The organism is Flavobacterium sp. ZT3R18, from assembly GCF_007097385.1.
Lineage (GTDB): Bacteria > Bacteroidota > Bacteroidia > Flavobacteriales > Flavobacteriaceae > Flavobacterium.
Genome location: NZ_VJZS01000001.1, coordinates 1 through 115,343, shown reverse-complemented (window position 1 = coordinate 115,343; position 115,343 = coordinate 1). Strand labels below are relative to the sequence as shown.

Sequence of the window (115,343 nt, the reverse complement as noted above, 5' to 3'; positions counted from 1 at the left end):
CCGAATCGAAACCATAAACGGAAACGATACTTTCGCGATCAAAAACGGGAAAAACACCTATTTCTACGACACCAAAACTGGGCTAAAACTAGCCGAGTCAAAAACCGTAGAACAAGGCGGACAAACGATGACAGTAACCACTAATTTTGCCGATTACAAAGAAGTAAAAAGCGTAAAAGTGCCATTTACTATCATACAAAATGTAGGTATAGAATTGGACATCAAAATGTCTGAAATCACAATCAACGAAGGAGTAAAAGATACTGATTTTCAATAATCGAAACTTTCCTTATATCACAAAGACTGTCTTAATCGGCAGTCTTTTTTTTTTTAGATTAATATGATTGCTGATTTTTGATTAACGATTTTTGATTTCAGATATGACACCCACCCTAAAATAGACAATCTTATTTATTTACCAACACTAAATCTAAAAGAGTGCACGACAAATTGCATTTTTTGTTTTTTTTTTACAAATTTGATTAAATCTGCTAAATCTACATGAAAAATCGGCACGCAGCTTATGCAGATTTGATTCGTTAATTTATCTTACAAATAATTATTTCTTAATCAAATTTGATTGTGTGTTTTTTAAAGAAGGTTTTTGTCGTGCATCCAATCTAAAATCTTCAATCTAAAATTTAGGAACCTACTTCTTTGCCGATAAATAAACCCCAATCAAAATAACAAAAGCACCAATAAACTGGACAAACGTTAGCATTTCATTGTCCAACAGCCCCCAAAAGAAAGCGACAACAGGAATTAAATACGTAACCGAAGTCGCAAAAACAGGCGATGAAATCTGAATCAGCTTAAAGAAAATAATATTCGCAATTCCGGTACCTACAACCCCTAAAACCAGTATAAACAAAAGGGAATGTTGCACTTCTGCAACATGAATCACATCAAAAAAACCTGTGAAAAACAAAATTAAAGACGCAGGCACTAGCAATACCGCAAAATTCCCTGTGGTAATGCTCAACGCATTTAAATCCGGCAGAAATCTTTTTATCAGATTTACATTTATCGCATAACAAATAGAAGCAATTAGCACTAGAATCGCATAATAATAGTTTTGTTCCGGATGGTTCACCGCTCCATTAAAAACCAAAAGCATGCTACCCAAAAGCCCAATGATCACACCCCAAATCTGACTTCTTCTAAAAGTAATTCCAAAAAAAGCAGCACCCAAAATCAAAGTATTCAGTGGTGTCAGGGAATTGAGAATTGCTGTAATGGAGCTATCAATTTCGGTTTCGGCAATAGCAAAAAGATAAGCTGGAACAAAAGTTCCAAATACCGAAGTCAATGCAACATATTTCCATTGATGGCGTGGGATTTTAATCAAACTCTTAAACCCAATTAAAAGCAGAAAAAGAGCCGCAAAAATAATTCGCAAAGACCCCAACTGATATGCGGTCAACCCTATTAAACCTTTTTTTATCAATATAAACGAACTCCCCCAAATTAAGGCAAGCACCGTTAAATAAACCCATTTCAACTGCTTTGACATCATAAACACTATTTTGATGCAAAATTGTACTAAATTTAGAAACTACAGCCCCTTTTTTTATTAATTTTGCAACACAATATCAGAAACTTAAAAACTTATTATAATGAATTTTACAAAATCAATCGCAATTATAGCACTTTCGAGCTTACTTTTTACAAGCTGTAAAGACAACAAAGCAGCATCAAAAACAGAAACTGCCTCAACAGAAACTGCAGCTCCAAAAGTTAAAAAAGAAATCGCTGCCGCCAATCTGCAAACCGCTAGTTTTACTGTAGAAGGAATGACTTGTGCTATCGGTTGTGCCAAAACCATTCAAGAAGAATTAACAGACCTTGACGGAGTACAAACTGCGAAAGTAGACTTTGATAAAAAAATGGCTACCGTAACTTTTGACAAAACTGTTCAAACCCCAGAAAGCTTAACTAAAGTAGTTCAAGCTACCGGAGACGGAAAAACATACAAAGTTTCGAATATGAAATCGTAAACTATGCGATTTTCTATACAAAAAAAGCATTCGTCGTTGGCGAATGCTTTTTTTATTATTACTATCTCAGAACGAATCAATATTTACAATCGTATCTAAAATCCGTACTAATCCGTTTGATCCGTATAATCGGTGTGCTATTTCGGCTGCTAGATACGGGCGAGCATTTTTCACATTACTTCCACTTCATGGTTTCCATCAATCGCTGCATATCATTTTTGATATAACTTGCCGCTGGCATAATGGAATCAAAATTGGGTTTAGCATAAAAATAAACCGAGGCGGTTACAAAATGCTTGATACTATCCGTAACATAAAACTGAGAGTTCGTAGCTGCATTTCCATCTACTTGATAAAACATCCCGTACACTTTATTATTGGTGTTTATAAAAGGTTGTTCCAGAATATCATCGGCTTTTATAACATGCTCATACGTTAATTTCTGAGCATCTCTAAGTAATTTTTTGATATTGTTATTTACTGGTTTATAGGTTAGATAAATAGTCGCTTTCATTTTGGGATAGGTAATCGAATATCCGCAATTCTTATCTGCTTTGATCACTGCTTTCGAATTCATTTCAAAAGCAAAAGGACAATTCCCTTTAAAACCTACATATTCGGCTTCTGGATAATCCAGACGTAAATAACTGGACGGCTTTGGTAAAACATCATCCTTACATCCAAATACGGCAAAGAAAAATGTGAAAAGTATAACTATAGTAGTCGTTTTTTTAAGCATTTTCATTTTATTCAATCGTTACTTTAATTTGTTTGACTCGTTTTTGATCTACAGATTCAATGATGAATACGCAGTTTTCAAAAGTTATTTTTTGTCCTTTCTTAGGGAAATTACCCAAAATTTCGAGAATAAATCCAGCTAACGTCTCAGCTTCACCTTTATTATTTTCGAATAAATCTTCATCAACTTCAATAATCCTGTAGAAATCCTTAAGATTTATTTTCCCTTCAAAAATATAATTTTTATCGTCAATTTGAGAATAATTAACAGGCTCGTCATCAAACTCATCGCTGATATCCCCCACAATTTCTTCGATAACATCTTCCAGCGAAACCAATCCCGAAGTCCCTCCGTATTCATCAACCACTATCGCCAAATGGCTTTTCATGCTTTGAAAATCCTTGAGCAAATTATCCAGTTTTTTGTTTTCAGGAACAAAGAAAGGCTCCCGTATTAAGGTTGTCCAATCAAATTCGGCGTTGTTAATATACGGCAACAAATCTTTGACAAATAAAACACCTTCTATTTGGTCGATATTGTCTCGGTAAACTGGAATTCTAGAAAACCCTTTTTCAATTATCTTGGAACAAATAGCCTCAAATGTTTCTGTTATTTCTAAAGCAAAAATATCTATTCTTGGGCTCATTACTTGCTTGGTATCCGTATTTCCAAAAGAGACAATTCCTTCCAGAATTTTTTGCTCCTCTGTAGATGTTTCACCTGTCGCCGTTAATTCTAAAGCTTGTGATAATTGATCTACAGAAAAATTCGTTTTTTGTTTTCCTAATTTATTTTGCAAATAAATAGTTGCAGAACGCATAGGCAAACTAACCGGAGATAGTATTTTGTCTAATCCAGAAATTGGATAAGCAATCAATTTAACAAATTTCACATTGTTCCTACTGGCATATACTTTTGGCAATACTTCGCCAAAAAGCAACAATAGAAAAGTAACCAAAATTACTTCGGTAGTAAATTTTAAAACTGGGGATGTAATGGCAGCAAACAAATCTTTTCCAACAAAAGAGAATAAAATCACAACACCTATATTGATAAAATTATTGGCTACAAGTAGTGTCGCCAATAACTTTTTAGGTTTTTCCAAAAGCTGAGAAATGATTTTTCCTTTTGAAGCATTATCCTGAATTGTTTCATCAATATCCTTTTGTGACAAAGAAAACAAGGCCACTTCGGCACCGGAAACTATTGCTGAACAAAACAACAAAATAAATATCCCGATAAAACCAAAGACTAAATTGGTATCTATAAATGAAGTAATCTCTAAACTGGGCTCTGGGTCCAAATTATAATAAATTAGTTAAACAATTAAAACGGCAAATCATTGATTGGCAAGTCTTTATTCTGAGCGTCAAAGTTAGTGTTTTTTGTGGTTCCGGAAGAATCTGATATTTTATTGTTTTCCGAATCTTTTTTTGTTGTCAAAAACGTAAACTCGGTTACTTGAATTTCCATTGTATGTTTGGTGGAGCCATCTTCGGCTTGCCATTGTCTCGATTTGATACGACCTTCTACGTAAATTTTATCTCCTTTTGAAAGGTATTTTTCGCAAATTTCGGCAGCTTTATTGCGCACCACGAGATTATGCCATTCGGTAGAAGTAATTTTTTCGTTCGTGGTTTTATTGACGTAGACTTCATTGGTAGCCAATTGAAATCTTCCAATGCAGTTTCCGCCTTCAAAATAATGCATTTTAACATCATCGCCTAGATAACCTATAAGCATTACTTTATTTAATGTTCCGTTCATGATTTGGTGGTATTTCTATCAAAGGTACATTTTTTTTGAAAACTATTTTTATTGGATTTCTAGAAATAATTGCATCTATACAGCAAGACTAAATTACTTTTTGCCACAATCTCGATAACAATCGAACAATGCCATTAACCTCCATTTTATCTCGCAAAGCCGCAAAGTCGCAAAATTCACAATCGTTTCCTTTGCGCCTTTGCGGCTTTGCGAGAGATAGATTCAGAAAAACCCTAGTATAAAGCCCTTAACCTAATAGCAATGAACCATCAAGACAAAGACACAAATTAAACAGAAAACAAAACTACTTCCCGCTTTTTTTAATTAACGCCCAAACACTTTCATTAAAGTTAGCTTTGCTGATACCCGTTAATTTCTCTAGTGCTTTAAAATAATTTTCATTCCCTTTCTCATATTTGCCACAACTAAGCAATTCTTTAACCGCCGAAAAACCTTTTTCTTTTTCGATTTTCTCGACGATTAGTGCATTTACAACATAATCCGCCATTAAATGTTTTTCCATACTTTCTCCAAAATTCAATTGCTTTCCATCCAACAAAGCAAGCCAGTCGATTTTGGTATTGGAAGCTACTTTTTCTTTGAATGTTTTCAAGATTTGTTGCCAACTGATTCCCCAACTTCCACCATAAAGATAGGCGCATCCCTCATCAACCGGTTTATTGATCATATTTCTTGGAATGGTATTTCTTGCTCGTTCGTGCCATAAATCGTGTGGATCAAAACTATTGAAACTCGTATTATAAGTACCGTTAACCAACAAAGTCGTTTTATTTTCATTGGCATTAAAGGTACTCACGGAGCGACCATTGTATTCTAATTTATACAAAACACCTATAGTTTTCAGCACGTCTGGTAAATCATTACAGCCATACCAAACGATATTGTCTTGTGGAGCCTCTAGTTTTTTATCAAAAAGAGCCACATCCTTTACATACTCGGTAGCGACTTTTGTGTTTAGGGTGTTTTTATAATGAAAGGTACAATTTCCTATTTTTTTCGTTTGCCAAGAAAGGGTGTTGCGTTGCAAAGGCGACAAGAAATAGAATTTATCATCCATATACTTGGCCAAAATTTCGAAACTAGCGGCCAAAATAGGCGTGTTTTCGTTTACACCTATATATGACAACTGTATAATAAAATTAGTTTTGTCGACTTGCACCACACTGGTCAAATAGCCTTTATAGAAGTTATTGTCCTTGTATTTTCCGATTTTCTCGATTCCTTTCATTTCGTCAAGAAGGATTGACGTTTCCAGCAGGTCTTCTTTTAAGACAAAAACGTTCTCTTTGTTGGGACTTTCTTTTTGGCTCAAAAAGCCATTTAATGATTTTACCAGTTGTTTGGCAACCAAAGTGTCTTTTGGCAAAACCACATTTGCAGGGACAATTAAAGGATTGGTTTGTGCAAAAGTTAACAATCCGCAATGCAGACTTAATAGAAGGATAATTTTTTTCAAAGTAAAGATTTTTTTCATGTTTGAAAGATAGAAATATCCTACTTAACAATCAAAGCGGTTTAGTTTTTATTTAACAATACTATTTAATTGACTTAGGGTTTGCAATAGAATAGGACGAGACAATTCTATTCTACAAACATAATTATTGAACAACAAAATAATTAAATATCTCTCTTAATTTTTAACCCAAAGATATTCCTCAATATTGTCATTCCGACGAAGGAGGAATCTCAGCAAGATTTTTCGCATTTTGGAGAAGAAAAACTACTTAAAATTAAAATGATTATCAACTTACTTTTTCAATTATATACTTGAATATGATTGTCGAGCTACTTGTGAAGATTCCTCCTTCGTCGGAATGACAATATTGCGAAGAAAAAAACAGGAAGCTGTTTAAAAATAATTTCTTTTAAAACACTAAACATCTCGTTTTACGGCTTGGGTAAGGGATAGAAGCTAGCTACCGAAGTAGCGCGTATAGCCCGACGCTATAAAACAATGGGCCGAATATGCGTTCCTAAAAGTAGGCCCCGTTGTTTTATAGGGTTACCCCCGAATGATTTTAAACCCAATGATTTTACAATTTCTCTTCTATAAAATTATGAATCACTATTGGAAACGGGAAAGTTTTGACGGTTTCTAGGTTGATTCCATTTTCGACGACACCTTTCAGACTCGCTTTCCAAAACTTGATGTGCAAATGTTGGTGCGAGAGTTTATGAATGATACTTTCTGAATTGTATTCTAATAGACTTACGATCTCGTTTTCTTGAAAAAAATCCTTCTGAATATACGTTGAAATACAATCAAAATCTTCGACGGTATCGGTTTCGATTAATGGAAATTCGTACAGATTGTGCCAAATTCCTTTGGCGGTGCGTTTTTGGATGATGGTATTCTGCAAATCATCTTCGGCTACTATATAATTAAAGTAGCGATTTCTGACTTTGAGCTTCTTGGATTTTACGGGCAATTGATCGACTTTGTTTTTTTGTAAAGCTGCGCAACTGCTGTTGAACACACAAATTGAGCAATTGGGACTTTTGGGAACGCATTGCAGGGCACCAAACTCCATGATGGCTTGATTGAATTGTGCGGGATTATCTTTTGGCATGAGCTCGAAAGCCAAAGCAGAAAATTCTTTTTTGGCCGAAGCTTGGGCAATATCGGTTTCTAGATCAAAATAACGAGAAAGCACTCGAAATACGTTTCCGTCTACAACAGGAACGCATTCATTATAGGAGAAAGAGGCGATTGCGGCGGCAGTGTATTCGCCAACACCTTTTAGCTTTAGCAAGTCGGTGTAATTATCAGGAAAAACACCTCCCATTTCGTGAGCTACGATTTGAGCCGTTTTATGTAAATTTCGAGCTCTAGAATAATAGCCTAGACCTTGCCAAAGTTTTAAAACCTGCTCTTCGCTCGCGTTTGCGAGGTCAAAAACAGTTGGAAAAACTGTGGTAAAAGACAAAAAATAAGGCGTTCCTTGCGCCACTCTTGTCTGTTGCAGCATGATTTCGGAGAGCCAAATGGGATATGGATCGGTCGTATTTCGCCAAGGAAGATCCCTTTTGTTTTGTAAATACCACTTGTTTAACGTATTAGAAAAATTCATTGTAAAATATTAAAAAACAAAAGTAATTGTTTATGTAATTAAATTTTAACGAATTAGGTTGATTAATTGTTTTTTAAATTCATATATTTGCAACCTCAAAAAAATTATTACAACATAATAAAAAGGAAAGAAAATGACGAAAGCAGATATCGTAGCGAAAATTTCAGAAAAATTAGGTCTTGAAAAAGGTGATGTTCAAGCAACAGTTGAGACTTTTATGAACGAAGTAAAAAACTCACTAGAAACTGGTGATAATGTTTACTTAAGAGGTTTTGGAAGTTTTATTGTAAAAACAAGAGCTGAAAAAACAGGAAGAAATATTTCGAAAAATACCACAATCAAAATTCCTGCACACAACATTCCTGCTTTCAAACCTGCAAAAGTTTTTGTAGAAGGAGTAAAAATAAATAACGAAGCAAAATAACACTATTAATTAATCATAAAATCTATAAGATATGCCAAGTGGTAAAAAAAGAAAGAGACATAAGGTAGCGACGCACAAACGTAAAAAAAGAGCGAGAGCTAACCGTCACAAAAAGAAAAAGTAGTTTTAAACTACTTTTTTCTTTTTTAAGTTCATTGAAATTTGGAAAATCAGTACGCAGAATTCAGTTTTCAGATTACAGTCTAAAACTGCGGTCTAAACTCTTAAATCTGCAGTCTAAAATTCCTCCCGGGTACAATACCTGTTAAATTATTGTTTAATCCATCTGTAAATAAGATTTTAGATTTTAGATTTTAGATTTTAGATTTTCAAAAGTCTATTCTCTTTTATCTATCCTCTTTTATCTAAAAATACAGATAAAAATTTACAAATGAATAAAGAATTAATCATTCGATCTAGTTCTGATTTCGTAGATTTTGCCTTATTAAAAGATGGAAAACTAATTGAATTACACAAAGAAGAAGAGAAAAGCAACTTTCAGGTTGGTGATATTTTTATTGCCAAAATAAGAAAACCTGTTGCTGGACTTAATGCTGCTTTTGTAAATGTAGGCTTCGAAAAAGATGCCTTTTTACATTATCACGATTTAGGTCCTAACTTAGCTTCCCAGCTGAAATTCATAAAACTTGTAAGCGCAGGTAAAATAAAAGATTTCTCCCTAAAAAACTTTCAGTTTGAAAAAGAAATAGATAAAGATGGTACTATTACGGATGTAATAAGCGCCAATCAATCTGTTTTGGTACAAGTCGTCAAAGAACCAATATCTACCAAAGGCCCTAGAATTAGCGCTGAGCTTTCTCTAGCCGGAAGATTTATTGTTTTGGTTCCGTTTTCTGATAGAGTTTCTATTTCACAAAAAATAGAAGACAAAAAAGAAAAGGAACGTTTGAAACGACTCGTACAATCCATCAAACCAAAAGGATTTGGTGTTATTGTTCGCACAGTAGCCGAAGGCAAAAATACAGAAGAATTAGAAAAAGATTTGCAGAACCTGCTAAGCAGATGGAATGCAATGTGTAAAAAATTACCAACTGCTCATCATCCATCCAAGGTATTAGGAGAGCTCAACAGAGCTTCTTCGATATTAAGAGATGTATTTAATGACACCTTTAGTGGTATTCAGATTGATGATGAAGAGTTGTACAACCAAACAAAGGATTATTTGCAAGAAATTGCACCATCCAAACAATCAATTGTTAAGTTCTATCAGTCAAATGATACGCCTATTTTTGAGAAATACAATATAGAGAGACAAATCAAGACTTCATTTGGAAAAACAGTCTCCATGAGTAAAGGGGCTTATCTTATTATTGAACACACTGAAGCTTTGCACGTTATAGACGTAAATAGTGGAAACCGTTCTAATAAAGCTACCAACCAAGAGGACACAGCCATGGAAGTGAATATGATTGCTGCCGCCGAAATAGCGAGACAATTGCGTCTTCGTGATATGGGCGGGATAATCGTAGTTGATTTTATCGATATGTCTAATCCAGAAAATCGTAAAGTTTTGTTCGACTTCTTGAGAGAAGAAATGAGCGATGATAAAGCGAAACACAAAATCTTACCACCGAGTAAGTTTGGGCTAGTCCAAATTACCAGACAACGCGTAAGACCAGAAGTTAACATTAAAACTAGAGAAGAAGATCCTAACAATGAGCATGGCGAAATTGAAGCGCCAATCTTAATCATTGACAGAATTGCTTCCGATCTGGAAAGAGTTTTAAAAACCCACAAAAACGTAGTACTTAATGTACATCCGTTTGTGGCTGCATACCTCAGTAAAGGTTTTCCATCATTGCGTTCAAAATGGTTTTTTGAATACAAAAAATGGGTGAAAATCATACCTCGTGACGCTTACACGTATTTAGAATATCATTTCTATGATAAAAAAGGAAATGTTATTAAAGAATAAAACAAAAACCGCCTTTCGTGAGATTGGCGGTTTTTTTGTGTCTTGTTTTTAAGGAGCTAATCCAGCTTCCCGATAGCTATCCTATCGTGTGGACACATCTTTATGCAATTCCCAACCCTCAAATAAAGCTTTGAAGCTTTTGAGTCCAATCCATAAAGTGGTAATGCCTGGTTTTCTTTCTTTGGCATATCCTTTCCATCCGCCCATTCTTGCAATGCACCACACGTACCTTTTTAAATCCTTTTTTATGTATGGATTTTTAAGTTTCTCGGTCTTGCCTTCTAATTTATTGATTTGCAATTCTAAACATTCCTGTTCCTGCTGATTAAAACATATTCCTGCATCCATTTCCAATTCAGGCTCATCATAGGCAATTATCATCAAAAACAGTTTGATTACCACTTCCATTATCATTAAACTGAGTTTTCGTATTGAGACTCCTGACTCTAATTCACTCGATTCTATATCAAATCCTTCTTTTTTCAGTATTTTAAAAACCTCTTCAATTGTCCATCTCCAACTGTACCATTCGATACAGTTCATGGCCATTTGTAAATTATCCACCTGCAATGTCGTAAGTAATCGCCAACAAATAGCATCTTTCCCTATATAGCCTATTTCTTTGGCTTCAACCAAAAACAGTTTTATGGTTTTTGGGATACTTGCATTGACTCTTTGGGGACGCTTTAATTCAACTTCTCGGTATCGAACCTCTAATTTTGCTGTGCGTTTCTTTCGCTTTGTTTTTAAACAGCTTTCTACTTTAACTTCATAACTTCCAGCCGGTTCTACAGATTCTATACTCGAAAACATTTTTGTTTTGTCATTCAGTATTCTATTGGATTTTGCACGTATCAGTAAATCAGTCTTTTCATCTGGTATCGTTACAAATTGCTCATAAATATCTCCTTCGCGATCTTGTATGATAATCATACTTTTAACCTCTTCTTTTAGATATTCTTGTGTTTTTTGTGATACTTCTATCCATTTATAAGACTCCTTGTCTTCTATTGGAAGCTTGTTATATTCCCGATCATGCTTGTTTTTGAATTCCATTGGTCTGTTCCAAATCTTGATGGCAGAATAGCCGTACGGAACAGCCATTTCTGCATCTAACACTAAAGAGGGGTGAATCATAAATCCAAGCCCTGTGTCTGATCTTGAATTTGTGCTTCCAATGGATCCGTCTTGTTTTATTCGATTACGGTGATTCTTTAAATTAATTTCTGAGGTGTCTTGAATACACAATACATGCTTGCCCTTACAGCCAATTTTGCAATTCATCTGCAAGTTTTCTATAATCATATTTTCACTAACCCTATCATTTTGCAGAAAGCGATATGCTCCTTTAGCTTCGGCACTTGATGAAGAAAATTGACGGATAGAATGCACGCTTTTTTGAAATAAATCTTGATAGATCTTATTTCCTCTCTCAATTAACCTTTTGTCAGGTAAATTCTTAAATGTTCTACTTAAAACCATAAAGGCAAAAATAGAAAATATATTTGTGTCCACACGATAGGATAGCTATCGGGACGTTACAATCTTTGTTGTTTTAAAGAAAAACAACAAAGAATTTCCACTGCTATCTGGGCTACGGCTGTCGTTTTCAAAACAGCTATCTATTCCTTTAGCATCTCAATTTTTCTTCGGATTTCGTTCCAAAATTCATCGATTACGGCGACGTAATAAAACCCTTTTGGAGCTGAAATAGGCTTTCCTAAAAAAACAGGCATTAACTTTCAAGAAAACCTCAATATAAATCAATGTCGTTTCCTTAAGTTTTGTTTTTGTCATTTCGACGAAGGAGAAATCACATATAGATTACGTAATGTGATTTCTCCTTCGTCGAAATGACAAACTGGAGGCGATTAAATTCTTAAGGAAATGACATTGCAGTACAAATAGCAATTATATTAGCTAAAACTATTATTTTTAAGTATATTTGACTAACATATTAGCTATAATAAAATGTACAGTTTAAACAAAACTCCAAATCAAGTTCAAATAGAATTAGCTGAAAAATTTCGATTACTTCGGAAAAGCAAAAAAACATCTCAAATAGAACTTGCTAACAAATCAGGAGTTTCTTTGGGCAGCATCAAACGATTTGAGCAAACAGGACAAATTTCATTAGAATCCCTATTAAAACTTGCCCATTTATTTGACAGACTGGATGATTTTGATTTGGTTTTTAAAACAAATGAAGATTTAAAAGTAGTCGAAAAACTATTTAGTCACTAATTATGAAAAAAACTCAAAAAGTAAAAGCTTTTTTAAATCTGGACAGCTCAAAAATAGAAATTGGAGAAATGGTTGAAAACCAAAACAAAATCTACTTTAAATATCATCCAGATTTTATTGCAAAAGAAATAGAAATTTCTCCATTCAAAATGAAATTATCTAATGCTATTTTGACCCCAAAAGAAGGTCATTTTGACGGGCTTTTTGGTGTTTTTTCAGATTCCATTCCAGATGGTTGGGGGAAATTATTGCTAGACCGAAAACTTTTGTCAATGGGAGTCAATTATAGTGAAATATCTCCATTGGATCGACTATGCTTTATTGACAAAAACAGCATGGGAGCCATTTCATACGAACCCGAACATGAAAACTCAAACTACTCTTTAGACAGTATCAATTTAGACCAAATTTCTAGTGAAATAGAAACTGTTTGGAGCGGTACTTCAAATGACATAATTGAAGAATTATTTCAACTTGGCGGCTCTTCTGGAGGTGCTAGACCTAAAATAATAGTTGGCTTCAACCCAAAAACCAATCAATTATGCTACGGGAAATCAGAATTACCAGAAGGATTCGAACATTGGATCATAAAATTCCCATCCTCTAATGATCTGCCAGAGATTGCTTTAATCGAATTCATATATAATCAAATGGCACAAAATGCCGGAATTGAAGTGAATGAATTTCGATTGTTTAAAAGTCAAAAAGGAAATTATTTTTTTGGAAGTAAACGATTCGACCGAATAAAAAACAAAAAATTACATCTGCATTCCGTTGCAGGTTTATTACACGATAATTTCAGAATGAGTACACTGGATTACGGACATATTATGGACTGTGCTTTTACACTAGAAAAGAATTTCAATGCCTATTCTAAAATATTACGTCTCGCGGCTTTTAATGTTTTTGCACACAATCGAGATGACCACAGCAAAAATTTCTCTTTTTTAATGAATGAAAAAGGTGAATGGAAATTTGCACCGGCATACGATTTGACTTTTTCCAATTCTTCATACGGACTGCACAGCACAACAATCGCAGGAGAAAGCAATAATCCAACAGCAGAAAACCTGAACAAATTAGCGACTCATTTTGGCGTAAAAAACGCACCTTCCATTTTTGATGAAGTGAAGAATTCGATAGCTGAATTTGAAAATCTAGCTATTAATATTGGCGTTTCAAAAAACACTATTCAGTTAATAAAAAGCAATCTATCTATTTAAAAAAAAACAAATGCAAAAAGAAAAACTATACAAGAACCTAAAAAACTATAAATTAATCTTTCACACACTCTTCTTCATTTTCTTTTGCACCTATTCATCTGCACAAACCAACCTTACTTACTTCGACTCTAATTGGAAAAATTGCCCAAAAGAATTGGCTGTATATTATCGCATTCAACCCAAAAAAGTAAAAACCAATGAGGCAGTAGGTTACACAATAAACGGAATTGATTCCCTTTATAGCGTTGAAGATTATTATCTAAAAACCAATAAATTACAATTTAAAGGCTACTCCAAGGATCAACAAGCGCAAGAATTAGTGGGGAAATCCAAATGGTTTGACGAGAACGGAATGCTTCTGAATACGCAAAACAACAATTACAACAGCGATTACAAAAACACTTCAAAACTCCTTGACTGGCAACCCATTTTTTACATCAATTACAGCATAACAGTCAAAAGTCAATTTACAGGTGGTTTAGAATTTTGTTTGGATTGCGAGGACAGAAATAAACTTTTTTTGGGCTTGGGATATGGGGTAAGCAGTTATGACAACAACTATTTCGGACTGCCCGATATACATCTTTCGTACAACACTACTAATTTTGGATTTATTAAAATTGGCGGCTCCAACCGAAATATTTACACTATGGCAGGTTTAACGTTTTTAAACTTTATAGATCTTGGGGCTGGTTACTCTTACCCTATAACAAACGATAAAATCCCTGAATTAAAAGGGTTTACTTTTGGACTGACCTTCCGAATTACCAATAAACAAAATGCTTACGGAAAGTTAAAAATTGGGTTTTAGACAAAATCGCTTAGCCCCAAAACACTATTCTTCAAAAAAACTCATAACATTATATTTACGATTTCATCGGATTTTAATAATCTCGTTTTCAATAAGTAAAAACAGTAACCGTTTATTTTTACGGTTACTAATTTTATAAAAATGAAGACACTTTTAGAAGTAATAAACAAAAACAATTTTTTTTATATCAGCAGCTTACTATTGATTGTCGGTTGTGGCTTTTTTCTATCTATTTACACTAGAGCCGATGGTTTTATCTTCTTGAACAGCTATCATACAGCGATGTTAACTGTTATTTTTCAAAACATCACTTTCTGTGGAGATGGTCTTTTTACTTTGTTACTATTTTCAATAATTATCCTTTCATTCAAAAAACAAAGAAAACTGGCGCTACTTTTATTAATCGGATTTTTAATTTCAGGCATATTTTCTCAAATATTAAAACATTTAATAGCTTCTCCAAGACCAAGTGTGTATTTTGAATCGCATCATTATACTTATTTTTTAGATACTTTTTCAAATTGCAGAATTGGATTTCACAGTTTCCCCTCAGGTCATACAGCCTCTGCTTTTGCGATGGTAACTATTGTTACAAACTATTTTAGAAGAAGACACATTTGGGCTATCTCACTCCTATTTGCCATGACAATTGGGTATTCACGCATTTATTTAGCGCATCATTTCCTAATTGATGTTTTGGCGGGAGCTTTTATTGGGATTTTATCTGGTACATTGACTATTTTATGGTACAATAAAAATTCATTTAAGATCAAAAAATTAATTGTTAAAAATCACACGGCATTCTACCATTTAAAAGTCACTCTTTTCAAAAACCTCAACAAGCAAAATATAAATGGATCTTATTAAATTTTTTAAATTTGGATTGGTCGGATTTTCTGGTCTTGTAATTGATTTCTCTATAACATGGATTTGCAAAGAAAAATTACGGCTCAATAAATACCTTTCTAACTCATTTGGGTTCCTATTTGGCGTAGTGAACAACTATTTTTTGAATAAATATTTCACTTTTCACAATAATGACAACCATCTTGCTACTCAATTTATAAGCTTTTTGATCATTTCTATTATCGGCTTTTTATTGAATACCGCTTTTCTTTATTTACTTCAAAAGAACACCAAAATCAATTTTTATGTCTGCAAAGCCATCGTAACAGTCATTGTTTTCTTTTGGAACTTTACAGCAAACTCACTGTACACCTTTAAAATATAATGAAATCGCCATGACAGTATTTGTCGCAATTGAAAATCATCGAATACCAAAATGAAATATTTACCGATGAGATAAACACCTATGAAGATTTGGCGATTCCTCCCGATAGCTATTGGGATCCAAAAAAAACAATATTCTCTACCTATGAAAGAAAAACACAAATTAGTTTTAATAATAGTTATTGCTACTTTAATACGATGTTTTGTTGCGACGACTATTGGTTTAGGCAATGACGAAGTGTATTACCTCACTTATGCCCAGCATCTGCAATGGAACTACTTTGACCATCCGCCAATGGTAGCCTTACTGATTCGGCTAACAACTTTTAATCTCTCTTTCACCAATGCGCTTTTTGTTCGTTTGGGTGCGATTATTTTTGGAGCCATTAATACCTATTTAATTTATGTCATCTGCAAAGGAATCAAAAACGAAAAAGCGGCTTTAATCGCCTCCTTACTTTATACCGGTTCTTTATATTCTAGTATCATTGCTGGCGTTTTCATTTTGCCTGATTCTCCTCAATTGTTTTTTTGGTTGATAAGCGTTCATTTTTTAATACAAATCGTTTCGGACACAACAAATCACAAGAAACAAAACTACAATCTCCTTTTATTTGGGTTGTTTAGTGGATTGTGCATTATGAGTAAAATTCACGGTGTGTTTTTATGGGCTGGTTTTGGATTGTATATTTTATGTTATAGAAGGGATTTATTAAGGAATGGTTCTCTTTATTTAGCTGTTCTAATCACAGTCCTCATTATATCTCCAATTTTAATTTGGAACATCGAGAACCATTTTATCACCTATACGTATCACAGCCAAAGAGTCACCATCAAGAAAGAAATTAACCCTTCCAGCTTTTTTAGAGAGTTTCTTGGAGGTGTTTTTTATAACAATCCTATTAATTATTTTTTGATTGTTTGCTCATTAATTGCTGCTTGGAAAAACAAAATCGACATGGCAAAACCCGTAAAGAGATTGCTGCTTTTGTTAAGCTTACCGCTAATTGTGTTATTACTTTTTATTTCCATATACAGAGACACGCTTCCTCATTGGTCTGGCCCAGCTTTTGTTACTTTATTGATACTTGCTTCTTGCTACATTTCAAATGAAACCCACATCAAAGAAAAATTTTCTTCCGATGAGATAAAAAAGTGGGTTCCTGACAACCAAAATTTAAATACTTTTTCGGAAGAAATAGAAAAAAACACTAACTCTCTATTGAAAAAACTAGTATATTCCTCTTGTCTATTAATTTCGACAATAGTCTTTTCGGGAATTATACTTATAAATTTCTATCCCGGAACCATTGGAAATAAGGATGAAAAATCTTTAGGCAAAAAAGACTTTACACTTGATATGTACAATTGGGAATTCTATAAAAATGAGTTTGAAAAAGTACGTGATAATGACATTCAATCAGGAAGAACAAAAACTACTTTTATCCTAAACAACAAATGGTTTCCGGGAGCACACATTGACAATTATATTGCACAACCTTTGGGTTTAGACTTTATAGCTTTAGGCAAATTAGAAGACATTCACACTTATGCTTGGTTGAACTCCTACAGAAAACAACTTAAAATTGGAGATGACGCTTATTTCATAACTGTTTCGAATAGTTTTAGCGACCCAAAAGAACTGTACAAAAAGAGCTTTAAAAAAATTAATTCTCCAGTTATCATAAAACAATTTAGAAATAAAAAACCAACACGAAATATGCTGGTTTATTTACTTCAAGATTATAGCGGAGAATAATTTTTTTGATTACACATCGCTACAAAACTACTCTTTCACGATCTCAATTTTCCTTCGGATTTCGTTACCAAATTCATCGACCACTGTAATGTAATGAAATCCAGTGGTGGCTGAAATAGGCATTTCATGAAAAGTTTTAGTCGCGCCTTTGTACACATTATCGACATACCAAAACAGTTTACTTTCCCGTTGGGAATGAGCTACCTTTAGAATCACAGGCTGTACTTCGCTATTAAAATTTTTGGTAAGATAGATTTTACTGTTGGTTTTGGGATAAATAAAATCCATTGTTGCGGTTTGAGTCCCCATACAATCATTCCTGAACGGTGGCAACGGCAAATACTCAATATGCTGACTTTTGTAATACCAAGCCATTACAGGTGGCAATACAAACCAGTTCTTGGTCACTATATTTTCAATATTTTCGCAACTGCTATTGACCTGAAATTGCAGTGATTTATCTAAATGTACGGTTTTATGATACGGACAAATAGAAGTGTTTTTTCCTTTCTTTGGAACGAGTTGTTTAATTTTGGGACAGCCTTCTTTAGCCAAATGACCACTCAAACTGCAAACTTCAACTTCTTCTAAATCCTTATGTGGTGTATCGAACCATCGCTGTCTTGGCAACAAATTAAAAATATCAAATAAAATTGGTGCCGCGCTGGTAACTCCTGTCAATGTAGGTCTGCCCTCGCCTGTTGCATTCCCCACCCATACACCTACAACGTATCTCGCATTGGTTCCTATCGCCCACGCATCACGATTCCCAAAACTCGTTCCCGTTTTCCAGGCAATCTTGAGTGAACTGTCGTAGAATTTCCACGCTTCATCTCCTTCGGGACGATTGACTTGTTCCATTGCATTATAAGTGAGCCAAATCGAACCTGCTCCCAAAATGTTCTTTTGCTTGGTTTCGTCTCCAAAATCAACTTGAAAATCATCCTGATAATTGAGTTCGGCAAATTCATTGGTTCTGTATTGCCCTTGATTTTTATTGAAATAATTTAAAGTGGAAGACAAACCCGCGTAGCTTCTACACAAATCCCACAAATTGCTTTCGGCTCCACCCAAAATAAGAGATAAACCGTAGTGATCAGGTGGTTTTGAAATATCCCGCAATTTGAATCGCTGCAATTCCTCATAGAATTTATTCACTCCAAAATCCTGTAACATCAATACAGCGGGAATATTCAAGGAACGCGACAATGCCCGATGTGCCGGAACTGCCCCGTCAAATGTCAGGTTGAAATTTTGAGGTGTATAACCCGAAATTTGTGTCGGGATGTCTGCCACTAGCGTATTGGGCAACAACTCCCCGTCGTCGAGCATAGCGCCATACAAGAGCGGTTTAAGAATACTTCCGGTGCTTCTTGGTGCATCAATAATATCCACATCTTTTTGATGATTACCATCCGTAGGCGAATTTCCCACATAGCTCATCACTTTTCTATTGGAAACATCGATAACCAAAATAGCCAAATTATGAACTTCATTTTGCTTGTATTGATTGTAATAATACTTTGCAATTTGATTGACTCTGTTTTGCAACCCAATTTCTATTGTCGTTTTTACCCGAGTTCCTTCCTGATTCTTGGCAACGCGTTGTAGTAAATGAGGAGCAATTTGTGGTAAATCATACGGTTTTTGCGGCAACGGCTCGTCTATAGAAAGTTCATAAGTTTGCTTGTCGATTACACCTTCTTGATGCAATTTTAACAAAAGTCGGTTGCGTTTGCTCAATAATTGAATTTGGTTTTTTCCGGGATAAATCAAGCTGGGCGCATTCGGTAAAACGGCCAAAGTTGCGTTCTCCGCCCAAGACAATTGATGGGACTGTACTCCAAAATACCGCCAAGAAGCCATTTCGAGACCCACAACATTTCCTCCAAATGGAGCATGAGCTGCATATAATTCTAAAATTTCGTTTTTAGAATATCCTAATTCTAAGCGCGTGGCGAGAATGAGTTCGACTATTTTTTCGAAATAAGTTCGCCCTTTCCCGTTTCTGGACAACCGAATGACTTGTTGTGTCAATGTACTTCCTCCACGAACTACTTTACCCGCTTTCCTATTTTGCTGAAAAGCGTTGACCATCGCCACAGGATTGAAACCGGGGTGTTTGTAGAAATACTCGTCTTCAAAAAAGACAATACATTTCTTGAATTTATCAGGAACGCTGTCTTGCGCAGGAAATCGCCATTGTCCGTCGAGAGCAATTTTGGCACCAAGCAATTCCCCTTCTTTACTCTCAATAACCGTAGAATAAGGTTCTTGAAATAAAGTTCTTGGCAACGAAAAAAAATAAACCACCAACAGCAAAAAGGCTATTGATGATTTAATTTTATGCAGTTTTATCCAATTGATGATGCGTTGTAGGAACGCTACTAGTTTGTTTTTCAAAGTGAATTTTGTTTGTATTTTTTCCTCTATGAGGTTTTTACCATCCTAACAGGTTTCTTTTAACCTGTTAGGTATGCTTTTACACCCTCCCTACAAGAAAAATTAGATTAACCATAACCAAAATAAATACCTAACAGAGGTTTTGACAACCTATTAGGATCAGTAAATCTCAACCTTACCCATTTTATCAATTTCAATATGCTTGTTTTTTTTATGAATTTACTATTCTAACTACTAAATACCTAACAGGTTAAAAAAAACCTGTTAGGATAAGCAAACTTAACCGTACGAATATTTAATTTACTCATCCATTTTATCAATCGCATCAATTATCCCATCATAAACCAATCTTCTTTCATCGTGATAAAACTTAAAATTTTCTAAACCTCCAAATAATCCTAGAATAAAACCTCTATCAATACTCGTTTCTTTATTTGACATAAAAGAACGATAGGAAGAATGCAAATACGTTTCGAATGATTTCGTAAATTTATGCTTTACAGGATTTAAATGAACATACACTATCAATTGTTTCAAATACTCATCATTTTCAATTCTGTTTCGTTGTAAATGTTCTTGAAATAAACTTCCTGTTCTATTATAAGCAGTATTTATACTTTTGGCGTACGAATTAAATAAATTAGAAAAAGGCAAATGAACTTTTTCTTTTAATTTTTCTGGCAACTCCTCTTTATCTTTAATTCTTAAAACAATATGAAAATGATTCTTGAGTAAACAGTAAGCATAAACATCTGCAATTGGCAAAAGATATTTCTTCATTTTCTCTAGAAAATAATTATAGTTATTCTCTTCAATAAAAACATTTTCTTTATTATTTCCTCTATTGTATACGTGATAATATTGACCTGATTCGAAAATATCTTTTTCCATACTTCATTTCTTTTTTACCATCCTAACAGGTTTCTTTTAACCTGTTAGGTATACTTTACACTCCTAAAATAAAAATTAATTTAATTCATATAATACCTAACAGGTTAAAAGAAACCTGTTAGGATAAGTAATTCAACCAAAATTCCTTATTTCACAACCTGAACCCAAAAACCTTTGGTTCTTGCCAAAAACGTATTGTCATACATCGCTTCACATTGCAGTCCCGGCAAATAATATGTTCCTAAATAAGAAGCGTTCAACAATATTCTAAAGGTTTTTACTTCTCCAGCTTTCAATCCAAAATAGAAATTGGTTCTATCGTCGCGAATATCAATATAATCTGCAACATTATTGGTTGCGTCTCCATAATCCGTGAAACGGGTATTTACGATTTCGAAACCAGAAGGCAAAATTTGAGACAGCGCTACATTTTCTACGTGCTCATTTTTCTGGTTTCTAACGGTTACCTCAGCAATGAATTCCGTTCCTTGATTAATTTTCGATACATTGATAACGCCTCCTTTTCTGTTTTTGAAAACAATCGAAGCCGAGACATTACTTTGAATGGCATTTTCCTGCCCAATTGGAAGAATTCCTGTATTCAACACCCGAACAAACAGTCTGTTCTTTTTATTATTTTTCAAAGTCACGCTATTCGAACCTGTCTTGACAACCAAACTTCTGTCGGCTATTGTTTTCATGGTTTTTATCGTTTGTGCTTTTCCGTCTTTGCTAAACTGAACATCGATTCCTTTAGCACCATTGCTCACGGAAAACTTAGCCATTGCATACAAACAATAAGCCGTAGTTTGTGTACTCATCCACTGGTCGCTTGACATATTTTTGGCCAATTTGGTTGCCATTGCAAATGCTTTTTGCCTTTGTCCAAGCAACAACATGGTTTCCAAAGCCATTGCTCGATTCCTGTCGCTCGAGCCGTAATAGTAATAATTATACGCATTTGACTCATCCTCAATTTTGCTATTGAGCAACAACGTCAAACCTGCCGATTTTTGTCCTGCCAATGCATAAGCCGCAGCCAATCGTAATTTACTTTCGTTCGAAATCCCTTTGGTTTCACGCAATCTGTTCATCGAAGACAAATCGGGTGATCCTGCCAATGCCAAGGTGTACAAACGATACGATTGTGCCATATCATTTCCATACCTTGCCTCAAATCGCCATTGTTTCGCTTCTTTTTGCTGATACGAAATCCATTTTGATTTGAAATTGATAGGCAAGAAATATCCTTTTTTCTCTGCTTCAATCATAAAATGTCCTGAATAAGATGTTCCCCAGTCGTCTGCTTCTGCACCGCCTTGCCAGTACGACATTCCACCATTCGATAATTGAAAACCCCCTAATCGAGTGATTCCTGCCGTAATATTTTTTTGAATTAAATCTTTGCGAGTAGCATCCAAATCAACAATATCATTCAAATACAATTGTGGAAAAACAGACGATGTAGTTTGCTCTACACAACCGTGAGGATACTGAATCAAATACTGTAATCGTCCATTCAAATTAATCGTCGGCATCGATGAAACCTCCAATTTTGCCATATTACTTCCCGAAACACCAAATGTTTTCCACGAAATAGTCTTAGAACTGTTGGGTTCCAAAATCACATCGGTAAATGTATTGGTCACTGGATTCGGGTTGGTCATATCGATCTCCACATCATAAACGGATTTCTCCTTACCCGAAGTCGCCACAATCTGCACTTTTCCAATTCCAGTAACGGAACCCACAGCCAAATTAAAATAAGCCATTTTTTCGTCAGGCTGTGCGAATGACAATTTTTTAATGGCACTGCCAATAACTCTTAACCCATTATTGGTTTTAATCTGAACCGTAACGTTTTTGATGTTTTTTTCCATTGCAAAAACGGTAACTGGAATCGTCACTTTCTCGGATGGAGAAATCTTTCTAGGTAGCGAAGCCAAAACCATCAAAGGACTGCGCACAGGAGTTGCTTTTTCTACACTACCGTAAGCACTCGTAGTCGCATCGCCAGCCACAATCATTGTTTTTACAGAACCAATGTATTTTGGCAATTTCACTTGATGGGTTTTAGTTTGTCCTTTTTCTAATTTAAAAGGTCCCATATAAATCACAACGGGTTTGAAACGATTGGCTTTTTTGGCTTTTCCACCACCCAAATCCTGATCCCCTCCAATACTGAAAATCTGATTCACTTTTCCGCCATACGCCCCAATCACATCATCATAAATATCCCAGGTTTTTACTCCTAGAGCTTCCCGAACATAAAAACTGTCCCACGCATTTGGCGCTTTAAAACGGGTTAAATCCAACAAACCTTCATCTACGATAGCAATCGTATACGTCATTGCTTTTCCAGATTGCTCGCTCACTTTTATGGCGAATGATTGTTCCGGACGCAACACATCAGGCATCACTAATTTGGGCGTCAGAATCGTGTTTTTGTCAATCACTTCAATCGGTACAATTCCATACATACGGATTGGCAAATCGTTCTTGGTTGAAGCATGCGGTTGCAACAGCGTAATATTGAAATACACATTCGGTGCCATAGCAGCAGTAATCGGAATAGTTACTTTTGTTTCTCCTTTTTGGGTCTTCGCCCAAAGTGTTTGCACCACTTTCGACCCATTTTCGATAGAAATAAAAGCACGGCCTCCTTCACTCGATGGGAAAGAAATTTGCGCATTTTCGCCCACAGTATAATTTTGTTTATCGGTGGAAAAAACCAACATATTTGCTGTTGAAGCATCGGTATTTCTGGTTTTTCCAGACCACATTGGCCAATCGATATTTACCGTTACAGCCGTTGCGTGTCCGCCAACCTCATCCGAAACTCGAATTAAATAACGTCCCCACTCTTCATCCGTCAAGGCAAATCGCACACTTCCTTTTCCGTTAGCATCGGTATTAATTCTAAACGTTTTGTACGAAGTCGTAGCGTCATCCGAATTATAATTCGATAAATTATCACTTGATTCATCCCACCACCAGCGCCATTCTACTTTATAGACTTTTACTTCGAGATTTCTTACCGCTTTGGGTCTGCCATTTTCATCGACTGTAACCACATCAAACTGGTTTACTTTGCGAGTTTCTAGCATCCCATATTTATTCGGTTCGGGAGATTTTATTCCAACATAAGTACTGTAAGGAGAGTATGTAGTAGCCATAACATCGGTACTAAAATCGCCTCCTTCTTCGTACACTTTGGTAATAAACGAAGCTTTCAACATTCCCGGCGCTTCCCCCTGTATTTCGGGATCGATATCTACATTGGCTTTCCCATTGGCATCTAATTTACCTGAGAAAATATTAATTTCTTCGGTGTTAAATTTTCGAACCAAATCATCAAAAACATACTTTTCATAATTCTTGAAAGTCGTTGTTTGTTGCGAAAATTTAGCTTGCATTTCGACATTCAAATTTTTAGCCACAGCCCCGTGAAGCCACGTCACTTCAAGATTACTGGTATTTGAAGATGAAGATGACAAAACTACTTTCCTGAAACTGTTTTTGATTTTTAAACGATTGGGTTTAATGGTTTCGATTTTGATGCTTTTATAGAACTTCGCTCCACCCACGCTGACCATCGCTTCCCAATTTCCGGTAGGCGCATCCGCTTCTGTAGGTACAGTAAAAGCATAATGATTCCAGTCATTTGATTTTTGAACGGTTTGATAAGTGACTTTTCCGTTAGGGTCGCTCAATCTAAATTTTATAGGATGTCCCAATGGAATTTTATTCGAAGCATCATTCAAAATAAAAGACAAATACAAATTATCTCCCGGACGCCAAACGCCACGCTCCCCATATATAAATCCTTTGAGTCCTTTTTGCAAGGTTTCGCCCGACACATTAAAATTACTGACCGACAACGAATTCCCGTCATCGAGTTTTACATAAGTCGATTGCGTTCCGTAAGTCACAATGGCAAAATAGGCAAAAGTATTCAACTGAAAACTGGCAATCCCCTCACTACTTGTAGCTCCTGTAGCCAATTTTTGCTGTTGAAAACTGTATAAATCTACTCTTGCATTCGCAATAGGATCAGTAGTAATGATATTATTTACGGCAAATAAATACGATTTATTTCCTCCTCTTTTGGCAATTACCCCAACATCCGATGCTAAGATATTTGTCCCGATCTTGGCGTTATAATAGTACGAATTAGAGCAAGGGTCTTGGCTTTCCCTCCATTCATAATCGTCATAATAATACTCATCATAAGAGTTCTCACTATAATTCACATCGTTTTCATCTACTTCTTCTGCCTCCTCATTTTCGGTATCATCCGCTTCAGGATTTTCGCATTTATATAATGAATAGGCTTTTTTATAAGAGAACTCCACTCTGTAAATTGCACCTGGCTCTGGTGTTATTATTTTGGATAAATCCAAAGCAAAAGTGTTCCATTTGCTCAAATTCACCAAACTATTTTCCTTTAGATTCAGCGTTGATTTGGCAACAGGCTGCCCCACTCGCTTTAAATTTCGAGTGCCATTCAACTCATTATCTTGCAAAAATTGAAGAATGTTGTTTTTGTAAATTTTATACACTTTTACATCAACGGCACTTAGATTTACAGCTTCAAAATTAAGTTTTAGATTACTGGAACTTGGCAAAATAGTTCCGTTTTTGATGAAACGAACATTGGGTTTTATTTCATCAAACGAAATTTTCTCTGAGTAATTCTCATTTAACTTTTTGCCATATTCGCTTTCTATACCTTGAAAAACTTCTAGTAACAATTCCCCAGTAAGCTTTTGTGAAGTAACAACAGGTTCGGGTTCGACTACTTCTACAACTTCTTCTGGCTCTACAACCGCGGCACTATCTGTAACAACAGCTGTAGAATCCGAAGTAACAACTTCTGCAACTTCTTCTGCAACTTCTTCTGTAACTACTTCAGGAACCACTTCGACTGGTTTTTCAACGGCTTTCTCATTATTGAAATAAACCTTCAACACATTTCCTTGGGTAGAAAACTTTAAATTATTGGTATTTTGAATCGCCACTAAACCTTTAAAATCCTGTCCTTTTTCCAACGGTTCGGAAAAATTTATGGATAATGACTGATTATTCCCCTCCTGCATTTCGGTTTTAATGACTTTGAACTCGTTCAGTGCTGTAATCGCGAAATCGACAGTTCCTTTTTGATCCATATCATAATCGGTTCCGTCGTATTTAATCTCAAGGTTACTTTTGGAATCAAGTCGTTGAATACTGTCGATTCTAAATTTGAATTCTTTCCCAACTGCATTCGATTTCTCGAAAATTAGATGCAAATCATTTCCGTTATGCTCGGCTTCAACCAACTTTTTAGCCGTTTCAAAATCGATATTGTCTGCTGTTTTCAATACACAATTCAAATATTGGTATTCTTTGCTGTAGGATTGAACATCGAGCGTATTGACAACGAAATCCTGTTTGATGGTTTTTACTGTAAAATTAAAATTGGAAAGTTCCTTATTTTTTTCGGCGACCTTTGGATTTAGCTTATCCAAATGCAAGGTTACCTGATATTCGGTACCCGATTCCAACTTTTTTTCGGGAATAAAAGCGATAGTATTGTTCGAAAGTGCAATCACTTTTCCATCGACACTTGGAGAAATATCGAATAAATCATTGTCCAAAACCTGATTGACTTTCCAATTATTAGTATCGAAAGCCAAAACCACACGAATATCGGATTGCGCCGAGACAATCCCCCCCGTAAAACTGACTATATACTCTTTGAATAATGAAAAATCGGAATTAAAATCGGCTGCTGATTTCCTACCGCAGGCTTGAAACAAAAAAAACACACAAAACACGTAAATTAATCCTTTTGTTTTCACTTTTATCTAGAGTTAATGGGTTACAAATTAAATTATAGTAACATTTCACAGTTAAAACCATAACTGCAAAAGCATACATTATATTGTAGTAAAAGTATAGTATTTATTTTATTCTTTTAAGAAGAAAATTCGCTGATGGTAAATTATTTATTTTGGAGTAAAAAAGAAAAGCTTACTTCCTTCTCTCAACAAAAAATCGTTTCATTAGTTCCGAGGCTTCATTGGCCATAACCCCACGAACAACAACAGTTTTGGGATGCAATTGAGTTCCCATTTTCACAAAACCACGATGTTCATCGCTAGCACCATAAACAATTTTTGTAATCTGGCTCCAATACAAAGCGCCCGCACACATCTGGCAAGGTTCGAGCGTAACATAAAGCGTGCACTCTTTGAGGTATTTTCCGCCAAGGAAATTGGCCGCTGCGGTTATGGCTTGCATTTCGGCGTGAGCGGTAACGTCATTGAGCAATTCGGTCAAATTATGACTTCGGGCAATGACGGTATTATTGACCGCAATAATGGCTCCCACAGGAATTTCGCCTTTATCAAAAGCCATTTCTGCTTCTTGCAAAGCTTTCTTCATAAAATACTCGTCCGTAAAAATGTTTTCCATAAAACAAAAATACACTTTTGAACTAATTTTTATTACTTTTAAAGTTCATTTACTCAAAATCATGAACACCAATCACAAAATCACCATACCGAAACCCTGTAACGAAGATTGGGATAAAATGACACCAAATGATAGTGGAAGATTTTGCGGAAGCTGTTCCAAAAATGTAATTGATTTTACCACAATGTTACCTGATGAAATTCAAGTGTATTTTCAACAACACAGCAACGTTTGCGGTAGAATAAAACAATCGCAATTAGATTCAATCATTATTCAAATTCCAAATATCACGATTAATTCCAAAACAGATCGAAACCTTATTTTTTTACTTGTATTATTTCTAGTAATGGGAACTACTTTGTTTAGTTGCAAAGACCAAGATGGAAGTAAATATTCAATAAATAAAATTGAAATAATTAAAGACTCAACTATTCCTAAAAAAAATAAAACAAAAAAAAGGATAAATAAAAAAGCCGAATTTATAGCTGCGAATATAGCAAAAACCGAAATAGCAACAGAAGTAGGCTATGGCACTGGAAACCCTTATGATTACGGCATTGCGGGGGGAATAGGTTTAGAGCCCATGTTTAATATGCTTCCTGAATTCCCCGGAGGCTTACATAAATTCGAGAATTTTGTTAAAAAGAATTTTGTAATCCCAAAAAAAGCAAAGCACCTTGACGGAATAATAGATGCAACATTTATTATTATGAAAGATGGCACATTAGACTCTATAAATATATCAAACGACATCTGCTATGGAATCAATGAAGAATTGATTAGAGTTTTGAGTCAATCCGAAAAATGGAAACCTGGATTCGAAAATAACAAACCGACAAAGTTAAAATATCAGATATCTGTGGTTTTCAAACCTGATTCCATAAAAAAAACATTCTTCGGAACAAAAATGATTTCAAAAATTGACACAATTTCTATTAAACCAATACCTATTTTTAAAGATTAAAAATTCGTTTTTTTATCAAATCAACATGTGCCAATATTCTATATTAATAGATTTTTTATTTTATTTAAAAAAATGAACACCAATCACAAAATCACCATACCCAAACCCTGTAACGAAGATTGGCATAAAATGACTCCAAATGATAACGGAAGATTTTGTGAAAGTTGTTCCAAAAATGTAGTCGATTTTAGAAATATGTTACCCGATGAAATTCAAGTGTATTTTCAACAGCATAGCAACGTTTGTGGGAGATTCAAAAATACTCAGTTGGATTCTTTGACGATTCAAATTCCAAATCGAGTTTTATTTTCACAAACACACTATCGTAAAATATTTTTATTGGCTTTGTTTATTGCAATGGGAACGACTTTGTTTAGTTGTGCCGACAAAAACGGAAACAAACAAAAGATAGATAACGTTGAAGTTGTTGAAGATACTTTAGAAATGAATAATATGACTGTTGGTATGCGATTACCTCCAAAAACAGACCCGAATGATACTTTACAACATAATATTCCGCCACCTCCGCCAAAAATCGATCAAGTTAAGTTTGCAAAACCAATTATAAAACCAGCAGACAAAATCGAAATAGATGAAAACGAAATGCCAATAATAAAAGATTCTACAAAAACCAAAAACAAATAGATTTCAATTTAAAACCGTAAATTCGCTTTTTAAACTATAATGAAAAGCAACTTACTCCTACATATCCATTCCCCAATCGATTTACGCTTACTTGACGAAGCACAACTTCCTCAATTGGCTCAAGAATTACGCGATTTTATCATCAATATTGTTGCCACCAAAGAAGGGCATCTTGGCGCCAGTCTTGGTGTGGTGGAACTCACGATTGCTTTGCATTATGTTTTTAACACTCCTGAAGATTTATTGGTTTGGGACGTTGGTCATCAAGCCTACGGACATAAAATTTTGACCGAAAGAAGAACCATTTTTCACACCAACCGTCAATTGGGCGGTATTTCCGGTTTCCCTAAAAGAAGCGAAAGCATTTACGACACTTTTGGCGTAGGCCACTCCTCTACTTCTATTTCGGCGGCACTTGGAATGGCGATTGCTTCCAACTTAAAAGAAGATTTCGAAAAACAGCACATTGCGGTTATTGGCGATGCCTCGATAGCCTCTGGAATGGCGTTTGAAGGTTTGAACCACGCAGGAGTTACCGATGCTAATTTATTGGTCATTCTCAATGATAATGCAATCGGAATTGACCCAAGCGTAGGTGCGCTCAAAAAATATTTCACTTCCGTGAAAGAGGGAAAGAACCCGAAGCAAAATAACATGATTAAGTCCTTGAATTTCGAATACTCGGGACCGATTGACGGTAACGACATTTTTGCCGCGATCAAAGAATTGAAGCGTTTGCAAAAAATAAAAGGACCTAAATTTTTACACCTAATTACCACCAAGGGAAAAGGCCTCCAGCAAGCCGAAGAAAATCAGGTAAAATACCATGCCCCTGGTAAATTTGATGCCACAACTGGCGAAATTATCCCAAAATCGGAAGAAAATTTACCTCCAAAATACCAAGATGTTTTTGGCTTGACCATTTTAGATTTAGCTCAAAAGAACGAAAAAATTGTTGGTATTACTCCCGCCATGCCATCGGGAAGTTCCTTGAAATTCATGATGGACGCTTTCCCGAAACGCGCTTTTGATGTGGGAATTGCAGAACAACATGCAGTGACTTTGGCCGCTGGAATGGCTACACAAGGAATGATCGTGTATTGCAATATCTATTCTACTTTTTTACAGCGCGCTTACGATCAAGTGATTCATGATGTGGCCTTACAAGATTTACCCGTTGTTTTTTGTCTAGACCGAGCCGGTTTAGTTGGCGAAGACGGAGCTACCCATCACGGTGTTTTTGATTTGGCTTATTTGCGTTGCATTCCAAATATGATTGTTTATGCACCGCTGAATGAAATTGATTTACAAAACATTTTATATACTGCCCAATTAGGCTTAGAGCACCCTATTGCCATCCGTTATCCTCGTGGTCGTGGTGTTACCATTGATTGGAAAACCTCCCATTTTGGAAAATACGAGAAAATCGAAATCGGAAAAGCCAAGCAACTCAAAAGCGGGTCAAAAATAGCCGTTTTATCTACCGGAACTATAGGCAACAATGTCTCTTTGGCTCTAGCCAAAATACAACATCCTAAGAATTTTGCTCATTATGATTTTGCGTTTGTTAAACCACTAGACGAAAAAGAACTGCATACTATTTTTAGCAAATATGAATCTATAATTACTATTGAGGATGGAGTACTAAATGGAGGTTTTGGAAGTGCAATCTTAGAGTTTGCAGCAACTCATAAATATAGTAGTAAAATTCAGCTTTTGGGAATTCCTGATGTTTTTATAGAGCAGGGTTCTGTTGATGAACAACAACAATATTGCAAAATTTCCGTTGATTGTTTAGAAATAATTTTCTCAAGTTATTGAAATTAATTATTTTGCGCTCTTAAAATACCACCGTCCTAACTATGAGATTTTTAACCAAACCTTTACTAATTCTATTTTTACTATTTTCTGTATGTAGTTTCTCGCAAGTTAAAATAATTACAAGTTTACCTGATGTCACTCCTAACAACCCCATTGCAACGGCTAAGCCTGACACCATTTCGCATTGGACAAACAAAAACACTCTTGGTATAGACATTTCGCAAATTGCTTTTGTCAACTGGAGTGCTGGGGGAACAAGCTCCATAACCGGCTTACTAAAAGGGCACCTCAAACGAGATTATAAAGACGAATACCAAGTTTGGTCGAGTGAACTTCTTTTTAAATACGGTTTAAACAAACAAGAAGGAATTGAACTCAGAAAAACCGATGATGTCTTTAGAATTAACTCTACCTACGGCTACAGAAAAGACACTTTATCAAATTGGTACCATTCGGTAAAATTCAACTTCAACACCCAGTTCTCTAATGGATATAATTATCCCAATACGGAAAATCCCATATCAAAACCCTTTGCTCCCGCCTACACCTTTTTAGGGATTGGATCTGAGTACATTTACAAACCGGAAAAGTTAAATGTGTATTTATCTCCTCTAACATTAAAGAACACAGCCGTTCTAGACCAAACTCTAGCCAATAAAGGAGCCTATGGTGTAACCAAAGCAACCTACGACGCACAAGGAAATTTAATTTCCAAAGGAAAAAGATCAAAAACAGAAGTCGGTATTTTGGTAACGAGTTATATTGAAAAGGAAATAGCCACCAACATAACAATAAAAAACCGCTTGACATTATTTACAGACTACATTCATAATTTTGGAAACATAGACGTTGACTGGCAATTTCAAGCAGATTTTAAAGTAAACAATCACATTAAAGCCAACATTGGACTCAATTTAATCTACGACGAAGACATAGAAATCATAGAAATTGAAAACGGCGTATCTGTTAATAAAGGAGCCGAAATTCAATTAAAACAAGTTCTAGGAATTGGTCTTCAATATACTTTTTAAAACTAAAAAAGAGCCCGTTTGGGCTCTTTTTTAGTTTTAAAAAGTATAAGATCTAATCTATAATCATTTTTTCAACATAGTTCAACCCTTCTCCTTTCATGGTAAGGATATATACGCCTTTAGTAAGAGAACTTAGATCCAAGGATTTTTCGCCTTCAAAATCGGCATCTTTAAGAGTGTAAACAACTCTTCCCGTAATGTCATTAATTTGTATTGTAACCTTACCAACATATTGACTTGCCTGTATGTTTACAATACCTCTAGACGGATTAGGGTATAATTTCATCACCTCTTCATTTTCAAAATCTTTTACGGCAAGCACACAATTAGGCCCCATAGCTGGCATAGTAAAATCTTCGCCTTGATCATTTCCAATATTCGCATCCCCAGCAGAAGCATTTTTCCCTAACCCTCTTGCAGCAAAAACTTCCCAAATCATACAGTAATCCTTACCTCCAGTTATCGCTTGATCTGCAGCTATAATTGCATCTCTTCCGCTTACAAAAGTAGGACTACATGGTTGTAATTTTATCCCGTCTAGTACTACTTGCATCACTTTATTATTCCCTGCCTTTCCATTATATTTATTGTCATCGTAACCATATTTATTGATATAAGCCCAAGACAAGTCCCACAATACAGTAGCCCAAACAGCACCGGTTCCGTGTTCTTCTGTTTGTTCTACACCATCATCATCGGTATATTGAAATTTATTGGTATTCGCATACGTCATAGGATTTATCACTTTATCGGTAGAATAAGGATAATCTCTTATTCCAAGACCATCAGTAGATTGACTAGAAACATAAGTCCCAATACCTCTTCTGGCTGTACCTACATCTCCTGGTTTTAATTGCATCATCAATGCAATCCAATCTGACCATCCTTCTCCCATTTGATCAGTATTATCCAAACAATTTGAGTTGTTACGTCCACCTGCCAAACGAGTTGAAATACCATGTCCGTATTCATGGGCTATTATACCATTGTCAAAATCTCCATCAGAATTCACAAAAGAATTTAATTCCAATTGCAATTTTACGTTAACAGCTTGTGTTTTCATTTGTGTTATTAAAGATTCTCCAACTTCTTGAGTTACACTTATCGCAGGAATTGTAATGGCTGCATCAGCACCAGACATGGTGATTTCTCCAGCTTTATTATTCACTACGATTACAGCAATTGCTCCAGCATCTTGAGCAAATTTAACTTTTACTGCAAAATTACAACCACCTCTTCTAAGTATTGCAATTTTACCGTTTAAAGCAGCTCCATTAGCTGGCGCAAAACAACCCTCATCGGTTGGATTAGTAGCATTTACATACAATACTAAATCAGATTGCAAAAAAGACGGGGCAATAGGCAAATCCACACGACCTGGATTAAATCCATTTTGTCTTACTACATAACTTCCCGCTATAGACGAAGGAGAAGTAACTACCAAAGGTTTTATTGGAGGCGAATAATTCCATAAAAACATTTGCATTCTCGCATTTTGTCCGTCAACACCAGATGAAAAATTGGCATTGTTAATCTTTTGTGGACTAGCTACTGATGCATCTTGCGCATCGGCAAATACAAAATCATTACCCGCAGCGCCTTTACCATAATTATTTTTTTGAAAATTACCATTAATTTCGTCAAACCCATATTGGTACCATACATCATGCATCACATTATTCATATAGAACAAATTAGTGTTGGCAGCATTTAGTGAATTGGAAGCAGCTACATTTGTTCCTAAATATGGAAAATCAAACACTAATGAAGCACCTCCATCAGGACTTGTTCCAGCTGTATTGTTATCCCCATCCATATCATCTTGCGCCCAAACATTATTCCCTCTAGTGATAGTATATTCAGGGCCTAAAATACCATTCGTATCGTGCCATCCAAAAGGAGAGGCCGTTAAATTAGCTGGATTAGAAATTAATTTCCTAGCAGTATGATTGGGACTTTCATAATTAAACGGAACTACATTATAGCTCCCTTCATTAGCCACAGCAGTACTTTTTGAATACAACTGCCTGTAAGTTAACGGACTTGCATCTACCACAACATCAGCAGCAACTATTGAAATCTGCTTTTTTTTATCAAAATTACAAGAAAGAATATAATCCTTTTTTTCTAAAATCTTACCAGTCTGTGCATCTACACGAACACTCCATTTGTGCTCAGGAGCATTTGTATTTATAGTAAAATTCCAAGCCAAAACCAATGTTTTTTCTTTGGTTGTAAAATACACTAAATTAGCCGAAACAGGCTCTCCTTTTTCTAATCCATTGCTAATTAAAAACTTATAGTTACTTATAGTTTCCAAAATAGCAAATGGAGCCGTTCGCGAAATTTTTAATTGCTCATAGGCTTTTGTTAAGGCCTGTATTGCTGAGAGCGAAGGATAAGTAGCGTTTGCTTTTTTAGACACATTGGCAACAAATTTTTTCTCAGCATTCACAACCTGTCCATTCTTTATTGAAAAATTGGAAACGGATCTAAACAATTCGATGCCATTATATCTTTGTAGTACATAACAGTTGGTAATAGCCGAATTTGAAGTAGTTCCTTCACTTTCTATAATCCAATCATTCACATCACTTGCAGAAAGACCCGACTTAGCAGTGTTTGCATTTAAGTATTTTTGAATTATTTCTTTATTGGATTGTGAAAACGTAAGTAATGGGATTAAATAAAAGATTAAAAGGGTAATTTTTTTCATAAATCAGTTAGATTTGTTTAAATGTTAGTTATTACGCACAAACATAAACGTTTTTTACATTTATTTAACTTTGAGCAGCAGTTATTGTTTTAAAAAACAGTAAAGCGTTACCATCGGTAAGCAACGAAACAAAATGACAAATATGAAGCAATCTTTCGTATAAATTCTCCTTTTCCAAATGATGCTTTTCTGGCAACATTTTTAATATTAGCGCATCATAGTTCGACATTTTTCCTTCAAATTTATTATTGAATGCTGTAATGAATTTATCCAATAGCGTCTGGATAATCTGATACCCAACAATCTCTTTCTCTATAACTTCCCGGCTTTGATAGATATTCTTGACGCTTATTTTGATAATATCATCCATTTGGGCTTTGTATTTGCTTTTATCGGTTAAAGCAAAAGGGAATTGCCCATTCAGAATCGCTTCTTCATTTTCAACAAAGACTTTTACGGCATCGTTGATTAGACTTCCAATTGCCAAAGCACGCAAATAACTGATTCGGTCTTCTTTGGTTTCTAATGTTTTATATTTTGAAGTATCAATACTGTCTTTTACCAATTTGATTAAATATTCTAAAGCAAAATCTTCCGAAACCAAACCTAAATTGATGCCATCTTCAAAATCAATTATGGTGTAACAAATATCATCGGCCGCTTCTACCAAATAAGCAAGCGGATGTCTTTCAAAACCAATATCATCACCTGTTTTATTGGCAATCATTCCCATATCCGAAGCCACTTCCTGAAAGAAAGCTTTATCGGTTTGAAAAAAACCATATTTTTTATCGGCAATATTTCGGGTTGGTTTTTTCGGCAAACTCTCTTTGGGGTATTTCATAAAAGCACCAAGTGTTGCAAACGACAATCTCAAACTTCCCTCCACACCGGGTCTGGAACTATTTAGAACCGAAAATCCATTAGCATTCCCTTCAAAATCAATTAAGTCCTGCCATTCTTTATCGGTTAACTCATCTTTGTATTTTTGTCCTTTTCCAATAGAAAAATATTCGCCAATCGCTTTTTCTCCAGAATGTCCAAAAGGAGGATTCCCAATGTCATGTGCTAAGGATGCGGCTGCAACTATGGCACCAAAATCATTCATCTGATAGCCATGAACTTCTTGTAAATACGGATATTTCTCAATGATTTTCTTTCCGACCAATCGTCCCAAGGAACGCCCCACTACTGAGACCTCCAAACTATGTGTCAAACGGGTATGCACAAAATCCGTTTTAGAAAGCGGAATCACTTGTGTTTTGTCCTGTAAACTCCTAAAAGCAGCTGAGAATATGATTCGGTCGTAATCGACTTCAAAGCCCAAACGGGTTTCGTCTTGCTCGATTCTTAATCTTTTACCTGTGTCTCCTTGTCGTTTTAGTGATAATAATTGTTCCCAGTTCATTGTGATTTTTGATTGTAGATTAACGTCCCGATAATTATCGGGACGGGATTGATTTCGGATTTTAAAAAATCAAAAATACATTTTATTTTAAGACTTTCCTCAGCATTGAAAAATCTATTAAGATCAAATCCTAAAATAACAATTTAGCATTATCAAATAGCCAATGCCGTGCTGTGCTTGATTTCGCCCATTACGAAAACACTTTGGGTATTCCCTATATTTTCGATAGTAGACAGCTTGTTCATCACAAAATCCTGATAACTGGACATATCTTCGACCAGAATTTTCAACATAAAGTCGTAATCACCTGCAATGTTGTAGCATTCGATAATTTCCGGAAGCGCCACTATATCTTTCACAAAATTGCTTCCCACATTTCTGGCGTGTTCTTTGAGGCGGACATTGCAAAATACGGTCATCCCAAGATTGAGTTTTTTCTTGTCTAATAAAGCCACATACTTCATAATATACCCATCGCGTTCCAGTCTTTTGATGCGCTCATAAACGGGAGTGACCGTGAGAAATAATTTACTGGCCAGCTCTTTTGTATTGATATTGGAGTTTTCCTGTAGGTGTTTTAGGATTTGCAAATCGATAGTATCAATATTTTCCATAGTTTTTTTTACTGTCAGCATTCGATTACAAAGTTACATTTCGGACAAATTACTACCAAAACAACACCATACACATCATTTTACTGAATTAAGCTGCTAATTTAAGTTTAATTTCCCAATACAATAACTTTGCTCAGTAATAAATACTGACAGAAAATGAAAACAAACAATTTAGGTTACCCAAGAATTGGTAGCAACAGAGAATTAAAGAAGGCCAATGAATTGTATTGGGCTAACAAAATTTCAGCCGAAGAACTTTTGGCTACAGCCTCAGCAATCAGAAAACAAAACTGGCAATTACAAGCGGACAAAGGCATTGATTTAATCCCTTCTAATGACTTTTCGCTTTATGATCAAGTATTGGACTTGACGCTAACCCTTGGTGCAATTCCGGAACGCTACCAAGAATTTGCCCGCGCAAACAATTCGCTGGATTTGTATTTTGCCATGGCAAGAGGAGCTCAAAAAGAAGGGCAAGATGTGGTAGCGATGGAAATGACCAAATGGTTTGACACCAACTATCATTATATTGTTCCTGAGTTCACAAAAAACCAAAAATTCGAATTGTTTTCGACCAAAATAATCGCCGAATTTATAGAGGCAAAAAAACTAGGAATCGTAACAAAGCCCGTACTTATCGGACCTGTTTCTTACTTATTACTCGGAAAAGAAAAAGAGGAAGGTTTTCATAGAATTGACCTTATCGATAAACTACTACCAGTATATTTTGGGATTCTTAGCGCGTTACAAACCGAAGGCACAGAATGGATTCAGTTTGACGAGCCATTTTTGGCATTGAACTTGACAGATAAAGAGCGTAATGCCGTTACTTACGTTTACAATGAAATCAACAAAAAATTTCCTTCTTTAAAAATAATTCTAACTAATTACTTTGACTGTTTTGGAGAGAATCTTGACACTGTTTTGGCTTTGCCTGTACACACTTTGCATTTGGATTTGGTTCGTTGTTCGTCTCAGTTGGATGATATTTTAGAGTCTAATCTTTTATCCAAAGACGCGACGCTTTCTCTTGGGGTTGTTGACGGAAGGAACATTTGGAAAAATGATTTCAAAAAATCATTGGCTACTATCAAAAAAGCGACGGCTGCTCTAGGCAAAGACAGAATTATGATTGCTCCGTCTTGTTCGCTTATTCACAGTCCGTGCGATTTGGATCTGGAAACCAATGACCACACCTTGATTCCCGAAATCAAACAATGGCTGGCTTTTGCCAAACAAAAAATTGAAGAAGTTACGCTTTTAAAATCTTTTGCCTCGAATGAACAAGAAGCTGAAAGTTCACTGCGATTAATTGAAAACACAGTAGCGAATGAAAACCGCAAAACATCCAAACTAATACACAACCCTGCTGTAAAAAAACGTGTAGCCTCAATCACTGAAAAAGATTCAAAACGAGAAAACACGTTTGCCATTCGAAGAAAAAAACAAATAGAAGTATTGAACCTTCCTTTGTTTCCAACAACAACAATTGGTTCATTTCCTCAAACTACCGAAGTACGTAGCTGGAGAGCTAAGTTCAAAAGCGGCCAATTGAGTCAAAACGAGTATAATGATTTACTTCAAAAAGAAACCGAAGAAACGATTCGTTTTCAGGAAGAAACTGGCATCGATGTTTTGGTTCACGGAGAATTTGAACGCAACGATATGGTGGAATATTTCGGCGAGCAATTGGACGGTTTTACTTTTACCAAAAATGGCTGGGTTCAAAGCTACGGTAGCCGCTGTGTGAAACCTCCAGTAATTTATGGTGATGTTTCCAGACCAAATCCTATGACGGTAAAATGGGCTGAATTTGCGCAATCGCTTACGCCAAAATGGGTAAAAGGAATGCTAACCGGCCCTGTAACTATCTTACAATGGTCATTTGTCCGTAACGACCAACCACGTTCTGAAACCTGTACACAAATTGCTTTGGCGATACGTGATGAAGTTACCGACCTAGAAAAAGCGGGAATCAAAATCATTCAAATTGATGAACCCGCAATTCGAGAAGGATTGCCATTGCGCAAAGAAGAATGGGCTACTTATCTTGATTGGGCGATAAAAGCGTTTCGAATTTCGGCCAGTAGTGTAAAAGACGACACCCAAATTCATACTCATATGTGCTACAGTGAATTCAACGACATTATTCAAAATATTGCCGACATGGATGCCGATGTGATTACCATAGAATGTTCACGTTCACAAATGGAGCTATTGGATGTTTTTGCAGATTTTAAGTATCCGAATGAAATAGGCCCTGGAGTTTATGACATTCACTCGCCACGTGTTCCATCCCGTACTGAAATGGTAAAACTATTAGAAAAAGCTTCGGCAGTTATTCCTGTTGACCAGCTTTGGGTCAATCCAGATTGTGGCTTAAAAACAAGACATTGGGAGGAAACCAAAAAAGCTTTAATAGAAATGGTCGCTGCCGCAAAAGAAATGCGAGTTGCTACTGAGAATAGCGCAACGGTTTAAACCCAAATTTCGCATTAGACTTTATCCTAAAGACAAATTATAATTCATCTAAACCCCGAAAGGGGTGCAATGATTCTAGAAAGAGCAACCCAAATGTCCAAAACCCCGAAGGGGTGGAATTTTTACACAATTAATTAAACGGAGAGTACTTTTAAATCAAAAAAAGACTAAACCATTTCACCCTTTCAGGGTTTATATGCAACGTCATGAAAATTCTATAATCATTGCACCCCTTCGGGGTTTTGAAAAATAATTCTGCTATTTATCTTTCACAGAATTCAGGATACAATAACAGAATAAAAAAACCTAGTAGATTTTATAATTTACTAGGGCTTTTAGTTATTCAAAACATTTATTTACAATTCTATTAAGGCAAAATAATAATTCTCTTTTTTTTCTCAAATTCGACCTTTTTGACTACATAAGTTTCCGACATAGAATCGTGCCATCCTCCTGCGGTACCACCTAAAAACGAAAAAGCCTCAAACGGAATGAATCTACAAAGTGTACGCTTCAAAATGGTTTTATAATTGGGTTTTGAACCGTCTTTCATAATCACATAGGTTTTGGTCAAGAATTTCGCGATTGAACGAGAGAAATACAGCTCGGTCAAATAATAGTAAAAACCAACAATGACAGCAAAAGAAAGCCCTTTTTCTGCTCTTCCCATAGTGCTAATCCAAGTTTTCAGAAATGAACTATTGGCAACATCCGCAAATATGGCTATTGTTGTTCCTATGGTAATCCAAATCACATATCCTATCGCTAAGTCCATGATTAAATTTAACAAACGCTGTCCTCTTGAAGCCAATAAATCATCTGTAACTGTAATTTTTTTACTTTCCATGTTTTCTGTTTTTTAATACAATAAACAAAACATACCAAAACTATAACTCACTCAAATATAAGGAATTATTTTTACAATTAGGAATTAGAAAAATACCAATTACCTTGTTTTTTATTGATCAAAAACTAAGATTTAGTTTGAGTCTAAAGCCTTTTGCTTTTCTATCTCTGCTTGAATGATGTTGTTTTTCACTTCTTTGAGCAAATGATTTTTCGCTTCCGCAAAAGTTACTTCATAAATACGAGTCACTTCCTGAAATTCTACGGGATATTTTGCGAGTAAGGTATCGTAATAATTATCCAAAACCACAGCGGAAGGAGCCGTAAATTCCAGTTGCATTTCAAAACGGCGCACTAATGCTTCGTCTATCATCTGGATTTGGTTGGTAGCAGCGATTAATACCGATCGATTGGGAAAATTATCAATCAATTGAATAATCGAGTTGACTACCCGTTTCATCTCGGTACTGTCTTTATTATCGTAATCCCGAATCTGACCTAGGGAGTCAAATTCATCAAAGAACAAAACCGAACTTTCGTATTGCACTTCTTTGAACAATCCTTCGATATTCTTGGAGGTTTCTCCCAATTTGGAAGAAACAATCCTGGAAAGATTGACAATGATTATTTTTTTGTCCAGTTTTCTGGCAATTGCTTTGGCGGTCATGGTTTTGCCACAGCCTGTTTTGCCATGCAACAGTATTTTATTGACCACAGGCAAGTCGTATTGCTCTAAAACTTGTTTGAATTGGTATTCCTTCAAGAACTGATTAATTTGCCCTGAAACGGCGTCATTGAACACTACATCTTCGAGATGGACAATGCTTCGGTCTGTAAAATATAATAAACTCAAGGGGATTTGATTTTAAATTAGTTTTTCACGGCAATCTGGAATAGCTCTAAAAACAAAGTTCATCATCATTTATTAATAGAAAAAACCAAAATTTCTTTAAATATCATCACAAATTAGATTTTTCATCACATCTTTATTCATTTTTTTTCAAAAATGTAATATCTTTGCAAAAGAATTATACATCGATAGATGTTTATATATTTGGATTGGGGTGTCCCCGGTCGACAATAAAGGCTGATTTTATCAGTCTTTTTGTTTTTACGGAAATATCTTTAATCCGTATCGTTTTCCATTTTTCGTGTAAAATTTATCTTTGATTAATTCATAAGAAATATTTACTCCTTCTGGAAATAAAATTTTTCTCGCTATAGGATAAGCCAATAAATCCGAAATTTGTAATCCGTTATTATTTTTTCTTTTATCAAGAAAACAATGCTTTACCGCGTATTTTTTCATTCGTTCCGCATCAACATAAAAAGTGCCAACTTGGTTTAATTTATTTAAATGATTGGCTAGTTTTGCATCTTCTTTTTTTCCTCTTTTTTCGATTATTATCTCTAAAGTATCACAATCCTGAAGTTCATCAAGACAAAAAATCGTTCTTTCTAATATAAATGAAAGAGCAATTTCATAAACATCATCTTCTAGTTTTCCATACTTTTTGATAAATGAAATTTTATCAATCGCCGAACAAATTATTTTGTAATTGCTCGAAGTAAGAATGCTATTCAGGTCGTTATAAAATTGCTCTTTTATTTTTAAATCGAATAATATCTTGAATTCATTATTACATTTTCTAATATCACGAGAATGTAAAATCACATTAGTGTTGTTCCAGTATTTAAGTTTTGTATTATTCACAACCAAATTGATTTTAGAAAACTCATTTTCTGAAATCAAAACACCACATAACAAAAACACTGGAAAACTCTCGTCAATAGTTTTCAACCCGTGATCTCCACTTTCGTCAATAAACAAATAATATTTCAATTTATTAAATTATTAACTTCCGCACATTTCGCAATCTTCAGGATCAGCGGCTTGTGCTTTGAGCAACATCGCTTTGAAATCCTCAACATCTATAGCTTCTGTTACTGGAGCATCTTCTTTTTTATCATTGTTTAATGTGAATTTGATAGCATCTACCGCAGCTTTGGTTCTCAAATAATACATACCTGTTTTCAACCCAGATTGCCAAGCGTAGAAGTGCATAGACGTTAGTTTTGAATAATTGGCATCTTGCATAAACAAGTTCAATGATTGTGATTGATCTACAAAATACCCTCTTTGACGAGACATATCGATAATGTCTTTCATAGACATTTCCCAAACGGTTTTGTACAATTCTTTCAAGTCTTGCGGAATCACATCGATATTTTGTACCGATCCGTTGTGACGCATGATTTCTTGTTTCAAGTTGTCATTCCACAATCCTAGTTTTACTAAATCGTGCAATAAATGCTTATTTACCACAATAAATTCGCCAGACAATACACGTCTGGTATAGATATTTGAAGTATACGGTTCGAATGCTTCGTTGTTACCCAAAATTTGAGAAGTCGAAGCCGTTGGCATTGGTGCAACCAATAAAGAGTTACGAACACCATGTTCTACCACTTCTTTTCTAAGCGAAGCCCAGTCCCATCTTCCTGATAACTCTTCATCTTTTATTCCCCACATATTGTGTTGAAATTCTCCGTTTGACATTGGAGACCCTTTGAAAGTAGAATACGCACCTTCTTCTTTGGCCATTTCCATAGATGCGGTACAGGCAGCAAAATAAAGGGTTTCGAATATTTCCTGATTTAACACCTTAGCGGCATCACTTGTAAAAGGCAAACGTAATAAGATGAAAGCATCGGCAAGTCCTTGTACTCCAAGACCAATTGGTCTGTGACGCACATTAGAATTTTCGGCTTCTTTTACAGGGTAGTAATTTCTGTCGATTACTCTATTTAAGTTACGTGTCACACGTTTGGTCACATCGTATAATAATTGATGATCAAATTTTCCGTTTTCAACGAACATTGGCAAAGAAATAGAAGCCAAATTACAAACGGCAACCTCATCACTCGAGGTGTATTCCATAATCTCGGTACACAAATTCGAAGAACGAATCGTACCTAGATTTTTTTGGTTTGATTTTCTGTTTGCTGCATCTTTGTACAACATATAAGGCGTTCCAGTCTCGATTTGTGATTCTAGGATTTTCTCCCACAATTCACGCGCTTTGATAGTTTTTCTACCTTTTCCTCTGTTTTCATAGTCAACATACATGGCTTCAAACTCGTCTCCATATACATCATACAACCCTGGACATTCGTTAGGACACATCAACGTCCAAGTAGTGTCTTCTTGAACACGTTTCATAAACAAATCCGATGTCCACATGGCGAAGAATAAATCTCTGGCACGCATTTCCTCTTTTCCTGTGTTCTTTTTTAGATCCAAGAAATCAAAGATATCCGCATGCCAAGTTTCGATATAAATAGCAAAACTTCCTTTGCGTTTTCCACCACCTTGATCTACATAACGAGCGGTGTCATTAAACACTCTCAACATTGGAACAATTCCGTTTGAAGTACCGTTTGTACCACGAATATACGAACCTGTAGCACGAACATTATGAATAGAAAGTCCAACTCCTCCTGCTGATTGCGAGATTTTGGCGGTTTGTTTTAAAGTATCATATATTCCATCAATACTATCGTCCTGCATAGCCAAAAGGAAGCAAGAAGACATTTGCGGTTTTGGTGTTCCAGCGTTAAACAACGTAGGCGTTGCATGGGTAAAGAATTTCTTCGACATTAAGTCATAAGTTTCCATAACCGATTTTAAATCTCCCAAGTGAATTCCAACAGAAACACGCATCAACATGTGTTGCGGGCGTTCGACAATTTTTCCGTTTATTTTTAATAAATACGAGCGTTCCAGAGTTTTAAATCCAAAATAATCATAGTTAAAATCTCTGTTGTATATAATGTGAGAATCTAAAAACTCCGCATTCTCCATAATCACTTGATGCACCTCTTCGGATAACAATGGCGATTCTTGGTTGGTTCTCGGATTGATGTAATGAAACATTTCATTCATCGTTTCGGAGAACGATTTTTTGGTATTCGAATGTAAATTTGATATTGCAATACGAGCAGCCAATTGTGCATAATCCGGATGAGCAATAGTCATTGAAGCTGCAGTTTCGGCCGCAAGATTATCCAGTTCTGATGTAGAGACTCCATCATACAAACCTTCAATAACACGCATAGCCACTTTAACTGGATCTACCAATTCGTTCAAGCCGTAACATAATTTTTTTATTCTATCTGTAATCTTATCAAACATTACAGGTTCTTTGTGGCCGTCTCTTTTTACTACATACATACTTTATCGAATTTATTTTATTAATGAATTGTGACTTACGAATAGTAGGAATCCATAATTCATTTTTTACTCAGTGTCAATCCATAATCCATTTCGATACTTTGTTTCATCTCATAAAAACAAGATGAAACAAAACGCCGTCATTTGTCCCGAAATTAATCAGACTGAATTAACTTAGTTTTCAGATTTGGGGGAATCTTATGAAAACAACTTAATTATACTTCTACTTTTTATTTATTCTTTGGAGCTATCAAATGTTTAGGAAACATTTTAAAACTCAAAACTGTATTTTAAAAATCAGCGTCGAAGCTAATTTTTTGGGAATCGCCTTCGGTAACTTTAACACCTGATTTTTGATATTCGGCAACTTTTTTCTCGAAGAAATTAGTTTTCCCTTGAAGTGAAATCATATCCATAAAATCAAATGGATTCGTAACATTATATTCTCTATCACAACCCAATTCCACCAATAATCTATCGGCAACAAATTCTAAATATTGGGTCATTAATACTGCATTCATTCCAATTAAACTTACCGGAAGTGACTCAGTAATAAATTCTCTTTCTATATTTAAAGCATCAACAATAATACTTCTAATTCTTTCTTTTGGCACTTTATTGATCAAATGGTGATTGTGCAAATGCACCGCAAAATCACAGTGAACACCTTCATCACGAGAAATCAACTCATTAGAAAAAGTCAAACCTGGCATCAATCCGCGTTTTTTTAACCAATAAATAGAACAAAATGCTCCAGAGAAGAAAATTCCTTCTACCGCAGCAAATGCAATTAGCCTTTCGGCAAAAGAATCCGATTCGATCCATTTCAAAGCCCAATCCGCTTTTTTCTTAATGGCAGGAAAAACCTCTAATGCATTAAACAAATCTGCTTTTTCGGCTTCATCTTTCACGTAAGTATCGATCAAAAGTGAATAGGTTTCGCTATGAATGTTTTCCATCATGATTTGAAAACCATAGAAAAACTTAGCTTCGGCATATTGTACTTCATTTACAAAATTCTCAGCCAAATTTTCGTTTACAATTCCATCCGATGCCGCAAAAAAGGCAAGAATGTGTTTTATAAAGTAACGCTCATCATCACTCAGTTTATTATTCCAGTCGTTCAAATCCTGTGAAAGATCAATTTCTTCGGCAGTCCAAAAACTAGCTTCCATCATTTTATACCACTCCCAAATATCATGGTGTTTGATAGGAAAAATCACGAAACGATTTTTGTTTTCTTGTAAAATTGGTTCAATTTGCGACATTGGATTGTATTTGTTTTTTTTTGAATTTTTAATGAAAATCGGTGCGAAAAGCGAACTACAAAGATTGTGAAATATTGCGGTTATTAAAAGTCAAACTTATTCACAATAGCTTATAGTTTTTAACAATAAATAACTATTGAAGCATTTTTCTTTCAAAGTTTAAAATATTGGAAACCAGCATTTTAAATACGTCAAAACTTCTTAAACTCCCGTAAAATATAGGTATTTTAAATAATAACCGACAATTATTTTTTGATTTTTTACGACTTGTTTTTTAACTCCTCAGCTACTTTATCAAGCTCTAAATACCAATCTTCGCCAAAGCGACGAATAAGGGCTTCTTTGACAAATTTATACACTGGAACTTCGAGTTCTTGACCTAACGAACAGGCTGCATCACAAATATCCCATTTGTCATAATTAACAGCAGCAAACTCGGTAAAATCTTTAACTCGTATTGGATACAAATGACAGGAAACAGGTTTTTTCCAATCTATTATTCCTTGATTGTAGGCTTGCTCAATTCCGCAAAGGGCAGTCTTACCATCAAAAATCACATAAGCGCAATCTTTGTTATCAATTAGCGGTGTTTCAAGTTCACCATCTACTCCATTTATCCAAGTTCCTTGTGCTTCAATAGCCTCAATTCCTTGTTTTCTTAAAAATGGTTTTACTTTTGGGTATATTTCCTCCAATATTTTTGTTTCTGCCAAACTCAATGGGGCTCCTGCATCGCCATCGACGCAACAAGCTCCTTTGCAAGCTGACAAATTACAAACAAATTCTTTTTCGAGTATATCCTCTGAGACGATGGTTTTTCCTAGTTGAAACATTTTGCAAAGGTAATCAAAGATTCAAGAAATGAAAGCAACACATAAATATAAGCGTAATAAACCAATCAAATTAACACTTTAAAAATAATTTACTTACATAAAAAGAACACCTAACTTATTAAAAACGTATCAACTAGATCGAATAAATAGTTTTTTAGGGCTATCTGTAAACATTGTGATTCCTTCATCAACAATACTTACAAAAAACCAAATTTGTTTTAGAAATATTAAAAAAAAACTACTCCTTGATTGACAGTTTCAAAAAGCAGATTTCTAAAAAAAATAGCACAATTTTTGATCTTATCTTATATTGCAACAAACTCCTAATCAATTTTATATATTTAGAATCAAAAATAAAATCAGAGAATTTGCAGTTACCTTTTTAAAAGCGAATATCTTTGCCAAAAAAAAAAGGATTTACAACAACTATTCACAAAAAAAACAATACTTATGCTGGATTTAAGTCTAAAAGAGATAATAACAGTAGGAATGGTACTTTTTGCCGTAATTGATATTGTGGGATCTATTCCTATTATTGTAGGATTGAGAGCCAAACACGGCCATATCGAATCTGAAAAAGCTTCTTTAGTAGCAGGATTAATAATGATCTTATTCTTGTTTATCGGAGAAGAGTTCTTAAGTTTGATCGGTATTGATGTGCATTCTTTTGCCGTAGCTGGTTCATTTGTCCTGTTCTTTTTGGCGTTGGAAATGATTTTAGGCATCCATCTTTACCGGGATGAAGAAGCGAGCTCCGCCTCGATTGTTCCATTAGCTTTCCCTCTAATTGCAGGAGCGGGAACCATGACTACTTTACTTTCCTTGCGTTCTCAATTTCATACCCTAAACATCGTTATTGCTATTGTACTGAATATCATATTGGTGTATATTGTTTTGAAATCTTCTGGAAAAATCGAAAAAATGTTGGGAAAAAATGGCCTCGGTGTGATTCGTAAGACATTTGGAGTAGTGCTTTTGGCAATAGCTGTTAAATTATTCGCTGCTAATGTTAAAGGTTTGTTTGTCTAAAAAAAAAAATTATAAATTTACCCCATAATATTTTATGTCCTAAACGTTGCCTCATTTTTCGACTCCAATTTTAATTATAAAATAGATTCAAAAAACACCAATTTTTACATAAAAGAAAAATTAAACCTATGAAACTTTTTACCAATATTTTAGTGCTTTTGGCAGTAGCGCTTCTTATTTTCAATATTACTTTAATCGATTTTCAAAATCCATTCAAAGGAGATAGCGTAGTAGCGTTTGTTGGTGTTGCCGCTTCATTTTGTGCTGTATTAATTCTTCTGATTTTTAGAATGTCTAAAAAAATAGTTGAAAAAATGAACGACAACGCATAATAGTGTTTGACGTATTAATCATAGGCGGAGGCGTTTCGGGCGTGTCGTGCGCTAAAGTATTAGGCTCTGCCCACAAAAAAATATTCGTTTCTGACAAGAAAATAGGAATCTTTACCCATCAAAAAACATCTTCTCTTCAAGAAGCCGTTTTAAACAATGCCTACGGAATTGCTCCGGGAAAATTAGGTTCTGATTTATTAATCGAAACCATCCAAAATTTATCGAATACGTATCCACATATTATTCAAATCCCTGAGGAAAAAGTATTAAAAATAGAAGGTCAATCTCCAGAATTTACCGTTTTCACAAACAAAAACAGTTACAAAACCCGAAATATTGTAGTAGGTATCGGTGCTGCCAATACATTTGCAATTGAAGGTTTAATGCAGTTTGTCGAACCCCATAAAAAAGCCCTTCCCGAAAAACAAAGAATCCAACTGAAAAATATCGACCATAAAGTTGCTGATGGAATTTATGTTGCAGGAACTCTTGCGGGATGGAGAAGCCAACTCGCCATTGCGGCCGGAAGTGGAGCTGCTGTTGCTACGGACTTACTTACTTTGTGGAATGATGGCATACAGACTCATTCACATGATAGTATTAGGAAATAATTTATCAACACCCACCTGCCTTATTGACTTTTCTGTTCAATTAGCGCTAAATAAATTCATAAAACATTGATTCTTAAATAATACCTCTAGACATCTCTTTTAATCATATATTTTGTAACTTTGAAATATCATAGTTTATTAATTATTTCGCACTGAACTAAAAAGATATTTACTCCCCATTTAAAGACGAAAAACATGCTAGTAAAAACGATTATTAAAGAAATAGAACGATTGCCATTACAAGAGCGTTTTTTTGTAATGGAGCAAACTTTAGAATCTATCAAAAAAGAAGAGTTAAAACATTCCAAAAAAAACAGCATTCTCAAGGATGATAACACCACTTCAACCTTTTCTTCTTTATTAGTAAATGAAAAATCATTAGAAAAAGATTGGCTATCCGATGAAGATAGTCGTTGGGATTCACTTTTACTTTCGCATGTATAAACAAGGAGATATTATAGTCGTTAAATTCCCTTCAACACCGCCTTTACCATGGCATCTTCTTTCAGTACCATTTCATAATAATATTTATCGCCATACAATTGACGGGCAAACTCGGCATTGATATATCTTTTTACCAAAGCCTTATTGTGGCCTAACTTTACAAACAAACCATTTTGGGTAAGGTATTTTTGAAAGTCATAGAAATACAAATCGGTTGCATTTATTTTATTCAAAAACTGTTCGAAAGTCAATTTTGAAAAACCGTTTCTATTCTTGTCTAATTGTTCGAATACAAAATGACCTACGATTCCCGACTGTAATAAATACGAAACATTTTCTGCTCCATGTTCAGCCTCCAAAGGCACAAAAACATCGGGCACAATTCCACCACCGCCGTAAACGATTTTGCCTTTTTTGGTTTTAAACTTTAAGGAATCAACCACCTTTATGCTGTCTTTTTTATACAACTCACCATGCAAAAAACGAGAATCCGATTCTTTGAAATAGGCTTCATTCCCTTTAGAATATGGCTTTTGAATAGACCTCCCCGTTGGCGTATAATATCTGGCAATAGTTAGTCGCACAGCAGAACCATCGTTGAAATCCATTTCTCGTTGTACCAACCCTTTTCCGAAAGAACGTCGTCCTACAATCGTTCCGCGGTCATTATCCTGTATGGCTCCAGCCAAAATCTCACTTGCCGAAGCACTATTTTCATTAATTAAAATAGAGACATTCCCGTTTTCAAAAACACCTTGCTTCGTGGCAAAAGTCTTTTCGATCACTCCATTTTTGCTTTTGGTAAAAACAATCAGTTGCTTGTCTTTCAAAAATTCATCGGCAATAGCAATGGCTTCTTCCATATACCCTCCCCCATTATCCCGAACATCGATAACCAGTGATTTTATGCCTTGTTTTTTTAAATTGGTCAATCCCGTTTTAAACTCATCAAAAGTTGTTTCGGCAAAACGATTAATCTTTATATATCCCGTTGTTTTGTTCAACAGTAAAGCAACGTCAACACTCTTTAGCGGTATAACATCCCGCTTGATGGTCAGCTTCATTTTTTTGCGTTCCGATTTTCGATAAACCGTCAATTCTATCTGAGAACCCGCTTCTCCTTTTAGCGCTGCAAACAAACTATCATTGGGCAACTTTCGGCCAAACAGCTTGGTTTTATCAGCATACAAAATACGATCTCCGGCTTTGATTCCTGCTTTTGCCGAAGGGCCATTTTTTACAGGATTTATGACTGCAACCGAATCCTTGTACATGTAAAAATTGATTCCAATCCCTACAAAATCGCCTTTCATAGTCTCGGCTATTTCCGATTGTTCGCTCGGCGGGATGTAGACTGAATGCGGATCAAGATGCGCCAAAATATTATCAACTGTAAGATTCACAATAGAATCCGTATTAACATCATCTACATATTCACTATCTATGAAATCGATCAGTTTGTCGAGTTTTTCTTTTGTATTCTTTTTAACTAAAAAACCATGCGTTTGAGTAGCATTAGACAAACTACCAATAAAAATACCAAGGGCAAAAATGCCGCCAATAAGTATAGGTAAATATTTGGTATCGTATTTCATTTTATCTTGACAAAAGGTTAAATTAAGTTTTTTGAAACCATTCAGATCACAGTTTTCAGTCGCAGTTTTCAGAGTTGTTCGTAAACATTGTAATTCTCTTTCTAAAAAAATTAGTTTTTTTTAGTGCTGTTTTTAAAATTAACACCCTTTTTCGACGGAAAACTGTCCTGATATCGGGAGGAAACTGAGACTGAAAACTGAGACTGAGACTGAAAACTAACTAAATAGCTACATTTTCTAATCTTCTTCTAAAACCGGAATATGTTCTACTTCAATCCCTGCTTTCAATAAAAATTGTATTCCGGAATCATCACGGTATCCGTTATGGTACACCACTCTTTTTATCCCCGATTGGTGTATTAATTTACTGCATTCTTTACACGGAGAAAGCGTGATATACAAAGTCGCCCCTTCGCAGGATTGTGTAGATCTCGCCACTTTTAATATGGCATTTGCCTCAGCATGCAATACATCCCAACGTGTTAATCCGTCTTCATCTTCACAGCAATTTTCAAATCCCGAAGGTGTACCATTATATCCATCAGAAATAATCATTCTGTCTCTTACAATAATCGCACCTACTTGCTTTCTTTTGCAATAAGACAACAAACCCCATTCTGTAGCAATCCTAAGATAAGCTTTGTCGTATTTATTTAACTTCTTTTTCTCCATAATTATTATCTCTTCCATATTTCATTTTCAAGTATCATTGGCAACACCACTCCTATTATAAATGCCGACATCACTAATGTCCAATCGCGTTTAGAAAATCTAAAAACGGTTTGAACGATATACGACAAAATCAAAACCACTATAACCACCACAATTTGTGCCGCTTCTATTCCTAATGCAAATTCGGCCATTGGCAATAATTTTGAGGTTGCGCTACCTCCTAATATGGTTTTAAAATAATTAGAAAAACCCAATCCATGAATGATTCCAAAGAACAACGTTATGATAAAAACCAAATTGACTCCACCATTTTTACTGGATTTCCCAGCCGTAAATAAATTATAAAAGGCGGTTATTAAAATCGTTATTGGTATGAGTAATTCGACCACATTTACTTTGACAGCGATAATTCCAAAAACAGAAAGAAACAGTGCTGTGGTGTGCCCTAAAGTAAACACTGTCACTAAAAGTAAAATTTTCTTCCAATCATTGAAAGAGAAAGGAACAGACAAGGCAATTAAAAACAAAACATGATCATAGGAATGTATATCCAATACGTGTTTTAATCCTATTTGAAAGTAAATCAAAAATTCTGACATCGATAAATTAATTAATATTGATATGGGTTGTAAACTTACGATTAATTTTGAAAATGGTGTATTTGATTAAAAAATCATTCTCTAAAATAAATAAAAAACAAAGGGCAATCGTACAAAAAAGTTGCGAAAAACAAAATCAATACTGAAAAAATTAATTATCTTTATGTCAAACCTTAAAACGAATCACTATGTCATTCTCAGAATTATTTGATAGCGAATTTAAACAAAGAAATAAAGGCCATTTTTCAGCAATTGTAAGGGTTGCGCTCGCTGACGGGACAATTAACCCAGAAGAAAAAGCTTTTTTGGACAGGCTCGCCAGAAATCTTGAAATTTCAAACGATGAATATAAAGAGATTTTGAAAAACCCTTTAAAATACGCCATCAACCCACCTTATCTACATGTAGAAAGACTGGAAAGATTGTATGATTTAGGTCGAATGGTACACCGAGACCATCAACTTGGAGACAACCAAGAAAAATTGTTAGAGAAATTTGGATTAGCTCTAGGGTTTACGCCAGGCAACGTCAATTATATTGTACACAAAGCACTCAAACTGATTGACAAAAATGTTGATCCTGACACTTTTATTTATGAGATGAAAAATATGAATAAATAAAAAAAGCTCCCAATTGGGAGCTTTTTCGGTTTGTTATTTTTGGCTTAAACTTGGTTTAATATTTACTCAATTTTGCTTTATGCATAAATTCTTCTGCTTTTTTAACCATATTTATGCTTCCGCAAAAGAACGGTACTCTTTCATGTAACTCCATTGGTTGCAATTCCATTATACGATTAAATCCATCAGAGGCTTTTCCTCCAGCTTGCTCTACAATAAAGGCCATTGGGTTACATTCGTACAATAAACGCAATTTCCCTTTTGGAGCTTTAGAGCTTGTGGGATAAATATAAATTCCTCCTTTGATCATATTTCTATGAATATCGGATACTAAACTTCCAATATAACGAGAGGTATAAGGGCGATCCCCTTCTTCTAGCTGACAATATTTAATATAATCTTTCACCCCTTGTGGAAAATGCACATAATTCCCTTCGTTGATCGAATAAATATTTCCATCCTCAGAGAATTGCATGTTAGGATGCGAAAGATAGAAAGTACCAATCGCTGGGTTTAATGTAAAACCATTTACGCCATGACCTGTAGTATAAACCAACATGGTCGAGGTTCCGTAAATCACATAACCCGCAGCCACTTGATTGATTCCCGGTTGCAAAAAATCGTCTAATGTTACCGGAGTTCCTATAGGTGTAATTCTTCTATAAACCGAAAAAATGGTTCCCACAGAAACATTCACATCGATATTAGACGAACCATCCAAAGGATCCATCAAAACTACATATTTATTGTTATGGCTACTGTCGCTTCCTTCAACTGTAATATAATCATCATTCTCTTCTGAAGCAATACCGCAAACAATTTCGCGATTGATTAAGGTTTGAATAAAAATATTATTGGCATAGACATCCAATTTTTGTTGGTCTTCCCCTTGAATATTTTGTTCTCCAGCAGCACCCACAATATCAACTAATCCCGCTTTGTTGACCTTGTAGCTAACCACTTTGGCCGCCAAACGGATAGAGTTGATAATTCTAGATAATTCTCCTGACGAATATTGAAAGGCATTTTGGTTTTCAATGATAAATTCTCCGAGAGTTTTGTTGCTTTCTTCCATTGCGAAATCGATGTAGTTAGTTTAAGTCACAAATATCGCTTTTTTTGTGAAAACGAAAAAAATAATAGTAACATAGTTTATCAGTATTGTATATTTGCTACATATTCGATAAAAACAACTCCCTAATTAATTGTTTTTTAATAATAAAGCAGGATAATAATACGAAATCATGAATATACGTAAAGGAAATAAAGAGGACATGGCGGGCGTTTTGGCACTAATACAAGAGCTTGCCGTATTCGAAAAGGAACCAGAAGCTGTTTTAATCACCGTTGATGACCTCGTTCGAGATGGTTTTGGCGCAAATCCTTTGTTTCATGTATTTGTTGCAGAAGTAGAAAAGGAGATTGTAGGCATTGCTTTGTACTATTATCGCTACTCTACCTGGAAAGGGAAAATAATACATTTAGAAGACTTGGTTGTAAAAGACAAAATGCGAGGAACAGGTTTAGGCTATGCTTTGTATTCTGAAATTATCAAGCAAGGAAAAAGAGACAACGTTCGTAGAATTGATTGGCACGTACTGGATTGGAACACACCAGCCATCGATTTTTATGAAAAGTCGGGGGCAAAGGTTCTTAAAAATTGGTATTTAGTACAAATGGACGAGGCTGCAATTAACGACTTTGTGGACAACAAACTGAGAAAATAAAAAAAATATTCGATTTACATTTGAGACTAAAATCTGAAATCTAATCCCGTCCCGATAATTATCGGGAGTTATCGGGAGAAATCTAAAAAATCATTATGAGAGTATTCAAATTTGGTGGTGCTTCTGTAAAAGATGCCGCAGGAATTAAAAACGTATATGACGTTTTGCAAAAAGTGGGCTACGAGGATGTGTTAGTTGTGGTTTCGGCTATGGGAAAAACCACCAATGCACTTGAAGAGGTTATAAAAAATTATTTTGACAAATCGCCAGAATTAAATTCATCGGTACAAGAGGTAAAAAAATACCACAATCAAATCTTGATGGATTTGTTTGAAGACGAAAAAAATGAAGTTTTTGCAGCGGTTAACACTCAGTTTGCAGATCTAGAATATTTCTTGTCGCATAACAAATCCCCAAATTATAATTTCGTTTACGATCAAATTGTAAGCTACGGAGAATTGATTTCGACTACCATTTTGAGTCATTTTATGTCTTTTATGGGGATAAAAACACAGTGGTTGGATGTCCGAAATTTCATAAAAACAGACGCAACTTATAGAGATGCCGAAGTTGACTGGGAATTGACCCAGAAAAACATCTCCAAAAATATAAAACGAAAAATATTGAATATTACCCAAGGATTCTTGGGTTCCGACGAAAATAATTTTACTACCACATTAGGCCGTGAAGGATCTGATTATACGGCGGCTATTTTTGCTTATTGCCTGAATGCCGAAAGCGTAACCATCTGGAAAGACGTTCCGGGCGTGATGAATGCTGATCCACGGTATTTTGAAAATGCAAGCTTGCTGAATCAAATTTCGTACCGCGAAGCTATTGAGTTGGCTTTTTATGGCGCATCGGTTATTCACCCTAAAACATTGCAACCTTTACAGAAAAAAGAAATTCCTTTGTATGTAAAATCATTTATCAATCCGTTATTAAAAGGAACTTCGGTTTCCAAAGGCGTTGATCTTGAGCCATATTTACCTTGTTTTATTGTAAAAAGAAACCAGCTGTTGATTTCATTATCGTCTATTGATTTCTCTTTTATTATGGAAGAGCACATTAGTGAAATTTTTGCTTTGTTCCACCAATTTAAACTTAAAGTGAATTTGATACAGAATTCGGCGATCAGTTTCTCGGTATGTGTAGAAGACAAATTTGGAAATTTCAATGACTTGAATGCCATTCTTTCTAAAAAATTCAAAGTAGATTTTACCGAAAATGTTACTTTATATACCATTAGACATTTTAGCGAACAAGCCGCCCAAACGGTAGAAGAAAACAAAACGGTCCTTTTAAAACAAGTCAGTAGAGAGACGATGCAAATTGTGACTAAAGAGAATTGATTCGCAAAATAAAAATTAAGGTTAATAAAAAAATGGAAGTCATTAATTCGGCTTCCATTTTTTTATTAAACCATAGCCAACGGTTTCAACCGTTGGAGACAATATAGAAAATCTAATATAAAAAAAACCATCTCTATACGTTACCCACGGTTGAAACCGTGGGATATAGTTCAATGTCAATAAGTATCATCTTTATCTGCTCCATGCCTTTTCTCTAAGCTCTTTGGCATCCATATCATAATCTTTCCAAATACCCGATGAAAGCGAAAACTCACTTTGTCTTTTTTTATCTTTAGGAGTACTGGTTTTTAACTCCGCATCAATGTTCCAAGTTTTCAGAAAATGAAGCAAGGCATCTAATTTGTTTTTTTCTAAATCGTTTTTAAAAATAAGTTGGGTCATAATTCTAAAAATTAAATTCTTACCAAAGTTACAACAAAATACAATTCGTAAATCATTTTCAACATCTCGTATTTAGCAACCGACTAATTAACACATTATAAAATAATAAATACTAATTTTGGCGCATTCGAGTTATAGTATTTATGTTTAAAAATGTATTGTTTTGGGTTGTACTTTTTTGTTTTTCTGGGCTACAGGCGCAAGAAACAGATTCGGGGTACAGTACCAAAAAAATCGCTTTTACAACAGATACCATTCATCTGGAAACAGCAAGCATCAATTCCTATTCTTTTAAAGTTTTGGATTCCAAAAACCAAACTGTTGACCCTTCGTTATACCAAGTCAACTTTCCAAAAGGGACGCTCTTATTTAAAGACAAAAACCAATTTATCGCAGATTCCGTCACGGTTCATTATCTAAAACTACCCGATCTGCTAACCAAAGAATACAGCATTTACGACAGTAGCAAAATGATTGACAACGACGCTACCAATCAAAATTTATATAAAATTGAAAATGTTGCCGTAAAAAAAAACACGCCATTTGATGGCCTTGTCACCAAAGGAAGTCTCTCTAGAGGAGTAACAGTCGGCAACAATCAAAATGCGGTGGTCAATTCGAATTTAGATTTTCAAATCACTGGAAAAATATCCGACAAAGTCAGCATTAGAGCTTCCATTCAAGATACCAATATTCCAGTTCAGGAAGGAAGCTATTCCCAGAAACTGAATCAATACGACAATGTTTTCATGGAACTCTTCAGCGATAGTTGGAATGTTCGCGCCGGCGATGTCTTTATTGGCAACAACACTACCCGTTTCCTTGCATTCAACAAGAAAATACAGGGGCTATCCACTATTGTCAATTTAGGGAATGAAGACAGCAAAACAAATCTATTCGCATCGGGCGGATTGGTTACTGGTCATTATGCCAGCAGCAACTTCAAAGGGCAGGAAGGGAATCAAGGTCCTTATAAATTAATTGGACAAAATGGCGAATTGTATGTTTTAGTCATCATAGGATCCGAACGCGTTTATGTCAATGGCGTTTTATTAAAAAGAGGCGAGACTAATGATTATGTTATCGATTATAACTCTGGAGAAATTGTGTTTACCCCTCTTTTTAGCATCACATCCGAAATGAGAATCGCAATCGAATACCAATATTCCGAGATTAACTACACCCGATTCGTTACCTACGATGGTGGATCATTTACCAATAAAAAATGGAATTTCGGTGCCGCAGTCTATTCTGAGAATGACTTAAAAAACCAACCCGTTCAACAAAACCTTTCCAAAGAACAAGTGCAAGTTTTGGCAAAAGCCGGAGACAATCCTCTTTTAATGATGGCACCATCGGCTTATCTTGACACCTATGACGAAAAAAAAATACTGTATAAAAAAACCATCCTTGGAGCGGAATCCATTTTTGAATATTCAACAAATCCCAAAGACGAATTATACACTGTTACCTTTACTTTAATAGGACTAAAAAAAGGAAATTATGTTTTGAAAAACGCAACAAGCGTCGATAAAATTTTTGAATATGTAGCTCCCATAAATGGAATTACACAAGGGAATTACGAACCCATCATTCAATTAATAGCTCCCATAAAATCGCAGGTTGCTACCTTTTTTGGGAAATACAATCCTTCTGAAAAAACCGCAGTTGATTTTGAAATCGCCATTAGCAACAGCGATAAAAACTTATTCTCTACCCTTGACGACGACAACAATAAAGGATTGGCGGGAAAAATCAATACCAAGCAACGGTTGTATTCTAAAAAATGGAACCTTGATGCTTTTGCTAATTTACAAGTCACAGAAGCCAATTTTAAACCTGTAGAGCGCATCAACTCCATAGAGTTTTATAGGGATTGGAATGTAGCTCCCACCATAATAGGCAATCAAAATTTACTGGGTACGGGTTTGAATTTTAATTTAAAACCCAATAAAAACCCTAAGCATTCAGGATCAATAACGTATGCTTTTCAGAGACTCGCTATTGCTAACAATTACTCCGCTATAAAAAACAACATCAACGCAGGATTTGCATTGAATAATTGGACTATTAAAACCAATGGCAGTTTATTAAAAAGTGACGACATAGAAACCGCCACTAAATTCGCCAGAAACGTTTCGCAAATACAATACAACTTCAAAAAAAACTGGGTTGGCGGAACCCTGCGTTTTGAAGACAATCACGGCACGAACAAAGCAACCCAAAAACTCCCTTTGCAAAGTCAGCGTTTTAATGAATACGGAATATACACAGGTCATGGGGACAGCACCCGCGTTTATGTGCAATTGGGTTATTTAAGGCGAACCAATGACAGTATTCAAAACGGATTATTACAGAGAGTAAATACCTCGAATAGCTATAACATAAAATCACAATTATTTAAAACGGAGATTCGTGATCTATCGGTATTTGTAAATTATAGAATTTTAGAGTACACCGATCCTACTTTAAAAAAGACACCTTCACTAAATTCGAGGATTTTATACAGTGATCAATTTTTTAAACAATTGTTGCAAAGCAGCACCCTTTTCGAAACCAATTCGGGAACGATGCCTTTTCAAAATTATACTTATATAGAAGTTCCTGCTGGGCAAGGAAAATACACTTGGAATGACTATAATAATAACGGGATAAAAGAACTCGAAGAATTTGAGATCGCACCATTCATCGATTTAGCCACCTATACCAGAATCTTTTTGCCCAATCAAATTTATATTAAAACCAATCAAAACAAGTTCTCGCAGTCTTTTATAATTAATCCCAATATTTGGCAAAACAGTACTACTTACAAGAAAGTGCTGTCCTATTTTTATTTACAAAGTAGCTTCATTATAGATAGAAAAATTAAAAATGAAGGAGATCATATTGAATTGAATCCGTTTCATTCGGCATCCCAAAATGTCTTGGGATTACTTTCTACTTTTACCAATAGCTTGTTTTATAATCGAGGGAAACGCAACAATTCTGTTACCTACACCTACATGACCAACCAAGCACAAAACCTATTATCGGTAGGAACCATTAAAAACAAAAACAGCTTTCATCAATTGCAATACCAACATTTATTGCAAAAAAGTTGGTTGTTTGATGCTTTGTCAAAAACCCTTTTAACAACAGCCGAATCAGAAACATTTGTCGAAAAAAACTATACTATTGAAGGCTATGTATTGGCTCCAAAGATTAGCTATCTGTTTTCAAAAAACATCAGCTTAGATCTTTTTTATGAATACAGCAACAAAGAAAATCAGATTGGCAACTTAGACACTTTATTGCAAAACCGCTTTGGCACTTCCTTTAGTTACAATGGAACATCAAGATTTACTGCAAACGGCGAAGTTTCTTTGTATAAAAATGATTTTAAGGGAAATGAATTTTCTTCGGCGGGTTATCAAATGCTGGAAGGATTGCAAACAGGTCAAAATTTAACTTGGAGAACGCTGCTACAAATGAATCTGACTGCGTTTTTAGACCTTAATTTTATTTACCAAGGACGAAAAAGCGAAACCAGCGAGGCCATTCATACCGGAAGCGTTACGTTGCGAGCTTATTTTTAACCCATTAGATTAAAATTTTAAAAAAAAGTAGTAAATTTAAATCTAATTTAAAAAACTAAACAGATATGAAATCACAGATTGCTTCGCCTGTTCGCCTTTTAGGCTCGGGTCACGAAAACAAAAAAAACAAACTGCTAAGCTTGAGTAAAAAATTACTGTTATTAAGCTTCTTCTTAATTGTATCAAATACTTTTTACGGACAAACAAGCAAGACAACAGCCAAAACGGCAACAGAAAAAGCAACGAAAGACACCAAAAAAACAACCGACAAAGCAGTTAAAGATTCAAAAGCAACAGCCGACAAAGCTAAAAAAGACACCAAAAAAACAACAGATAAAGTAGCCAAAGATTCTAAAGCAACTGCTGATAAAGCGACAAAAGACACAAAAAAAACGACCGAAAAAGTAGCTAAAGATTCTAAAACAACTGCTGAAAAAACAACAAAAGACGCTAAAAAAGAAGTTGCTAAATCTACCGAAAAATCAAAAACAGCTGTAAAAACAGCTGACAAAGTAACCGGAGAATACAATGGAAAAAAAGTGTATACTGGCCCACAAGGAGGTAAATACTACATCAATTCTAACGGAAACAAAACCTATATTAAGCAATAAGTTAACTCCGAAAACAAATCACCGAAGGCTATCCATAATTGGTTAGCCTTCTTTTTATTTAATTATATAATATTTTAGTAATACATTGCAAACATTAGAATGAAACGCTTCGAATATCTTTAGACTTACAAACATAAGTAAGACTTGAAAATGAATTTAAACTCCGACAATAAAAATATTTTGATTGCTCCTTTAAATTGGGGATTGGGTCACGCTACCCGTTGCATTCCAATCATTAAAGCTTTACAAGAAAATAACTTTACTCCAATAATCGCTTCTGATGGAATTGCCCTTGAATTACTTCGAAAAGAGTTTCCTTATTTAAAAACTCTTGAATTACCATCTTACCAAATTGAATATGCCAAAAACGGCAAGAATTTTAAATGGAAACTCTTAAAAAGCTTACCAAAAATGATGGAAGCCATTTGGGACGAAAAAAGCATCGTAAACAAATGGATTAAAAAACATAAGATTGAAGGCATCATATCGGATAATCGATTGGGGGTTTTTAGCAAAAAAATCCCATCGGTGTTTATTACCCACCAATTAAATGTTATGACGGGAAACACTACTTGGATCACCAGTAAAATACACCAGCATATTATAAAAAAATACGCCGCCTGTTGGGTTCCAGATATAAATGCTACATTGAATCTGACCGGAAAACTAGGTCATTTAGAGCACAGCACTTTACCGCTACACTATCTAGGACCATTGAGCCGAATGCATAAAATGGGATTGCCAATACAATATGACCTGATGATTATTTTATCTGGCCCCGAACCTCAACGAGGATTACTAGAAGCACATCTTACTGAAGAAGTAAAACGCTTTGATGGAAAAGTAGTTTTTATAAAAGGAATCATCGAAGCCGAACAAAAAAAGGAACAAATAGGAAATGTGACCTACTATAATTTTATGAAAACCCGTCAGCTAGAACAAACTTTCAACGAAAGTGAAAAAGTACTTTGTCGATCTGGATATACGACTATTATGGACTTGGTAAAACTCAATAAAAAAGCGTTTTTTATACCCACACCGGGGCAATATGAGCAAATCTATTTAGCCAAGAAACTAGAAAAAGAGGGTTTGGTTCCCTATGCAACCCAAGAGAACTTTAGAATAGAAGATCTTTCAAAAATAAATCAATACAAAGGGCTTCCACAATTAGACAGCACCGTAAACTGGGAAGAGTTATTCAAGGTATTTTAGCAAACAAAAAGTCGCCTTCATATTCTAAAAAACAACCATATAAGAAATATAAGTTCATAGAAGCAAACTTAAATGAACTTATATTTCTTATATGGTTACAAATTGGCTATTGAATTTGACAAAGATAATTCTATAAAAAAGTCAAAACAATTAACACTGTTCTAACTTTTTTATTGGTACTAATACTGAAATCTTAATGAGAAAATTAGTCTTCCGATCTTAAATCATCGAATTTATCGTGTTTGATAATTTTCGCATTGATCATAAAATAAACATACTCGGCTATATTGGTACAATGCTCCGAAATTCGTTCCAAGTGCTTTAAAATAATCACCAAATTAGTTCCTGAAACTACAGCCTTAGAATTGACTTTCATTTCATTTATAATTTCGTGTATTGCATCTTCGCAATTATTTCTGATGTCTTTGTTCAATACAAATATCTCTCCAATTGTATTTTCATTACGAGTTATAAAACAATTATTGGTCTTAACCGTAATTAGCTCTACTTGTCTGGCAAGATCGGCTATATTGAACTTAACAATCAGGTCGTGTTTTTCTTTAATGTTTTTTGACCTTTTTACGATACTTATTGATAAATCTCCAATGCGTTCAATCTCATTACTAATTTGCATTGCCGACATTATGAAACGTAAATCAGAAGCAACGGGTTGTTGCAACGCAAAAATACTTTGACAAATCTCATCGATTTTTATATCTAATTTATCAATTTTGTTTTCTGTTTTTTTGATGCTTTTCCCTTCAGCTGCTTCAGGTTCTTGCAAAAGTATTTTTACGGATTCGCTCACTTGACCTTCGGCCAATTTTCCGATTTTTTCAATAATACTTTTTAATTTATCTAATTCTATTTCGAAGTGTGACGCCATTTTATTTTAGATTTTAGATTCTTGATTTTAGATTTTAGATTTATTCTAACGTTTGCCCCTCTCTCCTTTGGAGAGGGTCCCGATAGCTATCGGGAGGGGGTGAGGATTTTTATCCAAATCTTCCTGTAATATAATCCTCAGTTTGTTTTTGCACCGGTTTGGTAAATATAGAATTTGTTTTCCCCATTTCAATCAATTCACCCATATAAAAAAAGGCGGTATGATCACTCGTTCTTGCCGCTTGTTGCATATTATGCGTCACGATGATGATGGTATATTGCTCTTTTAATTCATGTATCAGTTCTTCAATTTTTGAAGTTGAAATAGGATCCAATGCGCTTGCAGGCTCATCCATCAAAATAATATCTGGGCTTACCGCCAATGTTCTTCCGATACACAAACGTTGTTGCTGTCCTCCAGAAAGTCCCAAAGCCGAGTCATCCAAACGATCTTTCAACTCATCCCAAATGGCAGCTTGACGCAAAGAAGTTTCAACAATTTCGTCTAATTGTGTTTTGTCTTTTATCCCATTGATACGAGGACCATAAGCAACATTCTCATAAATAGATTTCGGGAAAGGATTTGATTTTTGAAAAACCATTCCGATTTTCTTTCTAATATTGACAACATCAACATTCTTATCATAAATATCAACTCCTTCAACCAACATTTGCCCTGTAATAGAAACACTTGGTATAAGGTCATTCATTCTATTGATACATCTCAAAAAAGTAGATTTTCCACAACCCGAAGGTCCAATTAAAGCGGTCACTTTATTGGCGGGAATATCCATTGTAATTTCATTCAGAGCTTTTTTTTCGCCGTAGTATAATGATAAATCATTTACTTTTATTTTTATGTCTTTCATTGTTTATTATTGTTTTATAAAAGGGGCTATTCCATATTTATCTCGCAAAATCTGAAATCTGCTTTCTGCAATCTTCAATCTTCAATCTTTACTTTGCGTTTCTTCTTATTCTTGATCTAATTAGTACTGCAACTACATTTAGAGATAATGTCAAAATTAATAAAACTAAGGTTGTAGCAAACTGTATCGGCATGGTTTTTTCCACATCAGAAGATTGGGTAGACATTATATAAATATGGTATCCCAAGTTCATAAATTGATCGCTTAAAGAACCCGGCAGTGTAGCCAAATAATAAGCCGCTCCCGTAAACAATATTGGAGCCACTTCTCCAGCTCCTCTACTTACGGCAAGAATGGTCCCAGTCATAATTCCCGAAACCGAACCCGGAAGTACCACGTTTTTGATGGTTTGCCATTTGGTTGCTCCAAGTGCCAAACTCGCTTCTCTTAATTCACGTGGAATGGTTTTCAACGCTTCTTCGACAGAAACAATGATAACGGGTAATGTCAATAAAGACATGGTTAAACTTGCCCAAAGAATATTAGGTTGTCCCCAACGCAATTGACCTCCATTAAAAGCGGTATCGGCTCCAGCACCCAAAAATTGGATGAAAAACCCAAGACCAAAAAGACCAAATATAATAGAAGGTACAACTGCTAAAGTTCGCACTGAGAATCGAACAGCAGCAGCAAATTTTGAATTTTCACTGGCATATTCTGTTAAGTAAAGCGCCGTTATTGTCCCAAAAGGAACCGCCGCAATAGACATTACGATTACTAATATAAAAGTTCCTATTAAAGCGGGGAATATCCCTCCTTCGGTCATACCATTGGTAGGAAACGAAGAAATAAACTCCCAAGAAAACTTAGAGCGTCCTTGATATACTATAATTCCAAGGATAATGAAAAGAATCGCAATAATTAACAGCACTGCCAATTGTGTGATTCCAACAAAAAACTTCCCTTTTATATCCGAAATACTTTTTTTACTTGAAAAAAAGTGATCTTCTGATTCATTTATAACTTTGTCCATAATTATTTACCTTGGAATTTTTTTAACAATTTACCTTTTACATAAAACTCTGCCACCGCATTTAAGGCGAATGAGAAGATGAAAAGTAAAGACCCAATAAAAAACAAAACACTATAATGGGTATCCCCAAACACAGTCTCTGCCATTTCAGAACCGATGGTTGCCGCAAATGTCCTTACACTTTCAAAAGGATTTAATGACGACAATGCCGCATTACCAGTTGCCATCAGCGCAATCATGGTTTCTCCAAAAACCCTTCCCACTCCCAATAATAGAGCGGCAAAAATCCCGGGCGTTGCAGCAGGCAGGACCACAAAAAAGGCAGTTTGCCATTTACTCGCTCCTAAAGCTAAACTAGCTTCAGTATAGGTTTTAGGAATAGCAGCCAAGGCGTCCTCCGAAATAGTATAGATAATAGGAATAGCCGCAAGTGCCATTGCTACACCTCCAATAAAAGCATTCAATCTTGATTCATAACCAAACACATCTTGAAAGAAAGTAGCCAATACCATCAAAGCAAAAAATCCAATTACAACTGATGGAAAAGCAGCAAGCATTTCGATAATTGGCTTAATGATTTCCTTCACTCTTTTTGAAGCAAAACACGAAGTGTACAATGCTGCAAGAACTGCTAAAGGTCCTGCAATAAGCATTGCAATGATAGTCACCTTTAAAGTTCCAATCAATAACCCTAACAATCCAAATCTAGGATTATCGGAAACAGGAACCCACTCAGTTGTAAAAAAGGTACTCCAAGTTTTATCGGCTCCTTCTTTGTTTTCGGAAACGGCATCCATTGTTTCATCAGCTGAAGCAACGGTTAAGTCTTCTTTTGGAGTATCTCCATACGCTTCTGGTTTTAAATCCTCTTGAGAAACAGGTTCAGAACCATACGTTTCAGGTTTTAAATCCTCCTTTGGAGTATCGCCATAGGATTCTGGCTTTAATTCCTCTGTTGGTTCAGCTCCATAGGATTCGGGCTTTAATTCTTCTGTAGGTTCAGCACCGTACGATTCTGGTTTAGCAGCTGTAGTAGTTTGTATTTCAGTTTTTGCTTTAGCATCGCCTCCGAAACTAAACAATGGTAAGGATTCTTTAAAAACAAAAATGAAAATTAAAAAAATAATCGCAATTGATAAAAAAGCAACTGACGATATAATTTTTTCGGCAAGAAACTCAGAAAGTCTGAATTGCTTTTTTAAACTTTCTTCAGTGAAAGTCCGTTTGATTGGTATTTGGGTGTTCATCTTATTTATTTAAGATTTCATTTAGAAAAAAAACACAAATATCCCTCACTTCAATAAAAAATGAGGGATATTTTACTTACTATTATTTTAAAGGATAATAACCTACATCCTCGATAAGACCTTGACCTGCAGGGCTCAAAATCCAATCGACAAACGCTTTAGTTTCACCTGTTGGTTTTGATTTTAAATACATGTACAAATACCTTGTAATAGGATACGTTTTGCTTTTGATAGTAGCGGCAGTTGGTAAAATCGCAGGACTTTTATCGTCTTTCTTTACACCACAATCTTTTACACCTTCAGCATAAGCCGCTCCTCCGTAACCAATAGAATTTTTATCTTTTTTAACTGCATTTACAATTGCAGCTGTTCCTGGCAATGTTTGACAAGATGGTGCAAAATCAGTTTTCACTACATTGTCTTTAAAGAAACCAAATGTTCCAGAACTGCTTTCTCTTCCGTATAATTTGATTGGAGCATCGGCACCACCTACTTCTTTCCAGTTGGTAATTTTTCCAGCAAAAATTTGTCCAATTTGTTTAAGCGTAAGTGAAGTTACAGGATTCGCTTTATTCAAATACACAGATAAACCATCTTTGGCACAAGGAATTTCTACTCCCATTGTATTGTATCTTGCTTTTAATTTTTCTACTTCAGACGTTTTAATAGGACGACTTGAATTGGCAATATCAGTAGATCCATTGATTAATGCTGCCAAACCTACTCCAGATCCACCTCCAGTAACTTGAATAGAAGCACCTGGGTTTTTCTTCATATACACTTCTGCCCATTTTTGAGACAAAATAACCATGGTATCAGACCCTTTTACAGTCACTTTATTTATCGTAGTGAAAGAAAATCCAATTCCCATAACGATCATTACAATCAATGCTACTTTTAATTTTGTTGTTTTCATTTTGATATAAATTATTTTTATTATTATTTAAAATTTTGCTTGAAACCTCAATGTTAAGGAATTATCTATATGGTCAACATTAGCAAAATCTGAATTAGTGATAGCTGGGTTTGCACTTTTTTCATTTAGGGGCATGGTATAACTCAACATTATTTTTATATTTTCATCAAAGAAATACTGATAAGCAAAAGTCCAGTTTTTAAATTTCAAATCATCTATAGTCGCTACATCATTTCCAGATTTTTTAGTGTTTGGATCAAAAACATCATACCTTACAGACAACATGTGGTCTTTTCCAACGTTTTTTATTAATGAAAGATAATATCCTTCTATATCTCTTACTTTATTATTAAGAGTAAATAATGTATTCACTTGTGTTGGAAAATCAGCAGCTTTAAATCCAGACAATGTACCCCTTACATATTCGGTTTTAAATGAAGTTCCGCCAAGAAAATCATAATACACTTGCATTTCTGCGCCATACCATTCTTTTTTAAGATTATCTCCTACTTTTGGAGTAAATTTATTTCCATTTTCATCAGTAAATATTGCTGGAGTAGCAGTTTGAGTAATTACTCCGTTATTACCAAAATACCCAAGACCTCCAAAATCAATTCCAAGGCCTTTGCTTGGAAATTTTAGTGAATAAACAGCTCTGGCCATTACATCTTTACTATTATCTACATCTTTAACTTGATTTGCAGCTGCTCCTGTTGCAAAATTCCCATTCAATATTGCTACTTGAAGTTTAAATGGAATTTCATATTTCGTCATAAAATTCGCTTCAAATTTAGCGCCTTGATCTCTCTCTTGCGGATATAAAACCCTGGTCATTAAACTTCTTTCTGCAAATTCTCTTGATGCAGATGAAAATTCTACTTCATAAGTAGGTCTATTAAATAGCCCAACCCATAATGAGAATGTATTTGTCCAACGATCATTCAGCATGACATAAACATCGGTAAGCCTCACTCTATCAATTTCAAAATTTGGACACAAAACAAACTTGACACCATCTAATGCTTCATAAGTAAATTTAACCCGCGCTCTCCTTAGAGAAAATGAATTTGTAATTGGAGCTGCACCTGTTACAGGGCTTACACCATGAATTCCAGCATTCCACGTATCATAAGTCTCATATTGTGCTTGGATGTACCCCGATATTTTTAACTTAGCCAATTTATCTACTTGTTCCTGCAAAGGAGATAATTGTTCATTTAACGCATCAAATTTTAATTGATGCAAATTTATTGCTTGTTGTAACGAATCAATACTGATTGGTTTAATTGAATCATTTGCAACCTCTTGCGCATTTACTGCACCACAAAAAGACACCATTATTGCAACTATAACTTTTTTCATTTCTTTTATTATGAATGTTAATTTGGCGCAAAGGTGACATTGCAATGTTAAGTTAATGTTAACTCAATGTTATATAGATGATAATTTAATGTTAATAGGTTTTTTCTCTAAATCACGTAGCGCCTATTTTAGCCTAAAAACAAGTGTCAAACAACTGAAATACAGCATTTTAAATTATTTGTTTCGTTTGTAAATTTAAGGTTGATTTTTGTTTTTCTTAAGTCCAAATTGATCGGTAATAAATGTCTTTTCAAGGGTAAATGAGAACTCAGAACCTATGCCAAATTCACTCTCTACGTAAATTTTTTCTTTATGGGCTTCAATTATATGCTTTACTATCGAAAGTCCTAGACCTGAACCTCCTTCGGTACGAGAGCCACTTTTATCAACTCTGTAAAAGCGTTCAAAAAGTCGCGGTATGTTTTGTGCTTCTATACCTTCTCCATTATCTGTAACCCGAACCAATACTTTTTTATTGGTCAAATTCACAATCGAAACCTCGGTCAAACCACCTTCTTTTCCGTATTTTATGGAGTTGACAATCAAATTTTCAACTACCTGTTGAACTTTATCTTTGTCACCATTTACAAAAATGGGCTGAATGTGATCATTTTCAAATGCTAGGGTAATTTTCTTTTTATCGGCTTTCATTTCTAATAAATCGAAAACATTCTGAATCAATTTTACGACATCAAATTTGGTAAACTCAAGATTTAAATCCCCAGATTCTAATTTGGTAATCATATCCAAATCTTCAACAATATAAATTAATCGTTCGACTCCCTTTTCGGCACGCTTTAAGTATTTTTTACGAATCGATTTATCATCCATTGCTCCATCAAGAAGAGTTGACAAATAGCCTTGTACGGTAAATAATGGGGTTTTGAGTTCATGGGATACATTTCCCAAAAACTCTCTTCGATACTCTTCTCGAACTTGCAACATTTCGATCTCTAGCTTTTTATCGGTGGCAAATTTCTTTACTTCCCGAGTTAAAGTTTCCATATCGGTTGTAATGGGTTTGTTTATAAAAGTACTCGATTCCAAGAGCGCTACGTCATCGTAGATTTTCTTAACTCTTCTGTATATAAAACGCTCTACTCTATATTGCAAAACAAAGAATGAAAACAAATAAACAAAAAACAGACTAATCAATCCAAACAATAGAACCTCCGTAAAAGTCGATTTGAACAGTATTGCAGAAAGAATCATGCAAAAACCGGATACAAACAAACTGATAAATAAAGCCGATTTTATAGCAAACTTGTAACTTTTTTTGAAATTTATTTTCATTATATAATTGGGTATGCGAAGAGTTTTTTGATTTTTGATTTAAGATTTTTGATTTAAGATTTCGCAACGCACAATCTCAAAATCAAATTATCAGCAATTTACTCGCGTATTTCAACATCTGCAATCAAAAATCGTTAATCTTAAATATCTTTTAAAAAATGCCATTTATTTAAACTTCAAACTTATAACCTACACCTTTTATGGTTTTAAAAAGATCATCTCCAATTTTTTCACGCAGTTTTCTGATATGAACATCGATGGTTCTTCCGCCAACAACGACATCATTTCCCCAAACTTTATCAAGGATTTCTTCTCTTTTAAACACTTTACCGGGCTTAGAAGCCAATAGATAAAAAAGCTCAAACTCTTTTCTTGGCAAAGCAATCTCGATATTGTCCTTTACGATTTTATATTCCTCACGGTTAATTTCTATTCCACCAACATTGAGCGTTTCGCTGTTTTGTTCTTGCTCTTTTAATCTTCGCAACAAGGCTTTTACTTTGCTTACCAGCAATTTCGGCTTAATAGGCTTTGTAATATAATCATCGGCACCGGCATCAAAACCAGCAACCTGCGAATAATCCTCACTTCTGGCGGTCAAAAAAGTAATGATTACATTATTCAACTCCGGTATTTTTCTAATATTCTCACAGGCTTCCATTCCATCCATTTCTGGCATCATTACATCCATAATGATAAGATCCGGCAATTCTTTTTTGGCTTTTTCAACAGCTTCTTTACCATTTATAGCAGTAACAATCTGATACCCTTCTTGAGCTAAATTATAGCCTACAATTTCTAAAATATCTGGCTCATCATCAACCAGAAGAATCTTGGTGTTTCTTTTCTTCATAAAATAGCAAAATTAAGTTTCTCTATTGTATTTCGACCTATTTGAGATACAATGACTTTTATTGCAATGTAAAAGTAATAATAAACCACTAGTATCAATGATAAAAAAAACGAGTTAACCTTAATTTAATATGTTAACAATTTCATAATGATTATAACATTGATTCGTAACTTGATGTTAACACAAAGACTAGAATCCCGCCATTTATTTGCAGAAAATTAAATACTATTCAAAATGAAATTAAAATTTCTATTCTTTACACTACTTATTTGCGCTATTGGCTTCTCACAAAACAAAGGAACAATATCTGGTGTTTTATTAGACAAAGACTCCAACAATCAATCTTTACCTTTTGCGAATGTCTTGTTAAAAGAGACAAAAACTGGTGCAAATACAGATATTGACGGAAAATATACGATTGCAACAGCTCCTGGAAATTATACGATTCAATTTAGTTTTTTAGGCTATGAAACTGTAGAAGTTCCTGTAACAGTGGTTGCAAACGAAACTGTTACACTTAATAACTCATTGGGATCTGGAAGCTATAAGCTAAAGGATGTAGTTATCAAATCAAACGTAACAAGAGAAAAAGAAACAGCATTATTATTAGAGCAAAAAAATGCAGTGGTCATCAAACAAAGTATTGGCGCTCAAGAAATGTCTCGAAAAGGAGTTAGCGATGTAGAAGAAGGTTTAACTAAAATAACCGGAATTACAAAAGTAGAATCCCGTGGCTTATTTGTAAGAGGACTAGAAGATCGTTACAATAACTTACTGCTTAATGACTTGGCGGTACCATCAAACAATCCATTTAAAAAAATTATCCCTTTAGATATTTTTCCAACCGACATTGTAAGTGTTTTAGAAACCTACAAAACTTTCAACACTAATTTATACGGAGACTTTGCTGGAGGAACTTTTAATATTGTAACAGCAAACTCTGGAAAAAGTCAAACTAAAATTAATTTTGGAGCTGGTTACACTATAAACAATAACCTGGAAAAATTTCTTATTTCCCAAGACGCAACCTCTACATCTGATTTTTTTGGATTTTCAGGTAACGAAAGAGATTTACCATCTGCATTAACAAAAACCCCAAGTAATCAAACATTAACTGCTGACCAAGCAGCAAACGGATTTGGATCAGGTTTTGACGTTAAAAGCGATGTTTCTCCTTTAAACACAAATTTTGGAATTCTTCATTCAGAAAAATTCACTCTAGGCAAAAACCAAAACATATTTCAATACTTGATCTCACTTAACTATGAAAATAAATTTCAAATTAGAAGTGGTGCCGACAGATTTTTTAATACCGCACAAGGAAATTATGACAATGACTTAGTTACAACGCAGTACAAATTTATAACAAACTCTTCTGTATTGGCAGCTTTAACTTATAAAACAAAAAGGTTCTCTGTTACATCAAATACTATCTATCTAAAATCAAATCAGAATTTAATACAAGATCAACTAGGGTATACAAATTCTAATGCAACCCAAACAAATGGGTTTATCAGAATGAATGAATTACAAGAATCTACTTTTTTGAACACACAGTTATTTGGTAATTACAAACTGACCGAGGATGAAAGACACAATATAAAAGCTGGAGTTTCATACTCAACAACACAGTATGAACTTCCTGATAGAAAATCTTTCAAAGGTGTTAAAATTGACGACAACACGACATCAATTTCCTATTCAGGAAATAGTATAACTAGACAATATCTTGATTTTAAAGGCGAACATCACATCTCAGGTTTACTGGAATACAGTTGGAAATTTGGCAATGAAGACATATCCAAATCACACAAGCTTACGGCAGGATATAGCGGATATATGAATAAAATGGGATCTGAATTTAGATTTTTAGTATCACAAAGACTAGATGCAAATACCGCCACTTTCCCTACAAACTCACCTGATGAATATTTCAAAAATGAGATTTTAAAAAACAATTTTACCTATACCGAAGGCACAAACTCGACTTACAAAGCGCTCTTGGAAGAATTCATTAACGCTGGATATTTAGATCTAGCCTTCAAATTTGGCGAAAAAATAGAATTAAATGCAGGCGCAAGAATAGAACAAACTTCTAGAGAAACAAAATATAAAACATCAGGAAGTTTTTCAGATCCTTTTATAACATTAAAAAATGAAAAAACAGATGTTCTACCTTCTTTGAATACAAGATACCTTTTAAATGAAAAATCAAACTTACGATTTGCAGCCTCCAAAACAATTACAAGACCTGTAATAATGGAGTCTTATCCTCTTGAGTTCGTAAATCCTGACGGTACTATTGAGCAAGGTAATCCATTGTTAATCAATAGCGATAATTACAACTTTGATTTAAAATACGAGTTTTTTCCAACCAATAAGGAATTAATATCAGCCACAATTTTTAATAAAATAATTAAAAATCCAATTGAAAGATTGTTCACAAATTCAGCAGGAAGTGGTGGACAAATTATAACCTACGGCAATTCTAAACAGGCTATCCTTTATGGTGCTGAATTAGAATTCTTATTCCAATTTGAAAGAATTACAAAATCATTATCTAATTTCTCTTTGGGTGCGAATGCATCATTAATGGATACAAAAGTAACTATTGAAACTTCTAAAAATGGAGTTAACAGTCCCGAAACTATTGCAAATGATGCTAATCCATCCAGAAAACTCCAAGGAGCATCGCCTTGGATAGTAAACGCTGATATTAAATATGATTCTGAATTTAGCAAATCATGGAAAAGTTCAATGACTATGGTATACAATATCTATAGCAAACGAATCTATGCAGTGGGAACAAATGGATTAGATAATTATTATGAAATGCCATTTGGTAAACTTGATTTTATTTGGCAAAATAAAATTTCAGATAAATTTGACATTAAACTTTCTGCAGATAACCTATTAAACCCACACTACAAAATAGAATTAGGTGAAAACAGCAGAATCCCAATAACTGAAAGCGATTTAACAATTAAAGAATATAAAAAAGGTATAGGTTTTTCTATGAACGTATCTTATACTTTTTAGAAAAAAAATTAATTAATCATTCGCTAAAGCCCTGTAAATACAGGGCTTTTTTAATAAATAAAAATCAAAAAAATCACATAACCTTTACTTTACATTATATACTGATTTTAGTAACTTTTTTGTAATCATTAGGTAACATTTATTCGAGACTCCCAAGGTACTTTTGACATATCAAATTATGAAAAATAACACACAAATTATGAAAACAAAATTTTTAGCTTTAGCAATGTCTTTAGGCTTATTAATCGCATCATGTAGCAATGATGAAGATCCAATTACAGTAGCTCCATTAACAGGTACTGAAAGTATTGTTATTGGTACAACTACTACTTTTGCAAGTACAACAACAGGTGGTACTTTCACAAGTGCAACTCCAACAGTAGCAACTATCGATGCTAAAACTGGTGCAATAACAGCAGTATCTGTCGGAACTTCAGTTATAACATATACAGTAACAGGAGCAGCCGCAGCAGTAACAAAAACAGTGACTGTAACTGCAGTTCCTGCTGCAACAGGAGAAATAACTGGAGATTTTACAGCAAACAAAACTTATGCTTACGGTAATTATACTTTAAAAGGAATGGTCAAAATTAACAATGGAGTAACTGTTACTTTTGCACCCGGATCTACAATTACTTGCGACAAAACTACTGGTGAAAATGGTCTTATAATATTAAAAGGAGGAAAGTTAATTGCAAATGGTACCGCTGATGCTCCAATCGTTTTTACTGCAAAACAAAAAACAGCAGGTTCTTGGGCTGGTATTATTATGTATGGTGATGCTCCAATTGTAAATTCAGCAACAGTTGCTGCACCACAAACTGCAACATCAGAAGATGGTTTATCTTTGAAATATGGAGGTGCAGATGCAACACATAGTAGTGGTTCATTAAAATATGTAAGAGTTGAATATGCTGGATTAGTAATCACAACTAATACCAAGGAACATAATGGATTCTCATTCTATTCTGTTGGTTCAGGAACTGTACTAGAAAATTTAGTTTCCTACAAGGGTAATGATGATGGTTTTGAATTTTACGGAGGAACAGTAAGTTTGAAAAACTCAATCTCTTATGGTAATTCTGATGACTCATTTGACTGGCAAGATGGATGGAGAGGTCAAGACAACACCAACTGGTATGCTTACCAAGTAGGTGCTGCAAACTACGGACTAGAAGTAGAATCTAAAAGTGTTGACAATGATTTCTGGCCAAAAGTTACTAACATCACTCTAAAAAGAGCGGCTGGTACAACTACAGAATTACAGAGTGAAATCCAATTAGACGCTATTCAATTCAAAAAAGAAGGAAATGGAGATTACAGCAACATCGTAATTGATGGTTATGTTAGCCAAATTGCATCTGCGACTCAACTTGGATTTAATGGTGGTGTAATTCAAATACAAGATAAAGCGACATATGACCACCAAGTTGCAAAAGGAAAAATCAAATTAAACAACGTAAAAATCTCTAACTCTCCTCTTACGTTCATTTCAGGAGCAACTACTTTTACAGTGACTGCAGCAAGTTTTGTTCCAGCATCAAACTGGACAACTAGTGCTACTGCTACAGGAGCTGATTTAACTACTGGTGCCTGGTGTACAGTTGACGGTGTAGATTTGCTTAAAAATCTAAAATAACAATCCGATCCTGAATTAGTTTAAAAATACCTCTCAATTATTGAGAGGTATTTTTTTTTATAATTATTTTTTCTTATATTTACTCTCAAATCACAAAGCTAATGACGAAAAACTACTTTTATATTACACTCTTATTGGCTTTTTTCTTTACTCTTACTGCAACAGCACAGGATACTAAGCAACAGCCAAGACTACAAGAAAACATTTCAATCGAAGGTTTAAACTTGTACCCGAACCCTGTGACTAGTGGCAAAGTTTACATCACTTCAAAAAACGACTTAGAAAAAGAAATCATCATCTTTGACGTTTTAGGAAAAAAAGTACTACAAACCAAGATAAACTCCAAAGAACTAAACGTATCTAACTTACTTCCTGGTGTTTATATCATAAAAATCATCGAAGAAGAAGCGACAAGTAGCAGAAAACTAATTGTCCGATAATTCATCCGAATAAATTTAAAAAGTCCCAAAATATTTGGGACTTTTTTTTGGCTTCGACAAGCTCAGCCACCCAGAAAACCACTGTGCTCTGCCACCGAGAAGCAATGAGTTATCATCAAAAAATGCAGAAAATAATAATATCTTTGTACAAAAAAGAACTTGATTACAGCCAACGACATATTCACCATTTCCGGTCAAAAGCAATTTGAAAAAATAGCACTAAAAGTGTTCCGATTTCAATATGAAAACAACCTAGTGTACCAAGAATTTTGCGATTTATTAAAAACAAATCCGCAAAAAGTAAAGTCGCTACATCAAATTCCTTTTTTACCCATTCAGTTTTTCAAAAGCCATAATGTTGTTTCGAACAACAATCCGATTCAAGCTACTTTCAGCAGCAGCGGAACGACGGCTTCGACAAGCTCAGCCACCGAGCAAGGGGAAATACGTACAGACATCATTAGAAGCAAACATTTAGTTACAGATGTTTCCATTTATGAAGAAAGCTACCGGAAAGGATTTTCTCAATTTTATGGAAACATTGAAGATTACGTTGTCTTAGCCTTACTCCCCTCTTATCTCGAAAGAGAAGGCTCTTCATTGATCTATATGGTTGAAGATTTAATACAACTCACCAACAACACTAATAGTGGTTTTTACCTCAACAATCACGAGGAACTAATTCAAAAACTAATTGATCTAGACCAAGCAGGTCAAAACGTAATTCTGATCGGGGTTACCTATGCCTTATTAGACTTAATCGAAAAACAACAATTCCAACTGCAGCACACCATCATTATGGAAACAGGCGGCATGAAAGGCAAACGCAAAGAAATGATTCGCGAAGAATTACACGAACAGCTATGCAACGGTTTTGGCGTTACAGCCATACATTCTGAATACGGCATGACCGAATTACTTTCCCAAGCTTATTCGCTGGGAAACGGCGTATTTGAATGCCCTTCTTGGATGCAAATACGCATTCGCGATACCGAAGATGCTTTGACCTACATAAAAGACGGAAAAACGGGCGGAATCAACGTCATTGATTTAGCAAACATCAATTCTTGTTCCTTTATTGCTACGCAAGATTTGGGCAAAAAATATCCCAATACCACTTTCGAAGTATTGGGACGTTTTGATAATTCTGATATTCGGGGTTGTAATTTGATGGTGGTTTAATCGTAAATATCTTTTCGATGTCCTAAATCAACAACTTCTATCAAAAGGACGTGATCAAAAATTTCATAAATTACTCTATAATCGCCAACACGAATTCGATATCCTTTTCTGCCTTTTAGCTTTCTGTATCCTTGCGGTCTTGGATTATCAGCTAAATCATATATCTGTTTTTTTATTGCCGAATAAAAAGGTTCGTTTATTTTCATCAAAGATTTAATAACCTTATCTCTAAAAGTAATCGCATACACCATTAATGCACTTTTTTGCGTTTGGTTTCGATCATTTTAAATGCTTCATCAATTGGAATTCTAGAGCCATCATCATCTCTTTTGGCTTCATCATAAAGACGAACATCCTCCAAATCATCAAGGTGTTCCATCAATTTGTTGTATTTTTCTATAGGCATAACAACAGCTGTTCTTTTACCTTTTTCATCTGTCAAAAATTGAGTTCCCATAGCCTAATTTATTTAAAGTAAAGTTATAAAATTATTTCACTCTAATCACAAAATAATTTTTCTTACCGCTTTGCAACAACACAAATTGATTGTTAATCAAATCTTTTGCTGAAAGCATAAACGTTTCATTCACTTTTTCTTTATTCACCGAAATAGAATTCGCAGTCAAAGCCCTTCTCGCCTCTCCATTCGACTTAAAAAATCCTGTTTTTTCATTCAAAACATGAATAATATCCAATCCTGCTTCCACATCTATTCTTGAGATTTCGGCTTGTGGCACTCCATCAAAAACTTCTAGAAAAGTCACCTCATCGAGTTGCTTCAAATCCTCGGCAGTAGCATTTCCAAAAAGAATATTGGAGGCTTTAATCGCTTTATCCAATTCTTCGGCAGAATGCACCAAAACTGTCAACTCTTCGGCTAGTTTTCTTTGTAAAACTCTTAAATGTGGCGCTACTTTATGCTCTTCAATCAAGGCGTCAATTGTGTCTTTATCTAAGAAAGTAAAAATTTTAATATACTTTTCGGCATCTACATCGGTAGTGTTCAACCAAAATTGGTAAAATTTATACACTGAAGTTTTATCGGCAGTCAACCACACATTTCCACCTTCTGATTTTCCGAATTTAGAACCATCGGCTTTAGTAATCAACGGACAGGTCATCGCATAAGCTTTGGCTTCTTCTCCTACATTCATTCTTCGTACCAATTCGGTTCCTGTAGTGATATTCCCCCATTGGTCTGAACCTCCCATTTGCAACAAACAATTGTACTCTTTATGCAAATGATAAAAATCGTATCCTTGAATCAATTGGTAGGTAAACTCCGTAAACGACATTCCTTCACCATCACCTGTCAAACGTTTTTTTACAGAATCCTTGGCCATCATATAATTTACCGTAATACGTTTACCGACATCACGAGCAAAATTAATAAATGACAAACCTTTCATCCAATCGTAGTTGTTCACCAAAACTGGAGCATTTACAGCAGTATCATTAAAATCTAAAAAACGAGACAAAACCCCTTTTATCCCTTCAACATTATGATTTAAAGTGGCTTCGTCTAATAAATTACGCTCATCCGATTTTCCAGAAGGATCTCCAATCATTCCAGTTGCACCGCCCACCAAGGCAATTGGTTTGTGTCCAAAATTTTTGAGGTGAACCAATAAAATAATTGGCACCAAGCTTCCAATATGCAATGAATCTGATGTGGGATCAAATCCAATATAAGTAGCTGTCATTTCTTTTAAAAGTTGTTCTTCGGTTCCAGGCATAATGTCGTGTACTAAACCACGCCATTGTAATTCGGAAATAATATTTTTCATATATGTAGTAATCGATTTTGAGCAAAGATAACAATTTCAATAGCAATGGCAATTTCAACAAGGCATTCGCTTTTAAAAGTTTTAGCCACCAATTGTCACAAATTTTATCAATTTTTAAAATTGAATTGCACGAATTCTATCTGTTTTAATTCGTGAAATTAAAACAGATAGTCATTCGGGTAAATTTGTGTAATTCGTGGCCAACTTTTTTTAAAAAGCGAATACCCAGCAATTTCAAGGACAATTTAAATGGCAATAAAAACATTTATGGTTTGTGACAAAATGGTATATTTGTCAATATGGTATTAGTCACAGGAGGAACAGGTTTAGTGGGCGCACATCTCTTAATTCATTTGGTTGAAAAAGAAGAAAATGTTCGTGCCATTTATAGAAACTTAGAAAGTACACAAAAAACAAAATCGCTATTCTCATTGTACAAAAAGGAATCACTGTACGAAAGAATACAGTGGATTCAAGCAGATGTCCTGGACATTCCGTCTTTAGAAAATACATTTAAGGGAATCGACCAAGTGTACCACTGTTCGGCATTGATCTCTTTTGACCCCAAAGAGGAAGACCTCGTTCGAAAAACCAATATCGAAGGCACGGCAAACATTGTTAATTTTTGTCTGGCTTACAATATCAAAAAGCTTTGCCATATAAGTTCAATAGCCGCTCTAGGCGATTTAGCAGCACATGAATCTATTATCACCGAAGAAACCGAATGGAACCCCGAAAAACCCCATAGCGATTATGCCATTTCAAAATATGGCGCCGAAATGGAAGTTTGGCGCGGTCAGCAGGAAGGACTTGAAGTGATACTACTAAATCCCGGTATAATTATTGGCCCAGGATTTTGGAACCAAGGAAGCGGTGAACTTTTCACGAAAGTAAAAAACGGATTGCCCTTTTACACCAAAGGATCTACTGGTTTTATAGCCGTTTCTGATGTTGTTACTATAATGTATGAGTTGATGAAAAGCGAAATTCATGGGGAACGATTTACACTAGTAAGTCAAAATATCACTTTTCAAAATCTGCTATTTACGATTGCGGATGCGCTAAAAGTCAAAAGACCTAAATACCATGCAAAACCGTATTTAATGAATATTTTATGGAAACTGGATTGGGTAGCATCAAATGTTTTTGGCCAAAAAAGGCAACTCAGCAAAGCCTCAGCCAGATCCTCTTATTCCAATAATTTATTTTCGAATGAAAAAATAAAAAACGCCTTGAATATTACATTCATAGACGTTCATCATTATATAAAAGAAATCACAAAATTGTAATTATTCGGATGGTTTTTCAGTCCTCAGTCGCAGTTTTCAGACCAAAAAGGACGTATATTTAAAAACAATTCAAAATACTCTCTTTTACAATATTGTTAAGAAAGCAAATTACAATCTTTGCAGACAATTCTGGAAACTGTGACTGAAAACTGCGACTTGAATTATTCCTATTTCTTAACCTTTAAATTCTTTTTTGCTTTAGCAATAGAATCTTTTTCTTTTTTGATTTTTACCTCTTTGACTTTTTTTGCCTTTTTTATAGAATCTTGAACTTTCTTTACTTTTGCATTTTTAATTGCAACCGATTTTTTCTGTTCTTTTTTGATTATCAAATCTACAGAAGCTTTCTCCTTTTTTAATCGGCCGTTTAAATCATCATACATTTTTTTGTATTCCCTATAATCAGCTGCATAATACGCATTGCTTTTTACAAACTGCAGGCTATCTATTTTGTACTTCTTATAAACATAAGTCTTCGGATTGATACCGTTGGCATATAATGAATTGGGATCTTGGTATTTTAAAGCATCCAACAGAGCCATATCATACATAACATCAATCATCATCCCTTTATCAATAAGATTATCCGGTCTTTTGACCAACTCTTTATCACAGCTTGAAAAAAGGACAAGTAGCACAAAAAAGAACACTATTTTCTTCATCTAATGATTATTTCGTTATCTATCGAACAACATTCTTTTACCGGCACGAATATCTTTTACTTTAAAACCAGAATAAACCAATTGTCCATTCACGAAAGTATGGGTAATTCTAGATTTAAAAGTATAGCCTTCAAAAGGAGACCATCCGCATTTTGAAAGTATATTTTCTTTCTTTACGCTCCATGGCAACCCTGGATTAACAATTACCAAATCGGCATAATACCCTACTCTAATAAAACCTCTTTTTTCTATTTTGAAGATCTTAGCCGGGTTGTGGCAGAACTTTTCTACGATTTTCTCCACACTTATTTTCCCTTGATGATGTGCCTCAAACAGGGCAACGACAGCGTGTTGCACCAAAGGACCTCCAGAAGGTGCTTTAAGATAGTTTTGCTTTTTCTCTTCCAATGTATGCGGAGCGTGATCTGTCGCAATTACATCAATACGACCATCATTCAGCGCTTCCCACAAGACTTTTCGATCATTCTCTGTTTTTACCGCTGGGTTCCATTTTATAAAATTCCCTTTTGTCTCATAATCCTCATTGGTAAACCATAAATGATGCACACAAACTTCGGCGGTTATTTTTTTCTCTTCAAGTGGAATTTTATTGGTAAACAACTCCATCTCTTTTGCCGTTGACAGATGAAAAACATGCAATCTAGCACCCGTTTTTTTAGCCAAAGCAATCGCTTTAGAAGAAGAAATATAGCATGCCTCTTCACTACGAATAAGATGATGAGCCGTTACGGGAATATCTTCACCGTACTCCTCTTTGTATTTTTCTAAATTATTCTTAATCGTCGTTTCATCTTCACAGTGAACTGCAATAAGCATTGAAGTACACGAAAATATTTTCTCTAAAACTGCCTCATTATCTACCAACATATTACCTGTAGATGACCCTAGAAATATTTTTATTCCAGCAACATTCTTAGGATTTGTTTTTAGCACTTCCTCTAGATTATCATTGGTGGCACCCATCATAAAAGAATAATTGGCAAAAGACTTCTTAGAGGCAATTTGATATTTTTCTTCTAGAATTTCTTGGGTCACTGCATTAGGAACCGTATTGGGTTGTTCTATATACGAAGTGATTCCACCCGCAACAGCCGCTCTGGATTCTGATTCTATATCTCCTTTATGAGTAAGTCCCGGTTCTCTAAAATGCACTTGATCATCTATGGCTCCGGGCATCAAATAACTCCCTTCGGCATCAATAATCATACAATCAGAAGACTTTGCACTAATACTTTCTGAAATTTCGACTATCAGATCGTTTTCGATAAGCACATCCCCTTCAAAAATAACTCCTTCATTTACTATTTTAGCATTTTTAATTAAATATCTATTCATAGTATCCCCTTTTTTTACAAACTGTTAAATAACTTTTTTAAACGTAACGATATTACTCCGAGCACGGCTTCCACTATTATTGAATTGCTCATTTTAGACTGCCCTTTTGTTCTATCTGTGAAAATAATAGGCACTTCAGAAATAGCAAACTTTTTACAATACGTTCTATACTTCATTTCAATCTGAAAAGCATAACCTACGAATTTAATTTTATCCAAATTAACTTCTTCCAGCACTTTTCTTTTATAACAAACAAATCCCGCAGTGGCATCGTGAATTTTCATACCAGTAATCATACGGACATAAACCGATGCAAAATAAGACATCAAAACACGACTCAAAGGCCAATTGACAACATTAACACCCGTAACGTATCGAGACCCAATAGCCAAATCGGCATCTCCAAAATGACAGGCATCATACAATTTTTCTAGATCATTAGGGTTGTGAGAAAAATCAGCATCCATTTCAAAAATGAAATCATAGCTGTTTTGCAACGCCCATTTAAAACCATGAACATAAGCCGTTCCGAGACCTGATTTCTTGGCTCTTTTTTCTAAAAACAACCTCCCTTTGAATTCACTCTGAAGCATAACCACTTTCTCGGCAGTCTGATCTGGAGAGTTATCATCAATAATTAAGACATGGAAAGGTTTGTGTTGTGAGAGCACTGCCCTAACAATGCTTTCAATGTTTTCAATTTCGTTATAGGTAGGAATTATAACAATACAATTGTTCATGTTTCGAGTAATTTCGGTGCAAAAGTAACCATTTTAAGCCATTTGATTATTATAAATTTATAATAAATAATGTTATAAAAATTAGTAATTTTGCATTAATATGACGGAACATGTACTTCATCCTAGAATAATTGAGAATAAAGACTGGATAACACTAGTGTTTATCATGGCTTTTGGCATCATTGCCCTGACCAAATCGGTTTATGAAAATCGTTTTGAAGATTTTGTCAAATTAATTTACTCCAACAAATACATCCGTATATATCGAGACAGCAGCCACCTAATGGGTATGTTCTCTATATCCTTGTTTTTTGTACAAATAATTTCATTTTCTTTTTTCATTCAACTCCTACTCAGTTATCTCGGATATGGATCAAAAACAGACTGGATACTGTTCATTCAAATATTCACATTTCTAATCTATTTTATTTTATCTAAATTTTTGATAGAAAAAATCATCGCCACTACATTCAATATTGAAGAGTTTATCGAACAATTTAATTTACAAAAAGTCACCTATCGAACCTATATTGGGTTGCTTTTGCTCCCTGTAGACATTGTTTTATTTTATTACGACTCTATTTTAGAAAATATTCCGCTTCTTGTTTTCTATATAATACTAGCACTAAACGGATTACTATATTTGATCTCAATAAAAAACTACAGAAACGAAATTTTCAGCAAGTTGTTTTATTTTATTTTATATCTTTGCACTCTTGAAATAGCACCCTATTATTTTATGTATTATTGGTTTACAAAAAGTAGTGTTTAGAAAATATTTAATATGAAAGTGAAAACAATTTTGGTATCACAACCAGAACCTAAAGTGGAAAATTCTCCATACTTTGAGCTGCAACAAAAGCATAAAGTAAAAATTGATTTCAGACCTTTTATTCATGTAGAAGGAGTCAGCGCAAAAGAAATTAGACTTCAAAAAATCGATCTTAACAACTACTCTGCTATTATATTAACGAGCAAAAATGGTGTGGATCACTTTTTTAGAGTGGCAGATGAAATGCGCTACAAAGTTCCTGAAGGATTAAAATACTTTTGCCAATCTGAAGCAATCGCGTTTTACCTGCAAAAATACGTAGTATACAGAAAACGTAAAATCTATGTAGGCCCAAAAGATTTTGCAGATCTATCGCCTTTAATCAAAAAATACAAAGACGAGAAATTCTTATTACCAGCATCAGATCAATTAAACGCTGACATTCCTGTAACATTAAACGCTTTGAAAGTAGATTGGACTCCAGCTACTTTTTATAAAACGGTTATGAGTGACTTGTCAGATTTAGCCGATGTTTACTACGATGTATTGGCTTTCTTTAGCCCAACTGGAATTAAATCTTTATACAAAAACTTCCCGAATTTTGAACAAAACAATACTCGAATAGCCGTTTTTGGAAGTACAACTCAAAAAGAAGCTCTGGACCACGGATTGCGCATAGACATTATGGCTCCAACACCTGGAACTCCATCTATGACAATGGCTTTAGAGAAATACATTGCTGAAGCAAATAAAGGGAAATAGACCTCTATGAAATAGCAATTTCAATAACAATAAAAATTCCAAATTCCGATTTTACGATTGGAATTTGGAATTTTTCATTTGGATTCCCTCCATTTTCAAATCATTTCAACTACTTTTGATTTCAAATTAAAACTAAAACCCTTATTTTAGTTAAAATACAGAGTCATGAAAATTAACTCCCTTATAGTAGAAATAGACGGTATCGACAAAGAGATTTTACGTTACCTGATGGATGATGCCCGAAAACCAATTCTGCAAATTGCCAATAAAATAGGTATTTCGGGAGCGGCTATTCATCAGCGACTTCGAAAACTGGAACAATCTGGTGTAATTTCGGGTTCTAAATTTACCGTTAGCCATAAAGTTTTAGGATACAACACCATGGCTTTTGTTGGTATTTATCTGGACAAAGCCGCCCGAAACTCCGAAGCCGTAAAAGATTTAAAAAAAATCCCCGAAGTACTAGAATGCCATTACACCACAGGAAATTGGTCTATTTTAATCAAAATTATTTGTCGCGACAACGAACATTTAATGCAATTGCTGAATTCTAAAATCCAAGCCATTGAAGGCGTTTCCAGAACAGAGACTTTTATATCTTTAGACCAACAAATTGACAGACAAATACAGCTATAAAAATTTCAAAATTCAATAGCAATGGTAATTTCAATGGCAATGGCAATAAAAAATAAAAAAAACCAAATCCCAATTGAATACTTGGAATTTGATTTTTTGCTCTTTGCTTTCTGCTCTCTGCTCTCTGCTCTTTGCTCTTTGCTCTTTGTCCTTTAAACTAGTTCCTTCTACCTCCCATATAAATCGAGACATAATACAACAAAGTCGCAATTGACCCCAATGCGGCAACCACATACGTTCTGGCAGCCCATTTCAAAGAATCTTTCGCTCCTGCATGTTCTTGTTGCGTCAGCATATTTTTATTCTCTAACCAAGCCAAAGCTCTATTACTTGCATCGTATTCTACCGGCAAGGTCACAATCGAAAACAAAGTCGTTGCTGCAAATATGATAATCCCTATCAATAACAATTGTGGAAAAGTACGAATCATCAAGATTCCGGCCAATAAAATCCATTGCATATACGAAGATGCTACATTTACAATTGGCACCAATTGAGAACGCATCGTCAACCATTGATACCCCACAGCGTGTTGTACTGCGTGTCCGCATTCGTGCGCAGCAACTGCTGCTGCCGCAGCGTTGCGCTGGTTGTACACTGCCTCACTCAAATTGACGGTTTTATCCACCGGATTGTAATGATCTGTCAATTGACCTGGAGTGGAAATTACTCGCACATCACGAATACCGTTATCAGCAAGCATTTTCTCGGCTATTTCTGCTCCTGACATCCCGTTTTGCAAATGCAATTTCGAATAAAACTCAAATTTATTCTTTAGTGTAGAACTCACTAACCAGCTTGCCAGCATAATAGCACCCGCAAGAATTAAATAACTCATTCCCATATCTTTTGTTTTTTATGTTTTGTTTTCAAAATAAACATCAAATTACAAACCAAATTTAGCGAAATGTCAATTTGACATCCGTTAAAAATTCATTAAAAAAATATTTCAATGGCAATTTCAATGGCAATGGCAATGGCAATAGCAATAAAAAATCCAAACTCTAATTGAACACATTGTCAATAGAATTTGGAATTTTTAAAGTTGGAATTTATTTATTTTCCCCTCAATTTATTTTTTTTATTGTCATTGAAATTGCCATTGAAATTGATATTGAATCTTTTTTATCCCACCAAATTAATAATCTTCCCCGGAACGATAATCACCTTATTCGGTGTTTTTCCTTCCAGTTGTTTGATGGTTCTTTCGTCTTTCATTACGATTTCCTCGATTTCTTCTTTGGTTAAATCCAAAGGCAAAACCATTGTGAAACGCATTTTCCCGTTGAAAGATACTGGATATTCCTTATCACTTTCTACCAAATGTTTTTCGTCCAAAACAGGAAAAGGCACCGTTGCAATAGAACCGGAATTTCCTAGCAACGACCATAATTCCTCTGCAATGTGTGGCGCATAAGGCGAAATCACAATCGCTAATGGCTCCAAGATGGCACGAGAATGGCAATTTTGCGTTGACAGTTCATTCACACAAATCATAAACTGAGAAACCGAAGTATTGAAAGAGAAACTCTCAATATCTTCCGCCACTTTCTTGATGGTTTTGTGCAATGATTTAAGATTGTCTTTCGTTGGTTCTTCATTAGTCACAATCGAACCGTTGTCATCAAAATACAAACGACACAATTTCTTCAAGAAACCAAAAACTCCAGAAATACCTGCTGTATTCCAAGGTTTCGCCTGTTCCAATGGCCCTAAGAACATTTCATACAAACGCAAGGTATCAGCTCCATATTCGTTACAAATATCATCTGGTGTTACTACATTGTATTTCGATTTCGACATTTTCTCGATTTCACGACCGACAATGTATTTTCCGTTTTCTTCAGTAAAAAATTCGGCATTAGCGTAATATTCTCTCCAACCTTTAAATTTTTCAATATCCAATTCATCAGAAGAATTTACCATTGAAACATCCACATGTTTAGACCATAAACTAATATCCCCCACAGTGTTGATAACATCTCTGCCTGGGAAATTACGACTTAATGTTTCTACATAAAACTGTCTAGCAACTTCTATTTCTTCTAAATCACCTTTAATAATTTTATCATATTTTGGCTTAGTCATAAAGAAAGAAGCCATCTTTTCTACCATTCTGTTGTCTTCGTCTTCTATATATAAAGATTCGGTAGCCCACGAAAACTGATAAACAAACGCACTCATCCCCAAAATCATCCCTTGATTAATCAATTTCTTGAATGGTTCTTCGGTTGGCGCAAAACCTTTGTCTTTTAGGAATTTATTCCAAAAACGGGAGTACAACAAGTGACCCGTTGCGTGTTCGCTTCCGCCAATGTATAAATCGACACTTTCCCAATATTTCAAAGCTTCTTTGCTGGCAAATTCGTTCTCGTTGTGTGCATCCATATAACGCATCCAATACCAAGAGCTTCCTGCCCAACCCGGCATGGTATTCAACTCTAAAGGGAAAATGGCTGTATTGTCAACCAAATCCGTTTCAACTACTTTATTGTTTACACTATCCCAAGCCCAAACCGTTGCATTTCCTAATGGAGGCAATCCGTCTTCGGTTGGTAAATACTTTTCTACTTCTGGCAAGATGATAGGCAAGTGTTTCGCCTCAATCATTTGCGGCAAGCCATTCACATAATATACCGGAAACGGCTCTCCCCAATAACGCTGGCGAGAGAAAACAGCATCACGCAAACGGTAATTGATTTTCCCTTTTCCTTGATTTAATTTCTCTAGTTCCTCTATAACTTTCTTAGTACCGTCTTTGTAATTCAATCCGTTTAGAAAATCGGAATTGGCCAATAGGGTTTTTTCCTTATCATCAAACGGTTTTTCGGAAATATCCGCACCTTCCTGAATGTTTTTGATTTCGGACATTCCGTTTTGACCTTTGAAGAAATTAGCAAAAGCATAATCTCTTTCGTCTCCACAAGGAACTGCCATCACAGCACCTGTTCCGTATCCTGCCAAAACATAATCCCCAATCCAAACCGGAATAGGTTCTTTTGTAAACGGATGCTCAGCATAAGCTCCTGTAAACACACCCGAAATGGTTTTTACATCGGCCATACGCTCCCTCTCGGAACGTTTGGCTGTTTTTTCTATATAGGCTTCAACTGCTGCATTTTGTTCAGGAGTTGTGATTTGCGCAACCAATTCGTGCTCGGGGGCTAGAGTCATGAAGGTAACTCCGAAAATAGTATCAGGACGAGTTGTAAAAACGGCTATTTTAGATTCTGAATTTTTAACATTGAATTCTACAGTTGCTCCGACAGATTTCCCAATCCAGTTTCTTTGGCTCTCCTTGATACTTTCGCTCCAATCAATATCATTTAAACCTTGCAACAAACGCTCCGCATAAGCAGAGATTCTCATACTCCATTGCGTCATTTTTTTACGAATCACGGGATAACCGCCACGTTCCGAAACGCCGTTCACAATTTCGTCATTCGCCAAAACCGTTCCCAATCCCGGACACCAGTTCACTTCGGTCTCTGCCAAATACGTCAATCGGTATTGCAAAAGAATTTTCTCCTGTTGTTCTTTTGCGTAAGCGTTCCATTCATTTGCTGAAAAGCTTTCAATATTTTCATCACAAACCGCATTTACTCCCGAAGTCTCGGGAGCATTTCCTTCTGTAGAGAAAATAGAAACCAAAGTCAAAATATCCTCAGCCTTGTCCGTATTTTTATTGTACCAAGAATTAAACAATTGGATAAAAATCCATTGCGTATGCTTGTAATAATCTGGGTTAGAAGTACGCACTTCACGCTCCCAATCAAATGAAAATCCTATTTTATCCAATTGCTTTCTGTAGCCGGCAATCACTTTTCCTTCTTTATCTACACCACCGTCAATATTTACCGAAGTAGTATCCTCTGGACGCTGCCCAGTCTGAATTGCATATTGCTCCGCCGGCAATCCAAAACTGTCATACCCCATCGGGTGCAACACATTAAAACCTTGGTGTCTTTTGTATCTCGAATACACATCCGATGCGATGTACCCTAGCGGATGCCCCACATGCAATCCCGCTCCAGACGGGTAAGGAAACATATCCAATACATAATGTTTTGGCTTTTCTGAGTTGTTTTGCGCGGCAAAAGTTTTATGCTCTGCCCAGTATTTTTGCCATTTGGCCTCAATTTCGTTCGGATTATATTTCATTCCTTTTATTTATTGTTTTTTAATGGAGTCATACTTTCGCACACTCAAGCCATTTCAAGTATTTATTTAACCCTATCAGTCCCGATAGCTATCGGGATGAACCTTGATAGGGTTGCGAAAATTTAGCAGCAAATTTACATTTATTGTACGAAAGTTAAAACTTTGAGCCTTATTAACTTCAAATTAAAGAATATGTTTATTATTTTTACCCCATAATTTAGATATACTATGAGTTCATCCTTTGAAAAGTTTCAAAAGCGCAGGTTAATTTCCTCTTATTTTTCAGTAGTACTAAGTGTATTCTTAGTCTTGTTTCTATTAGGAATATTGGGATTATTTATTATCAATTCCAAAAAACTGGCCGATGACTTCAGAGAAAAAATAGCGATGACTGTTTTTTTCAAAAACGAAGCCAACGACACTATTCTTAAATCCTTTGGTCAGGAGTTAAAAGCAACCCAGTTTGCCAAATCCTTTGTTTATGTATCCAAAGAACAGGCAGCAAAAGAACACACCGATATTATTGGCGAAGATTTCGTAACCTTTCTAGGAGAAAATCCGTTGCAAAATTCATACGACATCCACTTAAAAGCCGATTACGTCATCAAAGATAGTATTGCCAAAATAGAATCGCAATTGCGCAAAAACCCGATGGTCTCAGATATCGTTTATGACAAACAATTGGTCAACTTGGTCAATGATAACATCAAAAAAGTAAGTATGTGGATTTTAATCATCAGCGCATTCTTGACTTTTATAGCCGTTCTTTTGATCAATAGTTCCTTGAGACTTTCTATACATTCTAATCGATTTATCATCAAAACCATGCAAATGGTAGGTGCTACCAAAGCCTTTATCCGAAAACCTTTTGTAATGCGTAGTATCAAACTAGGAATGATTGGCGCAGGTCTTGCCATTCTTGCTTTGATTGGAGTTTTGATTTATCTTGAAACCAGTTTTCCTGATCTTGGAATCCTAGACGACAAACTATTGATAGGCCTTGTATTAATCGGTGTTTTTGGAATTGGCATTTTAATCACTTGGTTGAGTACTTATTTTGCTACACAACGTTTCCTGAATTTAAGAACAGACGACCTATACTAATTTAAGATTTTAGATTATAGATTTTAGATTGCAGAGCTAAAAAGCGAACGCAAAACATTCTAAGATTAAAAAAATAAACAAAATGACAAACGAAGAACACAAACAAGAATTTCTTTTTGAGAAAATAAACTATAAAATCTTATTGATTGGGATTGGAGTAATCGCATTGGGTTTCATCCTAATGTCTGGCGGAGGAAGTGATGACCCTACTATTTTTAACGAATCAGTTTTTGATTTCCGAAGAATTCGTTTGGCACCAACTACCGTTTTAATTGGTTTTGGAATCACCATTTACGCCATTCTTAAAAATCCAAGCCCCCTAACCCCTGCTTCGACAAGCTCTGCCTCCGCAAAAAGGGGAACTACTGATTTGGTAGATAAAAAATAATTCTAAGATTTTAAGATTTCTGCAAATCTAAAATCTACACTCTAAAATCTAAAATCAATTGAATACATTACAAGCTATCATCCTTGCCATCATAGAAGGAATCACTGAATTTTTGCCCGTTTCTTCTACTGGGCATATGATTATAGCCTCCTCCTTTTTTGGAATTGCGCACGATGATTTTACAAAACTTTTTACCATTGTTATTCAATTGGGAGCTATCCTATCGGTGGTAGTTTTGTATTTCAAACGCTTTTTTCAATCCTTTGATTTTTATTTCAAATTATTAGTAGCCTTTATTCCAGCTGTGGTTTTTGGATTGCTTTTTAGCAAAAAAATTGATGCTTTACTAGAAAACCCAGTAACAGTTGCCGTCTCTTTATTGATAGGTGGTATCATTTTGTTAAAAGTAGATGAATGGTTCAACACCCCAAACGCCTCCGAAAGTACTCAAGAAATCACTTATCTGCAAGCCCTAAAAATCGGTTTATTTCAATGTCTTGCCATGATTCCAGGTGTTTCCAGAAGCGGTGCATCCATTGTTGGAGGAATGTCTCAAAATCTATCTCGTACCTCAGCTGCTGAGTTCTCTTTTTTCCTTGCTGTCCCAACGATGCTTGGTGCAACAGTAAAAAAATGTTACGATTATTATAAAGATGGATTTGTATTGTCAGACGACCAAATCAATTACTTAATTATAGGAAATGTGGTTGCCTTTATTGTAGCACTTTTAGCCATTAAAAGCTTCATCGGCTTCTTGACAAAAAACGGGTTTAAAGTTTTTGGTTATTACCGCATTATCGCCGGAATTGTATTATTGGCGATTCATTATTTCATTCATCCTCTGACCGTAATTTAATGACAACCGAAGATTTTTTAAACGGTCAAATTCTCTTAATTGACAAACCTTTGCACTTTACTTCTTTCCAAGCAGTAAACAAGCTCAAATACGCACTTATCAACAAAGCCGGATTGCCCAAAAAATTCAAGATAGGACATGCGGGAACTTTAGATCCATTAGCTTCTGGATTACTGTTAGTTTGTACTGGGAAGTTCACTAAAAGAATTTCCGAACTTCAAGGTCAAGCCAAAGAATACACTGGAACTTTCTATATTGGAGCTACGACTCCGTCATACGATTTGGAAACCGAAATCGACCAAACATTCCCAACAGAACATATCGATGAGGCCCTCATACACGAAACCGTAAAACAGTTTTTGGGCGAAATTGACCAAAAACCACCTATCTTTTCGGCCATAAAAAAAGACGGAATACGCTTATACGAACACGCACGTGCAGGGGAAACGGTAGAAATTGCTTTTCGAAAAACGACCATTCACGAATTTGAAATTACCAGAATTGCACTTCCCGAAATCGATTTTAGGGTAGTTTGCAGCAAAGGGACTTACATACGCTCCCTCGCTTTTGATTTTGGCAAAGCCATGAATTCAGGATCGCATTTAACGGTTTTGCGTCGTACAAAAATTGGCGATTACAATGTGAATGATGCTATAGATGTGAATGATTTCGAACAAAGCCTAACCCTTCGATTGTAATCAAAAAATAAAAACACATGACAAATACGAAGCTGAATTTGCGATGTGTTTTTTTTGGGCAAAAATTAAAGAAGTGTTAATCCATACTCTTTTCCCAACTTGCCTATGCTATTGGTTAATAATGAGTGGCACTTTCATCTCCAAATAGCAAATGCGATAAATAATCATAAAACTTCTCAAATAGCTTTTTCATAACGATGCTTTTTTTTAATTGTTAAACAATATTTAAACACGCCAATAAAAAAAGTAAATCAAAATAATAGATCTGGTTAGCAATCACTAATTTACACTTTTTTTAATACAAAAAAAATAAAAATAAAAAAACTTATAATTTATAGATTGCTTTAAAGCTTTTGCATCATATCTATAACTTCATTTTGTGTAGACAAACCTTTGTCGTGCAAATACCACATTTGCAATTGTGTTTTAGCCTCTTCATCTACAATTCCAAATTGTTCTTTGTAGTTTTTAATTAAATCTGAAGCGCCTTTTGGTCTAGGCCCCCAATGATTACAAACCTTACCCGATACTTTATCAATAATAATAAGTTTTGGAATGGCTCTAGCTCCATTGGTCAAAAAATGATTCATTACATCATCGTTCAAATCACGGAAAACGATTCTCAAATCTATTTTGTCAGATTCAACAGCCATTTTATTTAATATCGGTAGAATCTGTGCGGCATCTCCACACCAACCTTCGGCGATCACCAACCAAATATATTCACTTTCTAAAGCTTTTAGTTTGGTGCTAATTTCAACGGGAACGGTTATGGTTTTATCCAAACGTTTCAAGCGGGCTTCGTTCAACGTACTGTAATGCAACAGAGCGTCGGACTGCTCATTGCCTGTTGACTTCCCTTCGGACAACAAATCAGATACTATTTTTCTATACTCTGGATAGGAATGACTATTAAACAACGCTTTGGCTACTGAACTTTTCATAGGTGTTTTGCTTTTTATTTTTTTAATGGAATATGTAATTCGCATATCATCATTGGTGGTTGCGGCCAATTTTTGGTCATGCTCATTTCATAGGTAGATTATTTCTTAGCAAAAATAGTAACACTGTTCCTTTAAAAAAGTGATAAAAATCACTTTACCAAAAACAAAATGCATATTTTTATAAAATGGACAGCAAATCAAAATCAATAGGATTAATATTATCCGGAGGTGGGTCAAAAGGCATCGCGCATGCCGGTGTTTTACAATTTTTGGAAGAAAAAAATATCGTCCCGACTCAAATTGCAGGATCAAGTGCAGGATCAATTGTTGCGGCACTATACGGTAGTGGAAAGTCGCCAGGGGAAATTTTGGAATTCTTTAAATCCATATATTTTTTTCATTGGAGACATTTCACCTTCTCAAAAGCTGGATTGATCGATTCAGAATCATTCAAAGAATATTTCTACACCATTTTTAAGGACACTACTTTGGCCGAACTTAAAATTCCTGTTCATATTACTGCAACCGATATGATTAGAGGACGATCAAAAGTATTTGGCCCTGAAACAAAAACAATCGATGCAATTTTAGCATCATCCTCTTTTCCAGGAGTAATGTCTCCTTATGAAATTAAGGGCAAATTATACAGTGACGGAGGCATTCTCAATCATTTTCCAACTGATCTTTTACAAGAAAAATGCGACACTTTGATTGGTGTTTACGTTAGTCCGATACAAAAAATAGAAGCCCAAGATTTAACTTCCATAAAATCCGTCACCGCTAGAGCCTTTGATCTATTCTCAGCCAATTCTAGCATACACAAATTTGATCATTGTGACTGGCTGATAGAACCCGAAGCGCTATCGCTGTATAGCACATTTGAAACTAGCAAAGTTAAAATGGAAGCTATCTTCAATATCGGATATGAATCGGCCAAAAAATCATATAAAAAACTTAATTTGAATATTTAAGTAACTCTATTTTCAAAAAAAACAGAATATGTCTATATTTGCACAAATTAGGCAACATTGAACCCAATCGGTGGTGCAATTTACTTTCGACAAACGAAGGGAGACCTTAAAAAATAAAAACTAACTAATGAAATACAAAAGAATCCTTCTAAAATTAAGTGGCGAAGCTTTAATGGGTGATTTACAATACGGAATTGACCCGAAACGATTGGCCGAATATGCCGATGAAATCAAGCAAATTCACTCAAAAGGAGTAGAAATCGCTATAGTAATTGGTGGAGGAAACATTTTTAGAGGGGTTGCTGGAGCCAGTGCAGGAATGGACAGAGTGCAAGGTGACTATATGGGAATGCTTGCAACTGTCATTAACGGAATGGCATTACAAGGCGCTCTTGAAGAAAAGGGAATGAAAACTCGTTTGCAAACTGCCTTAAAAATGGAATCAATTGCAGAACCTTACATCAAAAGAAGAGCCGATCGTCACTTAGAAAAAGGAAGAATCGTGATTTTTGGAGCAGGAACTGGAAATCCATATTTCACAACAGATACCGCTGCCGTTTTGCGTGGTATCGAAATTAATGCTGATGTGATTCTAAAAGGAACTCGTGTAGATGGTGTTTATGATTCTGATCCTGAAAAAAATGCTTCGGCCGTAAAGTTTGATTACATTTCATTTGATGATGTATTAAAAAAAGGATTAAACGTAATGGACACCACAGCCTTTACTTTAAGCCAAGAAAACAAATTACCAATTGTAGTTTTTGACATGAACAAAATAGGAAATCTATTGAAAATTTGTGAAGGACAAAATATAGGAACAGTAGTAAATATATAGTCTTCAGTCGCAGTTTACAGTCGCAGATGCGTGGCTAAACTGAAAACTGAGACCGAAAACTGAAAACTAAAAAAATTATGACAGAAGAAATTGAATTTATATTAGATAGTACCAAAGAATCTATGACAGGTTCTATTGAACATTTAGAAAAAGCATTTTTAAATATTCGTGCTGGAAAAGCATCACCAGCCATGTTGGGTAGTGTTTTTGTAGATTATTATGGATCAGCATCCCCGCTTTCTCAAGTTTCAAAAATTAGTGTACCAGACGCAAGGACGATAACACTTCAACCTTTTGAAAAAAACATGTTGCATCCTATCGAAAAAGCGATTATGATTGCCAATCTTGGATTCAACCCCATGAATAATGGAGATTTGATTATCATAAGCGTTCCACCTCTTACAGAAGACCGAAGACGTGAATTGGCCAAACAAGCCAAAGTAGAAGCTGAAGACGCCAAAATTGGAATTAGAAATGCTAGAAAAGACGCCAATGCGGATATCAAAAAACTAGAGAAAGACGGAACTTCGGAAGATATTTGTAAAAGTGCCGAAGAAGAAGTTCAAAACTTGACTAATTCTTTTATTAAAAAAATAGATGAGCATTTAGCTGTCAAAGAAGCCGAAATCATGAAAGTTTAGACTTTTATTCTACATAAAATTAAATCTGTCTTGTTTTTTGGAGCGAGACGGATTTTTTTATTACTATTTTTGTTGTAACAAAATGTATTCGAACACGTTTTGACTTAAATCGTTTTTATGAAGCACTTTTTTTTACTGTTCTTCTTTTTTACGCTTTCGCTTCAAGCGCAATTTCAAGTAAACGGAATTGTGAAAGACGCTTTAACAAAAAAAACACTGCCTTTTGCAACAATAAGCACCAATGAAGGTACAAACACGGTATCTGATGTGGATGGGAAATTTAGCATTACCGCTCAAAAAGAAATAACGGCTCTTCGAATTTCTTACGTTGGTTACTTACAAAAAACGATTCCCATACAAGACAACAAATCATACTACAGTGTTTTTCTTATTCAAAAAACAGACGAACTCCATGAAGTGCTTGTTTCTAATAAAAATCCTGCATTAGAAATCATCAAAAAAACAATTGAAAACAAAAGAAAAAACAACCCCTTAGAGAAGCTTAGTAGTTTTGAATTTAAATCCTACAATAAACTGATTGTTACTGCAAACCCAGACTCTATAAACGGAAGCATAGACTCTGTTTTTACTACTATTCCGTTTGGAAAGAAATTCAAAAAAATAGACTCTACCGATTATAAATTCAAACAACTTATAAAAAAACAGCATCTATTTCAAACCGAAAAAGTTTCCCAATACCAATACAATGACAATAGAATAAAAGAGACCATTTTAGGAACTCGAATGGCAGGTTTCAAACAACCCGTTTACGAAGTACTTTCTTTTAGTTTGCAATCCTTTTCTATATACGACTCTAAATATGAGCTTTTTGAAACCAAATACAACAGTCCTATTGCTAAAAATGCGTTAGAAGATTACAACTATAAACTGCTGGATACAGTTGCTATCAATGGTAGAAAGACCTACATGGTTTACTTTAAAAACAAAAAGAAGAAAAAAGCAGCAGGTCTTGAAGGTGTCCTATATATCGACCAAAACAATTATGCCATTGCAAAAGCCATTATGCGCATCAAAGGATTACTTGACATTAGCGGCATTCATGAATTTCAATATATCCCTGGAGAAGATCTGTGGTTTCCGACTCAAAAAAAATTCAAAATCGTAAAAGGAGTAAATGATGATGATATAAAAATATTAGGTGGTACCATTCAATTTGACGGAGACATTGAAGAGGATCTAAAACCCCGAAAAAGGGTCGAATCAGATTATATTTATTTATTGTCTCACACCAATAACTTCGACTTTCAATACAATACTCCTGTGAAAATAAAGAAGCCAGTGGTTGCAATCGAAATAAAAGACGATGCCATAAACAGACCCGATAGTTTTTGGAACGAATATAGAAAAGATAGCCTAGACAGCCGAAGTCAAAAAACATACATCTCACTAGACAGTATTTCTATACAAAGAAGAGTAGAAAATCGATTGAATCTGGGTCGTAAAATCCTTAGCGGATACCTTCCGCTCCAGATTTGGGACTTTGATTTACGCAAAATAATAAGCTACAACAACTACGAAGGTATGCGCTTGGGAATAGGCGGTATTACAAATGACAAATTTTCTAGAAAATACCGCTTAGAAGGCTACACGGCTTATGGATTACGAGACGAAGCTTTTAAATACAATTTAGGAATAGGCACTCGTGTAGATAAATTTTCTAACACTTGGATTGGTGTGAGCTATACTGATGATCTTCGGGAAATTGCCAGTACAGATTATGCAATCGAAAAAAGAGCTTTCAAGATTTACGATCCTCGTTCCATCAATTTCAGTACTTTTTATAGATATGAGAATTGGAGAATTGCTGTTGAATCTAAAATCATACCTAAAATGGAAAGTGTTTTGGTATTTGCCAATACCTTTGTTGAACCAAAATTTGATTACACGTACAACCTCAACGGTACTTTATTCCAAAAATACACCCTGACAACAGCTACGATTTCACTAAAATGGAATCCCTACAGTGATTATATGCAAACGCCAACGGGAAGAATAGAAACTGACAAAAGGTTCCCGAAATTCACTTTTCAGCTTTCACAATCGATCCCCAATGTTTTGAATAACGATTTTAGTTTTACCAAAGTAGACTTTAAAGCCGAGTATCAAATAAAGTATTTAGACGGTCAAAGAACCTTTTTGCTATTTGAAGCAGGACGAGCCTTTGGAGATCTTCCACTCCCGCAATTGTATAGTGCTTCGCCTAATAATCTCAACAAAGAAACTGTTTTACAACGTATCACATTTGCTGGTAAAAACAGTTTTGAGACCATGTATTTTAATGAGTTTTTCTCCAGTGAATTCATGTCCTTTCAATTCAAACATGGCTTTAATAGAATCTTCCTTTTCAAAAAAATAAAACCCGCCATCGATTTTGTAACTCGAATGGCTTGGGGTAATATGAAAAACCCAGAAAACCATATAGGAATAGAGTATAAAACACTCAACAAAGGCTTTTTTGAATCTGGAATAGAACTCAACCAAATCTATAACGGCTTGGGAATTGGTGGTTACTACCGCTACGGTCCCAATCATCTGAGCAAATTTGAAGATAATTTGGCTATCAAATTGACTTTTATTTTGGATTTGGGGATTTAAAAAGGTTCTAAAGATTTTTATCTAAAACCTTTAGAACCAACATAAAAACATCTACGGCTTAATAATCAATACCGAAGGGGTATTATTGAGCCAAGGACTATGGGAATCAATTAGTTTTTTCCAACTTTCGAGGCTAATTATCATCAAATCCTGTTGTTCTAGAAATTCTTTTTTAATTATTCTTTCCTGCATCATCATAATGTGGTTGGGCGCTATTTGTTCTATCGAACGGACTGATTCTTGAATTTCTCTATTGTCTTTTATTTCTCCCAAAACATCCAAAACCGTTATTTGAGAACCATTATTGTGTATTAGTTTTTGAGCAAACTCCAACAAAAATCCATCTTCTTTATTAAAGATCGGCATAAAAACCCTATTGATCTCCTCCAACTCTTTGTCAACTAGAATTCCAACTGGCATTTTGCTATTGGCAATAATCTGTCTGGTTCTTTCATCAAAAGGAGAATTTTCGAACAGACCTTCTTTCCCCGTAATTTTATCAATCAAACGATCTGGATTGATGATTCGCGTTGTAAATCCTAGCACTTTTCCCAGTAATGTCCCCTCAAAAATAGATTGTCCCAAACCGACTAACAACAAATCATACTCGCCGTGATTCGCCGTCTCTGTTATCTCAGAATCAATATCGTTAGACACTTTAAAAAGGGTGACAATTTTTTGATTTAGATTTTCTGACTCGGAAATAACCGGCAAAAAGGTTTCCTTTTCATGATCTTTAACGTCAAAGGAATGCAACTCTGAACTTAATAATAGATGCATTGCCGTTACAATGGTATTTCCGCCTTGTTTCTTAACCAAACTGTTGGCTACTTTTAGCAAGGTTTTCCCTTTATCGGCTGAGGCAAAAGAAATCAGGATTTTATATTTACTTTTACTGCTTATCTCTTCTGGAATAATAGTCGGTTTTGCTCTAAAAACATAATTGATTAAATCCAAAGCAGGCCCAGTCATAAAAGTAGTCACCAAAGCCATAATTACCATCATCGTAAAAATTTGAGTTGACAAAACTCCTAAATCATACCCAATGTTCAGCACGACCAATTCCATCAAACCCCTTGTATTCATTAGTGCTCCAATAGACAGACTATCCTTCCAGCTGTGTCCTACCACCTTTGCCGCAAATGCACTTCCGAAAAACTTACCCACTACCGCAACCAGAATAATAAGCCCCGTAATTTTCCATAAATGAGGTTCATCAATCGATCCAATTTGGGTTCTTAAACCTGTAAAAACAAAGAACAATGGAAGCAAAACTATTACAGAAACGTCTTCTACTTTTTCGATAAAAATATTACGAAACTTGCTGTTTTCCGGCATAATTGCTCCAGCCATAAATGCCCCAAACAAAGCGTGAATTCCAATCAGTTCTGAAACGTAGGAAGACAGCAATAACGTCAAGAAGAAAATAGCGACAACGGGTTTATTCAAACTTTCGCGAGTGGCATTCAAGTCGCCTACTTTTTTTAGGAAAGGACGAACTAATTTCAACATCAATATCACATAAAATACAGCCATCGCCATAACATATAGCGAACTCATAAACGACCCCGCCTTTACAATGGCAATTACTGCTGCCAGAATACACCAAGCAGTGATATCATCGGCTGCAGCACAGGTAATCGCAATAGCTCCCAATTTAGTTTTATGAATTCCGCGTTCTTGCACAATTCTTGCCAAAACCGGAAAGGCTGTAATACTCATGGCTATCCCCAAGAACAAAGCAAAAGAAGTAAACTCAACTCCCGAAGGCGCAAAAGAATGATACATAAAATAAGCCAACCCTAAACCTAACGAAAACGGAATTATGATACTGGCGTGACTAATCACAACGGCATCATGTGCCTTATTTTTGAGTGCTTTCAAATCGAGTTCCATTCCTATCACGAACATGAAAAAGATTAGCCCTATTTGGCTTAAAAACTGTAAATTTCCCAACGAATCTTTTGGAAACAGCATTCCCGAAAATTCCGGAAAATACATTCCTATCAAAGACGGCCCTAAAACAATACCAGCTATGATTTCGCCAATTACGGATGGCTGTCCTATTTTTCTACAAATCCACCCAAAAAAACGGGCTACCAAAATAATGGTTATGATTTGTACCAAAAGAATGGCTAATGGATTTTGCAAATTGTGACTCATCGAAGTTATAAAATCACTCCAATGTCCTTTTCCTGATTGGTGAGAAACAATATTCTGCCCGATCTCAAGCATTTTCCCTTTTAGAATAATCCAATAAATCAAAACCGAAAACCCACCTATAATGGTCAAATAGAAAAAAGAATTTTTAATACTTCTCATACGACACTACTCTTTTAAATTAATTAATTTTCATGCAAATATGAGAACTGATTCTTGAGGTATAAAATGAATTCCAATCTAATTTTGGCTGAATGTAACAAGAGTACAAAACTTTGTAATAAGTTAGATTTTCACTTTCGTTAAAAAATCATTTCGATACGTTTCGCTTAAAACTAAGACTATAGGTTTCCCGTTTTTCTCATGAAGGGAGAGGGTAATTTCATTATGATTGAAAAACTGCACTGCCGATATTGCAATGATTTCTTTTTTATTCACTCTACAAAAATCAGCCTTGGGAAGCTGACTTAAAAGCGAGTCAAATTTTATATTTTTCAGTATCAAAAGATTGCCATCTGCAAGAAGTACCTCTTTGTCCCTGCTATCTGTCAAAGCCGTTTTGATGTATTGAATCTGATCAAAATACAACAATGACTTTCCTTTATCGGTATTCAGATGAATAAATTTCTTCGAAAGTTCAAGTTTATTGAACCGTTCTAAAGCTTTTGCAACTGCTTTCTCCAAACGTTCTTTCATAACGGGTTTAGTGATATAATCTACCGCATCAATATCAAATGCTTCGGCAGCGTAATCCTTGTAGGCAGTGGTAAAAATAACCAATTTATCTTTTAGCAAATTGGCCAAAGTCAGTCCATCAATTCCTGGCATTTCGATATCAGAAATACACAAATCGAAATCGAGTTTAGAGACTTCGTCCAGTAATTTTTGAGGATCATTAAAGGACTTTATAATTTCTAATTCTGGAATTTGTTCACAAAGCATTTTCAGATACGTCAGACCCGGTAATTCATCGTCCAGCAGTAAGCATTTGATTTTTGTATTCAAGCAGATTGATTTTTAAATGCGCAATATAGATGTCATTTTCAACAAATTTATCCAATTTGAACTGATTTTTGTATATAATATTCAATCGTTGTTCTAATGTCGTTGCGCCAATACCGCTACGTTCTTTCTTTAATGCTTTTTTCTCCGAAATTTTATTAGAAACCGTCAAATAGAAACAATTGTCTTTAAATTCAAATAGTATCGATATAAAAGCATCAGCACTTTGCAAATCGGCATGTTTAAAAGCATTTTCAATCAAATCAATCGAAATCAGAGGAGCCAAAAGATTTTGCTCATACAGCTTTTCTCCTTCATTAATCTTAGTTTTTACTTTCAATTCAAAAAGCGGACTCACTTTAATTTTGTTAATTTCAATAAGATTGAGAGCAAACTGGATTTCTTCTTTTGGAGAAACAAACTTTTTTTGACTTTCATACAAAATGTAATCCAAAACATTAGCCAATTTATCTAAAGCAAAATACGTTTGATACGCATGCGATTGAATCGAATTAAGAATATTTTTGAAAAGATGAGGATTGAGTTTGGATTCTAGTGTTTCCAACTGCAGATTATTTACTTTCATTTCAAGTAAATCAAATTTCTCTTCAACACTTTTCTTGGCTTTTCCAGATTCGATCAATCGGTAAACAATATAACAAAGCACACCAATAAATACCAGAATAATTACCAGCAACATATATACAATACTATTGTTTTCTTGTGTGCTATTCATTTTAATTTTGAATTAAAAATAGTTTAAAAAGAGCTTTTTTGTATTTAATGACTGGATACAAATTTCAACCCAACTATAGACGTTATTAAAGTAAATAAGAAGAAAAGTCTCCAGAAAGTAGCGGGTTCTTTGAATACAAAAATGCCAACTAAAACAGTCCCTACCGCTCCAATACCTGTCCAGACTGCATAAGCGGTACCAATTGGCAACGTTTGTGAGGCTTTATACAAAAGAGCCATACTAATAGAAAGTGCTATAAAAAAACCGCCCATCCACAAAGTAGATGTCATTCCTGAAGTTTCTTTGGCTTTGCCTAAACAAGTCGCAAAACCCACTTCAAAAAGGCCTGCGATGACAAGTAAAATCCAATTCATCTTTTTAAGGCTTAATAATCAATACCGATGGCACTCCACTCAACCAAACAGAGCGGGAATCTAATAAATCTTTCCAACTTTCTAAACTCACCATCATTAGGTCTTGTTTCTCTAAGAATTCCATTTTAAGAATAGATTCATTATCCAAAACAATATTAGACGGAAATTTTTCTTTTAAAGAACTGATAGCGCTTCCAATTACAAAGTTGGAACCAATATGACCGTTGATGTCTAAAAAGGTAACCGTAGCATCATTATTATAAATTAACTTTTGGGCGTAATCGATCAAAAAGGAGTCCTCTGACCAAAAAATGGGAACAAACACCTGATTTACTTCTTTTAAATCTTTGTCAATCAAAATTCCCAATGGCATTTTGGCTTTCAAAACAATTTGTCTCGTTCTTTCATCAAATGGGGAATTGGCAAACAAACCTTCTTTACCAGTAAACTTGTCTATTAATCGTTCCGGATTGATTATTCTTGTGGTAAACCCAATTACTTTTCCTAGAATCGTTCCTTCAAAAATAGATTTTCCCAGACCAACCAATAATAAATCATAATCCCCTTGATTGGCAATCTCCGTTATTTCGGTTTCTATATCAAGGGTAGCTTTAAAAATCGTAGTAATCTCTTGTTTTAAAATAATCGATTCTTTTACAATGGGATTAAAACTACTTTTCTCTTTATCGTCTATATTAAAGGGATGCATTTCGTCACTTAAGGACAAGTGCAAAGCGGTAATGCTGGCTTTTTCTTTCTGCTTTTTAATCAAACTACTGGCCAATCTCAAAAGGGATTTTCCTTTTTCGTTGTTTCCAAAGGAGATTAAAATTCGGTATTTATTATGATTGGTTTCATCCTCATGATCGGTTATATCATTCGTTTTAAAAATATAATTAATCAAATCTAAAGCCGGTCCCGTCATAAAAGTAGTAACCAATGCCATGATAACCATCATCGTAAAAACCTCAGGTGTAAGCACTTTAAGTTCTAAACCAATATTAAGAACAATCAACTCCATTAACCCTCTGGTATTCATCAAGGCCCCGATGATTAAACTGTTTCTCCAGCTTTGACCAACGAATTTTGCTGCCAATGCGCTTCCAAAAAACTTACCTACTACCGCCACGAGAATAATAAAACCCGTCACTTTCCATAAATAAGGATCGTTGATCAATCCTATTTCGGTTCGCAATCCTGTGAATACAAAAAACAAGGGAAGCAATAAAATAACCGAAACATCTTCTACCTTTTCTATAAAAACAGTCCTAAACTTGGAAACATCTGGCATAATGGCCCCCATCATAAAAGCGCCAAATAAAGCATGAATTCCTACAAGCTCTGTAGCATAGGATGAAATAATTAATGTTAAAAAAAAGATGGCAACAACTGGCTTACTCAAACTGTCTTTGGTACCATATAAATCCCCTATTCTTTTCAAAAAAGGTTTCACCAAAAAAATCATTAACAACACATACAGCAGCGCCAATGAAATAATATACAATGAACTCACAAAAGTTCCCGCTTTTACGATAGCGATTACCACGGCCAGTAAACACCAAGCAGTAATATCATCGGCCGCGGCACAAGTAATCACAATAGCGCCTAATTTGGTTTTATTCATGCCTCGTTCCTGTACAATTCTTGCCAATACCGGAAACGCGGTAATACTCATGGCAATTCCCATAAACAAACTAAAAGCTAGGAATTTAACTCCTTCTGGCGCAAAACGATTGTAAACAAAATAAGCCAATCCAATTCCTAAAGCAAAGGGTATCACTATACTGGCATGACTAATAACAACGGCTTCTTTCGCCCTGTTTTTCAGCACTTTTATATCCAATTCCATCCCGATAACAAACATGAAGAGAATCAATCCTATCTGACTCAAAAATTTCAAATTCACTAAGGAATCAACAGGAAAAAGCGCGCTGAAAAATTCTGGAAAATACATCCCTAATAAAGAGGGTCCCAATGCAATACCGGCTATAATTTCGCCAATTACCGAAGGTTGCCCAATTTTTTTGAAAATCCATCCAAAAAAACGAGCCACCAGTATGATCATTATGATTTGTGCCAATAAAATAGCCAACGGATCTTTTATATTATGCAACATCGATACCAAAAAATCTCCCCAAGAATCGTTGGTGACTATGGGAGTATGTATCGTTTTGGAAATTTCTAAATGTTTTCCTTGTAGTATAATCCAGTAGATTAGTGCGGAAAAACCGCCAGTGATAACCAAATAAAAAATTGTATTCTTGTAATTTTTCATACCTATAGCAGTGCGCAAATTAATTTTCAAAAAACAAAGATGAGAAAAACAAATCTATTAATAATAAAACAAATTTAAATAGTACCCGAAATTTAATCCCATCAACAACATACACCCAAAAAAAACTGCAAATCAAATGCTTAAAAAAGCAAAATAACTGTACGGGTTTGTGTAAATTTGCGGCGTTAAAAAGTTAGAAATGAAAAAATGGTTTAGTCTAGGGTTTTGGGAATTAATTGCTAGAGTTGTTCTTAAAAATAGAATACTAATGTTGTCAATAATTGCACTGATTACGGTGCTTCTGGCAATGCAATGGAAAAACATTCATTTTACCCATACCGAAGCCAACTTATTGCCCGATGATAATATTGTCAATATAGAATACAATGCCTTTCTTAATACATTTGGAGAAGAAGGGAATCTGATTGTCATTGGCGTAAAAAATGATGCCATTTTCACTCCAAAAGTGTATGCTTCTTGGGTTAAATTAATGAATACCATCAAATCAAACAAGGATGTCGATTTGGTTATTTCATTGAATGACTTGAAAAAACTACAAAAAAACGAAGCTCTTGAAAAATTCGAACTGGTTCCCTTTATTGACCAAAGCAAAACGCTGAACAAAGACTACCTTCGAAAAATAAAACACGAACTTTTTAACAATCTCCCTTTCTACGAAGGATTGCTTTTTAATAAAAGATCAGGAAGCATTCGATCTGCAGTTTACCTCGACAAGAAAATTGTAAACACTCCCGAGAGAAAATATTTCGTACTCAACCAACTGATTCCAGCGATAACAGCATTCGAAAAGGAAACCGATATAAAACTTCGTGTCTCTGGAATGCCTTATATTAGAACACTGAATGCGCAAACCATCTTAAAAGAAATTGGGCTTTTCATCGGAGCCGCTTTATTGATCACCTCTTTATTATTCTTTTACTTTTTTAGAAGTTTTAGAGCCACTATGATTTCGCTATTCATTGTAATCATTAGCGTAATGTGGTCTTTTGGAATTCTGGGATTGTTAAATTATGAGATTACGGTATTAACCGCTATGGTCCCCACCCTAATGATTGTTATTGGGATTCCCAACTGTATTTTCTTGACCAATAAATACCATCAAGAATACAAAATTCACGGAAACAAAGCCAAAGCTTTACAACGTGTAACTACCAAAGTGGGAATGGCGACCTTGATGACCAACGTAACCACAGCGATAGGATTTTTTACTTTTATTTCCTCGAACAACAAACTGCTAATCGAATTCGGGAATGTAACTTCCATCAACATTTTGATGCTTTTCATTCTCTGTATCATTACTATTCCCATTTTGCACAGCTATGCTCCTGCTCCATCATACAGGCATCTGGAACATTTGGACAGAAATTCTATCAAACTTTTCATGGATTGGATTCTAAGAAACGTGAAATACAACCGCTTTTCAATTTATGTGGTAGCCGTAAGTCTTTTAGTCATTAGCATAATTGGTATCTTTCAGATGCGTATTTCTGGAAGTTTAATTGAAGATATGCCGAAAAAAGAACCTTTTTTTAAGGACATTGTTTTTTTTGAAAAAGAATTTGACGGCGTGATGCCATTAGAAATAATGATTGACACCAAACGCAAAAAAGGAGTCCTGAAATTATCTACTTTAAAAAAAATGGATGAACTCCAAAAAACAATAGAAGAAATTCCAGAACTTTCAAAACCGATTTCGATTGTCAATCTGGTAAAATATTCCAAACAGGCCTATTACAACGGGAATCCTGATTATTACGATCTACCTACTTCACAGGAACAGGCCTTTATATTGTCCTATGCCAAAAATGCCACCAAGGATTCTAAAGAAAATTTGATGAAGAGTTATGTCGATGCTACAGGGCAAGTGGCTCGAATTACCACGTTTATGCGCGACGAAAGCGGCAGCAGAATCCCTATCGTTGAAGCCGAAATTCGCAGAAAAGCAGACATATTATTTCCTCCCGATCAATACAAAGTGATCATTACAGGAAAAGCATTGGTTTTTCAAAAAGGAACTGGTTATTTACTTAACAACCTACTTTCTTCTTTGGTATTTGCCTTTTTCTTGACGGCACTTTTGATTGCGTTTATGTTTCGCTCTTTCAAAATGGTGTTGGTTTCGATAATACCAAATCTCTTGCCATTATTGCTTACCGCAGGAATCATGGGCTTTTTGGACATTCCATTAAAACCTTCAACGATTTTGGTTTTCGGTATCGCGTTCGGTCTTTCGGTCGATGACACCGTTCGATTCTTGGCTCAATATAGAGAAGAACTAAAGAAAAACAACTGGAAAATCAAGAAATCTGTTTACGCGACCTTTGGCGAATCGGGTCTGAGTATGTTTTATACTTCTATCGTTTTGTTCTTCGGATTTTCGGTATTCATGCTTTCGAGTTTCGGAGGAACCATTGCCCTCGGAGGACTGATTTCACTGACTTTATTATTCGGAATGTTGTCTAATTTAATGTTACTACCAGCCTTGGTTTTAACCTTGAATAAAACGATTGCCAACGAACAGGAATTCATCGAGCCTAAACTTGAAATCCTCGAATACACCGACGAAGAAATTGATGATTTAGAGAAAAAGTAGGAGTTGCTTCAGAGAGTTCGCTTTTAAAAAAAGTTAGCCACCAATTGCACATCCGAGCGATAGCGAACTGACAAAGTAAATTTACACGAATAACCTTCTATTTTAATTTGCTTCGCCTATTCGCCTTTCAGACTCGAGTCACAAATTCTTAAAATAGATAAAAATTATGTTTCTAGCGAATTGATTTAACTCATCCAAACCCCGAATGGGGTGTAATGATTGTAGAAATATATAACATCGACAAGCGAACCCTGAAGGGGTGAAATTATTTATTCTCTAATTAAAAAATCATCCCCACATAAATTAATACCATAAGGTAAAAATACCACCCCTTCAGGGTTTTGGATCGGTGGAATTACTTATTTCTATAATCATGGCACCCCTTCGGGGTTTAGGATGGTTTATAATTTATCTTCGACACGAAATCTAATTCGAATACTCAATTAAAACGTTGCAACCCCAAAATTCCTAAATTACACCAATGTCTTAGCCCAGATACTCGAATTGCTCTCGCAATTATTTTTTGCTTTTTCCTTTAAAAAATAAAAGATATAGCGGATAGCAGGAAATAGCTTCCGATTACTCTATAACTCACAATGACAATTACAAACAAATCATTTATATTTGCAATTAGATTAAAACACCGATTTTTGTTTTAATCTAAAATCTGAACTCTAAAATCTAATATTAAAATGAGACACACAAAAGTTAAAGACTTACTAAACAGTACAACGACGTTACAGGAAATCAATGCAAAAGGTTGGGTTAGAACTTTTAGAAATAATCAGTTTATTGCTTTAAATGATGGTTCAACCATTAATAATATACAATGTGTTGTCGATTTTGAAAACACTCCAGAGGAAATTTTGAAAAGAATCACTACTAGTGCAGCGGTTTCTGTAACTGGCGACTTGGTAGAGAGCAAAGGTGCTGGTCAGAAATATGAAATTCAAGTTAAGAAAATTGAGATTCTTGGCGATTCGGATGCGGAGAAATTTCCAATACAACCCAAGAAGCACTCTTTGGAATTCTTGCGTGAAAACGCGCATTTGCGTGTGCGTACGAATGCTTTTGGAGCGATTATGCGTGTGCGTTCGGTTTTATCTTTTGCCGTGCACCAGTATTTTCAAGAAAAAGGTTTTGTTTATGTAAACACGCCGATTATTACCGGAACGGATGCTGAAGGTGCCGGCGAAATGTTTAAAGTAACTACTTTGCCTGCTGAAAACGCACCAAAAAATGAAGAAGGAAATGTGGACTTCAAACAAGATTTCTTTGGTAAAGAAACTTGCTTGACGGTTTCAGGACAATTGGTTGCCGAAACTTACGCTATGGCTTTAGGTCAAGTATATACTTTTGGACCAACTTTTAGAGCAGAGAACTCCAATACTTCTCGCCATTTGGCTGAATTTTGGATGATTGAGCCCGAAGTGGCTTTCAATGATTTGACTGACAACATGGATCTTGCCGAAGATTTCATTAAATATGTAGTAAAATATGCCGTTGATCACTGTGGAGACGATTTAAAATTCCTAGAAGGTCGTTTGACCGACGAAGAAAAATCAAAACCTCAGGCTGAAAGAAGCGAAATGCCATTGTTGGAAAAATTAGGTTTTGTAATAGAAAACAATTTCAAACGTGTTTCCTATACTGAAGCCATTGATATTTTAAGAGATTCTACACCTAACAAAAAGAAAAAATTTAGCTATATCATTAACGAATGGGGAGCTGATTTACAATCGGAACACGAGCGTTATTTAGTAGAGAAACACTTTAAATGTCCTGTAATCTTGTTTGATTACCCAGCGAACATCAAAGCTTTCTACATGCGTTTGAACGAAGACGGAAAAACGGTTCGTGCGATGGATATTCTTTTCCCTGGAATTGGAGAAATCGTAGGAGGTTCCCAAAGAGAAGAGCGTTTTGATGTTTTGGTCGAAAAAATGAAAGCCTTAGGAATCGACGAAGAAGAATTATGGTGGTACCTAGATACTAGACGATTCGGTTCTGCCGTTCACTCTGGCTTTGGACTTGGATTTGAAAGATTAGTACTTTTTGTAACTGGAATGACAAACATACGTGACGTAATTCCTTTCCCAAGAACACCAATGAATGCGGAATTTTAAAAAAGAGGTTATATAGTTTAGGAGTTTAGTTCATTCATTTTGGCTAAACACTCTAAACTAACAAAACGGTTATGTAGTTTAAAAGTTTAGAAAGTTTAGTTCTCTTTTTTGGCTAAACTCTCTAAACTAACAAAACGGTTATGTAGTTTAAAAGTTTAGAAAGTTTAGTTCTCTTTTTTGGCTAAACTCTCTAAACTAACAAAACGGTTATGTAGTTTAAAAGTTTAGAAAGTTTAGTTCTCTTTTTTGGCTAAACTCTCTAAACTCGTAAACTCTCTAAACTATCAAATATGCTAAAGCAGTTTTTAAATTTAAAAATATCTCAGAAATTATCTCCACAACAAATCCAGTTGATGAAGTTAATTCAACTGCCTACGCAAGCATTTGAACAACGATTGTTGGAAGAAATGAATGAGAATCCTGCTCTGGAAAGCGGAAAGGAAGAGGATGATCAACATGAAAAAGACGAATTTGACAATGAACAATATGACGATTATGATGATTCCGAAGCCGATAGAGTGGATGCTGAAGACATCAACATAGACGAGTATTTAAGTCATGACGACACTCCAGATTATAAGACTCAAGTCAACAATTACAGTGATGACGATGATGAAAGAGAAACTCCTTTTGCAGCTCCCGTTAGCTTTCATCAGGATTTAATCAATCAATTAAACACTTTTATATTAAGTGACGAAGAGCGTGATATCGCCGAATTTTTAGTAGGAAGCATTGATGACATGGGCTACATTCGCAGAAGTATTCCAGATATAGTTGATGACATGGCCTTTACCCAAGGTTTATATACCAATGAAAAACAGGTGGGCAAAATCCTTCACATCATCCATGAATTAGAACCTACAGGAGTGGGTGCTCGTGATTTGCAAGAATGTCTATTATTGCAATTAAAACATAAAACCCCAACAGAATCGGTTGATCTGGCCACGGCAATTATTGAACAACAGTTTGATGCTTTTGCCAGAAAGCATTACGACAAATTGATTCAAAAATTCAACATTTCCAATGAACAGCTCAGAAAGGCAATTCATGAAATAGAAAGACTCAATCCTAAACCAGGCGGATCATTTGCCGGAAATAATAAAATTACAGAAAATGTAGTTCCCGACTTTGCCATTCGCATTGTAGATGGTGAGTTGGAACTGACTTTAAATGGTAGAAACGCTCCTGCATTGCATGTTTCCAAAGACTACCAAGAAATGATGCAGACCTACAAGGATTCTAAAGACAAATCGAGTTCTCAAAAAGACGCTGTTCAGTTTATCAAACAAAAACTGGATTCGGCAAAATGGTTTATTGACGCCATAAAACAACGTCAAGACACTTTATATGTCACTATGAATGCCATTATGCATTACCAACGGGAATATTTACTCGATGGCGATGAAACTAGGATAAAACCGATGATTTTAAAAGATATTGCTGATATGGTAGGTTTGGATATTTCGACTGTTTCCAGAGTTGCCAACAGTAAATATGTCGAAACCCCTTATGGCACCAAACTGATCAAAGAATTCTTCTCAGAAGCCATGAAAAATGATCAAGGCGAAGATGTGTCTACTCTTGAAATCAAGAAAACTCTCAAAAACACCATCGAAGAAGAAGATAAACAAAAACCACTCTCAGATGATCTTTTGGCCGAAATCCTAAAAGACAAAGGATACCCGATTGCAAGAAGAACTATAGCAAAATACAGGGAACAACTAGAAATTCCAGTGGCTAGAATGAGAAAAAAAATATAAATTTGAAAAAGATACTACCTGCTTTCTCCTATATTTTTCATCCGATTTTCATATCGGTAATCGCTACTTTTCTCTATTTTTTATTTACACATTCTGATTTCAAAACAGCAGAAACTATTTTCATCTTTGTTCAAATAACAATACTTACAATATTTATACCTGTAGCATTTTATTTTATTTTACGTTCAATTGGCAAGATAGATTCCATTATGATTGCCAATATTAATCAACGTAAAATTCCCTTATTACTGCAATGCTTTATAATCATCCTATTGGTGCAAAAAAGTATAACTATCGAAAGATACGCAGCACTTCATTTCTTCTTTCTTGGCGCTTTGTTAAGTACCTTAACCGCTCTTGTCTTTTTGTTTTTTAACATCAAGGCTAGCCTGCACATGTTGGCAATTTCTTCTTTAACTGTATTTGTTTTCGGCTTGAACATTCACCATCAAACAAATGCTATTTACCTTGTTCTCTTTTTTGTTATAATCAATGGATTTGTAGCTTCTTCTCGTTTAGAAATGAACGCACATTCCCCAAAAGAACTTATAGTTGGTCTCTTGATTGGAAGTATTTCCCAATTGCTGTTGCTTTTTTTGTGGCTATAAAATATAAAACATAACTCCAATACTCAACGTATTCATTTGTATAGACTCATTATTGAGTTTTGCAGATGATTTAAAAAGAGAGTTCAAACCATAATAAGCATACAGATTTATAGTATTATAGCCCGCCGAAACATAAGCTCCGTAAAGAAAATTATTAAAATCTTTATTGTTATTAATGATTACTTTTGTTTGATCATCTTCATACACCGACTTGTCCAATAACAAATAACTTAGTTTAAAACCTCCATAAATCCTCCAAAACTTGTATACCTCTGGTGTTGAAGTACGCCATCTAAATTCAATTGGAACTTCTACTCGCAGTTGTTCGAATCTATTTTTACTATAATTAACATCAGAGGGTATGATACCATAAATTGGATTATTATTAGATCCTGTGATAGCCATATTTTGGATATAATTATTAAACGAAAAACCAACTCCAGAAGCAATTGCTACAGTTCTACTTTTATTCACCGGCATGTCTCTAAGAAATCCTGCAGAAAAACCAAAAGATATTTTATCTTGTGACAAACCACCTGGCTTATTTAAAAGTGAGTTGTAATTAATCCCTGCATAGAACTGATCCTCTCTATAAAGCGAATCTATTTTAATATGTAATGTGTCAATTGAAAATTCATTCCCTTGAGAAAAACCTTTAAAAAATGACAAAAAAAGGAAACAGCCAAGAAATAATCGCATATTACGTATTGAATTAAATTAAAACCTAAGACTTTCGATAGAATAAAAGTCAAAAATTAGTGCATTGCAATTACAAATATACCATTTTGAAAGTTTGGTAGTCCTTTTTAAAAATAAATAATACTAATGACAAAAAAATCCTTTCTCCCTGAGTAACTTCAGAGAGAAAGGACTCTAATAAACTAGATTCATTACTATTTAATCGAAACAATAATAAACTCGCTACGTCTATTGGCTTGATGCTCATCTTCTGTACATTTAACACCATCGGCACAATGATTCACCAATTGTGATTCACCATACCCGTTACCAATAATTCTCGTAGAGTCTATGCCATTTTTTACTAACCAAGCAACAGTGGCTTTAGCTCTTTTATCTGATAATTTCTTATTGTACTTACCGGTTTGTCGGCTATCTGTATGCGAACGAACTTCGATTTTCATCTCTGGAAATTCTTGCATAACTACTACTACTTTGGCCAACTCAAATGTAGCATCTTTACGAATGAACGACTTATCTAAATCAAAATAGATAATCGGGATGTCTAATGTTTTAGCCAAATCTGTCCCTACCACTATTGATTTGATACGTTTCTCTAACACCACGGAAAAGTCATTACTCCCAGTATAACTTTGGGTTTTAACGGAACCTTCTTTTGTTAGATACTCTTCTTTCTCTGTTCTTACATAATAAGTTTTCTCACATTCCACAGGAAAACTATAATATCCTTTTTCATCTGTTTGAGTAATTTGTAACGATTTAAAGTCATGATCAAACAAACTCATTTTGGCCCCAACCAGAATTTTACCCGATTCTAGGTCGGTTACAAGCCCAGATAACATTTGCTCACAGTCTAGTTTTTTGTCCTCTACAAATCTATAAATATCGTCATACCCTTTTCCTCCCTCTCTGTTGGACGTAAAAAAACCGTTTCTATTTTTGCTATTAATTAAAAAAGCGAAATCATCTTGATTACTATTGATTGGTTCCCCTACATTCTGTATTCCGTAGAATCTCTCATTTACATCAATTTTGGCAACATATACATCCAAACCACCTAAGCCTGGACGTCCATCACTGGCAAAATACAGTTCATTATCCGCCGAGATAAACGGAAACGTTTCTCTCCCTTCTGTATTGATTTCTGGTCCTAAATTTTCTGGTTTCCCGTATTTTCCGTCGGCAATAATTTTGACTCTAAACATATCCGATTGCCCTAAAGTTCCCGGCATATCTGAGGCAAAATACAATGTTTTCTCGTCTACACTCAAAGCGGGGTGAGCAACACTATAATTATCATTATTGAATGGCAATTCTGTTATAGCTGTCCAATTCCCTTCTTCATCCAAAGTGGCTTTATAGAGTTTTAATAAAGTATTTTTATAAGTATCTCTTCCTCTCTTGCCTTCCAGAAAATTGTTTCTGGTAAAATACATGGTTTTTCCGTCTTGGGTAAATACGGGTGTTGATTCATTAAACTTGGAATTGATATTGCGATCAAATCGTTCCGGTTTTCCCATTTCCCCATCTGGTTTCATCTCTGACCAATACAAATTGGTAAAGGATGCATTGGTCCATTTGAATACTTTCTTAGCAACACCTCCTGTATCTCTTGCAGAGGCAAATACTAATTTATTTCCTAAAAATGAACTTCCATAATCTGAGAAATTAGAATTCACGCCTGCATCTACCACTTGAAAGCGCCCGGAATTAGCTTTAATTTCTTCAAGGTAATTTTTATTATCCGCAAATAAAGTCCCTCTTTTATCATTGCCACTTTTGGCATTGAACTGCTCTAGCATTTGATCTGCTTTTATATAATTCCCATCCGATTTTAAGGCTTGTGAATAACGGTACAAATATTCTGGTTCTTGTTCCGGATACAAAGCAAAAAGCTGATCGTACCATTTTAGGGCTTCAGGTAATTCGGCTCTAAAGTAATAGGCGTTTCCCAACTTTTGAAACATTTTTTCATCTTGATATCCTTTCTCAGCTACTTTCTTGTAATTCTCTATGGCATCAACATAAGCATACCGATCATAATTCTTTTCGGCTTTGACAAGAATTGTTTTTTGAGCAAATCCTTGGAAAAAGAAAATGCACAAAAGTGGGCTATAAACTATATTGTTGACTTTCATAAACCTACGTTTTAGAAGAACCTCGGAGCAATTATTTGTTCAAATTTATTAAACAATTCGTATCTCAAAAAGATTTCGTGTGAACCTGAATTATAATTCGCCAACCCGGTAGTATCAAAATCATAACTGTATCCTATGAACCATGAATCACTGGCTTGAAATCCTACCATGGCACTCATAGCAGCACTCCATCGATAAGCCAGTCCGGCCACAAACTTTTCATTCATCATAAAATTAGCCGACACATCTACTTGCAATGGTGCGCCTTCAACATACTTAGTCTGCAATGACGGTTTAAATTTCACACTAGGACTTAATTCAAATACATATCCTGCTATCAAGTAATAATTAATTTTCTCGGCAGCAATGTGGCTTGTTGAACTCGATGTTGCCGATTTGTCAAAATGTACGGTTTCTATTAAATTAGGAGCAGATATTCCTACATAACCCTCATCCGAATGCAAATAGAATCCGATTCCAATGTTAGGAGAAAACTTATTATCTATATTTTCTTCAAAAATTTGATCTCCAGGGTATTGATCTAATTTGGTAAAATCGACGTTTAACAAATTGGCACTGGCTTTTAATCCAAAGGACATTTTATAATCCCCTAAAGCTGGTATGGTGTACGAGAAATCAACAGCTATATTATTCTCATTCGATGGTCCTATCTGATCATTTACTACCGACAAACCTAAACCTACTTTACTGTCGTTAATTGGTGTATTTATAGAGATCGAGTTCGTCACTGGAGCTCCTTCAATCCCCACCCATTGCCTACGATGAAGCGCAAAAATACTCATCGATTGTCTAGACCCAGCGTAGGCAGGATTAACCAATACCGTATTGTACATATACTGGGTGTATTGAGCATCTTGTTGTGCGGAACTGGTAATAGTAAAAAGCATTATTACCAACCCGATTATTTCTTTTCTCATGTGCGTTTTTTCTAAAAAGCATTTATTTTTTTAACATATTAGCAAAAATCAGACGAAAAACAATTTTACCGCAACGAACTTCATGCTAACATTCTAATTACGCGTATTACTTGCTAATATAAAGTACTATTTTTAAACCCATTAAATTCAAAATCTAATAGATTTAACTGATTCTATTTTCTATTCAAATACAAATAACCCGATTTCTCAAATGTCGAAGAGTTCGCATCTTTATATTTAAGCATATAAAAATAAGTTCCTACTGGTAACTCCTGAGACTTATCAACTGTCACACGACCTTCCGAAGTTCCTCTAAAAGCTCTGTCCTCATTATTATAATGCTCTCTCTCAAATACCAATACACCCCAACGATTATAGATCTCTACCGAATTGTCTGGATAACATTCTAGTCCTTGTATATAGAATCTATCATTTTGTCCACTTCCGTCTGGAGATACTGCATTGAATACTTTTATCACACATGTCCCAACGGGTAATACCGTTGGATTATCGTCTATCAAATTCGTATTGTCTGATTTATCTTCTACCACTTTACCATTTGGACTCGTGCCATACACCGTAGCTTGATTTGAGATAGACCCTAAATTAATATCCGCTTGTGTAATGACATATACTCCTTTAAAATTCGTAGTATTCGATTCTCCTACTGCCAATGTTATCGCTCCTCCTGTCATTACAACTCCAAGCAATGGATCTGATATAGTGATGTTGGTTAGCGGCACATTTCCTGTATTGGTTACTTCAAAACTATAGGTAATGGTTTCTCCTACTTGTCCATATCCATCTCCGTTTTCATCATTTAAATGAGCCGTTTTTACCAAAGCAATACTTGGTTGTTCTACAGACACATTAGCATCTAGAACCGTGATGGTTTGGCTTACGGTTGCAGATACATTTCCGCATGCATCGGTCGCTGCCCATGTTCTGGTTATTGCCGATCCTCCACTTACCGTTACTGTTGCATCAGTAAATGTGATTACTGGAACGCTGTCACAAGCATCGGTTGCCGTTGGCGCCGTGAATACTGGCACTGCTGGACTTGTAATTGTTATTGTTCCTCCTTGACCTGATAATACAGGAGCGGTCGTGTCTTTAACGCTGATCGTTTGAACAAAATCAGCACTCGTGTTTAAACAACCATCGGTGAAGTTCCATGTACGAACGCGAACATAAGCATTGGCACAAGTAGCGTCTGCCGTTGTGTTGTCGCTTACCAAAACCATTGTTGGGGTCGCCGTGCAGTTATCCGTGGCGCTTGGAGCTAATGCCAAAGCTGTAGCAAGTCCAGCAGCATTTGAA

Annotated in this window: 96 protein-coding genes (1 of these 96 running past the window's edge); 45 read left to right on the top strand and 51 right to left on the bottom strand. The window is 35.1% G+C overall.

Going from position 1 to position 115,343, the window contains the following annotated elements; all coding sequences use genetic code 11:
- Window positions 1-277, top strand: partial view of a pitrilysin family protein gene (locus tag FNW52_RS00480; protein ID WP_255515429.1) — the 3' portion only. It extends 1,772 nt beyond the left edge of the window; only the last 277 of its 2,049 coding nucleotides appear in the window; the start codon falls outside the window, past its left edge; it ends in the stop codon at window positions 275-277.
- Window positions 278-649: 372 nt separating this feature from the next.
- On the opposite strand, the gene FNW52_RS00475 is transcribed toward FNW52_RS00480, so the two are convergent.
- A complete protein-coding gene (locus tag FNW52_RS00475) occupies window positions 650-1,516 on the bottom strand; it encodes a DMT family transporter (protein WP_143375448.1) in 867 nt (288 codons plus the stop codon).
- A 100-nt stretch (window positions 1,517-1,616) separates the two neighbouring features.
- Between FNW52_RS00475 and FNW52_RS00470 the strand changes: the two genes are divergently transcribed.
- On the top strand, window positions 1,617-1,997 hold the full coding sequence (locus FNW52_RS00470; protein WP_143375447.1) for a heavy-metal-associated domain-containing protein: 381 nt from the start codon (window positions 1,617-1,619) through the stop codon (window positions 1,995-1,997).
- Between the two features lie 175 nt (window positions 1,998-2,172).
- Here FNW52_RS00470 and gldD read toward each other — a convergent pair whose 3' ends face one another.
- The 5 genes from gldD to mutY all read right to left on the bottom strand — a co-directional run bounded on the left by gldD (window position 2,173) and on the right by mutY (window position 7,595).
- Complete coding sequence (gldD, locus tag FNW52_RS00465; RefSeq protein ID WP_143375845.1) at window positions 2,173-2,736, bottom strand: gliding motility lipoprotein GldD; 564 nt, start codon at window positions 2,734-2,736, stop codon at window positions 2,173-2,175.
- Between the two features lie 7 nt (window positions 2,737-2,743).
- Window positions 2,744-4,039, bottom strand: a complete 1,296-nt coding sequence (locus FNW52_RS00460; RefSeq protein WP_143375446.1) for a gliding motility-associated protein GldE — start codon at window positions 4,037-4,039, stop codon at window positions 2,744-2,746.
- A gap of 23 nt (window positions 4,040-4,062) precedes the next feature.
- Window positions 4,063-4,503 (bottom strand): single-stranded DNA-binding protein, encoded by a 441-nt coding sequence (locus FNW52_RS00455; protein ID WP_116761562.1) that lies wholly within the window; start codon window positions 4,501-4,503, stop codon window positions 4,063-4,065.
- Between the two features lie 304 nt (window positions 4,504-4,807).
- On the bottom strand, window positions 4,808-5,998 hold the full coding sequence (locus tag FNW52_RS00450; protein ID WP_143375445.1) for a hypothetical protein: 1,191 nt from the start codon (window positions 5,996-5,998) through the stop codon (window positions 4,808-4,810).
- A gap of 559 nt (window positions 5,999-6,557) precedes the next feature.
- On the bottom strand, window positions 6,558-7,595 hold the full coding sequence (mutY, locus tag FNW52_RS00445; protein WP_143375444.1) for an A/G-specific adenine glycosylase: 1,038 nt from the start codon (window positions 7,593-7,595) through the stop codon (window positions 6,558-6,560).
- A gap of 133 nt (window positions 7,596-7,728) precedes the next feature.
- On the opposite strand from mutY, the gene FNW52_RS00440 reads away from it, so the two are divergent.
- Both FNW52_RS00440 and FNW52_RS00435 read left to right on the top strand, forming a co-directional pair.
- Complete coding sequence (locus tag FNW52_RS00440) at window positions 7,729-8,019, top strand: HU family DNA-binding protein (protein WP_016989051.1); 291 nt, start codon at window positions 7,729-7,731, stop codon at window positions 8,017-8,019.
- A gap of 391 nt (window positions 8,020-8,410) precedes the next feature.
- The gene (locus tag FNW52_RS00435; protein ID WP_116761568.1) at window positions 8,411-9,955 is read left to right on the top strand and encodes a ribonuclease E/G; all 1,545 of its coding nucleotides are present in this window, start codon (window positions 8,411-8,413) and stop codon (window positions 9,953-9,955) included.
- Window positions 9,956-10,036: 81 nt separating this feature from the next.
- Here the strand turns inward: FNW52_RS00435 and FNW52_RS00430 are convergent, their stop codons facing one another.
- A complete protein-coding gene (locus FNW52_RS00430) occupies window positions 10,037-11,437 on the bottom strand; it encodes an IS4 family transposase (RefSeq protein ID WP_143375443.1) in 1,401 nt (466 codons plus the stop codon).
- 489 nt (window positions 11,438-11,926) lie between these two features.
- Here FNW52_RS00430 and FNW52_RS00425 point away from each other — a divergent pair, with 489 nt between their 5' ends.
- The 6 genes from FNW52_RS00425 to FNW52_RS00400 all read left to right on the top strand — a co-directional run bounded on the left by FNW52_RS00425 (window position 11,927) and on the right by FNW52_RS00400 (window position 17,222).
- The gene (locus FNW52_RS00425) at window positions 11,927-12,199 is read left to right on the top strand and encodes a helix-turn-helix domain-containing protein (protein WP_143375442.1); all 273 of its coding nucleotides are present in this window, start codon (window positions 11,927-11,929) and stop codon (window positions 12,197-12,199) included.
- Between the two features lie 2 nt (window positions 12,200-12,201).
- A complete protein-coding gene (locus FNW52_RS00420; protein ID WP_143375441.1) occupies window positions 12,202-13,422 on the top strand; it encodes a type II toxin-antitoxin system HipA family toxin in 1,221 nt (406 codons plus the stop codon).
- A 10-nt stretch (window positions 13,423-13,432) separates the two neighbouring features.
- Window positions 13,433-14,233, top strand: a complete 801-nt coding sequence (locus FNW52_RS00415; protein WP_255515427.1) for a hypothetical protein — start codon at window positions 13,433-13,435, stop codon at window positions 14,231-14,233.
- Between the two features lie 141 nt (window positions 14,234-14,374).
- Window positions 14,375-15,100, top strand: coding sequence for a phosphatase PAP2 family protein (locus FNW52_RS00410; RefSeq protein ID WP_143375440.1), 726 nt, complete (start codon window positions 14,375-14,377; stop codon window positions 15,098-15,100).
- On the top strand, window positions 15,087-15,464 hold the full coding sequence (locus FNW52_RS00405) for a GtrA family protein (RefSeq protein WP_143375439.1): 378 nt from the start codon (window positions 15,087-15,089) through the stop codon (window positions 15,462-15,464). The genes FNW52_RS00410 and FNW52_RS00405 overlap by 14 nt, the downstream gene beginning before the upstream one ends.
- Window positions 15,465-15,608: 144 nt before the next feature.
- Window positions 15,609-17,222, top strand: coding sequence for a glycosyltransferase family 39 protein (locus tag FNW52_RS00400; RefSeq protein WP_185965886.1), 1,614 nt, complete (start codon window positions 15,609-15,611; stop codon window positions 17,220-17,222).
- Between the two features lie 27 nt (window positions 17,223-17,249).
- Here the strand turns inward: FNW52_RS00400 and pbpC are convergent, their stop codons facing one another.
- The 4 genes from pbpC to FNW52_RS00380 all read right to left on the bottom strand — a co-directional run bounded on the left by pbpC (window position 17,250) and on the right by FNW52_RS00380 (window position 26,975).
- On the bottom strand, window positions 17,250-19,625 hold the full coding sequence (pbpC, locus tag FNW52_RS00395) for a penicillin-binding protein 1C (protein WP_143375437.1): 2,376 nt from the start codon (window positions 19,623-19,625) through the stop codon (window positions 17,250-17,252).
- Between the two features lie 300 nt (window positions 19,626-19,925).
- Entirely contained in the window at window positions 19,926-20,516 is a 591-nt protein-coding gene (locus FNW52_RS00390; protein ID WP_143375436.1) for a transposase, read from the bottom strand.
- A gap of 146 nt (window positions 20,517-20,662) precedes the next feature.
- The gene (locus tag FNW52_RS00385) at window positions 20,663-26,359 is read right to left on the bottom strand and encodes an alpha-2-macroglobulin (protein WP_143375435.1); all 5,697 of its coding nucleotides are present in this window, start codon (window positions 26,357-26,359) and stop codon (window positions 20,663-20,665) included.
- Window positions 26,360-26,531: 172 nt separating this feature from the next.
- Window positions 26,532-26,975, bottom strand: a complete 444-nt coding sequence (locus tag FNW52_RS00380) for a nucleoside deaminase (protein WP_143375434.1) — start codon at window positions 26,973-26,975, stop codon at window positions 26,532-26,534.
- A 61-nt stretch (window positions 26,976-27,036) separates the two neighbouring features.
- Here FNW52_RS00380 and FNW52_RS00375 point away from each other — a divergent pair, with 61 nt between their 5' ends.
- The 4 genes from FNW52_RS00375 (at window position 27,037) to FNW52_RS00360 (ending at window position 31,436) form a co-directional block, all read left to right on the top strand.
- Window positions 27,037-27,939, top strand: coding sequence for a hypothetical protein (locus tag FNW52_RS00375; RefSeq protein WP_143375433.1), 903 nt, complete (start codon window positions 27,037-27,039; stop codon window positions 27,937-27,939).
- A gap of 72 nt (window positions 27,940-28,011) precedes the next feature.
- On the top strand, window positions 28,012-28,584 hold the full coding sequence (locus FNW52_RS00370) for a hypothetical protein (protein WP_143375432.1): 573 nt from the start codon (window positions 28,012-28,014) through the stop codon (window positions 28,582-28,584).
- A gap of 39 nt (window positions 28,585-28,623) precedes the next feature.
- On the top strand, window positions 28,624-30,405 hold the full coding sequence (locus FNW52_RS00365; protein ID WP_143375431.1) for a 1-deoxy-D-xylulose-5-phosphate synthase: 1,782 nt from the start codon (window positions 28,624-28,626) through the stop codon (window positions 30,403-30,405).
- Between the two features lie 41 nt (window positions 30,406-30,446).
- Window positions 30,447-31,436 (top strand): DUF3078 domain-containing protein, encoded by a 990-nt coding sequence (locus FNW52_RS00360; protein WP_143375430.1) that lies wholly within the window; start codon window positions 30,447-30,449, stop codon window positions 31,434-31,436.
- Window positions 31,437-31,488: 52 nt separating this feature from the next.
- Here the strand turns inward: FNW52_RS00360 and FNW52_RS00355 are convergent, their stop codons facing one another.
- The 3 genes from FNW52_RS00355 to FNW52_RS00345 all read right to left on the bottom strand — a co-directional run bounded on the left by FNW52_RS00355 (window position 31,489) and on the right by FNW52_RS00345 (window position 36,174).
- A complete protein-coding gene (locus FNW52_RS00355; protein ID WP_143375429.1) occupies window positions 31,489-34,152 on the bottom strand; it encodes a T9SS-dependent M36 family metallopeptidase in 2,664 nt (887 codons plus the stop codon).
- 64 nt (window positions 34,153-34,216) lie between these two features.
- Window positions 34,217-35,560, bottom strand: a complete 1,344-nt coding sequence (gene dgt, locus FNW52_RS00350) for a dGTP triphosphohydrolase (protein WP_143375428.1) — start codon at window positions 35,558-35,560, stop codon at window positions 34,217-34,219.
- A gap of 152 nt (window positions 35,561-35,712) precedes the next feature.
- A complete protein-coding gene (locus FNW52_RS00345; RefSeq protein ID WP_116761716.1) occupies window positions 35,713-36,174 on the bottom strand; it encodes an Lrp/AsnC family transcriptional regulator in 462 nt (153 codons plus the stop codon).
- A 156-nt stretch (window positions 36,175-36,330) separates the two neighbouring features.
- Here FNW52_RS00345 and metE point away from each other — a divergent pair, with 156 nt between their 5' ends.
- Window positions 36,331-38,655 (top strand): 5-methyltetrahydropteroyltriglutamate--homocysteine S-methyltransferase, encoded by a 2,325-nt coding sequence (gene metE / locus FNW52_RS00340; RefSeq protein WP_143375427.1) that lies wholly within the window; start codon window positions 36,331-36,333, stop codon window positions 38,653-38,655.
- Between the two features lie 367 nt (window positions 38,656-39,022).
- On the opposite strand, the gene FNW52_RS00335 is transcribed toward metE, so the two are convergent.
- From FNW52_RS00335 to FNW52_RS00310, 6 genes are all read right to left on the bottom strand, one after another.
- Window positions 39,023-39,502, bottom strand: a complete 480-nt coding sequence (locus tag FNW52_RS00335) for an RDD family protein (protein WP_143375426.1) — start codon at window positions 39,500-39,502, stop codon at window positions 39,023-39,025.
- A 132-nt stretch (window positions 39,503-39,634) separates the two neighbouring features.
- A complete protein-coding gene (locus tag FNW52_RS00330) occupies window positions 39,635-40,354 on the bottom strand; it encodes an AAA family ATPase (protein ID WP_143375425.1) in 720 nt (239 codons plus the stop codon).
- Window positions 40,355-40,612: 258 nt separating this feature from the next.
- Window positions 40,613-41,344 (bottom strand): DUF3800 domain-containing protein, encoded by a 732-nt coding sequence (locus tag FNW52_RS00325; protein ID WP_143375424.1) that lies wholly within the window; start codon window positions 41,342-41,344, stop codon window positions 40,613-40,615.
- Between the two features lie 12 nt (window positions 41,345-41,356).
- Complete coding sequence (locus tag FNW52_RS00320; protein ID WP_143375423.1) at window positions 41,357-43,735, bottom strand: ribonucleoside-diphosphate reductase subunit alpha; 2,379 nt, start codon at window positions 43,733-43,735, stop codon at window positions 41,357-41,359.
- Between the two features lie 290 nt (window positions 43,736-44,025).
- On the bottom strand, window positions 44,026-45,003 hold the full coding sequence (locus FNW52_RS00315) for a ribonucleotide-diphosphate reductase subunit beta (protein WP_143375422.1): 978 nt from the start codon (window positions 45,001-45,003) through the stop codon (window positions 44,026-44,028).
- A gap of 260 nt (window positions 45,004-45,263) precedes the next feature.
- Window positions 45,264-45,836 carry a DUF3109 family protein gene (locus FNW52_RS00310; protein ID WP_143375421.1) on the bottom strand — a complete coding sequence of 191 codons (573 nt, stop codon included), beginning with the start codon at window positions 45,834-45,836 and terminating at the stop codon, window positions 45,264-45,266.
- A gap of 450 nt (window positions 45,837-46,286) precedes the next feature.
- Between FNW52_RS00310 and FNW52_RS00305 the strand changes: the two genes are divergently transcribed.
- From FNW52_RS00305 to FNW52_RS00290, 4 genes are all read left to right on the top strand, one after another.
- On the top strand, window positions 46,287-46,865 hold the full coding sequence (locus FNW52_RS00305; protein ID WP_143375420.1) for a MarC family protein: 579 nt from the start codon (window positions 46,287-46,289) through the stop codon (window positions 46,863-46,865).
- Between the two features lie 128 nt (window positions 46,866-46,993).
- Entirely contained in the window at window positions 46,994-47,197 is a 204-nt protein-coding gene (locus FNW52_RS00300; protein ID WP_143375419.1) for a hypothetical protein, read from the top strand.
- Window positions 47,198-47,199: 2 nt separating this feature from the next.
- On the top strand, window positions 47,200-47,808 hold the full coding sequence (locus tag FNW52_RS00295) for an FAD-dependent oxidoreductase (RefSeq protein WP_143375418.1): 609 nt from the start codon (window positions 47,200-47,202) through the stop codon (window positions 47,806-47,808).
- A gap of 195 nt (window positions 47,809-48,003) precedes the next feature.
- Complete coding sequence (locus tag FNW52_RS00290) at window positions 48,004-48,252, top strand: hypothetical protein (protein WP_143375417.1); 249 nt, start codon at window positions 48,004-48,006, stop codon at window positions 48,250-48,252.
- 20 nt (window positions 48,253-48,272) lie between these two features.
- Here the strand turns inward: FNW52_RS00290 and FNW52_RS00285 are convergent, their stop codons facing one another.
- The 3 genes from FNW52_RS00285 to FNW52_RS00275 form a co-directional block, all read right to left on the bottom strand.
- Window positions 48,273-49,847: a S41 family peptidase gene (locus tag FNW52_RS00285; protein ID WP_143375416.1), complete on the bottom strand. Its 1,575-nt coding sequence runs from the start codon at window positions 49,845-49,847 to the stop codon at window positions 48,273-48,275.
- 237 nt (window positions 49,848-50,084) lie between these two features.
- The gene (locus FNW52_RS00280; protein ID WP_143375843.1) at window positions 50,085-50,519 is read right to left on the bottom strand and encodes a dCMP deaminase family protein; all 435 of its coding nucleotides are present in this window, start codon (window positions 50,517-50,519) and stop codon (window positions 50,085-50,087) included.
- A gap of 5 nt (window positions 50,520-50,524) precedes the next feature.
- The gene (locus tag FNW52_RS00275) at window positions 50,525-51,118 is read right to left on the bottom strand and encodes a HupE/UreJ family protein (RefSeq protein WP_143375415.1); all 594 of its coding nucleotides are present in this window, start codon (window positions 51,116-51,118) and stop codon (window positions 50,525-50,527) included.
- Window positions 51,119-51,306: 188 nt separating this feature from the next.
- Here FNW52_RS00275 and FNW52_RS00270 point away from each other — a divergent pair, with 188 nt between their 5' ends.
- A complete protein-coding gene (locus FNW52_RS00270; protein ID WP_143375414.1) occupies window positions 51,307-51,738 on the top strand; it encodes a TerB family tellurite resistance protein in 432 nt (143 codons plus the stop codon).
- 55 nt (window positions 51,739-51,793) lie between these two features.
- On the opposite strand, the gene fbp is transcribed toward FNW52_RS00270, so the two are convergent.
- Window positions 51,794-52,813, bottom strand: a complete 1,020-nt coding sequence (fbp, locus tag FNW52_RS00265; protein ID WP_143375413.1) for a class 1 fructose-bisphosphatase — start codon at window positions 52,811-52,813, stop codon at window positions 51,794-51,796.
- 169 nt (window positions 52,814-52,982) lie between these two features.
- Between fbp and FNW52_RS00260 the strand changes: the two genes are divergently transcribed.
- On the top strand, window positions 52,983-53,465 hold the full coding sequence (locus FNW52_RS00260; protein ID WP_143375412.1) for a GNAT family N-acetyltransferase: 483 nt from the start codon (window positions 52,983-52,985) through the stop codon (window positions 53,463-53,465).
- Window positions 53,466-53,560: 95 nt separating this feature from the next.
- Window positions 53,561-54,817, top strand: a complete 1,257-nt coding sequence (locus FNW52_RS00255) for an aspartate kinase (protein WP_143375411.1) — start codon at window positions 53,561-53,563, stop codon at window positions 54,815-54,817.
- 192 nt (window positions 54,818-55,009) lie between these two features.
- Here the strand turns inward: FNW52_RS00255 and FNW52_RS00250 are convergent, their stop codons facing one another.
- On the bottom strand, window positions 55,010-55,219 hold the full coding sequence (locus FNW52_RS00250; protein ID WP_143375410.1) for a hypothetical protein: 210 nt from the start codon (window positions 55,217-55,219) through the stop codon (window positions 55,010-55,012).
- Between the two features lie 143 nt (window positions 55,220-55,362).
- On the opposite strand from FNW52_RS00250, the gene FNW52_RS00245 reads away from it, so the two are divergent.
- The 3 genes from FNW52_RS00245 to FNW52_RS00235 all read left to right on the top strand — a co-directional run bounded on the left by FNW52_RS00245 (window position 55,363) and on the right by FNW52_RS00235 (window position 60,617).
- The gene (locus FNW52_RS00245; protein WP_143375409.1) at window positions 55,363-58,794 is read left to right on the top strand and encodes a hypothetical protein; all 3,432 of its coding nucleotides are present in this window, start codon (window positions 55,363-55,365) and stop codon (window positions 58,792-58,794) included.
- A gap of 65 nt (window positions 58,795-58,859) precedes the next feature.
- Complete coding sequence (locus tag FNW52_RS00240) at window positions 58,860-59,405, top strand: hypothetical protein (RefSeq protein WP_255515425.1); 546 nt, start codon at window positions 58,860-58,862, stop codon at window positions 59,403-59,405.
- Between the two features lie 150 nt (window positions 59,406-59,555).
- Window positions 59,556-60,617 (top strand): glycosyltransferase family protein, encoded by a 1,062-nt coding sequence (locus tag FNW52_RS00235; RefSeq protein ID WP_143375408.1) that lies wholly within the window; start codon window positions 59,556-59,558, stop codon window positions 60,615-60,617.
- A 205-nt stretch (window positions 60,618-60,822) separates the two neighbouring features.
- Here FNW52_RS00235 and phoU read toward each other — a convergent pair whose 3' ends face one another.
- From phoU to FNW52_RS00195, 8 genes are all read right to left on the bottom strand, one after another.
- Window positions 60,823-61,503, bottom strand: a complete 681-nt coding sequence (gene phoU / locus FNW52_RS00230) for a phosphate signaling complex protein PhoU (protein ID WP_143375407.1) — start codon at window positions 61,501-61,503, stop codon at window positions 60,823-60,825.
- Window positions 61,504-61,612: 109 nt separating this feature from the next.
- The gene (gene pstB / locus FNW52_RS00225) at window positions 61,613-62,371 is read right to left on the bottom strand and encodes a phosphate ABC transporter ATP-binding protein PstB (protein WP_143375406.1); all 759 of its coding nucleotides are present in this window, start codon (window positions 62,369-62,371) and stop codon (window positions 61,613-61,615) included.
- Between the two features lie 88 nt (window positions 62,372-62,459).
- A complete protein-coding gene (gene pstA, locus FNW52_RS00220; RefSeq protein ID WP_143375405.1) occupies window positions 62,460-63,404 on the bottom strand; it encodes a phosphate ABC transporter permease PstA in 945 nt (314 codons plus the stop codon).
- Between the two features lie 2 nt (window positions 63,405-63,406).
- On the bottom strand, window positions 63,407-64,651 hold the full coding sequence (gene pstC / locus FNW52_RS00215) for a phosphate ABC transporter permease subunit PstC (protein ID WP_143375404.1): 1,245 nt from the start codon (window positions 64,649-64,651) through the stop codon (window positions 63,407-63,409).
- 82 nt (window positions 64,652-64,733) lie between these two features.
- Complete coding sequence (locus FNW52_RS00210; RefSeq protein WP_143375403.1) at window positions 64,734-65,567, bottom strand: phosphate ABC transporter substrate-binding protein; 834 nt, start codon at window positions 65,565-65,567, stop codon at window positions 64,734-64,736.
- A 27-nt stretch (window positions 65,568-65,594) separates the two neighbouring features.
- A complete protein-coding gene (locus FNW52_RS00205) occupies window positions 65,595-66,929 on the bottom strand; it encodes a hypothetical protein (RefSeq protein WP_143375402.1) in 1,335 nt (444 codons plus the stop codon).
- A gap of 195 nt (window positions 66,930-67,124) precedes the next feature.
- Window positions 67,125-68,222: a cell wall metabolism sensor histidine kinase WalK gene (locus FNW52_RS00200; protein WP_143375401.1), complete on the bottom strand. Its 1,098-nt coding sequence runs from the start codon at window positions 68,220-68,222 to the stop codon at window positions 67,125-67,127.
- A gap of 169 nt (window positions 68,223-68,391) precedes the next feature.
- The gene (locus FNW52_RS00195; protein WP_116761628.1) at window positions 68,392-69,075 is read right to left on the bottom strand and encodes a response regulator transcription factor; all 684 of its coding nucleotides are present in this window, start codon (window positions 69,073-69,075) and stop codon (window positions 68,392-68,394) included.
- Between the two features lie 234 nt (window positions 69,076-69,309).
- On the opposite strand from FNW52_RS00195, the gene FNW52_RS00190 reads away from it, so the two are divergent.
- From FNW52_RS00190 to FNW52_RS00175, 4 genes are all read left to right on the top strand, one after another.
- Entirely contained in the window at window positions 69,310-72,114 is a 2,805-nt protein-coding gene (locus tag FNW52_RS00190; RefSeq protein ID WP_143375400.1) for a TonB-dependent receptor, read from the top strand.
- A 199-nt stretch (window positions 72,115-72,313) separates the two neighbouring features.
- Entirely contained in the window at window positions 72,314-73,753 is a 1,440-nt protein-coding gene (locus FNW52_RS00185) for a hypothetical protein (RefSeq protein ID WP_185965885.1), read from the top strand.
- Between the two features lie 101 nt (window positions 73,754-73,854).
- Window positions 73,855-74,193, top strand: coding sequence for a T9SS type A sorting domain-containing protein (locus tag FNW52_RS00180; protein ID WP_143375399.1), 339 nt, complete (start codon window positions 73,855-73,857; stop codon window positions 74,191-74,193).
- Between the two features lie 159 nt (window positions 74,194-74,352).
- Window positions 74,353-75,375, top strand: coding sequence for an acyl transferase (locus FNW52_RS00175; RefSeq protein ID WP_143375398.1), 1,023 nt, complete (start codon window positions 74,353-74,355; stop codon window positions 75,373-75,375).
- Here the strand turns inward: FNW52_RS00175 and FNW52_RS00170 are convergent.
- From FNW52_RS00170 to tyrS, 3 genes are read right to left on the bottom strand one after another with little or no spacing between them, the layout of a single operon-like run.
- Window positions 75,372-75,626: a type II toxin-antitoxin system RelE/ParE family toxin gene (locus FNW52_RS00170; protein WP_143375397.1), complete on the bottom strand. Its 255-nt coding sequence runs from the start codon at window positions 75,624-75,626 to the stop codon at window positions 75,372-75,374. The genes FNW52_RS00175 and FNW52_RS00170 overlap by 4 nt on opposite strands.
- Window positions 75,626-75,832 carry a hypothetical protein gene (locus FNW52_RS00165; protein WP_143375396.1) on the bottom strand — a complete coding sequence of 69 codons (207 nt, stop codon included), beginning with the start codon at window positions 75,830-75,832 and terminating at the stop codon, window positions 75,626-75,628. Before FNW52_RS00165 ends, FNW52_RS00170 begins: the two co-directional genes overlap by 1 nt.
- Before the next feature lie 31 nt (window positions 75,833-75,863).
- A complete protein-coding gene (tyrS, locus tag FNW52_RS00160) occupies window positions 75,864-77,162 on the bottom strand; it encodes a tyrosine--tRNA ligase (protein ID WP_143375395.1) in 1,299 nt (432 codons plus the stop codon).
- Window positions 77,163-77,461: 299 nt separating this feature from the next.
- Between tyrS and FNW52_RS00155 the strand changes: the two genes are divergently transcribed.
- Window positions 77,462-78,451 (top strand): NAD-dependent epimerase/dehydratase family protein, encoded by a 990-nt coding sequence (locus FNW52_RS00155; protein ID WP_143375394.1) that lies wholly within the window; start codon window positions 77,462-77,464, stop codon window positions 78,449-78,451.
- A gap of 167 nt (window positions 78,452-78,618) precedes the next feature.
- Here the strand turns inward: FNW52_RS00155 and FNW52_RS00150 are convergent, their stop codons facing one another.
- From FNW52_RS00150 to FNW52_RS00140, 3 genes are read right to left on the bottom strand one after another with little or no spacing between them, the layout of a single operon-like run.
- Window positions 78,619-79,113, bottom strand: a complete 495-nt coding sequence (locus tag FNW52_RS00150; RefSeq protein WP_143375393.1) for a DUF4296 domain-containing protein — start codon at window positions 79,111-79,113, stop codon at window positions 78,619-78,621.
- 15 nt (window positions 79,114-79,128) lie between these two features.
- Window positions 79,129-80,469, bottom strand: a complete 1,341-nt coding sequence (locus FNW52_RS00145) for a dihydroorotase (RefSeq protein ID WP_143375392.1) — start codon at window positions 80,467-80,469, stop codon at window positions 79,129-79,131.
- 14 nt (window positions 80,470-80,483) lie between these two features.
- Complete coding sequence (locus FNW52_RS00140; protein ID WP_143375391.1) at window positions 80,484-81,209, bottom strand: polyprenol monophosphomannose synthase; 726 nt, start codon at window positions 81,207-81,209, stop codon at window positions 80,484-80,486.
- A 100-nt stretch (window positions 81,210-81,309) separates the two neighbouring features.
- On the opposite strand from FNW52_RS00140, the gene FNW52_RS00135 reads away from it, so the two are divergent.
- The 3 genes from FNW52_RS00135 (at window position 81,310) to FNW52_RS00125 (ending at window position 83,379) form a co-directional block, all read left to right on the top strand.
- Window positions 81,310-81,981 carry a DUF4271 domain-containing protein gene (locus FNW52_RS00135; protein WP_143375390.1) on the top strand — a complete coding sequence of 224 codons (672 nt, stop codon included), beginning with the start codon at window positions 81,310-81,312 and terminating at the stop codon, window positions 81,979-81,981.
- Between the two features lie 12 nt (window positions 81,982-81,993).
- Window positions 81,994-82,743 (top strand): uroporphyrinogen-III synthase, encoded by a 750-nt coding sequence (locus tag FNW52_RS00130; protein WP_143375389.1) that lies wholly within the window; start codon window positions 81,994-81,996, stop codon window positions 82,741-82,743.
- A 165-nt stretch (window positions 82,744-82,908) separates the two neighbouring features.
- Entirely contained in the window at window positions 82,909-83,379 is a 471-nt protein-coding gene (locus FNW52_RS00125; protein WP_143375388.1) for an Lrp/AsnC family transcriptional regulator, read from the top strand.
- A gap of 157 nt (window positions 83,380-83,536) precedes the next feature.
- Here the strand turns inward: FNW52_RS00125 and FNW52_RS00120 are convergent, their stop codons facing one another.
- Entirely contained in the window at window positions 83,537-84,223 is a 687-nt protein-coding gene (locus FNW52_RS00120; RefSeq protein ID WP_185965884.1) for a zinc metallopeptidase, read from the bottom strand.
- A 281-nt stretch (window positions 84,224-84,504) separates the two neighbouring features.
- Entirely contained in the window at window positions 84,505-87,540 is a 3,036-nt protein-coding gene (locus tag FNW52_RS00115) for a leucine--tRNA ligase (protein ID WP_143375386.1), read from the bottom strand.
- Window positions 87,541-87,768: 228 nt separating this feature from the next.
- Between FNW52_RS00115 and FNW52_RS00110 the strand changes: the two genes are divergently transcribed.
- From FNW52_RS00110 to truB, 4 genes are all read left to right on the top strand, one after another.
- Entirely contained in the window at window positions 87,769-88,644 is an 876-nt protein-coding gene (locus FNW52_RS00110) for an ABC transporter permease (RefSeq protein ID WP_143375385.1), read from the top strand.
- An 82-nt stretch (window positions 88,645-88,726) separates the two neighbouring features.
- On the top strand, window positions 88,727-89,032 hold the full coding sequence (locus FNW52_RS00105; RefSeq protein ID WP_143375384.1) for a DUF3098 domain-containing protein: 306 nt from the start codon (window positions 88,727-88,729) through the stop codon (window positions 89,030-89,032).
- 58 nt (window positions 89,033-89,090) lie between these two features.
- Window positions 89,091-89,888 carry an undecaprenyl-diphosphate phosphatase gene (locus FNW52_RS00100; protein WP_143375383.1) on the top strand — a complete coding sequence of 266 codons (798 nt, stop codon included), beginning with the start codon at window positions 89,091-89,093 and terminating at the stop codon, window positions 89,886-89,888.
- Complete coding sequence (gene truB / locus FNW52_RS00095; RefSeq protein ID WP_143375382.1) at window positions 89,888-90,586, top strand: tRNA pseudouridine(55) synthase TruB; 699 nt, start codon at window positions 89,888-89,890, stop codon at window positions 90,584-90,586. Before FNW52_RS00100 ends, truB begins: the two co-directional genes overlap by 1 nt.
- 344 nt (window positions 90,587-90,930) lie before the next feature.
- Here truB and FNW52_RS00090 read toward each other — a convergent pair whose 3' ends face one another.
- Complete coding sequence (locus FNW52_RS00090) at window positions 90,931-91,530, bottom strand: thioredoxin family protein (protein ID WP_143375381.1); 600 nt, start codon at window positions 91,528-91,530, stop codon at window positions 90,931-90,933.
- A gap of 185 nt (window positions 91,531-91,715) precedes the next feature.
- Here FNW52_RS00090 and FNW52_RS00085 point away from each other — a divergent pair, with 185 nt between their 5' ends.
- The 4 genes from FNW52_RS00085 (at window position 91,716) to FNW52_RS00070 (ending at window position 96,593) form a co-directional block, all read left to right on the top strand.
- The gene (locus FNW52_RS00085; protein ID WP_143375380.1) at window positions 91,716-92,501 is read left to right on the top strand and encodes a patatin-like phospholipase family protein; all 786 of its coding nucleotides are present in this window, start codon (window positions 91,716-91,718) and stop codon (window positions 92,499-92,501) included.
- A gap of 127 nt (window positions 92,502-92,628) precedes the next feature.
- Complete coding sequence (gene pyrH / locus FNW52_RS00080) at window positions 92,629-93,336, top strand: UMP kinase (protein ID WP_143375379.1); 708 nt, start codon at window positions 92,629-92,631, stop codon at window positions 93,334-93,336.
- A gap of 77 nt (window positions 93,337-93,413) precedes the next feature.
- A complete protein-coding gene (gene frr / locus FNW52_RS00075; RefSeq protein WP_143375378.1) occupies window positions 93,414-93,977 on the top strand; it encodes a ribosome recycling factor in 564 nt (187 codons plus the stop codon).
- Between the two features lie 117 nt (window positions 93,978-94,094).
- Window positions 94,095-96,593 (top strand): DUF5686 family protein, encoded by a 2,499-nt coding sequence (locus tag FNW52_RS00070; RefSeq protein ID WP_143375377.1) that lies wholly within the window; start codon window positions 94,095-94,097, stop codon window positions 96,591-96,593.
- Between the two features lie 51 nt (window positions 96,594-96,644).
- On the opposite strand, the gene FNW52_RS00065 is transcribed toward FNW52_RS00070, so the two are convergent.
- The 5 genes from FNW52_RS00065 to FNW52_RS00045 form a co-directional block, all read right to left on the bottom strand.
- A complete protein-coding gene (locus tag FNW52_RS00065; RefSeq protein ID WP_143375376.1) occupies window positions 96,645-98,915 on the bottom strand; it encodes a cation:proton antiporter in 2,271 nt (756 codons plus the stop codon).
- Between the two features lie 123 nt (window positions 98,916-99,038).
- Complete coding sequence (locus tag FNW52_RS00060) at window positions 99,039-99,758, bottom strand: LytTR family DNA-binding domain-containing protein (protein WP_143375375.1); 720 nt, start codon at window positions 99,756-99,758, stop codon at window positions 99,039-99,041.
- The gene (locus FNW52_RS00055) at window positions 99,721-100,491 is read right to left on the bottom strand and encodes a sensor histidine kinase (protein WP_255515422.1); all 771 of its coding nucleotides are present in this window, start codon (window positions 100,489-100,491) and stop codon (window positions 99,721-99,723) included. Before FNW52_RS00055 ends, FNW52_RS00060 begins: the two co-directional genes overlap by 38 nt.
- A gap of 44 nt (window positions 100,492-100,535) precedes the next feature.
- Complete coding sequence (locus FNW52_RS00050; protein ID WP_143375374.1) at window positions 100,536-100,865, bottom strand: multidrug efflux SMR transporter; 330 nt, start codon at window positions 100,863-100,865, stop codon at window positions 100,536-100,538.
- Between the two features lie 4 nt (window positions 100,866-100,869).
- Window positions 100,870-103,140 carry a cation:proton antiporter gene (locus FNW52_RS00045; protein ID WP_143375373.1) on the bottom strand — a complete coding sequence of 757 codons (2,271 nt, stop codon included), beginning with the start codon at window positions 103,138-103,140 and terminating at the stop codon, window positions 100,870-100,872.
- A gap of 199 nt (window positions 103,141-103,339) precedes the next feature.
- Here FNW52_RS00045 and FNW52_RS00040 point away from each other — a divergent pair, with 199 nt between their 5' ends.
- The 4 genes from FNW52_RS00040 (at window position 103,340) to FNW52_RS00025 (ending at window position 110,248) form a co-directional block, all read left to right on the top strand.
- A complete protein-coding gene (locus FNW52_RS00040) occupies window positions 103,340-105,754 on the top strand; it encodes an RND family transporter (RefSeq protein ID WP_143375372.1) in 2,415 nt (804 codons plus the stop codon).
- A gap of 692 nt (window positions 105,755-106,446) precedes the next feature.
- The gene (gene asnS, locus FNW52_RS00035) at window positions 106,447-107,880 is read left to right on the top strand and encodes an asparagine--tRNA ligase (protein WP_143375371.1); all 1,434 of its coding nucleotides are present in this window, start codon (window positions 106,447-106,449) and stop codon (window positions 107,878-107,880) included.
- Between the two features lie 290 nt (window positions 107,881-108,170).
- Window positions 108,171-109,640, top strand: coding sequence for an RNA polymerase factor sigma-54 (gene rpoN / locus FNW52_RS00030; RefSeq protein WP_143375370.1), 1,470 nt, complete (start codon window positions 108,171-108,173; stop codon window positions 109,638-109,640).
- Window positions 109,641-109,642: 2 nt separating this feature from the next.
- Window positions 109,643-110,248 carry a hypothetical protein gene (locus FNW52_RS00025; RefSeq protein WP_143375369.1) on the top strand — a complete coding sequence of 202 codons (606 nt, stop codon included), beginning with the start codon at window positions 109,643-109,645 and terminating at the stop codon, window positions 110,246-110,248.
- Here FNW52_RS00025 and FNW52_RS00020 read toward each other — a convergent pair.
- The 4 genes from FNW52_RS00020 to FNW52_RS00005 form a co-directional block, all read right to left on the bottom strand.
- Complete coding sequence (locus FNW52_RS00020) at window positions 110,243-110,947, bottom strand: porin family protein (RefSeq protein ID WP_143375368.1); 705 nt, start codon at window positions 110,945-110,947, stop codon at window positions 110,243-110,245. The genes FNW52_RS00025 and FNW52_RS00020 overlap by 6 nt on opposite strands.
- 194 nt (window positions 110,948-111,141) lie before the next feature.
- Window positions 111,142-113,085, bottom strand: coding sequence for an OmpA family protein (locus tag FNW52_RS00015; protein WP_143375367.1), 1,944 nt, complete (start codon window positions 113,083-113,085; stop codon window positions 111,142-111,144).
- 11 nt (window positions 113,086-113,096) lie between these two features.
- Window positions 113,097-114,023 carry a type IX secretion system membrane protein PorP/SprF gene (locus tag FNW52_RS00010; RefSeq protein ID WP_143375366.1) on the bottom strand — a complete coding sequence of 309 codons (927 nt, stop codon included), beginning with the start codon at window positions 114,021-114,023 and terminating at the stop codon, window positions 113,097-113,099.
- Between the two features lie 173 nt (window positions 114,024-114,196).
- Window positions 114,197-115,343: gliding motility-associated C-terminal domain-containing protein (locus tag FNW52_RS00005; RefSeq protein ID WP_185965883.1), on the bottom strand; the 1,147-nt coding region annotated here is incomplete at its 5' end.

Excerpts from the sequence above, each read along its gene's own strand:
- FNW52_RS00165 (WP_143375396.1), bottom strand. The coding sequence starts at position 75,832 with ATGGGAACTCAATTTTTGACAGATGAAAAAGGTAAAAGAACAGCTGTT.
- FNW52_RS00205 (WP_143375402.1), bottom strand. The coding sequence starts at position 66,929 with ATGAAAAAAGTTATAGTTGCAATAATGGTGTCTTTTTGTGGTGCAGTA.
- FNW52_RS00425 (WP_143375442.1), top strand. The coding sequence starts at position 11,927 with ATGTACAGTTTAAACAAAACTCCAAATCAAGTTCAAATAGAATTAGCT.
- FNW52_RS00290 (WP_143375417.1), top strand. The coding sequence starts at position 48,004 with ATGCTAGTAAAAACGATTATTAAAGAAATAGAACGATTGCCATTACAA.
- FNW52_RS00180 (WP_143375399.1), top strand. The coding sequence starts at position 73,855 with ATGACGAAAAACTACTTTTATATTACACTCTTATTGGCTTTTTTCTTT.
- FNW52_RS00055 (WP_255515422.1), bottom strand. The coding sequence starts at position 100,491 with ATGAATAGCACACAAGAAAACAATAGTATTGTATATATGTTGCTGGTA.
- FNW52_RS00085 (WP_143375380.1), top strand. The coding sequence starts at position 91,716 with ATGGACAGCAAATCAAAATCAATAGGATTAATATTATCCGGAGGTGGG.
- FNW52_RS00090 (WP_143375381.1), bottom strand. The coding sequence starts at position 91,530 with ATGAAAAGTTCAGTAGCCAAAGCGTTGTTTAATAGTCATTCCTATCCA.
- FNW52_RS00270 (WP_143375414.1), top strand. The coding sequence starts at position 51,307 with ATGTCATTCTCAGAATTATTTGATAGCGAATTTAAACAAAGAAATAAA.
- FNW52_RS00015 (WP_143375367.1), bottom strand. The coding sequence starts at position 113,085 with ATGAAAGTCAACAATATAGTTTATAGCCCACTTTTGTGCATTTTCTTT.
- FNW52_RS00370 (WP_143375432.1), top strand. The coding sequence starts at position 28,012 with ATGAACACCAATCACAAAATCACCATACCCAAACCCTGTAACGAAGAT.
- FNW52_RS00145 (WP_143375392.1), bottom strand. The coding sequence starts at position 80,469 with ATGAATAGATATTTAATTAAAAATGCTAAAATAGTAAATGAAGGAGTT.
- FNW52_RS00285 (WP_143375416.1), bottom strand. The coding sequence starts at position 49,847 with ATGAAATACGATACCAAATATTTACCTATACTTATTGGCGGCATTTTT.
- FNW52_RS00210 (WP_143375403.1), bottom strand. The coding sequence starts at position 65,567 with ATGAAAACAACAAAATTAAAAGTAGCATTGATTGTAATGATCGTTATG.
- FNW52_RS00430 (WP_143375443.1), bottom strand. The coding sequence starts at position 11,437 with ATGGTTTTAAGTAGAACATTTAAGAATTTACCTGACAAAAGGTTAATT.
- pyrH (WP_143375379.1), top strand. The coding sequence starts at position 92,629 with ATGAAATACAAAAGAATCCTTCTAAAATTAAGTGGCGAAGCTTTAATG.
- FNW52_RS00320 (WP_143375423.1), bottom strand. The coding sequence starts at position 43,735 with ATGTATGTAGTAAAAAGAGACGGCCACAAAGAACCTGTAATGTTTGAT.
- FNW52_RS00110 (WP_143375385.1), top strand. The coding sequence starts at position 87,769 with ATGAGTTCATCCTTTGAAAAGTTTCAAAAGCGCAGGTTAATTTCCTCT.
- FNW52_RS00475 (WP_143375448.1), bottom strand. The coding sequence starts at position 1,516 with ATGATGTCAAAGCAGTTGAAATGGGTTTATTTAACGGTGCTTGCCTTA.
- FNW52_RS00315 (WP_143375422.1), bottom strand. The coding sequence starts at position 45,003 with ATGTCGCAAATTGAACCAATTTTACAAGAAAACAAAAATCGTTTCGTG.
- FNW52_RS00115 (WP_143375386.1), bottom strand. The coding sequence starts at position 87,540 with ATGAAATATAATCCGAACGAAATTGAGGCCAAATGGCAAAAATACTGG.
- FNW52_RS00140 (WP_143375391.1), bottom strand. The coding sequence starts at position 81,209 with ATGAACAATTGTATTGTTATAATTCCTACCTATAACGAAATTGAAAAC.
- pstC (WP_143375404.1), bottom strand. The coding sequence starts at position 64,651 with ATGAACACCCAAATACCAATCAAACGGACTTTCACTGAAGAAAGTTTA.
- tyrS (WP_143375395.1), bottom strand. The coding sequence starts at position 77,162 with ATGAAAAATATTATTTCCGAATTACAATGGCGTGGTTTAGTACACGAC.
- FNW52_RS00070 (WP_143375377.1), top strand. The coding sequence starts at position 94,095 with ATGAAGCACTTTTTTTTACTGTTCTTCTTTTTTACGCTTTCGCTTCAA.
- FNW52_RS00200 (WP_143375401.1), bottom strand. The coding sequence starts at position 68,222 with ATGAAAATAAATTTCAAAAAAAGTTACAAGTTTGCTATAAAATCGGCT.
- FNW52_RS00415 (WP_255515427.1), top strand. The coding sequence starts at position 13,433 with ATGCAAAAAGAAAAACTATACAAGAACCTAAAAAACTATAAATTAATC.
- FNW52_RS00150 (WP_143375393.1), bottom strand. The coding sequence starts at position 79,113 with ATGAAGAAAATAGTGTTCTTTTTTGTGCTACTTGTCCTTTTTTCAAGC.
- FNW52_RS00410 (WP_143375440.1), top strand. The coding sequence starts at position 14,375 with ATGAAGACACTTTTAGAAGTAATAAACAAAAACAATTTTTTTTATATC.
- FNW52_RS00300 (WP_143375419.1), top strand. The coding sequence starts at position 46,994 with ATGAAACTTTTTACCAATATTTTAGTGCTTTTGGCAGTAGCGCTTCTT.
- dgt (WP_143375428.1), bottom strand. The coding sequence starts at position 35,560 with ATGAACTGGGAACAATTATTATCACTAAAACGACAAGGAGACACAGGT.
- FNW52_RS00065 (WP_143375376.1), bottom strand. The coding sequence starts at position 98,915 with ATGAGAAGTATTAAAAATTCTTTTTTCTATTTGACCATTATAGGTGGG.
- phoU (WP_143375407.1), bottom strand. The coding sequence starts at position 61,503 with ATGGCGTCACACTTCGAAATAGAATTAGATAAATTAAAAAGTATTATT.
- pstA (WP_143375405.1), bottom strand. The coding sequence starts at position 63,404 with ATGGACAAAGTTATAAATGAATCAGAAGATCACTTTTTTTCAAGTAAA.
- metE (WP_143375427.1), top strand. The coding sequence starts at position 36,331 with ATGAAAACAAACAATTTAGGTTACCCAAGAATTGGTAGCAACAGAGAA.
- truB (WP_143375382.1), top strand. The coding sequence starts at position 89,888 with ATGACAACCGAAGATTTTTTAAACGGTCAAATTCTCTTAATTGACAAA.
- FNW52_RS00420 (WP_143375441.1), top strand. The coding sequence starts at position 12,202 with ATGAAAAAAACTCAAAAAGTAAAAGCTTTTTTAAATCTGGACAGCTCA.
- FNW52_RS00380 (WP_143375434.1), bottom strand. The coding sequence starts at position 26,975 with ATGGAAAACATTTTTACGGACGAGTATTTTATGAAGAAAGCTTTGCAA.
- FNW52_RS00170 (WP_143375397.1), bottom strand. The coding sequence starts at position 75,626 with ATGGTGTATGCGATTACTTTTAGAGATAAGGTTATTAAATCTTTGATG.
- FNW52_RS00125 (WP_143375388.1), top strand. The coding sequence starts at position 82,909 with ATGAAAATTAACTCCCTTATAGTAGAAATAGACGGTATCGACAAAGAG.
- FNW52_RS00310 (WP_143375421.1), bottom strand. The coding sequence starts at position 45,836 with ATGTTTCAACTAGGAAAAACCATCGTCTCAGAGGATATACTCGAAAAA.
- FNW52_RS00435 (WP_116761568.1), top strand. The coding sequence starts at position 8,411 with ATGAATAAAGAATTAATCATTCGATCTAGTTCTGATTTCGTAGATTTT.
- FNW52_RS00455 (WP_116761562.1), bottom strand. The coding sequence starts at position 4,503 with ATGAACGGAACATTAAATAAAGTAATGCTTATAGGTTATCTAGGCGAT.
- gldD (WP_143375845.1), bottom strand. The coding sequence starts at position 2,736 with ATGCTTAAAAAAACGACTACTATAGTTATACTTTTCACATTTTTCTTT.
- FNW52_RS00050 (WP_143375374.1), bottom strand. The coding sequence starts at position 100,865 with ATGAATTGGATTTTACTTGTCATCGCAGGCCTTTTTGAAGTGGGTTTT.
- FNW52_RS00155 (WP_143375394.1), top strand. The coding sequence starts at position 77,462 with ATGGTATTAGTCACAGGAGGAACAGGTTTAGTGGGCGCACATCTCTTA.
- FNW52_RS00105 (WP_143375384.1), top strand. The coding sequence starts at position 88,727 with ATGACAAACGAAGAACACAAACAAGAATTTCTTTTTGAGAAAATAAAC.
- FNW52_RS00365 (WP_143375431.1), top strand. The coding sequence starts at position 28,624 with ATGAAAAGCAACTTACTCCTACATATCCATTCCCCAATCGATTTACGC.
- FNW52_RS00250 (WP_143375410.1), bottom strand. The coding sequence starts at position 55,219 with ATGACCCAACTTATTTTTAAAAACGATTTAGAAAAAAACAAATTAGAT.
- FNW52_RS00375 (WP_143375433.1), top strand. The coding sequence starts at position 27,037 with ATGAACACCAATCACAAAATCACCATACCGAAACCCTGTAACGAAGAT.
- FNW52_RS00440 (WP_016989051.1), top strand. The coding sequence starts at position 7,729 with ATGACGAAAGCAGATATCGTAGCGAAAATTTCAGAAAAATTAGGTCTT.
- FNW52_RS00390 (WP_143375436.1), bottom strand. The coding sequence starts at position 20,516 with ATGGAAAAAGATATTTTCGAATCAGGTCAATATTATCACGTATACAAT.
- FNW52_RS00470 (WP_143375447.1), top strand. The coding sequence starts at position 1,617 with ATGAATTTTACAAAATCAATCGCAATTATAGCACTTTCGAGCTTACTT.
- FNW52_RS00405 (WP_143375439.1), top strand. The coding sequence starts at position 15,087 with ATGGATCTTATTAAATTTTTTAAATTTGGATTGGTCGGATTTTCTGGT.
- pstB (WP_143375406.1), bottom strand. The coding sequence starts at position 62,371 with ATGAAAGACATAAAAATAAAAGTAAATGATTTATCATTATACTACGGC.
- FNW52_RS00240 (WP_255515425.1), top strand. The coding sequence starts at position 58,860 with ATGAAATCACAGATTGCTTCGCCTGTTCGCCTTTTAGGCTCGGGTCAC.
- FNW52_RS00355 (WP_143375429.1), bottom strand. The coding sequence starts at position 34,152 with ATGAAAAAAATTACCCTTTTAATCTTTTATTTAATCCCATTACTTACG.
- FNW52_RS00400 (WP_185965886.1), top strand. The coding sequence starts at position 15,609 with ATGAAAGAAAAACACAAATTAGTTTTAATAATAGTTATTGCTACTTTA.
- mutY (WP_143375444.1), bottom strand. The coding sequence starts at position 7,595 with ATGAATTTTTCTAATACGTTAAACAAGTGGTATTTACAAAACAAAAGG.
- FNW52_RS00020 (WP_143375368.1), bottom strand. The coding sequence starts at position 110,947 with ATGCGATTATTTCTTGGCTGTTTCCTTTTTTTGTCATTTTTTAAAGGT.
- FNW52_RS00120 (WP_185965884.1), bottom strand. The coding sequence starts at position 84,223 with ATGGGAATGAGTTATTTAATTCTTGCGGGTGCTATTATGCTGGCAAGC.
- FNW52_RS00360 (WP_143375430.1), top strand. The coding sequence starts at position 30,447 with ATGAGATTTTTAACCAAACCTTTACTAATTCTATTTTTACTATTTTCT.
- fbp (WP_143375413.1), bottom strand. The coding sequence starts at position 52,813 with ATGGAAGAAAGCAACAAAACTCTCGGAGAATTTATCATTGAAAACCAA.
- FNW52_RS00280 (WP_143375843.1), bottom strand. The coding sequence starts at position 50,519 with ATGGAGAAAAAGAAGTTAAATAAATACGACAAAGCTTATCTTAGGATT.
- FNW52_RS00335 (WP_143375426.1), bottom strand. The coding sequence starts at position 39,502 with ATGGAAAGTAAAAAAATTACAGTTACAGATGATTTATTGGCTTCAAGA.
- rpoN (WP_143375370.1), top strand. The coding sequence starts at position 108,171 with ATGCTAAAGCAGTTTTTAAATTTAAAAATATCTCAGAAATTATCTCCA.
- asnS (WP_143375371.1), top strand. The coding sequence starts at position 106,447 with ATGAGACACACAAAAGTTAAAGACTTACTAAACAGTACAACGACGTTA.
- FNW52_RS00235 (WP_143375408.1), top strand. The coding sequence starts at position 59,556 with ATGAATTTAAACTCCGACAATAAAAATATTTTGATTGCTCCTTTAAAT.
- FNW52_RS00010 (WP_143375366.1), bottom strand. The coding sequence starts at position 114,023 with ATGAGAAAAGAAATAATCGGGTTGGTAATAATGCTTTTTACTATTACC.
- frr (WP_143375378.1), top strand. The coding sequence starts at position 93,414 with ATGACAGAAGAAATTGAATTTATATTAGATAGTACCAAAGAATCTATG.
- FNW52_RS00245 (WP_143375409.1), top strand. The coding sequence starts at position 55,363 with ATGTTTAAAAATGTATTGTTTTGGGTTGTACTTTTTTGTTTTTCTGGG.
- FNW52_RS00345 (WP_116761716.1), bottom strand. The coding sequence starts at position 36,174 with ATGGAAAATATTGATACTATCGATTTGCAAATCCTAAAACACCTACAG.
- FNW52_RS00130 (WP_143375389.1), top strand. The coding sequence starts at position 81,994 with ATGAAAGTGAAAACAATTTTGGTATCACAACCAGAACCTAAAGTGGAA.
- FNW52_RS00040 (WP_143375372.1), top strand. The coding sequence starts at position 103,340 with ATGAAAAAATGGTTTAGTCTAGGGTTTTGGGAATTAATTGCTAGAGTT.
- FNW52_RS00275 (WP_143375415.1), bottom strand. The coding sequence starts at position 51,118 with ATGTCAGAATTTTTGATTTACTTTCAAATAGGATTAAAACACGTATTG.
- FNW52_RS00045 (WP_143375373.1), bottom strand. The coding sequence starts at position 103,140 with ATGAAAAATTACAAGAATACAATTTTTTATTTGGTTATCACTGGCGGT.
- FNW52_RS00305 (WP_143375420.1), top strand. The coding sequence starts at position 46,287 with ATGCTGGATTTAAGTCTAAAAGAGATAATAACAGTAGGAATGGTACTT.
- FNW52_RS00255 (WP_143375411.1), top strand. The coding sequence starts at position 53,561 with ATGAGAGTATTCAAATTTGGTGGTGCTTCTGTAAAAGATGCCGCAGGA.
- FNW52_RS00195 (WP_116761628.1), bottom strand. The coding sequence starts at position 69,075 with ATGAAGAAAAGAAACACCAAGATTCTTCTGGTTGATGATGAGCCAGAT.
- FNW52_RS00190 (WP_143375400.1), top strand. The coding sequence starts at position 69,310 with ATGAAATTAAAATTTCTATTCTTTACACTACTTATTTGCGCTATTGGC.
- FNW52_RS00185 (WP_185965885.1), top strand. The coding sequence starts at position 72,314 with ATGAAAACAAAATTTTTAGCTTTAGCAATGTCTTTAGGCTTATTAATC.
- FNW52_RS00260 (WP_143375412.1), top strand. The coding sequence starts at position 52,983 with ATGAATATACGTAAAGGAAATAAAGAGGACATGGCGGGCGTTTTGGCA.
- FNW52_RS00450 (WP_143375445.1), bottom strand. The coding sequence starts at position 5,998 with ATGAAAAAAATCTTTACTTTGAAAAAAATTATCCTTCTATTAAGTCTG.
- FNW52_RS00135 (WP_143375390.1), top strand. The coding sequence starts at position 81,310 with ATGACGGAACATGTACTTCATCCTAGAATAATTGAGAATAAAGACTGG.